Here is a 115343-nt window from a genome sequence, read left to right on the forward strand (position 1 = left end):
CGTGCACTTACCAACCAGATTGGACGTAGCTTTGGTTTGAGTGGTCTGGCACTGGATGCACAGGGCACGGGGGATGATACCCAGGTATCGGTAACTGGTTATATTACGCCTGACTTGTATCTGCGTTATGGTGTCGGGGTGTTTACGCCTGTGAACAAACTGACCTTACGTTATCAGGTGAACCAGCGTCTTTATCTGGAAGCGAGTCAGTCCTTAGAGCGTGCTATCGACTTGTTCTATAACTGGCGCTTCTAGTACAAGGATAGATCAATATCTTTAAATGATCGTGATGATTATTTACTGATATTTATCTGGCCTGGTTATAAGGTAAACCTGGTTACACAAATGCTCATGCTTGACTATTGAATGAATCTGTCAAATGTTTGAGCATGATATTTTCTGGTTTATAGAAGTGATGGATCGCCATGATAGATGAAGAAAAGCCTTTAAACTTCGATGATGATAATGAGCCTCAAGACTTCGAAGATGAAGAATTCATCGACGACAAGAAAGAGGACGAGATCTACAATGCGATTACCAAAGACGGTTCTAGTGTTGATCCTGCGGACGATGGCACCCGGCATATTCGCCCTGAAGATGGTGATCCTATAGAAGTCGAAGAATAAACAAAAAAGCCCAATTCAATATTGGGCTTTTTGCTGTTCTTGATTTATTTTGGCATGACATACACTGCTTTTGGTATAGCCTCACAGAAGCAATAAATATCAGAATTTAAGCTCGAGGAACTGTAAAAGAATTATGGAAAATGGCGGAAATGATGCTTATTTTAGATGATTAAGAGCACTTAACTCACTGCAACATCCGCTATAAAATATAGAAAATCAATCAGATCAGATGATAATAGATTTAAAACCAATAAAGCCTTAATAAAATTAGGTGTATATTGAAAGTACAATTTCACTCAGCAGAGTATTTTCGCATGGCGACTAAATTTATCATCCGTTTTGCAATGATTCTATTCACTATACTCATTTTGACTGCGCTCGCCATTCAGTTTTTCTTTAGTCCGGAAGTGACTGTGGTGTTATGGATTTTTGCTGTACCTTTCATTTTGGGGATACCAATTTTAGCTTCTGTCGTATTGGCAAGTAATGAAGAGCTGGATATTCATAGCGTAAATTAATTTCATAAAAAGCCCTCAAAATGAGGGCTTTTTTAGCTCGTCCAGATATTAAAATAGCCTAAGCAGTATGCAAAGGTGATGAGCCATTAATCTTTGAAGGTATCATTGAGAGCAGTTTGTACTGCTTCAACACGTGCCTTGCAGGCTTTATATGCGGTCATGGATTCTTCCACGATTTTCATCAGATTATCAATATCCGGTTCTTGCTGAGATTCGAGCAGTTCCGCATTCTTTTTCAAGATGTCATAGCCTTGCTGGAAGCTTAAAGTATCATGAGTCATGAGGACGTACCTGTGTAAGTTGGGCTGAAAAAATGCCGTCATGCAGTTCCACCTGAACCAGATCGCTGGACTGAATCTGGCGAATAGAAGTCACTACATGCTGTTGCTGGCGTACGATGGCATAGCCTTTGGATAAAACATGTCGCGGGTTTTGCAGTAGTGTTTCCCGCATCAGAGCATCGAGTTGCTGATTGATCAGCTGGGTATGTTGCTGGGCCAGACTGGAGGTATTTGCCTTGACCTGTTCGAGACGTTGCAGGGCATCCATAATCTGGTTGTTGGCCAGACTCTGAATGAGTTTTAAAAATTGATCATTCTGGTTCTGATAGGACTGAATCTGCTGCTGGGACAGACGCTGGATCCGCTGTAAATAATTCAAGACATCCTGGGTCAGTTCAAAGATATGATTACGAATCCCGGCGATGACTTTACTCGGGGTATCGAAGGAGCGATGCGCAATTTCATCCAGAATGGTACGGTCTTTTTCATGTCCAATACCGACCCAGATTGGAACCGAGCGCTTGCAGAGCAGGGCAGCCAGCGCATAGTCATTCAGATAAGCCAGATCATTGACTGCACCGCCACCCCGAATAATGACAATTAAATCTGGCGCAGTGTCATAGCTGTATGCCCATTGCTTCAGTGCCTGTGCCAGACTGGACATAATGCTTTGTGCTGCGGTATTTCCCTGAAAGGTTGCACTGTGATAAATAAACTCACACACTTGCGCGCGCTGTAATGCATCGGCATCTTTTCTAAAGTCTCCAAGGCCTGCTGCATTTTCAGGAGCAATTACTAAAATCCGGTTCAGGTCAAAAGGGCTGGGCAGGTTTTTATTACGCTGAATCAGTCCTTCGGTCGTCAGCTTTTCAACAATTTGCTGATAGCGCCGGGCAATATCACCCAAGCTATAACCGGAATCAATCTCGACAATATTTAAAGAAAAACCATATTGTGGATCAAAATTGGCTTTAACCTTAATAAGTACTTTCAGGTCGCGGTTCAGTTCAATCCCGCTTTCACGTTCAAACTGGGTGACAATTTTCTGGGCGCTAAACTTCCAGATGGTAGCGCGGCAACTGGCAATCACCTGATCACTATCGACTTCTTTTTCTGCCAGTTCCAGATAATAATGACCTGCCTTGATACTGAGATTACGAATCTCGGCTTTGACCCATACCGGCGTATCGAAAGTGAATTTGACCACTTCCTGAACCGTAGCTAGATATTCCTTGAGGGAAAGTTGAGGATCGTCTGTCATGCTGCTAGAAAGTTTAAAATTCAATCAAATAGTAAATCAATCCAGCACAGATCACAAATCTAAAAGTGAAGTCATATTTGAGTTGTGTAATGACAATGTAATTCTATTGAAATGCATCATCATTTGATTGATGCGATTCATCCGGAAGTTTCTTATCCGGTAGAGCTTCTGCTCTTCTGTTTATTTTGTTCATTGAGAGAATTTATAGTGTTGAAGGACTTAATTCATAAAAGTTTTATTGACACTCTTCAATGACAAAGTACAGTTAAAAATCTACACAGACTGATGCCTGATAGCGACAAAAAATATGTTAAATTGGTGCAGAATTATTGAAGAAGAATACACACTCATGAAAAAAACAATGCTGCTTGGTTTCTTGGCTATGGCATTAAGTGCCTGTACCACCACGCCACAATCAGAGACTGAAGCTCCTAAATTAGGTATGCCAAATCCGGCCAGTGCTTATTGTGTCGATCAGGGTGGTAAACTTGAAATACGTAATGAAACTAACGGCCAGGTTGGATATTGTCACTTAAAGAATGGTCAGGTTGTCGAAGAATGGGAATTACTCCACATGAATCAACCGAAATGTATCGCCGATCAGGCCGCAGCACTGGTTGGGCAGTCTAATCTGACCGAAGAACACATCAAGCAGAAAACCAAGGCACAAACCGTACGGATGGTCGAACCGGGTCAAGCGGTGACCATGGATTATCGTGAAGAACGAGTCACAGTAACCGTAGATCCTGCCAGTAAAAAAATTCTTCAGGCTTCATGTGGTTGACCACACAAAATGAAAAAGCCCATTGCCGGGCTTTTTTTAATTCCTTAGAACTGGCATTTTGAAATGACAAATCTTTCCCGATCTTTTATATTGCCCCTCGGAAGGAGAAATTCATGAAAAAGTTACTGGCTTTATCGTTTATGCTGGCTCTGGTCGGTTGTGCCGAGAAGAAACCCTTAACCCCTGAAGAGCAGTGGCAAGGTTATTGTCGAAGTGTCGGTAATGCCGCGCGTACCATTATGCTGGATCGCCAGAATGCGATTGAGAAAGAAAAAGCTATCGAGCATGCCAACAAGATTGATGATGAAACCACTAAAGGTTTTATACTAACGATTATTGATGAAGTCTATGCACTTCCAGCCGAAGAGATTAAGGCAGACGTGAAAGCAGCACGTGAAAAAGTCCGCGCTGAATTTACTGCCAAGTGTATTGCCACGCCGCATAATGAATTGCCAGATTATAAACCGTTCTAAGGAGCGGTTTTTTTATGCCTGAATCATGCTGATCAAACATGAAGTCTTTATCAGGATGTAGTCGAGTAACAGGCAAAATAATCATTCTCTAATAATAAAAATAGCCTAAGCAATACGTACAATTTGTGACAATTACTAAATCTAAAATATAGAAATACTTATCTTTATATTGAATAATGGATTTAACTCCAATTACCCGGGGAGTAGCACAATATGGAAGTCGTAAGATATTTACATCATTCTGATTTGTTATTGGAAGATGAACATGGTGTGGTGATTATTGGTGGTAGTCGCTATGTTCTGAGCGTAGGTGACAAAGTAGTTTTAAAAGAAATGCTAGAACAAGATAAAAAGCTGTATCAGGTAGATATTTCCTTTGCCAGCAATAATCACAGTGCCACCTATGAAGATGAATGTGTGGTGAAATTCCAAGGCTGCCGCGATTCATATCAGCAGTATTTAAACTCGACTACTGTACACTAAGGTGGAGTATCTTTTTTAGTTCAAATCAGGCAACATCATAGTTGCCTTTTTTATGCATTAAATTCAGTTAAAAATGCCTGCTCATAGGCTTGTTTCGTGAGATCTGATCTGAAACTGATTATTGAATAATCATTAAGAGCATCATTTAGTTATAAAATAACGAGCATCACAAAGAAACACTTGAGTTGCATTAACTTTTAGCTGGAAATTTAGTAAAATTTCGGAGTCCATATTATTTGTGAAGCTTGGAATAAGCAGGAATTCATAAGTAATTTTTTAAAAAAGAGGAATAACACTGTGCTAGAAGCTTACCGCCAACACGTTGAAGAACGTGCCGCACTCGGAGTCCCACCGAAGCCACTTGACGATGCCCAAACCGCTGCATTAGTTGAATTACTAGTTAACCCGCCAGCTGGTGAAGAAGCATACTTGGTAGACTTGCTTGAAAACCGTGTACCAGCGGGTGTTGACCAAGCTGCATATGTAAAAGCTGCGTTCTTAGCTGCATTGGCAAAAGGCGAAGCAACCTCTCCACTTGTTTCTAAAGAACGTGCGGTTTACTTACTAGGTACTATGCTTGGTGGTTATAACGTAGCGCCTTTAGTTGAACTTTTAGACAACGCTGAGCTTGCAGAACTTGCAGCTGAAGCATTGAAAAAAACGCTTCTTGTATTTGATGCATTCCACGACGTAGCTGATAAAGCGAAAGCGGGTAACACAAATGCACAAGCAGTTATGCAGTCTTGGGCTGATGCTGAATGGTTTACTTCACGTCCAGACGTTCCTGAAGAAATCAAACTGACAGTTTTCAAAGTAACTGGCGAAACCAACACTGATGACTTGTCACCTGCACAAGACGCATGGAGCCGCCCGGACATTCCATTGCACGCAAATGCAATGCTGAAAAACGTACGTGACGGAATCAACCCAGAAGTTCCGGGTGAAGTAGGTCCACTGAACCAGATCAAAGAATTGATCGCGAAAGGCAACCAGGTTGCTTACGTTGGTGACGTTGTGGGTACAGGTTCATCTCGTAAATCTGCAACAAACTCTGTACTTTGGTTCTTCGGTGATGACATTCCGCACATTCCGAACAAAAAAGACGGTGGTTTCTGCTTAGGTTCTAAAATTGCACCGATTTTCTTCAACACCATGGAAGATGCGGGTGCATTGCCGATCGAGATCGATGTTGGCAACATGAACATGGGCGACGAAATCGTTCTGAACATCGACAAAACTGCTGCTAAAGTGACTGCATTTAAAGACGGCGCGCAAATTGCTGAAGCTGACCTTAAAACTCCAGTACTTCTAGACGAAGTTCGTGCTGGCGGTCGTATTAACCTGATCGTTGGTCGTGGTTTAACAACTAAGGCGCGTGAAGCTTTAGGTCTTCCAGTATCTACTTTGTTCCGTACTCCGGTGCAACCTGCTGCAACTGGCAAAGGTTTCACTCAAGCACAGAAAATGGTTGGTCGCGCTTGTGGTCTTCCTGAAGGTCAAGGTGTACTTCCAGGTACTTACTGTGAACCACGTATGACAACTGTTGGTTCGCAAGATACAACAGGTCCAATGACACGTGACGAACTGAAAGACTTGGCTTGCCTAGGTTTCTCTGCTGACCTTGTTATGCAATCTTTCTGTCATACAGCTGCGTATCCAAAACCAGTTGACGTTCAAATGCAACACTCGCTTCCTGATTTCATCATGAACCGTGGTGGTGTGTCTTTACGCCCAGGTGACGGTATTATTCACTCTTGGTTAAACCGTATGCTTCTTCCGGATACTGTTGGTACTGGTGGTGACTCGCATACTCGTTTCCCAATCGGTATTTCATTCCCGGCGGGTTCTGGTCTGGTAGCGTTTGCTGCTGCAACTGGTGTTATGCCACTGGATATGCCTGAATCTGTACTTGTGAAGTTCAAGGGTAAAATGCAGCCTGGTATCACCCTACGTGACCTGGTACATGCAATTCCTTACTACGCAATTCAAGCGGGTGACCTGACTGTAGAGAAGAAAGGTAAGAAAAACATCTTCTCTGGTCGTATCCTTGAGATCGACTTGACAGAAATGGAAACTGACCTGACTGTTGAGCAAGCATTCGAATTGTCTGATGCTTCTGCTGAACGTTCAGCTGCTGGTTGTTCGATCACACTTTCTGAAGAGAAAGTTGCTGAATACCTTCGTTCAAACATCACCATGTTGAAGTGGATGATTTCTGAAGGTTATGGCGATGCGCGTACAATGGCTCGTCGTGTTGAGAACATGGAAAAATGGTTAGCGAATCCATCACTGCTTAAAGCTGATGCTGATGCTGAATACACGAAAGTGTACGAAATTGATCTAGCTGACATTAAAGAACCTGTTCTTTGCTGCCCGAACGATCCAGATGATGCTAAATTGCTTTCTGATGTTCAAGGCGTGAAAATTGACGAAGTATTCGTTGGTTCTTGTATGACGAACATCGGTCACTTCCGTGCAACTGGTAAGTTACTTGAAAAAGTTCCTGGTGGCGTATTGAATACTCGTTTGTGGATTGCTCCACCTACGCGTATGGACGAACATCAGTTGATGGAAGAAGGTTTCTATAACATTTATGGTAAAGCTGGCGCGCGTACTGAAATGCCAGGTTGTTCATTATGTATGGGTAACCAGGCACGTGTAGCTCCGAACACTACTTGTGTTTCGACTTCTACTCGTAACTTCCCGAACCGTTTAGGTCAAGGTGCTAACGTTTACTTGGCTTCTGCTGAACTTGCTTCTGTTGCTGCTGTATTGGGTAAATTACCTTCTCCAGAAGAATATCAACAGTACGCAGCTCAAATTGACAGCATGTCAGCTGACATCTATCAATACTTAAGCTTCGACAAAATGAGCGACTATACTAACGCTGCTAAAGACGTTGATACCAAGAAAATTGCTGCTGCTCAGTTGACTTAATTCTTTATTGATTAAGTAATAAGCGGTATAAAATAAGGGCTGATTAATCAGCCCTTATTTATGACTATATAAAATATTATTTAGAGGGAAATATGTATATTTTAAAAGAATTTACAGTTGATGATATGTGGGGTGAAAAAGATGCGAAAATTTATTTTAATGATGATATTAACTTTCTAATTGGTGAAAATTCTAGTGGTAAAACAACAATAATTTATTTATTAGCATCACTTTTAAATTTAGATGAAGATAAAATTAGAAAATTTGATTTTAATAATTGTAAGTTAGTTCTACAGCAAAAAAATAATCCTAGTAAATGTATTGAGTTAAAGTGTGTTAATGGAGAATTATTTAGAATAATTTTTATAGATGAAAATGGGGTTTCAAAATTAGTAAAAAATGATCGAGGACTACTTTTATTTGATGTAGATATTTGGGATAAAAATAAAAATGACAAAAGAGATTTTATAAGCCAAAAATTACTAAAAAGTAAATTAAGTAAAGTTATAAATTTTACTTGGTTATCAATACATAGAAATACTGAGAATTATCAAAATGTTGATACATATTATCAGCCTATAGATCAAAGACTTTCAGAAATAAAGTCAGGTTTGATGAAGTATTTTAGTTCACAAGCTCAAAAATATGATGAGGAAGTTATTAATTTCCAAAAAAATATATTTTTAGAGTTCATTGACCCTACTATCGATACAAATTTAACTGGAATTATTAATGGTATTGATTTAGAAGAAACAGCTAGCGATATTAGAAAAATATTTGATATGTTGGGTCTAAATGACTCTGATAACAAGATTGAAAAGTTATTAGAGAAATATATCAATTCAATTAACTTATTAGAGCCTAATACGGATAGTCCAAAATTTGGTGTAGAAAATTATGTAGATATTTATAATTTGGCTCGTGTTTCAGCAATTATTAAAAAATATAATGATTTAAATAAGAAAAAAGACGAAATTTATTATTTGCAAAATAGATTTGTTGAAATTTTGAATAAATTTTTCGGTATTACAAAGAAAGCAGTAATTAATAGTCAAAATGAATTAATCTTTACAAAAATTCAGAATGAAGTTATTAAGCAGAGGAGTAGAAAATCAAAAAATGAATTTGATATTAATGATTTATCATCTGGCGAGAAACAAATAGTTATTTTATTGGCAGAAACATTACTGCAAGATAAAAAAGTATCAATATTTATTGCTGATGAACCAGAGTTATCACTACATCTTAAATGGCAAGAATTATTAACAGCAAGTATTAGAAGCTTAAATCCTAATGCACAAATTTTATTTGCAACACATTCACCTGATATTGTTTCTATTTTTGATAAGAAAATTATTAAAATGAAGGATGTTTTGAAATGAGTTTAATTAGAAGTGCATCTGGATTGTCTAATTATCGTCACTTTATTGATTCTGAAATTATTGTATATATTGAAGGTCAGGAGGGTAAGCATGATAAATATTTTTATGAAAATTTAATAACGCTGTTTACTGCAAAGAAAGTTACCTTCATTCCAAAAGGAAGTAGTACAACCGTTTTTGATTACTTGAGTAAAATCTCTAATGAAAATATAGAAAATTCTTTTGTCATTTTTGATAAAGACTTAACAGGTTTGACTATATCCAAAAGATATCAAAATAAAATGATCACGACGTGTTTTTATAGTTGGGAAAATGATTTATTAGATAAGAATATTGTTTATGACTTTTTTAGTGATTTTTGTTTAGATTTTGGATTACGCAGTAAATTTTTCAGTATATTTGATACAGAATTGAATAAATTAGATGAGATAATAATTTCTGATTCTCTTTTACAAAGAGTTGGTACGCCGTTGCTAGATAAGGATAAGGCTAGTTTTGGTGTTAACTTTGTTTTGGACGAAACAAAAAAATCTATTATTTCTAATGATGAAATTTCGAGAGTTCTTAATAAAGTAGATTATTCTATATATGTTACAGATCCAGTTTTCATGGATTTAAGAGTGAAATTTGGTCTATTTGATATCCGTATGTATATACAGGGACACTTTTATGAATATTTTTGTTACAAATTGGTGCATTGCTTAGTATCAGATCATGATCCAAATTTTAAAAAATTAAGCCAAAATAATTTCATGACAATTATTCTAGGTAAGTTTTCAAAGTCACCTAGAGAATTTATTAATGATGAAGTATACGAACATTATTTAAGAGAATTTTCTAGAGTATTTGGTGAAATTGATCATGCTTTATAAAATTTAAGTTATATCTTTACACTTTATACAATAAATCATTTAATTTTCACATTGAAAAACGCTTTAAAATAGTTGATGTAGTAATGGCAAAACAATCCCGATTCCTCTGTATTGGTGGTTTCCTTAATGGAACTCAAGTTAAAGATCAAGGTGACAGCTTTGAGTGTGTCGAGAACTCAAGGAAAGTCACTTATGTGAAGAAAGAAATCTTCCATCAAGATGCCTGGGATCATGATTACTATGTATGTGAGACGACCACAGATCAGCAAGCAAAAAACTGGGTATATGATATAAAGCATTAATTTTATAGCTTTAATTTTAAAAATCGAATAACTCATTTTTAAATGGGTTATTCGTTTTTTATTTTAAACTTCAGAAAAATAAAGAGTTAAGTAAAGCCAAAGTTGAACAGAATTACATTTTTATAGCTGAAAATTCCCCCTATTTTTGTTAAAAAATGAACAAAATAAAGGGGATATAGATTGAATGAATTATGAGCTAGATGCTTTTTTGACAATTGTCATCGCTGTATTTGTCTTATTTATAGGTTATTTTGTTGTTAACAAGATTTCCATTTTAAAAAAATACAATATTCCAGAACCAGTGGCAGGCGGTTTAGTAGCTGCGATTGTGACCTTTATTCTATTTAAAAGTTCTAACATTACCGTAAATTTTGACCCCAATATCCAGCAAATCTTTATGTTGATGTTCTTTACTTCGGTAGGCCTGAGTGCAAGTTTGGGTAAACTCAAAGAAGGTGGAAAATCGCTTATTTTGTTTTTGGGTTGTGTCGTCGTCTTTGTACTTCTGCAAAACGTCATAGGCATAAGTCTGGCCACAGCTTTAGGACTTGATCCACTGATCGGTCTTATTACCGGCTCGGTGACGCTTACAGGTGGACATGGTACAGCGGGTGCGTGGGGAATAGTATTTGAGCAAGAGCATGGCATTCAAGGAGCGGTTGTTCTGGGAATGGCCAGTGCCACTTTTGGTTTAGTTATTGGTGGAATGATGGGCGGGCCAGTGGCCAAGTTCCTGATCCGTCGTTTTCAGCTGGCAGAAGAATTGGCACCTACCTCAGGTCGTAATGAAGCACCACCTTCATCTGAAACGGCACCCTTTGAATATCCTGAAAAAACCCGTTTAATCACTGCGGATGATGCGGTAAAAACCATGGGGATGTTCGCAATCTGTATTAGCTTTGCCTATTTCATGACAGAATTTGCACGGGGACAATGGTTCGAGTTGCCAACATTTGTCTGGGCACTGGCATGTGGTGTGATTTTGCGTAATAGCCTGGAAATGATCTTCAAAGTTGAATTGTTTGACCGTTGTATCGATGTATTCGGCAATGCCTCATTGGCACTGTTTTTATCCATGGCACTGATGTCATTACAACTCTGGTTACTGGCTGATTTGGCCGGGCCTTTGGTGATTATTTTATTGGTTCAAACCGTGGTACTGGCGCTGTATTTATACTTTGTGACGTTTAGGGTTATGGGTAAAAGCTACGATGCCGCAGTATTGTGTGCAGGTCAATGTGGCGTAAACCTGGGTGCAACCCCAACAGCCATTGCCAATATTCAGGCGGTAACCAATACTTATGGACCATCACATAAAGCTTTCCTGATTATTCCACTGACAGGTGCTTTCTTTGTCGATATTGTCAATGCCATCGTGATTCAAGGCACGATCGGATTCTTTGGATAATTGTTTTGCCAAAAGCTGCTCAATGAGTGGCTTTTATTTATATCCAGATATTAAAAAGCCCCATGGTTAGGGGCTAGTCGTATATAGGTCAAGCCCATATACTGTAAGAGGCTCATCTCAAACTGAGCGTATTAAAACATAGCAACTGTCAAATAACCATCTAAATCTGATTTAAATCGCCAACTGTTGTTCAATCACTGGCCATAAATTCTGATGCGATTTCTTAAACATTAGCATATGACCAATGCTTTTATGCGCATAATTGCCAGGTTTCAGCTCGAGCATTTGGGTTTCTGCATTTGGGTATAAACGCAGCAAATCCTTGACATTGGCCTCAGTCGCAATTTCATCATCCGATGACCAGAGCGAGATAATCGGGCAGGTGATTCGGGCATGGAAGTCTGAACTTGGTGGCAGTGTTTTGCCGATTGCATTCATGACATAACCCGGCTTGCTACAGAACTGTGCCCATTGCCGTGCCACATCCTTAGGCAGGTTTTCGCCCATGCCAATGGCTTGAGTTGGCCCATAGCCTTTACTTATGCGGGCCAGCGGGAAAATCAGATGAAACATGACCGGTGCAAGCAGTTTGGTTTTGCCCTTGAGTCCTTTGATGTGTCCGGTTGAGCCAGACACCGCCACCACTTTCGCGACTTTATGATAATTCGGAACAATCCCCAAAAGCTGACCGCCAGCACTATGGCCCAGCAAAAGTACTTTTTCTGCCTCTGTACGCGCCAATAAGGCATCAATCGCAGCCGGAATATCCAGTTGACCCCATTGCACGATGCTGGCTTTGGACTGTTTCAAAGGGCCTACGAGTGAATCACCAATTCCCCGAAAATCAAAGACCAGAACAGCATAGCCTTGCGCTTGCAGCCAGATGCAGAAACGATGGTAAAACTGTTTGGTAATACCGGTCGCCGGACAGATTAATACGGGAAATTTCTTGGATTCTGAAGTGGCAGCATAAAAACGTGCACTCAAGCGATAGCCATCCTGACACTGTAGAGTCAATGTTTCAAATTCAGACATACGATACACTATGATTTTAGCTTCCTGATGAAGCTTTAACTTTATACAGTTTTTAAAGTGATGCTGATGCAAAGCATGACTTAGAAGTCAGTAAAATAATAAATATGGAATCATTTTATGCAAGCAATGGAACTGGATCTGGCAGTTAAAATCGCCATTATTTTTAGTGGAATATTCTTGTGGGTCGGGATGTTTACCGGCGTCTGGAAATACTGGCAGATACGTCAATCACCGCAGTCACGCGCCCATTATTATGTTGATATTGCCCATCGCAGCAGCCTGCTGTATGCACCGGCGACTTTAATTCTGGCGGTTCTGGCTTATTATTCCGATTTTTCCAGTAGCGTGAACCTGATCTGCGTATTGCTAAATATCGGATTTTTCGGCTTTTCAATTGCGGCTTATATGCTGCATGGCTTTTTGCAGGATACCACCAATCAGTTTAAACGGCCGCATCAACTGGGGAAATTTCATTTACCTGGCAGTTTGATGACTCTAGCAATGCTGGGTCTGATTGTCGCAGAACTTGGAGGAACAGGAGTTTTGATTTACGGGGCATTTTCCATATTATTTTAATACTTTTTTATATCTGAAATGATTGAAAATTAATTCTTTTTTTCACCAGATGGATGACTGGCCAAATCATCCATCTGGGCTAATTTAAAATTTGATTATCGGTATTTCTGGTCTATGGCAGCCCAGAGGAAAAAGGCAGCTGAGACTATCAGTGCATAACCAAAGTATTCAAGTTTTAAATTACCTTGAATTAAGCAATGGACGGTTAAAGTCAGCATGAGTGCAAAAGTGGTGCATATAAATGTCACCAGATTGGTGTTGTTGGCTTTAAGAGCGTCAATGAAGACTTGCTTGTTGAAATGTAATGATAACATCTCCATCCCTCCCATTTATTTATGTTATTGAAGACTAAAGCAGATTAAGCTAGTCAGAATTGAATATACAGTTGTACTGCTTAAACTCAGCCTTTGCAACCACTGCAATGCGCTTTCAGGGTGAAAAAGGCCTTCTTTAGTCGTATAACCACATAATCAATTGATTAATAATGCATTATATATTTGACTCACCTCCAGCAGAATTATCGAAACAATAGTCAGCAATCCTGTACTGCGACCCGATAGAAAGTGCAAATTTTACGCCAAAGATGTGTGGTCTTAATCAACAAAGTGTAAGACTGTGTATAGGTCGGAGGGCAAGATGGTGTAAGTCGGCAACAACAGGTATCTAAAAGCTGGAAATTCAAGATTTTGTTTATATTTATATTAAAAATGACTTTGTTTGAGCGCATGCATTGCGCATTATTTCTAGCGCAAGTACAGATCTTGGCATACAGCAGCGATGTGATTTTCTCGATAAGAAACAATAAAAGTCCGTTTGGGTAAAACCTGACAATTATTGATCACAGTAAAACCGGATTTTGGGTAAAAATACGATTTTTATCAGACAGCCTGGAAAGATTAGTTTCTGATGCGGTCAATTACAGCTGTAATAAGCAATACAATCATGGACGGGATAAACCAGGCCAGATTCTGTTCTGAAAGAGGTAAGTTTTGCAGGATGGCAGGTAATTCAAAACCAGCGACTTTTAATCCGTCAAAAACACCGAAAATGAATGCTACCAGGGTCACTGGTGCAATAACATGAGACGGTTTTTTGAAGAAACCGGCGCAGAAGCTCAGCAGAATGACACTAATCGCAGGCGGATAAATCGCACTCAATACGGGAACCGAAACCGCAATCAGCTTGGTTAAACCCAGGTTGGAAATAAGCAGTGAGAAACCGACCAGAATAAATACAAAAACCTTGTATGGGATCTTTGTCAAGCTGGAGAAATATTCCGCACAGGCACAGGTCAGACCAATCGCAGTGACCATACAGGCAATGAAAATCATGCCAGACAGGAAATAAGCACCCAGATCACCAAAAGCATGTTGTACATAGGCATGCAGGATGATCGCACCATTGGCTGCATTTGGTGCAATTTCATGGCTACCCAGTCCAAGTTTAAACAGACTTAGATAGACCAGTGTCAAACCGATACCAGAAATAATGCCGGCAATGACCGCATATTTGGTAATCAGTTTTTTATCGCTTACACCACGTGAGGTAATGGCTTTCACAATCACAATACCGAAAACCAATGCACCTAAAGTATCCATGGTCAAATAACCATTCACAATGCCTTCAGTTACTGGACTGCTGATGTAATTATTAATCGCTGCCGGTGGATTGCTGGCAGGAATCATCACGGCTGCCACACCTAAAATCAGCAAAGAAATAATTTTAAGTGGCGACAGGAAATAGCCCACAGTATCCAGAATCTTGTTTGGATATAACGATATCACGGTCACTATAGCAAAATAGATAATGCTATAAATGAGCAGGCTGCCAGATTCATTGCCAAAGTAGGATGAAAAACCAATTTCATAAGAAACCGTGGCAGTACGCGGTGTTGCAAATAAAGGGCCAACCGCCAGGTAACACACCACAGTCAGCAAAATGCTGGCTGTTTTACCAAGAGGAGAGCTAAGCGCCTGAATCGAGCCTTCAACGCGCGACAAAGCAATAATAGTGATTACAGGCAAACCGACCGCAGTGATCAGGAAGCCGAAGGCAGCCAGCCATGCATGTTCACCGGCCTGTTGAGCCACAATGGGAGGGAAGATAATGTTGCCCGCACCAATAAACAGTGCAAAGGTCATAAAACCTAGGGCGACAATATCCCGGGTACGTAGACTTGTCATAAAGGGAGATCAATCGACCAAAAGAAAGAGATTTTAGTGTATATGTCCAATTTTTTGGAGTTTATTTTGAGGCCAGAAGCCTTGATTCTATTGGGTTTGCGGATCAAAAAACATGTTATCCAAACTTTGGTAGAAATATATAATTGATAATTCTTTGGAAAATATCTTTTTCTTTATAAATTTATAAGATGTCTGGAATAGCGATTAAAATATGTCATTTATTGTTTGTATAAATAATCAACAGTAGAAATTCTGATTTACAGAAAAATTACCAGCCCCCAAGGCCACAACGACGACATATCTAACAGAAAAGGGACTATAATTCACGGATTCATAGTGAGGATAGGTATATGCGAGCTCCAGCGATTAGTCTTAAAACTGAGCAAGATGTGGAAAAACTGCGGATATCTGGGCGTTTGGCTGCAGAAGTTTTAGCGATGATCGGGGAGCATGTCAAGCCAGGTGTCACGACTGAATATTTGGATGATCTCTGCCATGATTTTATCGTAAATACTCTGCAGGTCACACCGGCCAATATTGGCTATTATGGCTATACCAAAACCACCTGTATTTCGCCAAATGAAGTGGTCTGTCATGGTATTCCTTCAGCGGAAACTGTGTTGCAGGATGGCGATATTATCAATATTGATGTCGCAATCATTAAAGACGGTTATTTCGGAGATACCAGCCGGATGTACTATGTCGGAACACCTTCTCCAGAAGCCAGACGTCTGGTCAATACCACTTATGAGGCTATGGTCGCCGGTATCCATGCAGTCAAACCAGGTGCTACCTTGGGTGATATCGGTTATGCGATTCAAAGCGTGGCACATCGTGAAGGCTATTCGATTGTGCGTGAATATTGTGGTCATGGCATCGGCAAGGTTTATCATGAGCAGCCGAATATCCTGCATTATGGTCAGCCGGGTCAGGGGATCAAGCTGGTGCCAGGCATGGTATTTACCATTGAGCCAATGGTAAATATGGGCAAAGCCCGCGTTAAAGAGCTGAAAGATGGCTGGACGGTCGTCACCACAGATAAATCATGGTCTGCACAATGGGAACATATGATCTATGTCACCGAAACCGGATTTGAAGTGTTGTCACCATGGCCTGAAGGCACAGGTGAATATCCGGAAATTTAATACCGTTCCAGATATATCCTGCGAGAAGGTTTTCACTTACAGAATTTACAACTTAAGGGTTTTGATTGACAAAAACATACAAAACACTATCGTAAAACAGTGGTTTAAGCTGGTGATACTGGTTAAGATGATTATCAGTTACAAAAGTTTCCTTTTTTATTCACTGTGCTGTAGTGAACCTTATCTCTAGCTCATTTTTCCCCAAGAATGAGCTATTTTTTTTCCAGATATTGAATAAGAATAGGTATTTAGCTACGGTTTAATTCAGCCACCAGATAATCAATAAAGACCCGCACCGCAGGCAACAGGCCACGCCGGGAAGGATAAACTGCGTGGAAAATACCATGTGGAGCCTTCCAGTCAGGCAGAACCCGTACCAGTTCGCCGCTTGCAATATACTGTTGCACTACGTTATCGGGTAATAAAGTAACGCCGCAACCCGATGTTGCCAGTTGGGCCAGCATGTTCAGATCTGACCCCAGCACAGTCGGGCTAACCCGGATTTTCTTTTGTTCCTGCTGTTCATTTTGTAAGGTCAGATATTGTTCAGTATGGTCTTCTGCCATACTCAAAATTTTGTGCTCGGCCAGTTGTTCCGGAGTTTTTAGCTCGCCAAACTGATTCAGATAACCCTGACTGGCAAATAGATGCTGTTCAATTTTTTCGAACTGGCGGATCACCAGATTCGGGTCATCATCCAGGCTGGAGCGTACCCGCAGTGCTAGATCACAGCCTTCATTGATAATGTCAACCTTGCGATTGGTGACCATCATCTGAACTTTGATTTGTGGATATTGCTTGAGGAAGTCTGGCAGGATTCTGGCGATTTCATTCTGGGCAATCGAAACCGGCAAACTAACTTTAATCGTCCCGCGCGGTTCAGTGCTGAGATGATCGACCAGATCATGGGCTGCCTGTGCTGCATTTAACATGACTTGAGCATGACGGTAAACGTTCATACCGATATCGGTCACGGCAAAATGACGCGAACTACGCTGAATCAGGCGAACACCTAAACGTTCTTCCAGATTATGTACCCGGCGGCTGAGTTTGGATTTCGGAATGTCAGTGGCACGTTCGGCTGCACTGAAGCCACCGTGCTCGACCACCTGTGCAAAGCAGTAAAAATCATCAAGATCAGTCAGCATTCCCAAATTCCATTTATGCAACAATCTGCTGATTAAAAATTGATTGTTGCGCTCTGTCAATCAAAAGTATCGGGAAATTTATTTCCGCTGAGATGTTGATAGCCGGTTGCCTAGTAACTGACTGAGCTGTTGCATGCCTTGAGTGGCTGTTTGAGCAATTTTGTGAAATTGTGGCGGCAGTTGTTGCTGATCTGCTTGGGGGGCAAGGTAATAGGCCTGACACGATACCGGAATCTCATGAATCAAACCTGCCACAGGGTAAACTTGCAGACTGGTACCTATCACCACAAAAATATCAGCATCCTGAATGCATGCTTGTGCCTCGGCATAGGCAGGAACAGCCTCCCCAAACCAGACCACGTGTGGGCGCAGCGGATAACCTGCCTTGCAAAAGTGCTGATTTAAATCGAGCTCGGCACCATCGACCGGATAAAATTCCTCAGTATTCTGTGCATCTGGACCTGAGGTTTTGGCCAGACGGATATTGCCATGCAGATGAATCACTTTGCTGCTACCGGCACGTTCATGCAGATCATCGATATTCTGGGTAATGACATGCACATCATAATCCTGCTCCAGTTCTGCAATCAGTACATGGGCAGCATTTGGCTCTGCCTCCAGAATGTTTTTTCGGCGTGCATTGTAAAAGCGCTGTACCAGTTCCGGATCTCTGGCCCAGGCTTGTGGAGTCGCGACATCTTCAATCCGGTACTGCTCCCAAAGGCCATCACTATCACGGAAGGTATTGATCCCGCTTTCTGCGCTCATACCGGCACCTGAAAAGACCACCAGTTTTTTCATTGTTCTTGCTCCTGAATATTTAAACTGCCGAAGTACCAGGTGAATTTTCTTTCAAGAAGGTGCTGAGTTCTCTGGCAAATTTTAGCGGCTCAGTCAGCAAGGGTGCATGACCTGATTTGCTGAAAATTATTTGTTTGGCCTGAGGCAGGCTTGCTGCAATCAGGCGCTGACCTTCAACCGGATAAAGTTTGGATTGCGCGCCGCTAAAGAAAGTCACCGGACATTGCAGTTTGCTCAATGTCTCACGGTAATCATCGCGATGATGGAGATAATTGTTGATATACCAGGCCATATAATCCACACGATGCGAGGGAAGTAAAAGTGTCTGTAAATGAGGGTGATTCAGCGCAAACTCAAACAGCTTGAGGCTGTATCTATGATTGTTCTGTAATTGAATAAAACGCAGCCATAATGTAGCGATCTGTTGCCGCACAGATTGATCCAGTTCACGCAGCATTTCAATCTGCTGGTGTTGAGCCAGTAAGATAGAAAGCTGCTGTAAAATTGCCATAAACTCGTTATGCTTCGGCCCGAACAGCCCAAAGGCCCAAGTGTCATCTACCGATATTTTGGGAGTCTGATCAATATGCAAATATGCCGTAATCCGTTCGGCAAAAGCATCGGCATGCAGACCATGCATAAATGTAGTTGCACCCATAGAGTAGGCAATTACCATGAGTCGATCGAGCTTAAGCTGATCCAGCACTGAGCATACATCCTGCCAGTGGCAGTTAATTGCATTCGGATCGGGTGGAATTTTACAGTCCCTGGACGCCCCAAAACCACGCCATTCCGGAATAATAAAGCGAAACCTGTTTCTATGCGGATATAAAAAGGCGGCCCATTGCCAGCTTAACATGCCCAGACCAGACAACACTAAAACCGGTTGACCCTGGCCGTATTCACGTACAAACAGCTGTTCGCCGTCCGGCATGTGATAAAAGGGCATGAGTATTCTCCTTGTGTTTATCCTGACAGTTTATGCAAACTGTCTGAGTCGCGGAATCACGGTTTCCAGCCAGTGAATCCAGCCAATTTCCTGATCAATACCCAGTTGCAAAATCATTTTGTGAATATATAAGGTACGATCATTTTCATCGGCCCGAGCAAAGTCCTTAGCAAAAATCTGCTGATAAGTCCGGAGTTTTTCTTTATGCAAAACCAAATGTCGTTCCAGTTCCGGTAGTGTGTTGTTGCCACCGAGCTGTGCTTCAGCACGTAAGCGTACCATCAGTTCTTCGCGCAACTGTGCTGGCGGACTTTGCTGTAGCATCCAGTGGGCCAGTTCTTCACGTCCAGGGCGTTCAACCTGATAGGTCTTTTTACGTGAATGTGCATCATCATCTTCCAGCGTTGAAATCCAGCCCTGTTTTGACATGGCATTCAGTTCTCGATAGATTTGCTGGTGGGTCGCATTCCAGAAAAAGCCCATCGAGCGGTCAAAGCGACGCGCCAGCTCAATTCCGGTACTGGGTTTTTCAATCAGGCTGGTCAGTAGCACATGCGATAAAGACATAAACGTCTCAAAAAAATGACTCGGGATTATTATGCAACATGTTGCATAAAAATCAATTCTGACTTATAAATTAGTGCAACAAGTTGCATAAAGTTGCTCAGTCCCCACAATGATCTGATCAGCTGAATAAAAATAGCCAGCACATCAGCACGCTAAGGAGTTGAAATGTCTAAATATCCGAATTTACTTGCCCCGCTTGACTTGGGCTTTACCACACTTAAAAACCGGGTGCTGATGGGTTCGATGCACGTTGGGCTGGAGGAAGCACCGGGTGGTTATGATCGGATGGCAGCATTTTATGCAGAACGTGCCAAAGGTGGCGTGGCCTTAATCGTGACGGGTGGTATTTCGCCTAATGATCATGGAGTAACCTTTCAGGGTGGCTCCAAGCTGGATAGCATTGAAGAAGCCGAAAAGCATAAAGTGATTACCCAGGCGGTACATGAGGCAGGCGGGAAAATTGCCCTGCAAATTTTGCATACGGGCCGTTATTCCTATCAGGCCGAAAATGTCGCACCCTCTCCGATTCAGGCACCAATTAACCCGACCAGGCCACATGCCTTAAGTTCGGCAGAAGTCCAGCAAACCATTGATGACTTTGCCAACTGTGCCAGACTAGCACAGTATGCGGGCTATGATGGTGTCGAGATTATGGGTTCGGAAGGTTATCTGATTAATGAATTTATCGCAGCACGAACCAACCATCGTGATGATGAGTGGGGCGGCAGCTATGAAAACCGCATTCGGTTTCCGATCGAGATTGTACGCCGTACCCGTGAAATGGTCGGTGAAAACTTTATTATTATCTATCGTCTGTCAATGCTGGATCTGGTCGAAGGTGGCTCCAGCTTAGATGAAGTGGTACAACTGGCCAAAGCGATTGAAAAGGCCGGTGCCACGATTATCAATACCGGAATTGGCTGGCATGAAGCACGTATTCCGACCATTGCCACCAAGGTGCCGCGTGCAGCCTTTACCTGGGTGACGCGTAAGCTCAAAGGTCTGGTTAAAGTTCCTCTCATTACTTCTAACCGCATCAATACACCTGAAATGGCTGAGTATGTACTGGCTTCCGGTGATGCTGATATGATCTCTATGGCGCGCCCAATGCTGGCTGACTCTGAATTTGTACTGAAAGCAGAGCAGGGTCGTAGTGATGAAATCAATACCTGTATTGGCTGCAATCAGGCCTGTCTGGACCATATTTTCTCGATGAAGATTGCTACCTGTCTGGTCAATCCACGGGCCTGTTATGAAACTGAGCTGATTTTTAAGGATGTGGCAGAAGCAAAAAATATTGCTGTAATTGGGGCAGGTCCTGCCGGTTTAAGTTTTGCAGTTTATGCTGCGAATCGTGGGCATCAGGTTACGGTCTTTGATGCTGCTGCACAAATTGGCGGGCAGTTTAATATCGCCAAAACCATTCCGGGCAAGGAAGAGTTTTATGAAACCTTGCGCTATTTTAAACGTCAAATCGAGTTGCAGCCCCGGATCAAGTTAAAGCTGAATCATACCGCCAGTTTTACTGAACTTGCTGCTTCGGCATTTGATGAAATTGTGGTGGCAACCGGTGTTACACCGCGTCAACTGGATATTTCCGGAATTGATCACCCTAAGGTCTTGTCCTATCTTGAAGTGTTAAAAGAGCGTAAACCGGTGGGACAGCGTGTGGCGATTATTGGTGCGGGCGGGATTGGTTTTGATACTGCAGAATTCCTGAGCCATACAGGGGAAAGCGGGAGTGTGAATCCGGAAAAATTCTATGATGAGTGGGGCATCGACACTAAATATGATCAGGTCGGTGGTTTAAAGACGCCTGTCCTGGAAAAATCATCACGTGAAATTTATTTATTGCAACGCAAAGCCGCTTCTGTCGGTTCGGGTTTGGGCAAAACTACCGGCTGGATTCATCGGACAGGACTTAAACACCGTGAGGTAAAAATGATTGCGGGTGCCAGCTATGACAAGATTGATGATCAGGGCTTGCATATTAGCGTCAATGATAAGCAGATGGTTTTAGAGGTGGATAATGTCATCATTTGTGCCGGTCAGGAATCTTATACTGCCATGTTTGATGAACTGCAAGCCGCGGGTAAAAGTGTACACCTGATTGGTGGTGCCAAAGAAGCGGGTGAGCTGGATGCCAAACGTGCCATTCGTCAGGGTGCTGAACTTGCAGCGGTGATCTGAAAATATTAAAAACTGCTTTTTCCCTCTCCTTTATTAAAGGAGAGGGGAAAATCGGTATAAAAAGTGTTATCTCCCTCTCCCTTTGGGAGAGGGTTGGGGTGAGGGAGATTAATTTTTTAATAACAAAAAAGGAACCAAAAATGAGCATCGAAACCACAAAAAAATCCCTTGCACGCTGGCATGCGATGTTAGACACCCGCGATATGTTGATCTTGAACGAGTTGCTTGCCGATGAAGTTGTATTTCGCTCACCGGTGGCTTTTCATCCTTATCCCGGCAAACAGGTGGTGTTTTTTATTCTGAGCAATGTGATCCAGGTCTTTGAAAACTTCACCTATCACCGTGAATTTATAAGTGAAGATGGTAACAATGTCGTACTTGAGTTTTCTGCTCAGGTAAGCGATAAAAAACTAAAGGGAGTTGACATGATTCAGTTTAATGAAGAAGGACAGATCATTGATTTTGAAGTGATGATCCGGCCTAAGTCTGGACTTGAAGCTTTAGCCTTAGAAATGGGCCAGCGGATGCAGTCATTCCAAGTTAAAACTTAATTCGAATTATTGATTCAAGTCGGCATGAAGTTTGTAAATCACATCTAGTACAGCTAGAGGGGGATAACAGATGAAAATGTTGCTTAAAAAATTGGGTCAGCTTTCCAGTGAATATCTGGATCGTTTCAGTGGCGCTGATGAGCCGACTCTTTATTATCATCCCAATGGTGTTTTTTCCGGATTAATTGAGCGTTTACCACAGCTGCAACAAAAATATCGTCCTACGCCGTGGTTAGCCAATGCACACGCACATATCCTGTATTTGGATCTTATTAAAAAACATACCATTAAACTTAAATATGATGTACTCGAACAGCTGAAAATGTCGGATGGCGGAATTACTGGTATTGCCTGGTATGGGCTAGATCTGCCGGCAAATACGCCGACCATTATTTTATTGCATACCATTACCGGTTCTCCAGAGTCGATGCGCGAGCTGGTGCGTGATCTGTACAAGTACACTGGCTGGCGCGTGGCCTTATGTCTGCGCCGTGGCCATGCCGATTTGCCGATGCCGGTGCCTAAAATGAACCTGTTCGGTTCCACCCAGGACTTGCGGGAACAGCTGTTATATATCCAGGATAAATTTCCTCGGTCTGATCTTTATGGGGTGGGATCTTCTGCCGGCACCGGCTTACTGGTACGTTATCTTGGAGAAGAAGGCGAACAGACGCCACTTAAAGCAGCTTTTGCCTTATGTCCGGGCTATAACACCGAAACCGGATTTGCCTATGTACATCCATTTTATAGTAAAGTCATGGCCAAAAAGCTGATCAAACGCTTCATTCATCCTTATCAGGAAACCTGGCAGATCTATCCTTCCTGGAAGCAATTACTGGAGGTGAAAGACTTGTCTGAATTTGAACAGCGCTATTATCAACTGGCCGGATTTGCAGACTATGAAAGTTATAGCAAGGCCACCAATCCCATTTATGTATTTGAAAATATCAAAGTTCCATTGATGATTTTAAATGCTGAAGATGATCCGGTGTGTCATATCCAGAATCTGGAACCTTATAAAGACAAAATCCGGGCGATGTCGAATATCATGGTCATTACCACCAAAAAAGGCAGTCATTGCGGATTTTATCAAGGTCTGATGCAAACAGAATCCTGGGCTACCCGATTAATGGCAGACTATTTGATTCATTTATCTCGTACTTCTGCACCAGCATCCGTTTAAGGAATGATATAAAAAACCCAGCAAAAGCTGGGTTTTTTGATGAATGATCTACTAATTAATCAAGCGCTGGCATGGCTGCAGCAATAGCATCTGCCACGGCATCTTCTTCAGACTTGTTGGAGTCAGCATTTGATTTAGGCGCCGCTGCAGGTTTTGCAGGTTCCTGAACAGGTGTCGGTTCTGACGGCGCTTCTGCTGGAGCTGGTGTGGCTTCAACAGGTTCAGGCTTCTTCACTTCACGACGGATTTCAGTGGTGGTATTGGCGGTCTGTTCACGCTGAATTTCGACAGTTGTTTCTGGTACTTCCTCAGTTACTGCTTCTTCCACAGGTTCAAGCGGCTCAAATTGTGCCGGTTCAGGTGTTACAACTTCAGGTGCTGGATTAACTTCAACTTGTTCTTCTTCTTTAGGTGCTTCTTTTTTTACACACGCAGTCAATGTCAGGCCAGTCAGGATTACGGTACAGATTAAAAGTTTCTTCATCATCATTGCATCAAACAGAAAAGTGTGGAGGGGATTACACTATTATAGCAGCAAATTACAAGATAGAAATCATATGAACTTACTGTAATTTTTTATCGGAATTGCTGTTAGAATAGTCAATTGTTTATTGTTCTTTGAATTGATGCGGATTGACTTTGCTTTATAGGTACAAGGTAAAGTAAAATTGCGCAACATTGCAGGCCGATTTAGGCTCGATTGTACGAGAAACCCAATGACCCATTTTATTTTCGTTACTGGTGGTGTAGTTTCATCACTAGGTAAAGGTATTTCAGCTGCTTCTGTCGCTGCACTTTTAGAAGCTCGTGGTTTAAAAGTGACCATGGTAAAAATGGATCCATACATTAATGTCGATCCAGGGACGATGAGCCCATTCCAGCATGGCGAAGTTTTTGTTACAGAAGATGGTGCTGAAACAGACTTAGACTTGGGTTACTACGAACGTTTCTTGCGTCGTGCGAAAATGACCAAACTCAATAACTTCACATCAGGCCGTGTTTACCAGGATGTTCTAAACAAAGAACGCCGTGGTGATTACCTCGGTGGTACTGTGCAAGTTATTCCGCACATTACTGACAACATTAAAGAACGTGTCCTGCGTGCAGGCGAAGGCTATGATGTTGCGATTGTAGAGATCGGCGGTACAGTAGGTGACATTGAATCTCTCCCATTCATGGAATCTGTACGTCAGTTAATGGTTGAACTTGGTCATAAACGTACCATGTTAATGCACTTAACGTTACTCCCATACATTAAGTCTGCAGCAGAATTAAAAACCAAACCAACACAGCACTCTGTTAAAGAACTTCTGTCGATTGGTATTCAGCCAGACATTCTTATCTGCCGTACCGAGTACGATGTAGATGCCGATACTACGCGTAAGATTGCATTATTTACCAACGTTGAAGCACGTGCAGTTGTGGTATGTAAAGATGCACGTTCGATCTACCAGATTCCACGTACTTTCTATGAACAGAATGTTGATGATTTAATCTGTGAACGTTTTGGCTATAACGATCTTCCTGAAGCGGACTTAACCGATTGGGATAACGTGGTAGAAGCTTTACTGAATCCGGAATACACGGTACGTGTTGCGATGGTAGGTAAATATGTTGAACTTCCAGATGCATATAAATCTGTGAATGAAGCACTTCTACATGCCGGTATTCAAAACCGTGTCAAAGTTCAGATTGACTATGTCAATGCTGAAGAACTTGAAAGCCAGGATGTTGCAGAAGTATTGAAAGATGCTGATGCGATTCTGGTTCCAGGCGGTTTCGGTGAACGTGGTACTGAAGGCAAAATGCAGGCGATTAAATTCGCACGTGAAAACGGTGTACCTTTCCTTGGAATCTGTTTAGGCATGCAGTTGGCTGTAATCGAATACGCACGTAATGTTGTGGGTATTGCAGATGCAACCTCGACTGAATTCAACCGTTCTACCAAGTCTCCATTGATTGGCTTGATCACTGAATGGTTAGATGAGCGCGGCGAAGTTCAACAGCGTTCTGCCGATTCTGATCTGGGCGGCACCATGCGTCTAGGTGCACAAAAATCGGAACTGGTTGCAGGCACAAAAACAGCCGAAATCTATGGTTCTGAAGAAATTATCGAGCGCCATCGTCACCGTTATGAAATGAACAACCGTTATATCCCACTGCTTGAAGAAAAAGGCATGAAGATTTCTGGTTATTCACCAGTACAACATTTGGTGGAAACTGTTGAAATTCCTGCACATCCTTGGTTCGTTGCAGTACAATTCCACCCGGAATTTACCAGCTCGCCACGTGATGGTCATCCATTGTTTGCCGGTTTTATTGATGCTGCGAAAAAACAGTATCAAAAAACCAAATAATTGATGTTAGGACACAACTAGGGAAGTTTAAATGTCGCAATTAAAACCACAAGAAATTGTACGTTTGGGCGATATACAAATGGCAAATCATTTGCCATTTGTATTATTCGGCGGAATGAATGTACTTGAGTCTAAAGACCTGGCTTTTGAAATCGCAGAGACCTATGTCGATATCTGTACACGTTTGGGTATTCCTTATGTGTTTAAAGCCAGCTTTGACAAAGCCAACCGTTCCAGCCTGAACTCGTTTCGTGGCCCGGGCCTTGAAAAAGGTCTCGAGTGGTTAGCTGACATTAAAAAACACTTTAATGTGCCGATTATTACCGATGTGCATGAGCCGTACCAAGCGGCTCCTGTTGCAGAAGTAGCAGACATTATCCAGCTACCGGCGTTTTTAAGCCGGCAGACCGATCTGGTTGAAGCCATGGCAAAAACTGATGCCATCATCAACATCAAAAAAGCACAGTTCTTAGCGCCACATGAAATGCGTCATATTCTGCATAAGTGTCTGGAAGCAGGAAATGACAAGCTGATCATTTGTGAACGTGGTTCGGCATTTGGCTATAACAATCTGGTTGTAGACATGCTTGGCTTCGACATCATGAAAGAGATGAATGTGCCGGTGTTCTTTGATGTGACGCATGCGCTGCAAACCCCAGGTGGCCGTGCAGATTCGGCTGGCGGTCGTCGCTCGCAAATCACCACATTGGCGCGTGCCGGTATGGCAACAGGACTTGCAGGATTATTCCTGGAAGCGCATCCTGATCCGGAAAAAGCCAAGTGTGATGGCCCATGCGCATTGCGTATGTCTCAACTTGAGCCTTTCCTGGCACAGCTAAAAGAATTGGATACCTTGGTTAAAGGTTTCGAAAAGTTAGACACCCATTAATTCGATACATTGATGCGTCTTTTTTGACGCATCATTTTTATTAATCAACTGAGGAATTGTTCATGAGCCAAATCGTTGACATTCGTGCACGTGAAATTTTGGACTCTCGTGGTAACCCTACCATCGAAGCAGACGTAATCTTAGCATCTGGCGTAGTTGGCCGTGCATGTGCACCATCTGGTGCTTCAACTGGTTCTCGTGAAGCTTTAGAACTTCGTGATGGAGATAAAGCGCGTTACTTAGGTAAAGGTGTTAAAACTGCGGTCAACAATGTCAATACCTTGATCCGTGATGCTTTACTTGGTAAATCTGTATTCGAGCAAAAAGACATCGACAACACGATGATCGCGCTTGACGGTACTGAAAACAAAGAAAAACTGGGTGCAAACGCAACACTAGCGGTATCTTTGGCTGCTGCGCGCGCTGCTGCTGAAGAACAAAAAATTCCTTTGTTCCAATATATTGCGAATCTTCGCAATAACTCAATCCTGACTATGCCTGTACCAATGATGAACATCATCAATGGTGGTTCACATGCAGACAATAACGTTGATATTCAAGAGTTCATGATTGAGCCGGTAGGCTTCACTTCATTCTCTGAAGCTTTACGCGCTGGCGCTGAAATCTTCCATTCTTTAAAATCAGTTTTAAACAAAAAGGGTTTAAACACTGCTGTTGGTGATGAGGGTGGTTTTGCACCGAACCTTCGTTCTAACGAAGAAGCAATTACTGTAATTCTTGAAGCAATTGGTCAAACTGGCTACAAAGCAGGTTCTGACATCATGCTTGCGCTGGATTGTGCATCTTCAGAATTCTACAAAAATGGTCAGTACATTCTTGCAGGCGAAGGCAACAAAGCGTTCACCAGCAACCAGTTCTCTGACTACCTTGCAGGTCTTGTAAATCAATACCCAATTATCTCGATTGAAGATGGTCTGGACGAGTCTGATTGGGAAGGTTGGTCTTACCTGACGTCTATCCTTGGTGACAAGATCCAATTGGTAGGTGATGACCTGTTCGTTACCAACCCGAAAATCTTGCAACGTGGTATCAACGAGAAAGTGGGTAACTCAATTCTGATCAAGTACAACCAGATCGGTACCTTGACTGAAACTCTAGATGCCATCTATCTTGCGAAAGAAAATGGTTACTCTACTGTGATTTCACACCGTTCAGGCGAAACTGAAGATTCGACTATTGCGGATCTTGCAGTAGGTACAGCAGCAGGTCAAATCAAGACCGGTTCACTTTGCCGTTCTGACCGTGTAGCGAAATATAATCAGTTACTTCGTATTGAAGAATTGACTAATGCTGCATATCGCGGTAAAGCTGAGTTTAAAGGTTTGAACTAAGCGACTTATGTCAATGTTAAATGTATTCGACTCGACTGCGAGTAAAGTACTGTTGGGCCTTGCGATCATTTTGATCGCAGGGTTTCAATATTTATACTGGTTTGGTGAAGGTGGTTATCATGATCATCAGCAGCTGACCCAGAAAATCCAGCAGCAAATGGAATTGAATGATGAGCTGAAAGAGCGTAATCGCGTTCTGGCGGCCGAAGTTTATGATTTGAAGAATGGTATTGAAGCCATCGAAGAACATGCGCGTTTAGATCTGGGCCTGATCAAGCCACGCGAAACTTTTATTCAAATGAGCACGATCAGTACTCAATATAAACCTATTTATCTTAATCCAAATTCGAATGTAGACCTGCGAACCAATGAGTCACCTGAGCCAACAAACACCCCATAAATTATGGGTTATTCTTCCAGCTGCAGGTTCGGGTAGCCGTTTTTCCAAAACAGAACTCAAGCAATATCAGATGATTCAGGGACGAACCGTGCTTGAACATACGGTTGCACGTCTGAATCAATTGCCCTTGACGGGTTATGTGCTGGCGATTGCTGAGCAGGATAATGTGGCAAAAACGCTGCCATTTTCCAGTCTGGAAAAAGCGCATTTTTGTCTGGGCGGCGCAGAACGGGTCAATTCAGTGTTGAATGCTTTAAACTATTTATCTGAAATAGCATCTGAAAATGATTGGGTACTGGTACATGATGCGGCACGTCCCTGCGTTAGTCTGGACTGTCTGCAACAGCTGGTCAATACGGCGATTACACAGGATCGGGCGGCAATTCTGGCAATTCCGGTAAGGGATACCTTAAAGCGTGTAATCAGCGATTTTGATATTCAGGAAACGGTAGATCGTTCAATGCTCTGGCAGGCGCAAACGCCACAAATGGCTAGGTTGGGTAGATTAAAACACGCGATTGAACAAGCTTTGCAAGAGGGCGCCACCATTACAGATGAAGCCAGCGCACTGGAACATATTGGTGAAAGCGTCAGTGTGGTACAAGGGCGTTCCGATAATATCAAAATTACCTATCCGGATGATCTGGAGCTGGCCAGGCTGATTTTACAGGCTCAGGCTTAAAAATATATTTGAATAAAAGTACAATAAAACCGGTTAGAGCAATCTATTCTCTGTAGCTTTCACTTATAATTTTGCCATTATTTTTTTTATCTTTTGCCAATGATACCTTCACAGCAGTATCGGTTTTTACGTCATGCCTTGCGCGATGGACGTAGTATTAACCCGCATGATTCTTCCCGGTGGACCAAGTTGCATCTTGACCCCTGGTTGTTATGCTTTCTGATCCTGAATGCAATTTTGGGTTTGATGGTGGTCTATAGCGCCACCTCTGAAGACTCTGGCATGGTGGTGCGTCAGGCGATCAGTTTCGGCATTGGTTTTGTGTTGCTGTTTATCTGTGCGCAGGTGCCGCCGAAAGTCTATCAGGCGATCAGCCCATACCTGTATGTCTTCGGTATATTCATGCTGCTTCTGGTGTTTGTGATTGGTGAAAAACGCTTGGGGGCAACGCGCTGGATCACATTGCCGGGTATTGGCAGTATGCAGCCGAGTGAAGTGATGAAATTTGCCATGCCCTTGATGATGGCCTGGTATTTTGCCAGAAAACCTTTCCCACCGAAGTTTCTGGATATTGTCGGGGCATTGGTGATTCTGGGTGTGCCTTTTGTACTGGTGGCACTCCAGCCTGACTTAAACATTGGTCTGGTAATTCCAGGTATTTTTGTTTTATTTTTAAGCGGGATGTCGTGGCGTCTGATTGCCGGGGCGGCGGCAGCAGTGGCTGTGGCAGCACCGGTTGCATGGATGTTCGTGCTACAGGAGTATCAAAAGAAACGTATTACCACGCTATTCGATCCCGAATCGGATGCTTTGGGGGCGGGCTGGAATATCATTCAGTCCAAGATTGCCATTGGTTCAGGTGGTTCTACAGGCAAAGGCTATACTGAAGGCACCCAATCCCATTTGGGTTATCTGCCCGAGCATCATACCGATTTTATTATGTCGACTTATGCCGAAGAATTTGGTTTTATTGGTGTGTTTCTGCTATTCAGTTTATTTACTGCGATTATTATTCGTTGTCTGATGATTGGACTCAACAGCTTTCATAACTTTGGGCGTTTATATGCCGGGGCGATAGGGCTGACATTCTTCTTTTTTGTATTTTTAAACTCAGGCATGGTAAGCGGGATTTTACCAGTGACTGGAGATCCATTGCCGCTCATGAGTTATGGTGGAACGGCGGTGATTTCTATGCTTGCAGGAATGGGCATTGTGATGTCGATTCATACCCATCGTTAACGCATATGGGGACAACAAATTTTGAAAGTCAGACCGGTTCTGGCTTTTTTATTGCCTGCAGCTTTATGTTATACATATTTAATTACTTAGATTAATAAGATGCATTTTTATATTTTGGGGGAAAGTATCAGGAAGTTAATCGTCGTACTTGAAATGATGGTGCTATCGGTTTCAGCAGGGGCTTAATCACTGAGCCAGCATGAATTTAAGGCACAGGTGAAACAGCATTATGATTCACTTGAATTAACGTTGGCGCAACTCAATGCACCTGTCGATCAGATGGAACATCCATCTTTAATGATTGCCAAGGCGTGTGAATATACAACGGGTTTGAAGCAGTTAAAAGCAATTCTCTGAACAGAATTTAGCTCTTGCTGCGGCACAAAGTGAATTGCAGTTTGTCAGCGTTCTGGATGCACAATTCAAACAATCACTTGACGCCTTAGGTACTACCTATCAAACAGGCTGCATCGCGCTCAAAACATATAGTCAATAAAAAAGCCCTCAATTGAGGGCTTATCGTCTTAAAACTTAACTGAGGAACCAGGTGTAATAGCCCCAGATCATTAACGGCCATGCCAGAAATGGACTGAACAGCCATTTCCAGAACCAGTGGCGAGGCGCAAAACCGACACCATGGACAAAGCCTCCAGAAATGCCAATCATGATATACATCATGGCACTATGACTATATTCACCGTTGGCATCCAGCATTGCAGCTGGATGCACCAATAACACTGCTGCGAGAGGAAAGGCCAGAAGGCAGGAAATCATCATCGCAAATTTATTCGGTTTTCGATCAACAATCCGGGTTTCCATCGCAACATCTGTCATGTTTTATTCCTCATCTAAATCTTGGTGTTGTTCCATGTAAATTGCAGCAATCACACTGGCAAAACACGCCATCAGTACACCCAGAATCCAGGCAAAATACCACATAATTTTGTCTCCTTAGCACAGCGCCTTAATACAGGCTGTGTGAATTATCTTCAATGTGTTTGTTGGTAATCACAGCCCACATCTTGTAGTAACACCAGCTGGTATAGATCAGGATCAGTGGAACAAAGATACCTGCTGCAACGGTCATCACGGTTAAGGTATTTTTACTGGATACGGCATCCCACATGGTGAGACTGACTGTTGGATTCAGACTAGATGGCATCAGGAACGGGAACAGGGCAAAACCCGCAGTCAGGATTGCACCGATGACTGCCAGAGATGAGCCCAGGAAGCTGAGGCCAGCCTTGTTTTTGCCTGCGGCCAGTACAATGATGAATCCACCCAGAATGCCGGCAATTGGAGCTGCTATCGTGATTGGATAAGCCGAGTAGTTATTCATCCAGCCTGGGTTGGCATTGATCAGGACTTCTTTGGCTAATGGATTGGCTACACCATTGGTATCAAAAGGCATCACCAGGCTATAACCCTGAATGCCGCCAAAATACAGCCAGGCACCTGCACCTAAGAAGGTCACCAAGTAAACCAGTCCCATGATTTGCGTCGCTCTGGCAGAACGTCGACGCAGATCGCCATCAGTACGCAGCATCAGCCATGCACCACCATGTGCACACAGCATCGATAAACTGACCAGACCACACACAATCGCAAATGGATTCAGCAGGGCAAAGAAACTTCCTGTGTAGGTAGAACGTACGGTTTCATCCAGGGTAAAAGGCACACCGAGGAACATATTACCAAACGCTACACCAAAGACTAATGCCGGAACTGCACCACCAATGGCCAAGCCCCAGTCCCAGGAAGTACGCCATTTGGTATTTTCCAGTTTAGAGCGGTAATCGAAGCCGACCGGGCGTAAGAATAAGGCAAACAGTACCAGTAATAATGCCCAGTACATGCCAGAGAAGGCTGTTGCATAAACCATTGGCCAGGCAGCAAATAAAGCACCCCCGGCCGTAATGAACCAGACCTGGTTGCCATCCCAGTGCGGGGCAATGGTATTGATTGCGGCACGGCGCTCGTTATCATTTTTGCCCACAAATGGCATGATCGCCATAGAGCCCATATCGAAGCCATCGGTGAGGGCGAAGCCAATCAGCAATACGCCGACTAGCACCCACCAAATTATTTTGAGTAATTCATATTCGATCATGCTTGAGTCTCCCCATTTGCCTTTTCTGCTGCAAGCTTTTCAAAGTGGTATTTACCGGTATGCAGGGAACTTGGACCAAGGCGTGAGAATTTGATCATCAGATACATCTCGATAATCAATAACACCGTGTAGAAGGCTGCCAATGCCAGGATTGAACCCCACACATCGCCAGTACTTAAGCTGGATGCTGAAAGATGAGTTGGTAAGACTTCACCAATCGTCCAAGGCTGACGACCGACTTCTGCTACATACCAGCCAGTTTGTGCAGCTACCCAAGGTAAAGGCAGTGCAAATAAGGCAAATTTCAATAACCAAGGTTTGTTTTCAGCATTGCGTTTTGCAACCGCAAAGGTAGCCAGAACAAACAGAAGTAGCATCAAGAAGCCAGAACCGACCATGGCACGGAAGGCCCAGAACAGACTTGGTACGTGTGGAATAGTGTCTTTAGCCGCTGCTTTGATTTGCTCATCAGAGGCATCAACGACATTTGGTGTGTATTTTTTCAGCAGCAGGCCGTAGCCTAAGTCTTTTTGGCTTTCTTCAAAAGCAGTTTTCAGTTCTGGAGACTGATCACCAGCACGTAATTTTTCCAGTTGTGAATATGCCACCATGCCATTGCGAATACGCGCTTCATGCTGAACCAGCAGGTCTTTAATACCTGTGACTTGTTCTGTCGTAGAGCGTGTAGCAATCAGACCCATCACATAAGGAATTTTCACTGCATAATCTGTCGTCATGGTTTCCTTGTTCGGGATACCGAACAAAGTAAATGATGCCGGTGCAGGGTGGGTATCCCATTCTGCTTCAATTGCTGCCAGTTTGGTTTTTTGGACATCGCCCAGCTCATAACCGGATTCATCACCGAGTAAAATTACGGAAAGTGTAGAAGCAAGCCCGAAGATGGCGGCAATGGCAAAAGAACGGCGTGCAAAAGGCAGGTCACGTTTTTTCAGCATGTAGAAACTTGAAATGGCCAGTACAAAGATAGCACCTGTGACATAACCGGCAGACACCGTATGCACAAATTTTACCTGAGCAACCGGGTTGAAGATCAGTGCGGCAAAGTCCACCATTTCCATACGCATGGTTTCATAGTTAAAAGCCGAACCGACCGGGTTTTGCATCCAGCCATTGGCAACCAGAATCCATAGTGCTGACATGTTCGAGCCTAAAGCCACCAGCCAGGTGACTGCCAGATGTTGTACCTTGGACAGACGATCCCAGCCAAAGAAGAACAGGCCAATAAAGGTCGATTCCAGGAAGAAAGCCATCAGGCCTTCAATCGCCAGCGGTGCACCAAAAATATCACCGACATAATGCGAATAATAGGCCCAGTTGGTTCCAAACTGGAACTCCATGGTCAGGCCTGTAGTAACCCCCAAGGCAAAGTTAATACCAAACAGTTTTCCCCAGAATTTGGTCATGTCTTTATAGATTTCTTTGCCGGAAATCACATAGGTGGTTTCCATAATGGCAAGCAGAAAAGCCAGACCTAAAGTCAGTGGAACAAAAATAAAGTGATACATCGCGGTCATAGCGAACTGGAACCGCGAGAGATCGACCACGCTTTCAGAAATCATCAACGTGTCTCCTGGATTTGGGAAGGATTGCCGGCAATACGCTCGGCGACTTGATTGTCAAAATTTTTAGGAATCGTAGGGGCATCAAACCAGATGTTTTTAATTATCACAAGCAAAATAACTTTGATAATTAAAATTGCGGCTATTTCTTTCACCACTTTTTGGTTTAAATTTTTTGGAACTAAGCTCATTTGAATAAGCCTGTTGTTTAACTTGTTACCTATTATTAATCAATTGTAATCAATAAATAAATAGGAAATACAGTTTTAATAAATATATATTTATAAATACATGATAATAAAAGTTATATATTTTTATTAGTTAAAATTTATTCTAAATTTTTCTTATTATTTTGTGTAACATTCTGGTTTTTTAAACCCGACTAAAATGCTTATATTTATACTTTGAATGTAGATTGTTTTGGTTGGGTTAATATTAATTGATTGTTTTTTAATCTGATTAAAATGGTTGGATTTAAAACATGAGTTTAAATTATTCAAACTGTTTTAGTCGGTTATATAGAGGGTTGAAAGGAAAGTGTTATAGGAGGTTATTCAAAGATGTGCCTGATAAGCGATCTTGATCACAGGCTTTCTTATACTGTTTCTTTAATAAAATACATCAACAAAAAGATCCCGTTTAGGGATCTTTTTGTATGTCATGTTTAATAAATAATAACTACAGAGATATTCTCTTTAAGCGAATAGGTATTCAGCTTAGAAGTCGTAACGCATACCGACTGATAGTCCAAGTGCAGTTTCACCTGCAGCATTTACACCTTGAGCTGAACCAGCTTTGTTACTACGTGCCTGTGACCATGGGGTAAGGTTGGCATTATCATCATTTAGCATTGCTGCTAGATTGCCATAGATACGGAACTGCTTATCAAGACGATGTTCTAAACCCAGTGCCAGCAGGGTAGAGTTAGCGTCAGAAGTATCAATGTCACGATGGAAGGCATGGCCACGCAAAGTATTTTTATCAGTCAGTTTATATTCAGCACCGACTCCGTAAACATTGGCATCTGCATTGGTACCGTTACCATCATCAAGAGTAGTAAACTGATAAAGTGCACCCACATTTAATTCTGGAGTCAGTTTGTAGGCAGCCGCTAAACGTACACCATCACGTTCTCCTCGGCTGACATCTTCAGCATAATGCTCATAAGCAGCTGCTACATCCCAGTTGCCTGCTTTGTAGTTTAGGCCCAGATCATATGCTTGAGACTTTTCATTGGTCTCTTCGGTCGTATCATTGTTGATCATGGTGCCGTCATGTAAAGACAAAGCTGCTGTTGCGGTAAAACCATCACCAAATTTAGGTGATTTATATTCAATCGTATTCGGGTTACGTTCATCAAAACGATGGTTATAGGCGCGAGTGATGTTACGTAAGTCGCCAACCTGATCACCAAAGAAGTTTGCAGGGCCACGAGCTGCTTTAAATGGGCTGTCAAAACGACCGACTTTCACCTGACCGAAGTCACCTTTAAGTCCTACAAAAGTATCACGTGTTGAGAAGTTGATAGAATCTTCTGTGTCGTCAGAGCCACTTGAAAAGTTGATTTGCTGTTCGATTTGAGCAAAAGCCGTCATGCCATTTTCTAGTTCTTTTTCAGCTTTAAAGCCCAAGCGTGACGAGTTCGATGATAAAGCCACCTCATTATAGTCTTTACCATCATCCAGATAATCTAAAGAAACGTGTGCACGACCATAAATTTTAACGTCAGCAGCAGCTGCCATGACTGGTGTTAAAATTGTTGCCCCAATTGCTAATGCAGATAACGTTTTTTTCATGTGTTGCTCCAATAAAGACTTTTTTATTCATCGTCTTAAAACAAGTTTCAGTCATGTCTTGAAACATGTACCGCTCTATTGGTGCCAAGTATCGATTACAAATAAGACAGTAAGATTAAGGAAATATTTCAAATCTGTTAAATGTTATATCTTGTAAGTTTTGTAATATTATTTATTCGATTTGTTTGTGTATTAAAAAGACAATTTGGGTGCTTGGGACTTAACGAAGGTGTTTTTTTTACAGTTTGAGAAGCAAAGTAGAATAAAAAATGGAGCCGAAACCCCATTTTTTTGTTCAGTTAAACTTAAAGTGCGGCTTTGATTTTTTCAGCCAGTGCTTTAATTTTTTCCTGATCACCCATTTGTGCCGCATGTTTACCCAGGTTATGCAGAGAAGTCGGCACCAAATGAAAATGAATATGCGGTACAGTCTGACCAGCCGCAGCACCTGATAGCTGCATCAGGACAATACCGTCAACGCCCAGACCTTTTTCAATGGCTTTGGCAACCTTCTGTACAATTTGAATCGTATAGGCCGCAGCTTCAGGATCTAGATCCAGTAAAGTGATGGCCGGCGCTTTCGGAACGACCAGAGTATGACCGTCTGCTTGTGGCATGATGTCCATAAATGCAAGAACCTGGTCATCTTCATACACTTTGATCGCAGGAAGCTCACCGCGTAGAATTCGTGCAAAAATATTCTGATCATCATAAGTCATAAGTACATTCCTTGAGCGTTTTCGAATTGAATTATTTACAGTTCAATTCTTTCTGACGATCTTTGATCACGTCAAGACGTTGTTGCTCTTTTTCTGAAAATTTTGGCTTGGTTGTATAGCAATTGTCATTGCCAAACTTGGCTTTTGCTTCTGGATCTTTAAAACAGAAGCCTTTAGACGCATAAATTACGTCATGATCATTCTTTAATTTTTTGCATTCCTGTTCAGATGCAAGAACCGTTGTTGAAGCCCCGAACAAAGTTGCAATACCAATCAATGCTGCAACAGAAAATTTTTTCATGCGAGTTTCCTCTGGGTTATACACTGCATATGCCTGCCTCATAGTCACAATATGAGGTTTTGTTATCATTATTCAATGGCGAGATATTACTCAATGGTAATATTACTCCATGATTCATACATTTTCACAGCGCTGGAAAAGTCACTGTTTTTATCCGACAGATTGCTGGCTGCCTGAATCAGATTCTGCGTTAATGAGAGTACCGGTGCAGAAAGTTTGGCTTCACGCGCGAGGTCAATTGCGATGCCGGTATCCTTGGCCAAGAGTGGCAGGGCAAAGGTTACAGGAAAACTGCGATTTAAAATACGCTGTGGCAATACGGTTTCGGTCACCATGCTTTTACCACTGGACGCATTGATACAATCCAGGGCTTCATGCAGGTTGACTCCGTGTGCTTTTAATGTGGTGAAGCCTTCTGCGACGGCGCAAAGATTAACAGCCATTAACATATTATTTACCGCTTTCACTGCAAAACCCGCGCCAGATTCACCGACATGTTTAATCAGTTTGCCAAAAGCCTGCATCGCGGGAAGGGCTTTTTCAAAACCTTGTGCATCACCACCCACCATTACCGTCAAGGTGCCATTTTCAGCCCCAATGGTTTGACCACTGACGGGAGCATCCAGGAAAATCACATCTTGTTGAGCCAGTTGTGCAGCCAGCTTTTGTGCGGATTCCGGTACACCGCTGGTGCAGTCTACCCAGATCGAACCAGCTTTGAGTTGCAGGTCTGCGAGGAGCTGTTCCACATCGGCACTGGTCGGCAAGCAAGAAAAGATAATATCTGCCTGAGCAGCCTGCTCCAGCGTGACTGCCTGCGTGCCATATTCTGCGGCATGCTGCTCTGCTTTGCTCGAGCTGCGATTCCAGACATAGACGCTATCAAAGTGCTTGGGTAAATGTGCGGCCATGCGATAACCCATTGCCCCTAAGCCGATAAATGCCACTGACTGAATCATGCTGTACCCTCTGAATATAGGATTAAACTTTAATATTTTTGGTGATGCCGGCCAAAGATGAGCTAGGCATCAAGACGTGTCGAGCGCTGTGCCAGCCAGGTCGTCATTTTAGGCCAGAACGTATTTGCGGTTTTCTGATTGGACATCAGGCCAAGATGACCGCCCGGGATCAGAGTAAACATCTTATCCTGGCTACTTGTCAATTCCATCAAAGGCTTAGAAGAGTTTTCTGTCACAATCTGATCGCTTTGGCCGGCACCGACCAAGAGTGAGCAACTGATATTTTTAAGATCAACGACACGACCATTTAAGGTCATCGAGCCATTTTTTAAGGGATTCTGCAGCCATAAATTCAGTACCATGTCCTGATTCACCCCGCCAGGATAATCAATCATCTTATTCAGGAAGTTGCCCATGGTGGCATGTTCATAGACATCTTCGACATGATCCAGATTCAGCAAAAACTGCTTCTGGCTTTTAAACCAGCCGATTGGATCGAGCAATTTAAAGCCCAGTGCATTCACGATGCCGGGAGTATGAATATACTGTTTGGGAATATGCCCCTGATGAATGGCCTGTTGCAGGTTCTTGTTTTTAGCAATCAGTTTGTTGGTGGTTGAAAACAGTTTGCCGACACGTCCTGAAGCATAACTGTCAATCGGGCTGCCAACCACAATCAGATTTTTGACATGTTCAGGTGAATGCAAGGCGGTATACAGGGTGACAAATATCCCGGCCATACTCCAGCCGTGCAGGGAAATGAACTGGCTCCCGGAATGCTGACAGATTCTTTCAATCGATTGAGGAATGGCGGCATCAATAAACGACAAAAAGTTTAAATGACGATGCTTATAGCTAAAGCGTTTCCATTCCACCAAATAGACATCAAAACCGCTATGCTGAAAATGCTTGACCAGAGAGCGATAAGGATACAGATCGTAAATATCCATATTAATGGCGAGGGGTGCCACAAACACCAACGGTTCCTTGTATTTCTTCTGGGGTGAGGCGTAATAGCGAATCTTGCAAAACTCGTTGCCGCTAATATATTTAAAAGGTGTTTTTTGCGACAGGATCAGCGAGGAGGCATTAAACATCCGCGCACTGAGATGTTTCAATTTTTTTTGCTGGCGCTGAAAGTTTCGTTTTAACTGAATCATGTAAATAAAATATCCGTATCCGGGAAAGGATTGATCGAAGCCTAAGCAATAATTGCTTATTATGCCTTGACCTGAAATAGCATAGGCGCTCAAAATGTTGGCAATTTTTTACAAAAGGCAGCCTTAGGGCTGAGGTAAAGCGATGAGCCAGCAAGACGATACTTCATATCAATTAGAAACTTTAGCTATCCGTACAGGTCATACCCGTAGCTTTGAGGGTGAGCATGCTGAACCTATTTTTCTAACATCGTCATTTGTTTATGAAAATGCCGCAGAAGCTGCCGCAAAATTTTCAGGTCAAGAACCGGGCAATATCTATTCTCGCTTTACCAACCCGACTGTTGCCATGTTTGAAAAACGTCTTGCTGCACTTGAAGGTGCAGAGCGCGCCGTAGCCACCAGTTCAGGTATGGCGGCCATTATGGCAGTGACCATGGCTTTTCTGAAAGCAGGCGATCATGTGATCTGCTCGCGTGCTGTCTTTGGTTCAACCGTATCGTTATTTGAAAAATATGTCGCAAAATTTGGTGTCAGCGTTGATTTCGTCGATTTGACCGATCTTGCTACCTGGAAAAATGCCATCAAGCCTGAAACCAGATTACTGTTTGTTGAATCTCCATCAAATCCACTTGCAGAAGTGGCCGACATTCAGGCACTGGCTGATATTGCCCATGCCAATGCGGCCTTGCTGGCAATTGACAACAGCTTCTGTACACCAGTGTTACAACAACCACTCAAATTTGGTGCAGACCTGGTGGTGTATTCTGCGACTAAATATCTGGATGGTCAGGGCCGTGCCTTGGGTGGCGCTGTGGTGGGTAGTCACAAGCTGCTCGAAGAAATCTTTGGCTATGTACGTACCACAGGTCCATCAATGAGCCCATTCAATGCTTGGATTTTTCTGAAAGGCTTGGAAACCCTACGTTTGCGTATGCGTGAACATTCAGCAAATGCACAGCAACTGGCTGAATTCTTGAACCAGCATCCAAAAGTAGAAAAAGTTTATTATGCCGGTTTACCTGAGCATGTTGGTCATGAACTGGCAGTCAAACAGCAGACAGGTTTTGGCGGTATTGTGTCTTTTGAAGTGAAGGGTGGTCGTGAAGGCGCCTGGACCGTGATTGATAATACCCGGTTTATCTCGATTACCGGCAATCTGGGCGATGCGAAATCAACCATTACCCATCCGGCAACCACGACACATGGCAAGTTGTCGCCTGAAGCCAAGGAAGCTGCAGGTATTTGCGAAGGTTTAATTCGTGTTTCTGTTGGTTTGGAAGAGATTGGTGATATTATCCGTGATATTACTCATGGTTTAGATCTTATCTAATTTTATAAATTTATGTTCGGAGATATTTATGAACATTAACATGTTAATGCAGCAAGCTCAGCGCATGCAGAAAGAAGTTGAAAACAACGTAAAAAAAGCCAAAGAAGAGCTTGCGCAAACTGAAGTGCATGCTGAAGCAGGTGGTGGTTTGGTGAAAGTCACCATGACTTGCCGAAATGTGGTGAAGCGTATCGAAATCAACCCTGAATTACTGCAGGATGATCCAGACATGATCGAAGACCTGATTGCAGCTGCAATGAATGATGCTGCGCGTCAGGCAGAATTGGTCTCTGATGAAAGAATGAAAGCGGCAAACTCTGGCATGGGTTTACCACCGGGTCTGGCAGGTATGTTCTAAGGAAGAATGCGCAATGTTTAGTGATCGTTTTGATCAACTGGTTCAAGCATTACGCATTTTGCCAAGCGTTGGGCCGAAATCGGCTCAACGTATGGCTTTGCATATGATCATGAAAAACCGTGAAGGTGCAATTGGTCTGGCGCATGCCTTGACTGAGGCCACCAACTATATTCATGAGTGTTCTGTCTGTCATTCCTTGACTGAAGATGAAGTATGCAATATCTGTACCTCACTGGATCGGGATGATGAGTTGCTCTGTGTGGTGGAATCACCTGCGGATGTCATGGCGATTGAACAAAGTGGCAGTTTCAGGGGGAAATACCACGTGCTGGGTGGGCATTTGTCACCGCTCGACGGAATTGGCCCTGAAGAAATTGGTATTCCGTATTTGCTGCACCGTCTGGCCAGTGGTCAGGTGAAGGAAGTCATTCTGGCCACCAATGCCACAGTCGAAGGTCAGGCCACCGCGCATTATCTGGTTGAAGCCAGCAAGCATTTGCCGATCCAGATGACCCGAATTGCGCAAGGCGTACCGCAGGGTGGCGAGCTGGAATATGTCGATAGCCATACCTTGAGTCAGGCAGTGCATAACCGGATGCGGATGAAGTAAGTTAAACTTAAAAATCTTGTTAGTTTTAATATAAAAAATATATTACTTTAAATTTTAAATGTGGCGTGTGATGGGTTTTTTAGCCAAAATTAGTGCTAATAAGCGTTATTTTTTATACAAAAATTCTATAGATCGGTTAATATGTATTTATCGAGAATCTAATTTTAGACTCAGTCTTTATGTTTCAATTTATTCAACATCAGCACGACTTAAATCATGTACTCAGCCTGATGGATCAGAGCTCGGTCTATGGCCTGGATACCGAATTCATCAAGGTCGATACCTTGTGGCCTAAGCTGGGTGTGTTTCAGATCAATGTAGACAACAAGGTCTATTTGCTGGATGGAACCACGCTGGATCTGAGCGAGTTTCTCAATAAAATTTTTAATGCGCAACAGAATATTTTTCATGCCTGTAGTGAAGATATTGACCTGATTTATCACTATACCCAGAAGAAATCGCTGACCAATGTGTTTGATACCCAGGTGGGCATGTCTTTCCTGGGGCATGGTCTGCAAGTCAGTTATCAGAATGCGTTGAAGCAGATGCTGGAAGTGGATATCGAAAAAGACCAGACCCGCTCTAACTGGCTGGCACGTCCATTAAGCTCCGAACAGTTACTTTATGCGGCCAATGATGTGCATTATCTGGTGCAACTGTCCGACAAAATCAAGCAGGATCTGGATACCAAATACCTGCTCGATTTCGCTCTGCAAGACTGTCGTTTCCTGACCCAGGAAATTGGCGAAGATACCCCGACAGCCTTGTTGTATCAGGATGTCGGCAATTACCGGCATTCACGCCGTCAGCTGATGCAATTGCAACAATTGATGGTCTGGCGTGATCAGATTGCCAGAGCGCTGAATCAGCCGCGCAGCTTTATCCTGAAAAATGCCAGCATGATCGATCTGGTCGAAAAGTTCCCGCGCAATAATTTCCAGCTGAGCCAGGTGAAAGATATCCGTGCGAATATCGTCCGTGAACATGGCAAAACCATTCTGGATCTGTTGAAGTTCCTGCCGGAGCCAGAAAGCTGGCCGCTTCGTTTGGCACGCCCAATCCGTCATTCCTCTAAAGATATCGGCGAAAAAATTGATGCGATTATTCAGGACGTGGTCAATGAAACTTCAATTCCGAAAGAAGTGCTGATGCGTAAAAAATGGCTGAATGCCTTGTACCAGCATGTAGTCTTTCATAAGGATGAGCAGGATCTGCCGGATTACCTGCTGGGCTGGCGCTATGAATTATTAACCCAGCCACTGATTCAGGTGCTGCATCAGGATGAATCTTATTTATCGACCCAGATGAAAGTCAGCGAGTGATTGTCAGCAGGATTGGTTAAAGATAGAACAATTATACAAAATCACGACTGATGCATAAGATGTGGCTAATGTTTCTGGCTTTTTTTTGATGTATCCTTGCGGATGTTTTTCCAGAAAAGTCGTTTCAAACATGCAAGTGTCTATCTACAAATCCAGCAAAAAAAGTGAAATGTATCTGTATGTGGCGCGTCCTGCGGATGAAAGCGAAGCTGAAACATTCGAGCCCTTAAGTGTATTGTCTGAACCTGTACAAGCCGCATTTGGACGTGCGACTTTTGTCATGCATCTTGAACTGAGCGAATCGCGTAAACTGGCACGTGCCAATGTCTTGCATGTGATGGATTCTATTGCTACCCGCGGTTTCTTCCTGCAAATGCCGCCAGAAGGCTTGATCGATCCGAATGCAGTCGCTCCAGAAGGCTTGCGTGGCGCTTAATATTAATTCAGGAGTTGTGAAATGAATGGTTATGTCGCTGTCTTAGACTCAATTCCTGAACAGAGTATTGCTGTTGCGGTATATCTGCTTGGCAGTCTGATTGCTTTATGGTGCTGGTACGGCGTGACCAGACGCCTGCCTAAACCGATGGGTGGTTTTTTGTGGATTGTGGGTTTGGCTATTCTGCTGACACCGACGGTGTCGGAAGGGCCGAATGCCTCTATCGCACCAGCGATCTTTGGCTTGCTGTTTGGGGTATTGACCAAAGAATCACCACTGATTTGGATTAATGCGTCACTTATTTTGTTTGTCATCGGGATTGGTTCTGTGATTGGCTATTGCTGGTCGACCTATGTGTCGAACAAGGGCAATATTCGTGTTCACAAGAAAAGTTCACCGCTGTAAGCAAAAAAATAAGGTTAAATCATGTCTGCTGATCATCAACAATTTTCAGGTACGGCTCAGTACATTGCGACTGACAGTTTAAAACTGGCAGTTAAAGCCGCGCGTAGTTTACAAAAACCGTTACTGGTCAAAGGTGAACCTGGTACAGGAAAAACCTTATTGGCCGAACAGGTGGCAGAAAGCCTGGGCTTGAAGCTGATCACCTGGCACATCAAGTCGACGACCAAGGCACAGCAAGGTCTGTATGAATATGATGCCGTGTCGCGCCTGCGTGACAGCCAGCTGGGTGATGACCGTGTCTATGACATCAAGAACTACATCAAGCCGGGTAAGCTGTGGGAAGCCTTTACCAGCGAAGAGCGCTGTGTTCTGCTGATTGATGAAATTGACAAGGCCGATATCGAGTTTCCAAATGACTTGTTGCATGAACTCGATAAAATGTCGTTCTATGTTTACGAGACTGGCGAGACCATTACTGCAACCCAGCGTCCAATTGTCATCATTACCTCAAATAATGAGAAAGAATTGCCAGATGCATTCCTGCGCCGTTGTTTCTTCCACTATATCGAATTCCCGGATGAAGCCACCATGCGCGAAATCATCGATGTGCATTTCGAGAATATCTCTGCCACATTGGTGAATGAAGCTTTACAGGTCTTCTTTAAATTACGCCAGATTCCCGGTTTAAAAAAACCACCTTCAACCTCTGAACTGATTGACTGGCTTAGCCTGCTGATGGCCGACGACATGCCGGAAGACATTCTGCGTAATACCGACAAATCCAAAGCGATTCCACCTTTGTATGGCGCATTAATTAAAAATGAGCAAGATGTACAGTTGCTTGAACGCCTAGCCTTTATGTCGCGTCGTTAAAGGGAGAAACACGCATGTTTGTGCGACTGTTTTATACCTTACGCAAGTACGGCGTACCGGTATCGACCCGTGAGCTGATTGACCTGAATCAGGCTGTTGCGGCTGGTCTGGTGTTTGCCGATCAGAATGAGTTCTATCAGCTGGCTAGAACGGTGATGGTCAAGGACGAGCGCTATTTCGACAAGTTCGATCGTGCCATGAAAGATTATTTTGATGGCATTCAGACTTTCGATCTGGATGAACTGCTGAAACAGGTGCATAAGCTACCTAAAGACTGGTTCGATCTTGAACTGCTTGAAAAGCACCTAACGCCTGAACAGCGCGAAGAGCTGAAAAGAGCCGGATCACTGGAAGAACTGATGAAAATGCTGGAAGAGCGTCTGCGTGAACAGCATAAAAAACATCAGGGCGGTAACAAGATGATTGGTACTGGCGGGACTTCGCCTTTTGGTGCCTTTGGTGATCATCCGGAAGGGGTACGCATTGGCGGGCCGGGACGTAAGCGTTCTGCGGTAAAAGTCTGGGAGCAGCGCCAGTATCGCAATTTGGATGATGAGCAGATTCTGGGTAGCCGTCAGATGCAAATGGCATTGCGCCGTTTGCGTAAATTTGCCCGTCAGGGAGCAGCCGAAGAGCTGGATATTGACGGCACGATTCGGGAAACGGCCAAGCAGGGTATTTTGGATGTACAGCTGGTGCCTGAGCGCCGTAACCGTATTAAAGTACTAATGCTGTTTGATGTCGGCGGTTCCATGGATTCGCATATTGCCCAGTGTGAAAAACTGTTTAGCGCAGCCAAAACCGAATTTAAAACCTTAGATTATTTTTATTTCCATAACTGTCTGTATGACTATGTCTGGAAAGACAATATCCGTCGTTCTAGTTCGCGCATGAATACCTGGGATTTACTCAATACCTATGGTCGTGATTATCGGGTAATTGTGGTCGGTGATGCCAGTATGGCGCCTTATGAAATCACCTCGGTCGGTGGCTCGGTTGAATATATGAATGATGAGGCAGGACAGGTCTGGCTACAGCGTCTGCGACAGCATTTTGATAAAACCGCATGGCTGAATCCCGAAGAAGAAAATTATTGGCATTACACGCATAGCATTGGTTTGATTAAACAAATTTTTGAAGATCACATGTTTCCAATGACCCTGAAAGGTATTGAAGACATGATCAAATATCTCGCGCGTTAATTTTATTTTTCTGTTAGTGGCTTTATCTATCTTTGTGAGTGGGTTAACCACATTATTTTAGGATAAAGTCACTTGTTGTACATTCCAAAGTTCAGGAATTATTATGGCTCATCAAATTAATGGTATTGCTTTACCCAATGAGGAAGGCTTTTTTGGTCAATATGGCGGTCAGTTTATTCCGCCCGATCTAAAACAGGCGATGGGCGATATCAATGTCGCTTATCAGGAAATCCGTCATACTCCAGAATTCCAGAACGAGCTTAAAGACCTGTTTGCCAACTATGTCGGCCGTCCAAGTCCTTTATTTCATGCCAAGCGTCTGTCAGATCAGTTAGGCGGCGCACAGATTTATCTGAAACGTGAAGATTTAAATCATACAGGTGCACACAAGATCAATCATTGTCTGGGTGAGGCTTTGCTGGCCAAATACATGGGCAAGACCAAAGTTATTGCAGAAACTGGTGCGGGTCAGCACGGTGTCGCATTGGCAACGGCCTGTGCCTTGGTCGGTATTCCATGTGAAATTCACATGGGGCAGGTGGATATTGAAAAAGAGCATCCAAACGTCGTAAAAATGAAGATTCTGGGTGCGCGCCTGATCTCTGTGACACGTGGTACAGCAACCCTGAAAGATGCAGTTGATAGTGCATTTGAAGAATACTTAAAAGACCCGAAAAATTATATCTATGCCATTGGTTCGGTGGTGGGGCCGCATCCATTTCCGATGATGGTGCGTGATTTCCAGTCCATTATCGGTGATGAAATTAAAGTGCAAAGTAATGACCGTTTTGGTGCAAACCCGGACTATGTGGTGGCCTGTGTTGGCGGTGGTTCCAATGCAGTGGGTGCATTTACCGCATTTTTAAATGAACCGGAAGTAAAACTGGTGGGCGTAGAGCCGGGAGGTCATGGCCTGGACACCGATATGCATTCGGCGACATTAACGTTGGGTAAACCAAGTCAATTGCATGGTATGGCCTGTTATGTGCTGGAAGATGAGCAGGGTGAACCTTTACCGGTACATTCGATTGCTTCTGGCCTGGATTATCCTGGTGTGGGGCCGCAACATAGTCTGCTTAAGGATTTGGGCCGGGTCGAATACACCACCGCCTCCGATCAGGAATGTCTGGATGCTTTCATGACCTTGTCGCGTGTAGAAGGCATTGTGCCGGCTTTAGAGAGTTCGCATGCAGTGGCCTGGGCAATTCGTGAAGCAGGTAAATTGCCAAAAGAAGTCAAGATCGTGGTCAATCTTTCTGGTCGTGGGGATAAAGACTCGGATTATGTGGCAGAAAAATTAGGTCTAAACTGATTTTACCCAAAACACGAATATAAAAAATCCCGGCTATATACCGGGATTTTTATACATTCAATCGAAGCTTGATCTTCAGTTATTTAAATGCGCTTCAAATATTGGAAAGAAAGCCAGAGATGGTTTTAACCTGAAATATACTGCTGCAGCTGTTCAATGAGTTTGCGTTGATCATCCATTGCTGCCTTGACCAGATCTCCGATTGAAATCAAACCGATCAGTTTTTCATTCTCTACTACTGGCAGGTGTCGCAGGTGACGTTCAGTCATCAGCGATAAACAGTCTTCTACGGTGGTAGATGTGTTTACGGTAATCACTTTAGAGGTCATGATCTCGTTAACCGTGGTGTCGAATGAGGTTCTTTGCATCAGGGCAATTTTACGGGTGTAATCTCGCTCTGACAGAATACCGACTACATTGTCTTCATGGGTTACCACAAGTGCCCCGATTCCTTTGTCGGCCATCAAGGTGATGGCTTCTAGAACTGTAGAATCTGGACGGATGGTATAAATAGCTTGATGCATTTTTTCATTGAGCACCTGTGCCACATTGGTCATGCTTAATCATCCTTACGGTCAATTTATTATTAATCCTAGAGTATGCATTCAACCTGAACATCTCTAAGTGTTTAGGTTTTAGTCTTTATAAATAACATGTTATTTAAGCAATGTGCAGTCTTTGTTCAGAAAAAAATAGATGACGCATTTGTGCGGCAGTCAGTTTGAGTCTGGTGCCATTGGTATTACACAGGGCTGGCGTAACATTCAGTCGTGACAGGGTCGGCAATAATGCATTTTCAAAATCTTCAGAGTTGATTTTACGCGGGATATAATCCGGCCAATGCTGCTTGGCGTAGTTTTTGGCATCCAGTGGATTCAGCCAAAAAGGAAAAATACAGTCTTCCTGATCGCGCATCATGGCCCAGCCTTGATGATATGCGCCCCATAGCTCGCCACAATTCCTTAGGGATTTCAGCATGGTGATCTTGAAAAGAGACTCTTTACAGATCGGATCAATTTGAATAATTTTTCGTGGTTTCATTAGAATAAAGTGCAATTAAGTGTCTGGCTCTATTCTAGGAACTTTGTATGAAATTACTGTTTCAGCTTTGCAAGATTTCGTAAGAGAATATGTATTTATTGCTATTTATCGAAAAAAGAGCGGAAAAAAACGCCACCTAGGTGACGTTTCATCATGCTTGCAGGGTGGCCATGTTTTGCCAGTACTGCGCTTTGAGTGAATCCCGTTCTACACGGAAGCCTTGATAATAAAGTTCTGCTAAAAAAAGCGCCGCTTTACCATGACCTGCACGAGCTGCATCTTCAAGCTGTTTCACCGCATCGACAAAGTTCATTTGTGATTGAATGGTGTTTACGGCATCTGCATACAGATGTTCCAGATCGTGTTGAGAGAGTTGTTGTATCATATAAAAACTCCTTAATTTTAATTATGATTACAGGACAGACTAATCAGTCTAAATACAAATATAAATTAGTATTGTTAAACTAATATTACAAAATAATGGAAAAGTCAACTATTTGAGTTTATTCGTTTACTTCAGTTATAGTTTAACTGATTAAACTATACACACTTATAAATATTATTAAGATAAATTGTAAGTGGATATCAAACAATAAGGAGAAAGCCATGATGACAAGAACTTTAGATGGTGTGAACTTTGATATGCCACCGACTGCCGGTCAGGTCATGGAACTTGCACATTTGCATCGCAAAAAACTGGATGACGCTATATTTAGTAAATCTACGCATCTCGGTGACTATGGGTTGGCACAACGCAAGGAAGTCTACGACTTTACCCGTGCGCTAGATGTCAACCAGCGTGAGCAGTTTTATAAACTTTATAATGGCGAGCTGGTTCGAATTGCCGATGAAGATCGCCTGCATCCACCTGAAGCAGAAGCAGGGTTGAGTAAATTTGCAATTGCACTGGTACTCTTGGTGGTTGCATTGGTGCTGTATTCAACCATTATTAGCAGAATAATGAATTAGTCCGCAAAACAGCAGGTTTCAGCTCTTATGAATATTCAGTGTGCTGACTTGAACTTATGTAACTGCGATCATACACTACCTCTAACCTGAGGTAGTGTATGTCTATAGATACAGAAAAACTAAGTCAATTTTTCAGCAAAATCAAACTGGAACAAATTTATAACAGTGTGGTTATTTTTATTGTTGTGGTCATTTTATTTTTAGCCACATTTGCTTTATATCGTCCGCTCAGCATCTCTCAAATTACCCAGATTCAGCAACTTTCTGAACAGCAGAGCCTGCCACAAACCCAGGATATGGCACTGGCTTTATTGAAGCAGCAACCTATCCGCCGTGGACAGTATCTTAAATTGATGCAGGCTTATCAGCAGGAATCGCTGCGGGCGCGTCAGCTTCCACCGGTCTCTGTGGAAATGCCTTAGACATGCTTTCTTTAAGGAAATTAAACCGGGTATCGATCAAATTCTGCTCCAGGCGGATTCTTAAGGCATCTTGATCTAGTTCTTTACTGACCACGACCAGCGTTAAGCGGTCCGGATGTAAGTGCCGCCGTACCGCATTTTGTACATCATTTACTGTAATTTTGGCCAGGCGTTGCGGATAGCCAGATAAATAGTCAGTCTGCTCGCTATAAAAGCCCATAGTGCCTAACTGGGCATTGATGGTGGCATTACTGCTGTAATTATTGGGGAAGGCACGTAACATGCCAGCCTTGGTTTCTTCCAGATGTTGAGGGTTAATTGGCTGGCTGACAAAGTTGATCAAAGCCTGGTGGGCTACCTGAATGCTGTCCAGCAATTGATCTTGCCGTGTGGAATATTTAAAACTAAAGACTCCGGGGGCCTGACTAAAGCTCAATGTGCTATAAGCGCCGTAGCTAAAACCACGTTTGACCCGAAGTTCCTGCATCAGTACGGCATTAAAACCACTCCCACCGAACATGCGATTGGCGACTTCCAGAGCCAGTTTGTCTTGCGTAAAGCGTGATGGCCCTATATGGCCAAAGGTGACATGTGCCTGAGACGAGTTATAAGGCAAATGTACTACTTCAAACCCCGATTTAATCTCCGGCTGTGGCAATGCAGTTGCTTTTTGTCCTTGAGGTAAATTACCAGCAATCCGTTCAGACAATTCCAGTGCCTGTTTGGGGCTCAGTTTGCCAGTGATGGCAATATTCATGTTTTGTGCCACCAGAAACTGATCACGAAATTGTTTCAACAATCCGGCATTAATTTTTTTGGTACTGCCTTGGGTGCCACTGATCGGTTCAGCATAAGGATGCTGACCGTATAACGTGCGATAAAAACGGATATCCATCAGGCGACTGGGGTTTTCCTGTAACTGTTTTTGTCCCACCTGGGTATTGCTTAAAGCCAGATTAATACTGGAAGCTTTAAATGAAGCATTCTTTAAAATTTCCATCATCATTCCTAAGGCGGGTTCCAGTTTTTCCGGATCTGACAGGCTGCGCAGGCGAACCACAAACATGTCTCGATAGGCTTGTACGCTAAATTGTGCTCCAGTCTGGTCAAAGACTGCCGCGACCTGATTGGCGCTATATTGCTCAGTACCTTCACGCATCAGCCTGGCTGCTATGCTGGACAGGCCATAGAGTCCTTTGGCAATTTCCTGATCGCGGGCTGAGCCGGCATTGAAGGTCAACTGGATATCGACCATCGGAAGGTCCTGGGTTTCTACAAACAGGCTGCGCACCTGATAGCGGTTATTCAGGTCGTGAATATGAGGGGCCTGAAAATCACGTTGTGGATTGATATTTTTCAGGCTTTGCAGCAAAGGAATGGATTGTAACTGACTTGGATTGTCGTTTTGGTCAGATTGCACATCCAGATAGTTTTCTGCATAAAGAGCCGAACTGAAACTGAAAGCCGATATAAGTAAAATCGGGCGAAGTGAAAGCATTGCAATCCCCATTATTGGACGTTTTGTTCAGGCGAGAGATAAAGTGTGCTGAGATTTTCACGAACGAAATAGGCATTAGCGACGCGCTGGATATCCTGAATGCTGACACTTTCAAAATGTTTTGGTAATTCATCCATCAGGCGATAACTCAGTCCATTGACTTCCAGATTGCCAATCATTTTGGCCTGACCGGCAATATCGTCCTGGCTGTAAATTAAACTGGAAATAAAACGGGTACTGATACGGTCTACTTCCTGTTGGGTTATGGCCGTGGTTTTGAGCAAATCTATTTCATCCTGAATCGCCTGCTGGGCTTCTTGCAAAGATATGCCAGGCGCGGGCAGGGCGGAAATGCCAAACAGGCTGTCACCACGATTGTATGGATCATAAGATACGCTGACAGAGGTCAGAATTTTACGATCACGCACCAGTCGGTCTTGCAGGCGCGACGAAATGCCGCTGTCCAAAAGACTGCGAATAATGGTCAAGGCATACGCATCCTGAGGGTTTTTCGCTGTGCCCAGAGATTTTACATTCCAAGTCATATACAGATTTGCTACCTGAACATTACTGTTAATTTCCATATGCCGATAACCCAGGCGTTCAAACTCGAGTACATCATTACGTGGTGGTGTTGGACGCGCAGGAATATCAGCAAAATATTTTTGTACCTGCGCTAAAGCCGCTTCCGATTCGACATTTCCAACAATTACTAAAATGGCATTATTCGGGGTATACCAGTCGCGGTACCATTTTTTCACATCACTCAACTGAATATTGTTCAGGGTTTTCATGTGTCCAATTACAGGCTGGCGATAATGGCCGGTCGGATAGCTGATCCATTTAAAGCGTTCAAAGGCTTGCGCACGCGGATTGTCATCGGTGCGCTGGCGCCGTTCTTCCATGACCACTTTAATTTCTGGCTCAAAGTCCTGCTGCCGCAGTAATAAATTGCTCATGCGGTCAGATTCAAGTTCCAGAGCCATAGGAAAATAGGCCTTGGGATAGAGCTGATAATAGTTGGTGTAATTGGTAAAGGTGGCTGCATTGATGCTGCCGCCATAAATTCGGCTAAGGCGGGTAAACTCGTCATTCGGGACTTTATGCGTGCCTTTGAACATCATGTGTTCAAGTACGTGCGATACTCCCAGAATATTGCCAGATTCATCGCTACTGCCAACTTTGTACCAGATCTGGGTCATCACCATCGGGGCACGGTGATCTTCCCGAATGATAACCTTTAATCCATTGCTTAAAGTGGTTTCAAAAGTCGTCCGTGATAATTCACTGCGCGTCTGGGCCTGAGCCTGATGAATACTCAGCCCAAGCAACAGGCCAGCAAGTGGATATAAGCGTTGCTTGATAAATTGAGAGAAAGAGGAGACAGTCGAAAAGATGGTAGACACTGGATCTCCCGAAATAGGCATTTGTATTTAGTGTTATTTTTAATAAATGCATCGCTGAAAGCAACCAAGAGCTGTAGCTTTTTGGTATGTTTGTACGGCAATTGCATTGCTAGCTGCAAAGCAGGCAAGTTATGGTAGAATCTGGGTTTTTAACGCAATGCTTTTCAAGGATTCGGCATGCAACAGCAATCTAATGGGCAAAACAAATTTTTGATTGATGCTGATATCGGAGATGATGATGTCACATTACCGAGCTTACCTGCGGTCAATGTGCCTATCGTAGAAACGCCAAGCGAAGCAGCTGTAGTTTCTGCACCTGTCATCACAGAAACTGAAAATGAAGATTCTGCGGCGAAAGGTGGCTTCTTTAGCCGTATGAAAGAGGGTTTAACCAAAACCCGTAAAAACCTCGCCGACGGGATGGTGAATATCCTGATCGGTGGTAAAGAAATTGATGATGAACTATTAGAAGAAGTCGAAGAGCAGCTTCTGGTGGCAGATATTGGGGTGGAAGCAACCAGAACCATTATCGCCAACCTGACTGAGCGTACCGAACGTGGTGACTTGATCTATTCACATTCACTCTATAAAGCACTTCAGGAAGAATTGGTGGCCTTGTTGGCACCACGGGTTAAACCGCTACATATTGATCCAAATAAATCGCCTTATGTGATTTTGGTGGTTGGTGTAAATGGTGTCGGTAAAACCACAACCATTGGCAAGCTGGCCAAACGTCTGCAAGGTGAAGGCAAGACCGTCATGCTGGCAGCCGGTGATACGTTCCGTGCAGCTGCCACTGAACAGCTACAGATCTGGGGCGAGCGTAATAATATCGCGGTTGTGGCGCAGGGCCATGGAGCAGACTCGGCTTCAGTGATTTTTGATGCTTTTGAAAGTGCGCGCGCCAAAGGTGTAGATGTCTTGATTGCCGATACAGCCGGCCGTTTGCATAACAAAGGTCATTTGATGCAAGAACTGACCAAGGTTAAGCGTGTCATGCAGAAAAATGATGCCACTGCACCACATGAAGTGATGTTGGTGGTGGATGCGGGTACGGGTCAAAATGCCATTAATCAGGTGGAAATGTTTGATGAGGCTGTTGGCTTAACCGGTTTAACCATTACCAAACTGGATGGAACTGCCAAAGGTGGCGTATTGTTCAATATTGCGAGTCGTACTCATGTGCCGATTCGTTTTATTGGTGTTGGTGAGAAAATTGATGACTTACGTCCATTTTCGGCCAAGTCTTTTGTTGCGGCATTATTTGAAACTGAAAATAAATAATGCGTGATAATTCACACAAACTCCGCTAAATGCGGAGTTTGTTGTTTTTGAGGGGTTTGAATGCTCTAAAAATCAGCTCGAAAATAACAACCAGATCTACTTGCTCGCATAAAACCATTATAATTGTATGGGATTATTCAAGCTGTCTTGGCTTGGTTGTTGTGGGGGTAACGAATGGCATTTTTAAATAAGATTGGTCAGGTATTAACAAGTGATATAACCAAGGACTTCAAGCTTTCGAAAAAAAACAAACCGAATGATGAATTGGCGCTGACTTTTGTCGATCAGTTGAAAAAGCGCCGTAGCATTTATCAGCTTGGTAAACGGGTGCATTATAGTCAGACTTATCTTAGTGAAATTATTCAAGAGGCAGTGCGCAGTTGTCCTTCTGCCTATAACTCCCAAAGTACGCGGATTGTGCTGTTATTTGCAGATTCTCACCACAAGTTCTGGGAAATTGTCAAACAGGTGCAACGCCAGCATGTGCCTGCACATATTTATGAAGGTGTAGAGGTCAAGCTGAATCAATGTGCTGCGGCATATGGCACGATTTTATTTTATGAAGATCAATCTGTAATTCAGCAACTGCAAAAGAAAATGCCATTCAGTGCGGAAGATTTTCCGGTTTGGTCTGAGCAAACCTCAGGTATGGCACAGTTTGCAGTATGGACTGCGCTGGCAGATTCGGGCCTGGGCGCTTCTTTGCAGCATTATAATCCACAGGTCGACAGTCTGGTCGCCGAGCATTTTGATATTGAAAATAGCTGGTTGCTGCGTGCGCAACTCTGCTTTGGCTCGATTGAGCAAGAAGCAAAAGAAAAACCAGGGCAGCAGGATTTACACCGTTTTAAGGTTTTAAGTTAACAGCGATTAAAGCTGATCTGACAGCATGGATGCTGCAAATAAAATCCGATACAAATATTCTACCCAGGCCCAGGTCTGATTGTTCTATAAATAAAACACATTGTTATTGGAATGCACCTGTTTGGGGTGTTAAAAACACGTAATATGACTTTATCGATTTTTTATAATCAAAATACATAGAGGTGAATTCATGGCATTTTTAGAGCAGATCAAACAACGTCGCAGTATTTATAATATTGGAAAAAATGTAAGCCTTGATCAGGCAGGAGTTGAGCAAATTATTAAGGATGCAGTTAAACACAGCCCATCTTCTTTCAATTCGCAAACCTCACGTGTTGTCATTTTATTTGGCCAGTCACATGATACTTTCTGGCATATCGTGCGTGAAACCTTACGTGACCTTGTTTCAGCAGATGCATTTGAAGCAACCAATAATAAAATTAACAGTTTTGCAGCCGGTTATGGCACTGCATTATTTTATGAAGATCAGGATATAGTGAAATCTATGCAAGAGCAGTTTGCGCTTTATGCAGATAACTTCCCGGTCTGGTCAGAACACTCTTCAGCGATTGCACAGTTTGCAACCTGGACTGCGTTGGCAGAACACAATATCGGTGCCTCATTACAGCATTACAACCCGATTATTGATGAAGAAGTCGCACGTACCTTTGAAATACCATCAAACTGGAAGCTTCGTGCGCAATTGGTCTTTGGTTCGATTGAAGCACCAGCAGGTGAAAAACCGTTTATGGATGATGCCGAGCGCTTTAAAACCTTCGCATAAATCCGGTTTAAGTTAAAAAAAAGAAGCATATTGTGCTTCTTTTTTTATTTGAGCCAGGTATTCGCAGATAATCCAAAATTATTAGCTAAATAAATGCTAAAAGTTTGGGCAATACAGTGAAAATGTTTGTCATAAAATTGTCATTTAGACAGGGCATAGTGCAGCTAAACTTTAATAATCATCCCGAAATGAGTAGATGACATGGATTTTCGTATTGCGGCAACTGCAGCGGCATTGCTGTTAAGTACTTCAGCTTTTTCAGCAGTGACAGTGACCATACCTGAAGAAATTAAAATTATTGCTGTAAATGATCAGGAAGTAAAATCAAGTCTGTTACGATCTAATCCTGCATATAAACTGGATGCTGGAGTAAATGCCATTAGCGTTCGCTATAGTGAATTTTTCCAGCATTCGGACAACTCACATGACATTTTAAAATCAGGAGTCGTTACTGTAAAAACTCCAGAACTTAAAGATGGTGAATCTTATCGTTTGGCATTAATCAATGCACCACAGAATTTTGACGAAGCTAAAAAGTACCAAGATCAGCCTGTCATTGGTTTATATGATGCAAAAAATCAACTGCTTGTACAGCAAGCGGGTGCTAAAGATGCAGCGAAGCCGTGGTTTGGTAATAGTGTGTTAGCTAAAACTGTCGATATGAGTAGCAAAAATGCAACACCGCCTAATCAGCCCGCACCTATATATACGCAAAAAGCGATTACACCTGCTGCCACCCCTCAAACACAATTAGTCGGGCAAAATGATCAACAACTCATTCAATTATGGCAAAAAGCGTCTAAAGCTGAACGTCAAAGATTTATGACCTGGCTGGCTGAACAGAGCGATTAAGCAATAAAATCTAAAGGATCAAATCATATTGATCCTTTTTTAATAGTGTAGAAAAAGCAAATTCACATTTGGTTATACTTTTAGAGTAAAAAAGTCTGGAAAATCTTTCAAAAAAAGCTAAAAATAGCATTTTAGATTAAAAAATAAACGTACAAATCACTTTTTTAAATCTTTTTAAGAAAAGCCCTTGCGCTTGTTTTTAAAGTGTATAGAATACGCTGCATCAAGGCGATACAGCATAACGAACTTAGCTGATTAAGTTAAGTTGTTAAGCGAGTTGCCTGATGGCTTGTCTCTGATGAGGAGCAAGAAGATCATTAAGAGATTATGAAGAACAACTTGTGTGGATTTTTACTGGTTGATCGATCGAAATTATTTTCATTGATTGATGGTAGAAATTACTCGAAGTTTATTTGAGAAATATTTGTCAGAAAATTGATGAGCCAAGATTGGTGCCCTTTAAAGGTACTACTGATTTTAAACTGAAGAGTTTGATCATGGCTCAGATTGAACGCTGGCGGCAGGCTTAACACATGCAAGTCGAGCGGATGAAGGTAGCTTGCTACTGGATTCAGCGGCGGACGGGTGAGTAATGCTTAGGAATCTGCCTATTAGTGGGGGACAACATCTCGAAAGGGATGCTAATACCGCATACGTCCTACGGGAGAAAGCAGGGGATCTTCGGACCTTGCGCTAATAGATGAGCCTAAGTCGGATTAGCTAGTTGGTGGGGTAAAGGCCTACCAAGGCGACGATCTGTAGCGGGTCTGAGAGGATGATCCGCCACACTGGGACTGAGACACGGCCCAGACTCCTACGGGAGGCAGCAGTGGGGAATATTGGACAATGGGGGGAACCCTGATCCAGCCATGCCGCGTGTGTGAAGAAGGCCTTTTGGTTGTAAAGCACTTTAAGCGAGGAGGAGGAGCTCTTGGTTAATACCCAAGATGCTTGGACGTTACTCGCAGAATAAGCACCGGCTAACTCTGTGCCAGCAGCCGCGGTAATACAGAGGGTGCAAGCGTTAATCGGATTTACTGGGCGTAAAGCGCGCGTAGGTGGCCAATTAAGTCAAATGTGAAATCCCCGAGCTTAACTTGGGAATTGCATTCGATACTGGTTGGCTAGAGTATGGGAGAGGATGGTAGAATTCCAGGTGTAGCGGTGAAATGCGTAGAGATCTGGAGGAATACCGATGGCGAAGGCAGCCATCTGGCCTAATACTGACACTGAGGTGCGAAAGCATGGGGAGCAAACAGGATTAGATACCCTGGTAGTCCATGCCGTAAACGATGTCTACTAGCCGTTGGGGCCTTTGAGGCTTTAGTGGCGCAGCTAACGCGATAAGTAGACCGCCTGGGGAGTACGGTCGCAAGACTAAAACTCAAATGAATTGACGGGGGCCCGCACAAGCGGTGGAGCATGTGGTTTAATTCGATGCAACGCGAAGAACCTTACCTGGTCTTGACATAGTAAGAACTTTCCAGAGATGGATTGGTGCCTTCGGGAACTTACATACAGGTGCTGCATGGCTGTCGTCAGCTCGTGTCGTGAGATGTTGGGTTAAGTCCCGCAACGAGCGCAACCCTTTTCCTTATTTGCCAGCGGGTTAAGCCGGGAACTTTAAGGATACTGCCAGTGACAAACTGGAGGAAGGCGGGGACGACGTCAAGTCATCATGGCCCTTACGACCAGGGCTACACACGTGCTACAATGGTCGGTACAAAGGGTTGCTACCTAGCGATAGGATGCTAATCTCAAAAAGCCGATCGTAGTCCGGATTGGAGTCTGCAACTCGACTCCATGAAGTCGGAATCGCTAGTAATCGCGGATCAGAATGCCGCGGTGAATACGTTCCCGGGCCTTGTACACACCGCCCGTCACACCATGGGAGTTTGTTGCACCAGAAGTAGGTAGTCTAACCGTAAGGAGGACGCTTACCACGGTGTGGCAGATGACTGGGGTGAAGTCGTAACAAGGTAGCCGTAGGGGAACCTGCGGCTGGATCACCTCCTTAACGAAAGATTGACGATTGGTAAGAATCCACAACAAGTTGTTCTTCATACGATGTATCTGAGGGTCTGTAGCTCAGTTGGTTAGAGCACACGCTTGATAAGCGTGGGGTCACAAGTTCAAGTCTTGTCAGACCCACCAAATCTGACTAACGCAGCATGAGAGTGCTGAAGCAAACAGAACGGAACGATACATTGACTTATTGATAAGCTGGGGACTTAGCTTAGTTGGTAGAGCGCCTGCTTTGCACGCAGGAGGTCAGGAGTTCGACTCTCCTAGTCTCCACCAAATTTCAAGACAAGAAAAGCATGCTTTTCCTTGAAATTTAAGCAAGAAGCTACGCTTCGCGCAGTATGTAAGCATACAGTGTTGGAGTTGTTTAGTTCCTAAGCGATCAAGTGTTTAGATCCTAGAGATTAACAAGTACAAGCGTTATGATACGCGCACTTGATAATCTCTGTGATTTATCACAGCGTCTAGACCTGACGAAGGCTAGATCAATCATTAACAGAATATATTTGAGTTGAAATAAATTGTTTAAGGCTCAGAACTAAATTGACATTTAAATATGACACGCAAGTGACATAGTTGAATGGAGATGAAGAACTGAGAAACTAGCGATTAACTGAATCAAGCGTTTTGGTATATGAATCTAATTGAAGCTGTACAGTGATTAAGTTCACGAGACACTAAACTGAATGTTGGTTGATCTACTTGTAGGATCAAGCGACTGTTTGGGGTTGTATAGTCAAGTAATTAAGTGCATGTGGTGGATGCCTTGGCAGTCAGAGGCGATGAAAGACGTGATAGCCTGCGAAAAGCTCCGGGGAGGCGGCAAATATCCTGTGATCCGGAGATGTCTGAATGGGGAAACCCACTTACCATAAGGTAGGTATTGCAACATGAATACATAGTGTTGCAAGGCGAACGAGGGGAAGTGAAACATCTCAGTACCCTTAGGAAAAGAAATCAATTGAGATTCCCTCAGTAGCGGCGAGCGAAAGGGGAAGAGCCCATTAAGTCATATAAGTTCTAGTGGAACGCTCTGGGAAGTGCGACCGTAGACGGTGATAGTCCTGTACACGAAAGGGCTTATATGATGATGTCGAGTAGGGCGAGGCACGTGAAACCTTGTCTGAATATGGGGGGACCATCCTCCAAGGCTAAATACTCCTGACTGACCGATAGTGAACCAGTACCGTGAGGGAAAGGCGAAAAGAACCCCTGTGAGGGGAGTGAAATAGATCCTGAAACCGCATGCATACAAGCAGTGGGAGCCGGCATTGTGTCCGGTGACTGCGTACCTTTTGTATAATGGGTCAGCGACTTATATTCAGTAGCAAGGTTAACCGAATAGGGGAGCCGTAGGGAAACCGAGTCTTAATAGGGCGTTTAGTTGCTGGGTATAGACCCGAAACCAGGTGATCTATCCATGAGCAGGTTGAAGGTTGGGTAACACTAACTGGAGGACCGAACCCACTGTCGTTGAAAAGCCAGGGGATGACTTGTGGATAGGGGTGAAAGGCTAATCAAACTTGGTGATAGCTGGTTCTCCCCGAAAGCTATTTAGGTAGCGCCTCGGACGAATACCATTGGGGGTAGAGCACTGTTTCGGCTAGGGGGTCATCCCGACTTACCAAACCGATGCAAACTCCGAATACCAATGAGTACTATCCGGGAGACAGACTGCGGGTGCTAACGTCCGTAGTCAAGAGGAAAACAATCCAGACCGCCAGCTAAGGCCCCAAAATTATAGTTAAGTGGGAAACGATGTGGGAAGGCATAGACAGCTAGGAGGTTGGCTTAGAAGCAGCCACCCTTTAAAGAAAGCGTAATAGCTCACTAGTCGAGTCGGCCTGCGCGGAAGATGTAACGGGGCTAAAACTATATGCCGAAGCTGCGGATGCATAATTTATTATGCGTGGTAGGGGAGCGTTCTGTAAGCCGATGAAGGTGGATTGAGAAGTCTGCTGGAGGTATCAGAAGTGCGAATGCTGACGTGAGTAACGACAAAGCGAGTGAAAAACTCGCTCGCTGAAAGACCAAGGGTTCCAGTCCAACGTTAATCGGGGCTGGGTGAGTCGACCCCTAAGGCGAGGCCGAGAGGCGTAGTCGATGGGAAATTGGTTAATATTCCAATACTTCTGTGTAATGCGATGAGAGGACGGAGAAGGTTAAGTCAGCCTGGCGTTGGTTGTCCAGGTGGAAGGTTGTAGGCATGCATCTTAGGCAAATCCGGGGTGCTCTATGCTGAGAACTGATAGCAAGCTGTACTTGTACAGTGAAGTGGCTGATACCATGCTTCCAGGAAAAGTCTCTAAGCTTCAGTTACACAGGAATCGTACCCGAAACCGACACAGGTGGTCAGGTCGAGTAGACCAAAGCGCTTGAGAGAACTCTGCTGAAGGAACTAGGCAAAATGGTACCGTAACTTCGGGAGAAGGTACGCTGCTTTTGGTGATGGAACTTGCTTCCTGAGCTGAGAGCAGCCACAGAAACCAGGCCCCTGCAACTGTTTATTAAAAACATAGCACTCTGCAAACACGAAAGTGGACGTATAGGGTGTGATGCCTGCCCGGTGCTGGAAGGTTAATTGATGGGGTTAGCGTAAGCGAAGCTCTTGATCGAAGCCCCAGTAAACGGCGGCCGTAACTATAACGGTCCTAAGGTAGCGAAATTCCTTGTCGGGTAAGTTCCGACCTGCACGAATGGCATAATGATGGGGGCGCTGTCTCCAGCAGAGACTCAGTGAAATCGAATTCGCCGTGAAGATGCGGTGTACCCGCGGCTAGACGGAAAGACCCCGTGAACCTTTACTGCAGCTTGACATTGAACTTTGATCTTACTTGTGTAGGATAGGTGGGAGGCTTTGAAACCAGGACGCTAGTTCTGGTGGAGCCAATCTTGAAATACCACCCTGGTAATATTGAGGTTCTAACTCTGCTCCATAATCTGGAGCGAGGACCATGTCTGGTGGGTAGTTTGACTGGGGCGGTCTCCTCCTAAAGAGTAACGGAGGAGTACGAAGGTGCGCTCAGCGTGGTCGGAAATCACGCGTAGAGTATAAAGGCAAAAGCGCGCTTAACTGCGAGACCCACAAGTCGAGCAGGTACGAAAGTAGGTCTTAGTGATCCGGTGGTTCTGTATGGAAGGGCCATCGCTCAACGGATAAAAGGTACTCTGGGGATAACAGGCTGATACCGCCCAAGAGTTCATATCGACGGCGGTGTTTGGCACCTCGATGTCGGCTCATCTCATCCTGGGGCTGAAGCAGGTCCCAAGGGTATGGCTGTTCGCCATTTAAAGAGGTACGCGAGCTGGGTTTAGAACGTCGTGAGACAGTTCGGTCCCTATCTACCGTGGGCGTTGGAAATTTGAGAGGATCTGCTCCTAGTACGAGAGGACCAGAGTGGACGAACCTCTGGTGTACCGGTTGTGACGCCAGTCGCATCGCCGGGTAGCTATGTTCGGAAGGGATAACCGCTGAAAGCATCTAAGCGGGAAGCCTACCTCAAGATAAGATTTCCCCAGGACTTTATGTCCTCTAAAGAGCCGTTGAAGACTACGACGTTGATAGGTTGGATGTGGAAGTGCAGTGATGCATGAAGCTGACCAATACTAATTGCTCGTGAGGCTTGACTATACAACACCCAAACAGTTGTTGTATAAAGCATCAATTGATTCGATATTCAGCAAAACGACTTGATTCAGTATCTCGTTAGTAAGACAATGTTCAACTCAGATATACCTGTTAATAACTCATTTGGAAAAAGCATTGGCATACACTGAAAAGTGACTAGATAAGACCAAAGCAAGTATCCATAAACAGTTGTGCTGGCGACAATAGCAAGAGTGAACCACCTGATCCCTTCCCGAACTCAGAAGTGAAACCTCTTAGCGCTGATGGTAGTGTGGGGTTACCCATGTGAGAGTAAGTCATCGCCAGCTCATTATTCGAAACACCCCCTGCAATTAGCAGGGGGTGTTTTTTTATGTGGATAAAATAAGAATTATTTCTATAAAACTGTCGTTAAAACTTCATTTCCTCGCAACCTTCCTGTCATGCAAAGCACATTCAATAAGGTTTTGACTTGATAAATGATCAGATTATTCTCCTCCATCTATTTTTAAGTCAAATCTATACATTTAGCTGTTTTATCTTTTAAGTTTAGCGATGGATTATATTAGTTTTTTTTAAAAAAAATCCAGGTTGTGACCTCATTTGAAGAACTGGTTTTAAATACTTAAAATCCTCCTTTGAGTTATTTTTATTTCTATAGTTTCAATGGCACTTACTCTTCTTACCAGATGATATCTGGCAGCAAATTCAAGATACTATGCGACTACATGGTTGCTACTGTTTAAAGAATAGTAGAAATATCATAAAGCGATCTTATGGAAACTGCGTACAGGCGCCAGATGGCGTGATATTCCCCAAGAATTTTGTCCTTGGTAAACTGCTTACAATCGCTTTGATCCTTGGGCAAGCAAGGGATTGTGGACAAATTTTTTTTTAGATTACAAGGCATCTTGGATCAAGAGTGGGTGTATTCATTGACGAAAGCTACATACGCATGCATCACCATGCAAGTGCAGCTCGGCATGGTTTTGAAAGAGTAATTGGACAATCACCTGGTGTACGAACAACAAAAATATATCTTGCAACCGACGCGAATGGATTACCGATTGATTTTAAAATCACTGGGGGTGACGTTCACGACAGTCAAGTTGCAAAACAATTGATTGATCGTGTCGGTGAGGCAACTTATCTGATCGCTGACAAGGGGTATGATGCTGAGCACATTAGAATCTGTGCCAAGAACAAAAAGATGATTGCCATTATTGCATTGAGATCAAACATTAAGAGATCAAATAAGGAATTTGATAAATATCTATATAAATTAAGATATTGAGTTGAAAATGCATTTGCGAGAATAAAATATTTTCATGCTATTGCCACCCGATTTGATAAGCTTGCACGAAATTATCAGTCTATGATTTATATTGCTGTATGTTTATTTGGTACAAAGCCAAATGAGGACAGGCCCTAGTCAGAATTTACTTTCTGGATATGAATAGACTAGGAAGTAAAAAGCCTAAATTTCAATTTAGGCTTATAAAAAATTTAATTTTATATTTTAAATGCTGCAATATCAGTGCTGGCTTTTTTAGTTGCGTATAGGAGCTGACCGAGTAAAACATCTTTTGAACAAAGAACCACTACCAGCATCGGAAAACCAGGATGTGGAATAGATGCCATAATCGCCTTACCATTATCTGCATCAAGCGTTATACTCTGGCATCCTGTAAAGTTGATTTCATTCATAAATGCATGAATCATAGCAAGAATTGAACTACTTACAGCTGCAAGCTTACCATGATTCTGGACATCTTTTTTATGAACAGATGCAAGTTCAAAACCATCTGAAGAGCATAGCATGACTAAATTAACTTCGGAAATATCTGTCAGAATAGCTTGTATATGTTCTTCTGCAAATTGAATTAAATTCTGAGGTGCGGTGCGTTTAGATAATTCATGTAGGGACATATTTAATTTAACTCGAAAAGAACTTCAGCTTGTGTAATTAATGCATCAACTAAAAGAAGAATATCCCGCTTATCACGTGCATCAATAAAAAATAATGGATAGTTTATATCTTGTTGATCTAGCCACTCATGATAGACCGATGAGTTATGTTGAGTTTTGCTATCTAAATGGGTAATGCCAATAATAATATTTGATACCTTGGCTTTATAATAATTTAAATATTCATTCAGTTGTCGAATCGGATGCTCTGCAGTATGGTCAATCAGTAGAATCACACCTAGCGCACCGTCTGTGATGATGTCCCAAATAAAGTCAAAGCGCTCTTGCCCGGGTGTACCATATAAACCCACGATATTACCGTCTTCTAAAATAAGTTCGCCATAATCGATCCCTACAGTTGTTTGTGTTTTTTTATGCGCATTTAAATCAGTATTAACGGCCTCTGTACTTAAAACATTGATGCTGGAAATAGTTTGAATAGCAGTACTTTTACCTGCACCCATACTTCCAGCAAACACCAGTTTGTATCTTTGTAAAATCATGGATTAAACCTTAAAGCCCTAACTTTTTTCTTAAACTACTAAAGAAACCACTCAGAGCATTATTTTTCTTTTGATTCTGTTGGGCTAACTTAAATCGAGACATATTTTCTGAAATAGGTAGTAAATCACCTGTCAAATCAGCAACACATAAGAAAAAATTAATATATTTATGACCAATTTTTAAAGAAGACTCTGCGAAATCGATATGACTGCCAAAACTAAATACGGTCGATAATTTAAAAAGATGAATACGGTCTGTTTGATTTAATACTTTTGGCCAACGTTTAATTTGATAATGCAATGGATAATCTGGAATATCTTGATCAAGATGATCCCAAATAAACTGCCAGATTCCTTGCTTAAGTTCTATGCCTTTTGCATGTTTTTTAATACTTAAAATATGATCAATTTTTGCAGGAACGATAGTTAATTTCTGTGTTGTCGTAATTTGAAGATTCGGTTTTAAATAAAATTGAAACTGATCAAAATCTAATATGGCAATATCATTATTTTCGCTCTGTAATAAAAATAAACCTGTCTGATATTTTTTAAATAGATTATTAAATGTATTTTTTATTATACTGTAACTGAATTTTTGATAATGAATGCAGGGTATATCTTTATTTAGCTGATCGGATAGTTTGCTGGATTTAGGTAGATTAAAAAAATAGTTTTGTATCCATTGGATCAGGAGAGTTTCATTAAATAATGGTAAATAAAGAGTATTATTATTAATTTGTTGGGTATTACTTGTGTCAGATTTCTTTATACGAAGAATCTGAAAATATTTTTTATCCATTTTCTTAATATGAGGAATATCAACAAAATCCTCATTAATTAAAAGCAATTGTAGTTTTGAATCCGCAAGATGGGTCCAGGAAATATCGTATTTTTCCTGTAGGGCAATATGAATGATTGCCTTGAGTTCATTAATCAAAGCGAGATTCAAGCCAAATACAGAGAGATAAATTGTTTCTTTCATACTTAAATTTAATAACAGATTGCCCAAAATTAGCTGGGCAATCCTGATTGGAAATTAAGAGAAGTCTAATTCTTTTTCGAAACGTTTAAGCTCATGACGTGCCATGGCTAAGTTGGCACGGGAACGATCAAGAACAAGATAAAGAAATAAGTTATCGTTTGAATCCAGTGGACGCAGAAGGTGATACTGCTTGCCTAAAGTAATTAAAATATCTTCGATAGTATCATCAAGATTTAAACTATCTGCAACTTTACGCTTGGCACGGATGATACCCGTATTACCCGCAGCAGCGAGTTCTAAATCAATTGTGCTATTACCTTGTGTAGCAAGTGCTAAACCACTTTCGCTATCCACCAGTGCAGCAGCTACAAATCCATCAATATCTGTTAAATTTTCTAAAGAAACTTTAGCCATATTCGCCCCCAAACTCTAAAATTTTAGTCTAAATAGTTTTAACTATCGGATGGAGTTTCTAGTAATTAACAAAAAATTGCAATGTAAGCTAAAATTATTAGGTTTAGATTTAACCTATTTTTATTAAAAATAAATTTATAAAAATAGATTAATGTAATATTTATTTTTTATTTTATCATTTTGTTTGTATTTAAATATAAATTATTTTTAATAAAATGCTGAAATATAAATAAATATAATTTTTTATTAAATATATGAAATTATATTTTATATATTAATATTTAATTTTTATTTATAAAGTCAATTGTTTGAATATTAATCTATGTAAAATACAGGTATAAAAAACCATTATGTGATGTATTTTGCATTATTTTAATTTTATGTAGTATTAATTCGACTGCTAAGAAATGAATCAGTTTAGTTTAAAAATTTTAAACTGATTCAAACTTCAGGTTGGAGCTGAATTAAATTGCATTTTTCAGATCTTTTTTATGCTGTTTCACTTGTTGTGCATAACGCTTACCCTGTTTACGCATTTTGCGATTTTTCTCATAGGCAGTCGGCCCGACATTATAATAGCCTAGTGCTTTTTCCAAGCTGCCACTAGACTCATGATAGCGCGACAAGATATAGCTGCCACACGAAATATTTACAGCTTCATTATATAAATCATCACCGCAGGTGGCTTGCCAATATCTTGGCATAATTTGCATCAGGCCAACAGCTCCAGCATGCGACGCTACATGGCTACGATAAGTCGATTCCTGACGAATTACTGCGGCTACAAGTAAGGGATCCAGACTATGTTTTTCTGCATTTTGAATAATGAGAGGGGAGACACGTGTGGCTGTGGTTGCTGGAACGGCATAGGCAGTTTGAATTCCCTTGGATAATTTAGCAGAACGTTTTTCCAATGAATGACCTCCCAACGAGGAGCAGGCACCTAATAACAGGGTACTCAAGCCAAGCAGCCCAAGTTTAAAAAACGTGTTATTGAATACGGGTAAGAATGAGTTTTTTCTAATAGAAAATTTGCCTAACAACTTTCAGCTTCCATGTATTTTCAAGATCAGACTGATCTTAGGAAGATGTATAAAAATCGTCAAGAAATTATATGATTTGTTTACAAAGTCAAAGTGGATTTAACAGGATCATGGAGAGTTTATGAAGAGCTGATCAAAGAAAAGCCGATCAGAAGATATATTTTTTCAAGGCTTTTCCTGGGTTATGAGCACTATAATGAGATTTGGACTAGCTCAGGTTTTTAAGCATCCAGATTTCACAGGCTTGACTATGACCAGTATTACCTTCAGGTTGATCAAGATATTCAAAACCTAATTGCTCGTACAACTTTACAGCCTGCCACAGGCTTTTAGTCGTTTCCAGATAAATCCGTTGACATTGATGTTGTCGGGCAAAATCAAAGGCCAAATTTAAAATCTGTTTTGCCAGGCCATATCTACGAATAGCAGCCAGGAAATACATTTTCTGTATTTCGAGAATACTGTGATCACCTTGTAGTGGGGCAATACCACCACCGCCATAGACCTGATCCTGTTCATCGACAATAACCCAATAAGCAGAACTCGGCTGTTGGTATACCTCATATAAATGATCAAGTACCGTATCACCTACAGCGAAACCGGACTCCGCTGCCAGACCAAATTCGACAGAGACGTCACGAATAATCTGGGCAATTTGAGCATTATCTTGAGGCTGAATAAGACGGATAGAATACATAGGACATGACATGAAAAAAGATGGAATTTTTATAGTCCGAAAACCTTAAAAAATCCATCTTTTTTGTTTGTCCATTTTTAATAAAGTACGATTGTCAGATGAATAATTTTCTATTTTAGCTCGCTCGAAGATTTGCCCAGTTCACGTCGGGCAATAATCAGTTGCTGGATTTGCTGGGTACCTTCAAAAATATCCATGATTTTAGAATCACGTGCCCATTTTTCTAACAGTTCTGTTTCGTTATAGCCAACGGATGCGGCCAGCTCTACACATTTCAGGGTAATTTCATTGCCAATCCGTCCAGACTTAGCTTTAGCAATAGATGCTTCACGTGAATTCGGTTTACGATTATCCGCCATCCATGCCGCTTTCAACATGAGCAGACGTGCAGCTTCCCATTCTGCTTCCATGCGATAGATTTGGGCAGCAATATTGGAGCTTTGCAAATAGGGCGTGGCATAAGCAGCATCTAGTTGATCTTTAAAAATTTCCTTGATTCGTTCCAATGATGCTTTAGCACAGCCAATCGCCATGGCCGCGACTAGCGGGCGGGTATTATCAAAAGTTTCCATCACACCGGCAAAACCTTTGGCAACATCGATTTCAGCATGACCGAGCAAATTTGCTGCGGGTACCCGACAATTGATCAGGCTAATTGTAGCTGTATCTGAAGATTTAATGCCTAACTTATGTTCTAGCCGTTCGATCTGCATGCCCGGCGTACCCTTGGGTACTACAAAAGATTTAATGGCGGCCCGTCCCAGTTTTTTATCCAGGGTCGCCCAAACGACTACCGCATCGGCGCGTTGTCCCGAGGTCACAAAAATCTTTTCGCCATTCAGGATATAGTCATCACCATCTCTGGTTGCAGTGGTTCGAATTGCTGCGGAATCTGAACCACAACCTGGCTCAGTAATCGCCATGGCTGCCCAGGTTCCATGAAAGCGTTGCAGCTGTTCTTCATTTGCCACTGCAGCAATTGCTGAGTTGCCTAAACCCTGACGTGGCATAGACAATAATAGCCCTGTATCGCCATAACACATTTCGACAATGCTCAGGGCGGTAGACATATTGATACCATTTTTATTGCTACTGTCCGTATCGCCACGTTTATTGACTGCTGCACCGGCATTCATGCCTTCGCTGCCCTGATTCATGCCATCGATCACCGAGGCCAACATATCCAGTTCAATTGGGTAAGCATGTTCAGCCTTGTCATATTTACGTGAAATCGGACGCAAAACATTTAAGGCAACTTCATGGGCCTGATCAATCAGGAGTTTGAATTTTTTTGGATTTTGTAAATTCATCTTTGTTCTTCTTTATTAATTTGATCAGGCGTGCAAGCCAGAATGAACGATCGCAGTGGCTCTTAGATCACGATACCAGCGCTCTACCGGATGTTCCTTGGTAAAGCCATGGCCACCCAGAATCTGTACACCATCGCTGCCTATTTTCATGGATTTTTCTGCACAGAGCAGCCGTGCCAGATAAGCCTCACGATGAAAAGGTTGTCCGGATTCAGCCAGACTGGCCGCATTTAAAATTAGCATGTGCATCGCATCGATTTCAATTGCCATATCGGCAATCATAAAGGCAACACTTTGACGATGCGAAATGGGTTCGCCAAACGCAGTCCGTTCATTGGCATATTTTACGCAATATTTTTTCACGGCTTCACAGGTGCCTACGGCCATGGCACACCACATCAAATTGCCTAAATCAACAAAAGCACGATAATCAAAATCGTCATCACCTAAACGCCGGGCTGGTGTATTGTTAAATTGCAGTGTGACGGTTTCTGTGGCTTTCAGACCCATGGCCGGAGATTTTTTTGCAGTGATGCTAGTGTCACGTTGCACCACAAAGATCTCTGCCTGACCTTCTAGAGCAGCACTTACCAGATACAGGTCGGCACTTTCTCCGAGCATCACTAGGGTTTTTTCACCTCGAATCAGATAATGTCCTTCATGTGCCACAGCCTGAGTCTGAAGCTGCTCAGGATTGAATGCAGCAGTTTCTTCCTGCACCGCAAAAGTGGCTTGTAGTTCTGGATTTTCTGCGAAAGCACCAAGATATTCTGTCTGAATCTGCTCTGAACCCCAGCGGGTAATGGCATTGATGACACTAAAATTCGAAAGTAGGCCAGCAGTCAGGCTAAAATCACCTTGAGCCAAATGTTGTGCAATTAAAATATTGCTCACGATATTCTGTTCTGATGCCACACCTCCCAATGCTTCAGGCAGTGCATAAAAATCCAGTCCCAGATCTGCGCGGTATTGCCAGAGTTCATGCGGAAAGGCCTCATGCTGATCTGCATCATGTGCCAATGGATACAACACTTCTTGAGCAAACTGCTGCATGGCATCACAGGTCATTTTCTGTTCTTCGGTCAGATTCAGGTCAAAGAGCGATTTGGACTGATAGGGCAGACGCTGTTTTTGAATTTTACGACCTGATTTCAGGATTTTCTGGGTTTGACTCAGCGTTTTAAATCCCGCTTTGGAGCTTTGATACAATGATTTTTCGACAAATTTACGCAGCTTTAATTGATCTAATACGTCGCTGCCTGCGATCCTGGTCAGTATGGACAAGCCAAATCCCTGGGCTTTATTCACCATATTATTCATTTTGATTATCCTATGGGTGTTGTCACGTTATTTAATGCATGCTGACATGCGCGCCAAGAAAAAACCATGTCATCCCTGACATGAATGATTGTCATTTTTTAGTTTTTTAAGAATAGAAAAATTGAAATCTAAGTAAATGAAAATATATAGAAAAATATAAATATAAAAAATCATTTCTGGATAAAAATTGACCCGAATGACAAAATCATCCGGGTCTGTGCAATCTTGCTTTTTATTTTATTAAAGATGATTCTTGATCATGGCACGTACATTGGTCTTGGCGTCAATCACTGTCATAAAGGTATATGCACCAATGAATTTACGGCTAATAAACATAAATTCCTTGGGTGGAACACTGAAATAACGCGAGGCCATAGATTTTGAAGCCTGTTGCATGACCCGGCTATGCAGCTGGCTTTTTTTCCAGTCATAACGGTTATGCTGATCCATGACACCGGCTGGCAGCTGCTGATTGTTTAGCGGGGAGCTAAATGCTTCAGTAGCCAGTAAAAAGACCTTGGCCATATCTGGCTTGATACTTTGCGGGATTGAATCGAAAAACTCATAACCCGTCATGGCCTTGACCATCATATCCGAATCATGATGATAGCCTGCCTGAATCAGATTGCGTGCCACACCGAGCAGATGCTGGTCAAACTGGCGGATGGCGCCAAAATCGAGCAGGATGATCTTGTCATGGACATCTTCGCCATTACCCAAACGAACCAGATAATTGCCAAAGTTCGGATCGGTCTGCATTTCGCCCCATTCAAAGATTTCACGCACGGCAATTTCCAGAGAGGCTTCACCTAGCTGGTTGCGGCGTTCTTGCGGTAAAGAAAGCATCACAGGGCTGTTAATTGGCACACCACGTTCAAAGGTCATGCACAGCACGCGATCAGAGCAATACTCATCAACAATGGTCGGGACGATATAACGCGGATCATCTTTTAAGCGTGCAGCAAAACGACGTGTAGTGTCTGCTTCAATCTGATAATCGACTTCGCGATGCATCATCTCACGGACTTCATCGAACCACTGGTCGAACTCGCGGGTCTGCGGCACCATGCGCGTCAGTTTCAGCATGTTCTTAAACAGGCTCATGTCTGAATCAATGGCTTCTGCCACACCCGGATACTGGATTTTTAAGACCAGTTCCATGCCATCAGACTTGCGGGTGGCACGATGTACCTGCGCCAGGGAAGCTGTACCTAAAGGTTCATGATCAATGGTCAGATCATTCAGCTTGGAACCAAGCTGCTGCTGTAACTGGGTTTTAATCGCAGGCCATGCCAGTGCCACGGTCTGGTTATTGAGCGTATTTAAAGCCTGGGTCACTTCTTCAGGTAAGAAATGTTCGCCATATAACGCCATCATCTGGCCAATTTTGACGATAGACCCCTTCAACTTGCCAATTTCTGCTACCAGATAATCGGCCTGTTCCTTCATGGCTTTTTTGCGTTTCTTTTCTTTTTCTTCTTCGCTTGAAAACATGGAGCTTGCACTAGAAGCTGCCCAGCGCGTGCCTGCCAGCAAGGATGCCTTTGCGATCGATAAGCGTCGATCCATAGAGGAGGTTTTCAGTTGTTTAAGCTTATCGTTCTGATCTGACATGTAAACTCAATCCTTTCATCATCAGCATGAAGCAGAATAAATCATTGTAGGGGATATTAGCGCTTCTGCACGTATTAAAAAAGTTTAAGCCGCTGAATTCATAGTAAAAGCTGGGCAAGCTTTCATCAATTCACCAGCCTGTATCAGTTTAGACAGGGCATTATGCCATTTGAAATTGGATTTTTAATTCGGATCGTTGTTGTAACTGTTGTTTATTTGTTTGAATATGTTGATGAATCAGGCGCTGCACACTGTCATGCATAAAGCCCAAAGCATAACCTTTCACAATCACGATGCTGGGTAAGCCAAAAAACAGATACTTGGCATCCTCCAGTGTTGCACTGCTAAACACCCCATACTGCATCAAGGTCGACTGCAAAAATACCTTTTCTTGCTGCACCTGACTGGAAATCTGGTCATTCCAGTAATTCTGGCGCATCGCCATAAGATTATTGTGCTTATAGCTCATACCATTGGGCTCATGTGAAGATATAATCTGGATTATATGTGGGTCCGGTGCCAATTTTCAATTGTGCAAACGTTTAATCTTTCTGTCAGAGAAATGCATAGGATTTCTGCAAAGACTGCGTTAGTATCAGTGGATAATTTAAACAATATTGATTGTTAAACATTTATTGGGATTATACCGGTTTAGGTAAAGGGGATTTTATGCGTCTTGCATGGTTTTTGGTTGCAATTTTTGCGGGTAGTGCAGTTCAGGTACAGGCTGCTACAGGATATTCCAGAGAATATTCGCAGTGCATGAATTTTAGTTATGGCAATACCGCCAAAGCAGAAAAATGTCTGAAAAAAGAGCTGAAACTACACAATAAGCGTCTGAAGAAAAGCTATAAAAATTATCTAAAACTGAATCCGAATCAGACCGCGGCGATTCGCAGCCAGCATGTCCTTTGGGAGCGTAAACTGTCGCAGCAATGTAATTTAACAATGTCCGGAAAATATGCCAAACAGCAGCAAGGTCAATGTATGCTAGCTTTAATCATGGATCAGGCAAATCTTTACCAGTCCCGTTCTTATGCGCCAGGTTCGCGATAAATTCGCGCATGAAAAATAGACCGGATCATCTGAACTCGGCCTGACAAAAGTAGAAATCCAGGTCTGGAATTATATAGAAAGATTAGCATTTTTTGATTTTTGAACGCATAGAGAATTCGTGTTTTTCATAGTTTTGGCATTATAAAAGCAGGTAAAACAAGGTATCATAAGGCGTTTAAAAAAATGACCTTGGAGACGCCTTAAGTGGATCGACCGACTATTAGCCCTGAACATATTCAGGAAGCCGCTGAAAACCTAAGCACAATCCGTGATTTTATTCGCTTTGGTGTGACAGCATTACGTCAATATGATGCGCACTTGGGCCAAGGTACAGAAGACTATGTGGCTGAAAGTTCAGCACTTGTATTACAAACCTTATCTCTTGACTGGAGTGCCAACCCAGAAATCCTGGATTCAAAATTATTGCCGAGTGAAAAAGCCGAAGTGCTGAGCTTGCTGGAACGCCGTATCAATGAGCGTATGCCAACCTCGTACCTTTTAAATCTGGCTTATTTTGACGGCAAACCTTATTACGTAGATGAGCGGGTACTTATTCCACGTTCACCGATTGCTGAACTGATTCAAAACCGTTTTGCGCCTTATTGCCTGGATGAAAATTATCAAGCGCGTGAAGGTGTAAACAATCTTCCTGAAAATCCAAATCCGAAAATGCCTCGCCGTATTTTAGATATGTGTACCGGCTCTGGTTGTATCGCGATTGCCCTGGCTTATGCCTTCCCGGAAGCAGAAGTCGATGCGACGGATTTGTCTAAAGATGCATTAGAAGTGGCACAGATCAACTGTGAACATCATAACCAGCAGTTTAATGTGGCCCTGCTTGAGTCTGACCTGTTCGAAAAAATCCCTGCTGAAAATCAATATGATTTAATCGTATCGAATCCACCTTATGTAGATGCAGAGGATATGGCAGATTTGCCGGACGAATTCCATCATGAGCCAGAAATGGCACTGGCTGCGGGTCAGGATGGTTTAGACCTTGTCCGTAAAATGCTGGCACAAGCGGCAGATTACCTGACTGAAGACGGCCTTATTGTCATTGAAGTCGGTAATTCCGAATGGGCGATGAAACAGAACTTTAATACTGTCGATTTCTACTGGTTGCAGTTCCAGAACGGCGGTTCAGGTATTTTTGCATTGACTGCACAGCAATGCCGTACTTACCGCGATTTATTTATTCAGTCTATTCAAGCATAAGGAGTCGTTTGACATGGCAGGTAATAGTATAGGGCAACTGTTCCGTGTAACGACTTGTGGTGAATCTCACGGTGTTGGCCTGATGGCCATCATCGATGGGGTTCCACCCGGCATTGAGCTGAGTGAAGCGGACTTGCAAAAAGATTTGGACCGTCGTAAGCCGGGTACATCGAAATTTGCAACCCAGCGTAAAGAACCGGACGAAGTCGAAATTATTTCTGGTGTGTTTGAGGGTAAAACCACCGGAACATCGATCGGGCTTCTAATTCGTAATACGGATCAGAAATCGAAGGATTATGGCAATATTGCCCAGACTTTCCGCCCGGGTCATGCCGACTACACCTATACCCAAAAGTATGGTTTCCGTGACTATCGTGGGGGTGGACGTTCAAGCGCTCGTGAAACAGCAATGCGTGTGGCAGCCGGTGCAATTGCCAAGAAGTTTCTGCTGGAGAAATTCGGGATCGAAATTCGTGGTCATGTTACGCAAATCGGTACTGAGAAAACAGAAAAACTGGACTGGAACGAAGTACCAAATAATCCATTTTTCTGTGGTGATGTCGATGCTGTGCCGCGCTTTGAAGCTTTAGTGACTTCACTGCGTGAGCAAGGCACCAGCTGTGGTGCAAAACTGGAAATCATTGCCTCTAAAGTACCTGTCGGTTGGGGCGAGCCGGTGTTTGACCGTTTAGATGCTGACATCGCGCATGCCATGATGTCGATTAATGCCGTGAAAGGTGTAGAAATTGGTGATGGTTTTGGCGTCGCTGAACAGTTTGGTCATGAAAGCCGTGATGAACTGACCACAGAAGGCTTCCTGGCCAATCATGCGGGCGGTATTCTTGGCGGCATTTCTAGTGGTCAGGACATTCGTGTTGCGATTGCGTTGAAACCAACAGCTTCAATTACCACGCCGGGTAAAACCATCAATATGGATCGTGAAGATACCGATGTTCTTACCAAAGGTCGTCATGATCCTTGTGTAGGAGTTCGTGCGACACCAATTGCCGAAGCGATGCTGGCGATTGTGCTGATGGATCATTTCATGCGTCAGCGTGCACAAAATGCCGATGTGGTTGCGCCGTTTGCACCGATTGAACCAAAATAATTTGCTTTTCAGTTGAAACGAATACTAAAAAGTCAGACTTCGGTCTGGCTTTTTTTATGTAAAAACTATCATCTTAAGGTGTTGGGTCACAAATTTTATATTTAGTAAGCGAAGCTAATTTCTAGATTTCTTATAACCATAATCATTATCAGAAGCTAGCCATGAAAATATAGTTAAGCGCGGAATTAAGTAGTGAAATTTTAAATGAAGAGCAAACTTCACAGGAATCTAAAGCACCTAATGCAGTTGAAGATGTCTTAAATGCTCAACTTCAAAATAAGTCCTATGATATTCCTATACATAAATGGAAATGTATTTCAATTCTAATGGGAAGTGATAGTTTTGATGAGCAGATTTATTATTCTCTTAAACGTCAAAATATGGATTTCCGCTTAAGAATAGATCCAACGAGCTTTAAGGCCACAGACGATTTAGGCCGAAAGAAACTTATCTTTTCTATGCTTTTAAGAAGTTTAGATTTATTAAACATAAAATTTGGAAAAGTCCGTCCAAAATTGATGTAAAAGTTTTCTCAGAGTTAGAAAGGCTGAAAGTTGATGTATTAAATATTGCAAAAGAAGAAAGCTGGATTTCGACAGTTCATTATTAATTAAAGCAAATCAGAGTATCTCTTATTTATTATCTAATGATTTTTCCGGTATTTTTATCCTGAAGCTTCTCGGTTGTTGTATTCTTGCTCATTGATTGGCAATTGAATTCAATTGCTGCACCACCGCATATTATGAGTTGCTCAATGTTTCAGACTATCTTCACGGTATTATTCCCGCTTATTGGACTGATCAGTTTTGGCTATCTGCTGAAGCGTGGGCAATGGTTGAGTGAGGACTTCTGGCGTGGTACAGAAAAGTTAAATTATTATGTTCTGTTTCCTGTAATGTTGTTTTTGAATCTGGCCACTGCCAAGATTCAGATAAATGTGATTCAGGATGTAGTACTGGTCATATTTAGCATCATGGCTGTGGTAAGTATTGCATTATATCTGCTGCGCCATATTTACCAGATATCCTATGAGCGTTTTGGTGTCTATGTGCAGGGTTTATTGCGCTTTAATACCTATATCGGACTTGCTGCGGTCAGTAGCTTATTTCATCAGCAGGGCATGACCATTTTTGCCGTGATTATGGTATTGAGCATTCCTTTGGTGAACATCTTGTCAGTACTGGCCTTTACCCGCAGCCATGATATGCAGCTGAAAAAAATCATCGTGGATTTGTCTAAAAATCCATTAATTTTAGGCTGTATTATTGGTGGTTTATTTAACCTGTCCGGTATGTCGCTCTGGACGGGTGCAGAGCAATTTCTCAAGCAGATTGCCTTGTGCAGTCTGCCACTTGGTCTGATGTGTGTGGGTGCCGCTTTACATTTTCAGGGTTTCCAGCGGGATGTATTGCCACTTAGCCTGATGACCTTTGGGCGCCTGTTCGCAATGCCATTGATTGCATTTTTAGTATGTAAAATTTTTCAGATTGATGCACTTACCACGCAAGTATTGGTCTTGTTTTTTGCCTTACCCACCGCTTCGGCATCTTATGTCTTAACCCGGGTATATGGTGGTGACAGTCAGTTAATGGCCAGTATTATCAGTGTGCAAACGGTCGTCGCAGCAGGAAGCCTAATTTTGATTCTTTCCTGGATTATTTAAAATTTTCAAATGGATGATGATCTAAGGTCTAAACCTGGAATTGAGCGAAGGATGCTTTGAATTACTAAAATAGCCTAAGCAATTCAATCTCTATTTAAGGGCCAGAAACATACAAGTCCTAAAATTTTATAGAGTTTAAAATCTGCATACATCACTGACAAAAACTAAAGCAGTATCTGAAAACTTGCTAGATCTGGCATCTCATGCAGTAATAACTCATTTTAACTCTGAACAGAAATTACAGATTGATTCACGTGAACTTACATAAATAAAAACTGTGCTTTTCTATAAAATGGTATATAAATTGCTCATGATAATAAAACATTATTGCAGGAGAGAAATGCTTCTGCATTCGCCGAAGGAGCAAGGATCCCAGGAAACTCTCAGGCAAAAGGACTGTGATAATGGATAAAAACTCTGGAGAGAAGTGTTCAATCACTCACCGAAGGGGAAGGTAGCGCATTGATGTGCAATGCAGTTGCCGAAGCTCTCAGGTACACATGACAGATGGGAAAAGACATCAATATAATCAAGGAGGTGTCTATGCGTCATGTTGTGGTCATTGGGGCGGGTATTACTGGAGTAACCACAGCTTATGAGCTGGCATTGGCAGGCTATCGGGTGACCGTGGTGGATCGGCATCTATATCCGGCCATGGAAACATCTTTTGCCAATGGTGGCCAGCTCTCAGCCTGTAATGCTGAAGTCTGGAACCAGAAAGCTACGGTACTGAAAGGTATCAAATGGATGTCACAAAAAACTGCACCACTTTTGCTGAATCCTTCTTTCAGTGTGCATAAATATAGCTGGCTCATGGAATTTCTGGGAAATATCAAACATTATGAAGCCAATACCCGGGAAACCGTACGTTTGGCATTATTGGCCAGAGCGCGTTTATATGAAATTGCCCAAATTGAACAGATTGATTTTGATCTGGAAAAACGCGGCATTTTACACTTTTATCATAATAAGACTGATTATGATGTCGCGATCAAGGTCAACGATCTGTTATGTAGTGGAGGCTTGGAGCGTAATGCCATTTCCAATGCAGAAATCAAGCAAATTGAGCCGGCATTAACTGGTGATTATTATGCAGGGTTTTACTGCCAGAGCGACGCTACTGGAGATATTCATAAATTTAGCACCGGATTGGCCAAAGCCTGCATACAAAAAGGCGTGAAATTCGAATTTGGTCAGGATGTTTTTGCAGTCGATCCTCAGCCTCAGCATATTCGGGTCAAATGCAAACCCAGTACCGAAAATGTGCATACTTCGATAGATGACATCCTGGAAATAGATGCAGATGCCATTGTGGTTTGTGCAGGTGTGGGCAGTTATCAATTGGCTGGAATTTTAGGAGAGCGGGTCAATGTCTATCCGGTCAAAGGCTATTCGATTACCGTACAGTTGCATGATGAACAGAGCCAAAATACTGCGCCTTGGGTGAGTTTGCTGGATGAAAGTGCCAAGATTGTTTTATCGCGTTTAGGCAAGGACCGTTTACGGGTTGCAGGAACTGCAGAATTTAATGGTTATAACCGGGATATTCGTGCCGACCGGATTCAGCCTCTGATTGACTGGACCAATCGTAACTTTGACCTGTGTACCGAGCATGTGGTGCCGTGGGCCGGCTTACGCCCGATGATGCCAAATATGATACCTGTGGTACGTCGTGGCAAACATGAACGGGTCTTTTATAATACCGGACATGGTCATCTGGGCTGGACCTTGTCGGCTGCAACGGCTGCAATGATCAGTCAGGAAATTGCTCAATATTATCCTGTATAAATTTACTGCCCGCTTGCGGGCTATTTTTTTAAGACAAATTTTAAAATTTTTTTAAAAGCTTATCTGAGCTTGAAAATATTGAAGTTCTTTCATCCATGATTTTGTTAATCATGCAAAAATGAACAAGAAAATTCCCTTATTATCTTATGAAGTAATGCCTTTGATCTTTGAAGGAGAAGGGACTTTCAATACTCATCAGCGCTCTCTTTTTGAGCATTTTATAAACTCGACTGGTGAGCTATTTAATCATATAAACGATAAATTCCATTGAAGCGCTCACAGCCTTTTTGCTGACTGCTAACTGCTAAAATCGCTTTGCTATAGTTAAACTCATAGCGGCAGTCATTTTCATTATCGGTAATCTGGTTCTTTGCCTCAGAGGTGGTATAGGCTAAAAAGGGAACGGTCTGCGTTTCAGTCCGGTTATTGGGATTTCGATATGCCATACCTTCAATCTTGATGCGGTCTTTGCTCAGCTGATGGATTTTGAGATGTACAGGCTGGCTGGCAATCTCTCCCTGTTCAAATTTAATATAATGCTGGGTCAGGCTCTGATTCAGTGAAATATAGACATTTAAATCATCTAGACGCCATTCGAACTGTTGTTTAAAACAGCTCATGGTTTTGCATTGCTGTAAACGGGTTGCCCATAACTGTTGGGTGTCTTGCAATAAGCGCACCGGAGCATCCGTAATTAAAAAAGCGGTCAAGTACTGGTCGGCAAGTTTTTCGCGAGATTCAGCCAGCGCCTCTGAACAGACTTTATTCATGGCAGCTGTTTTTTTACTGTCGTTGCTACAGTCGAGTGTGTTCGCCGAACTGCCCGTAGATATCATCCCCAAGCCGAGCATCAGGCCAATTATTTTCAACATATTTATATCAGTTTTCAGTAGCATGATCGCTTATACTTTCACTGTGTTACGCTTGGTCTAACTATAGCGAAATAGAAAGCAAGTGTACAAGATTTCAATGGGCTATTTCTAAAGGATGTATAAGGTGATCGCACAAATTCGTATTGGTCAGGGTCTGGATGTGCACGCATTTGAAGAGGGTGAGTTTGTCACTTTGGCCGGCATTCAAATTCCGCATACGCACGGTCTGAAAGCACATTCGGATGGTGATGTGATTCTGCATGCACTCTGTGATGCATTGTTGGGCGCGTTGGCACTTGGAGATATTGGTCAGCATTTTCCTGATACCGATCCGGATTTTAAAGGTGCGGATAGCCGGGTATTGTTGAAGCAGGTTTATCAGTTAATTCTGGATCGTGGCTATCAGCTGAACAATGCCGATATTACGGTCGCCTGTGAACGTCCAAAACTGGCGAAACACAATCTGGCCATGCGTCAAAGTATCGCAGATGTGCTCAATGTCGATGTCACTCAAATCAGTATTAAAGCCACTACCACTGAGCAGCTCGGTTTTACCGGTCGTCAGGAAGGCATTTTATCTATGGCAACCGTGCTGTTGAGCCATAGCAAATAGGCTCAGGCAAAATAATTTGGATTAATCAGGGATCGTTCCAGTTCCTGGGTTGCTTTACGGCCTTGTAGCTGTAGGGCAACTGCATGCATGAGGCCCGTCCAGGTTTCATTCGGTTCCCAGATTTGATGCAAATGTTCATGCGCCGTAGGTAGATCCACGTCCATATAGTATTGACGATATAAATACATCAGACAGCTGACATGATAGTTTTGTGAACAGTGTACCCAGACCATCTGTTCCTTAATCAGGTGATTGATCAGCTCGAGTACCAGTAAACATTGATTGTCTGAAGGGGTTTCCCAGGAAATCGGTAACTGAATATAGTTCAGGCCCAGCTCAAGGCAAATTTTATCTTCATGTGGCAGATATTGGTCGCTATCTGTTAATGCTACATTGATGACCGTAGACACACCGTATTCTTTAATCAGCTGCAGCTGCTCAGTTGTCGGTTGACCGGATGTAAATAAATGGTCATGTATAAACTGAAAATTATCAATCTGGCTTAATGCTGTTTCAATATCATTCATCAGATAAAATTTCCTTGTTCAGAAATGCAAACGCCATCTTGGCGATGGCGTTTGTCAGATCATTTAACGATTAGCTAAAGTGTCTTTCAATGCCTCATGCATGTCGAGTAAGACTTTTTCAGTCGTTTCCCAGTCGATACAGCCATCAGTTACTGATTGGCCATATTCCATATCACAAAGGTTCGCAGGAATGTCCTGACGACCGCCTTTAAGATGACTTTCTACCATAATACCAACAATTGACTTGTTTCCATCAAGAATTTGTTCGGAAATATTCTTGAGTACAAGTGGTTGCAGGTACGGGTCTTTATTCGAGTTGGCATGGCTTGCATCAATCATGATTTTGGTGCTGACTTTGGCCTTGGCTAATGCGGCTTCCGCATCTGCGACCGAGCCGGCATCATAGTTAGGCTTGCCATTACCGCCACGCAGTACCACGTGTGCATACGGGTTGCCTGAAGTACGGATCACAGCGACCTGACCTTGATCATTTAGACCCAGGAAGCTATGACCATGTCTCACCGATTGCATCGCATTGGTGGCAACAGTCAAACCGCCGTCAGTCCCATTTTTAAAACCGACCGGTGACGAAAGGCCTGAAGACATTTCACGGTGGGTTTGGCTCTCGGTAGTACGTGCACCGATGGCTGACCATGAAATCAGGTCTTGGTAATATTGCGGCGAGTTCGGATCAAGTGCTTCTGTGGCACATGGCAGACCCATTTCATTCAGTTCAAGCAACAGCTTGCGACCGATACGCAGACCTTTTTCGATATTGAATGAATCATTCATATCCGGATCATTGATCAGGCCTTTCCAGCCCACTGTAGTACGCGGTTTTTCAAAATAAACCCGCATCACGATGTACAGGCTGTCTTTGACTTTTTCGCTTAACACTTTTAAGCGTTCAGCATATTCGTGGGCAGCTGCCGGATCATGAATAGAACAAGGCCCGATAACAACGAACAGGCGCTTGTCTTCACCGTCCAGGATTTTACGAATCGTTTCACGACCATGAAGCACGGTTTGATAAGCAGTTTCAGTCAAAGGTAACTCTGCTTTAAGCTCGGCAGGGGTTACCAGAGGAATCATGCTGTGGATATTCACGTCATCAATATCTGATGCTGAAATGGGATTTGACTGTTGTGTATTCATTGCCGTCACTGGTTCGATCATACAAAAGGTTGTTTAATAGCCCGAATATAACATGAATGATGCGTCACTTTGTTATAAAAAAGATGAATAATTCTTTGAAAAAAAAGTGATGAATCGCATAGTTAACTTAAACGGACTGGGAATTTTGGCTTATCATCACTGTCGCTGTTTCAGCCGGTTGTACCGGTTTTGACTTTACGGGATTGATCATGAAATTCAGGCCCAGGCCAAACAAGGTAATCCCTAAAATTTTGCGAATCAGTTTTTCCGGCATACGTGAGCTGAGTAAGGTACCGACAACGATCGCCGGAATAGAACCAACCAATAACCAGAACAGCAGCATGAAATCGACATTGCCTGAAGACATATGGCCCAGACCTGCAACCAGTGTCAATAGTACTGCGTGTACCACGTCTGAACCAATGATACGAATCATCGGCAGGTTCGGGAACATGACCACAAGTGCCATGATGCCAAATGCACCGGCACCTACTGAAGAGAGTGTGACAAAAATACCCAAGATAATGCCCATAATAATGATGGCTACACGCTTTTCTTTGGCTTGCAGTTTTACTTTTTCCAGATCCTGGGTCATGTCTGGCAGTTCTTGTTTTCTGTATTTATTAAAAAGATTTTCGATCTGGGTACGAAACAGAATCGATAAGCCGGTAATGGTCAGCATAAAGCCGAGTACTGTGGTAAGAACGGCTTTATAATGTGTCGATTGGCTCAAATAGTTGTCGAGTACCCAATGCGTGGCAAAAGATGCTGGAATACTGCCCACTGCCAGCCAGATCACAATCGGCCAGACAATATTCATTTTCTTGGCATGCACAAAAGAGCCACAGAATTTCGAGATCGCGGCATACAGAAGGTCAGTACCAATCGCAATATGCGGTTCAATCCGGAATAAACTGATCAGGATTGGCGTCATCAATGAGCCACCACCGACACCAGTGACGCCCACACAAAAACCTACCAATACACCTGCTAAAATAAACTCAATGGGACCAAACATGCATATATGCCAATATCAAAAAACGTGCATATGTTATGACTTTTAGATATAAGTGGTTGTCTCGATTATTGATTTACTTATGCATAAAAAAGATAAAGACCATACTGCGAGATAGAATGAATTTTCATGGATCTTTGTTCTGTAGAAAATCGGCATAAAAACGTCCACTTAGTTTACGTGCTACCTAAACCTGTCTGAACACACAGATCCATCATCAATAAATATCAATAAAAAAAATCCTGAGGGAATAGTCATGCTTGGCTAAGTGCTCTTAACAAATAAGTTTTTTAAAATATCAGCTGCAGGTTGCTTGTTCAGGTATAGCCCAAGGTTTATGTTAGAATCGCAACGATATGAAATCAATGCGGATCTGAGAGGGAACCCACTTGCTAAATCGAAAGCTTAAAATTGGAATCGTGGTCGGTGAAGTCTCTGGGGATACGCTTGGCGCAACATTGATTCGCCGTTTTCGTGAGCAAGGAATTGATGCCGAATTTGAAGGCATTGGTGGTCCACAAATGATTGCGGAAGGCTTTAACAGCTATTATCCGATGGATATTTTATCTGTTATGGGTATCGTTGAAGTATTAAAAGATATTAAAAAACTTTTTGCTGTGCGTGATGGCCTGATAGAAACCTGGACTAAACACCCGGTCGATATTTTTATTGGGATTGATGCACCGGATTTTAACCTGCGTCTGTCGAAAAGTATTAAACAAAAACAGTTGCCGATTAAAACCGTGCAATATGTCAGTCCTTCGGTCTGGGCGTGGCGTCAGGGGCGTGTACATGGGATTAAAGCCAGTATTGATTTGGTCCTGTGCTTGTTTCCATTCGAAAAAACCTTCTTTAAAAAGTGGGATGTACTTGCTGCCTTTGTCGGGCATCCGCTAGCAAGCCAGTTGCCGCTGGAAAACCCCATTATTAATGCTAAAAAAGAACTGCAACTCGATCTGAATCAGAAATATATTGCATTATTGCCGGGAAGTCGCCGTGGCGAGATTGAACGTTTGGGACCTCTGGTGCTGGATGCGGCAAAAATCCTGCATCAGAAATATCCGGATTATACTTTCCTGATCCCGGCGATTAATGAGGCACGAAAACAGCAGATTGAAAGTTTATTGGCGACTTATCCTGAAAGCTTAAAGGCCCACATCCGTTTAATGGAAAATAACGGTAGCGATTCAAAAATTGGGCGTCAGGTCATGAATGCATCCAATATTATTGCGCTGGCTTCAGGCACTGCCACCTTGGAAGCCATGTTATTACATCGTCCGATGGTGACCTTCTACAAGCTGCACTGGCTTAGCTTTCAAATTGCCAAATTTTTAGTGAAAATTCCGTATTTTTCATTACCGAATATCATTGCCGGCAAAAAAGTGATTCAGGAACTGATTCAATCCGATGCCACCCCTGAAAAGCTGGCGGCTGAAATTGAAAAACTGATGGATATTGAAGCTGCCCAGATTCAGGTGATGCAGCATATCACCATGCATAAGCAGCTACTTTCAGACAACAGTGAAGACCCGGTGGATGCTGTGCTGGCCTTAATCCGCTAATTGGACCTTATGCTTCTGACACATCAGCCGATACTGGCTTGGTGTCTGTTCAAACTGTTTTTTAAAACTTTGACTGAACGCCGTTTCTGATGAGTAACCGACCCAGTGCGCAATTTGCTGGATGCTAAAGCCGCTATTACGCAGGTATTGGGCTGCCAGTCGCAGGCGATGCTGCTGCAAATAAGCCAGTGGAGGTTCGCCAACAATCTGGGTAAACAGCTGGGCAAATTTGGAGCGCGACATATGGCATTGTTCTGCCAGACTTTCGACAGTCCATGCCCGTTCCGGTTGTCCATGAATTGCCGCCAGTGCATTGGATAACTCCGGATGTGACAGCGCATTCAGCCAGCTCGAGGCATTTTCCAGATTTAAAATATAATCCCGTACACATTCAATCAGCAGGATACTGACCAGATGATCCAGAATCTTGTCACGTCCGGGACGAAGCTGCTGGGTTTCCAGTGCCAGAAACTGTAATCCGACCTGTAACCATTCCGGCGCCGTATCACCCAGAATATGTTGAATATGCAGGTATTCAGGCAGGGCGGTGAGTAAAGGTTTGGCCATCTGGATATCCAGACTGGAGCGAATGGCGAGTATAAAGCTGCGAGAGGATTGCTCTGCAGGATTAATATCGACCGACTGCTTTGCATGGCTCTGAAAATAAGCATTAATCGGCAGATTCTCGCCAAAGTCCGAGTGTGTAGGGCAATAGACATGATGTGCCGAACTGGAGGGCAATAAGGCCAGATCTCCCTGTTGCAGCTCCAGAATCTCTCCATCTGCAAACTTCAGCTGAGCTTGCCCCTGTAAAATAATATAGGCCAGCATGCTCGGTTCATGCTGATAATGAAAACCACCCTGATGGAACACATTCAGATAAAGATATTCAGATTTTGCCAGATGAATATCATCAAAAATTTTGCTTAAAGCATCCATGCTGCACTCTATTGTTCTGTTTTCTTTAAAATATTTAATTTTGAATATATAGCATTTGTGCTTTCGGGCCAATATCAGGCCGGTTGTGCCAAAGACGCTGACATAGTTTTTCTGGACGTTAAATACTGTTCGCTGATGCTGAAATATTCAACTATATGTGCAGGGTAACATAAAACAGGAGGGTCGCAATGAATGCCCCTGCACAAATTAGAAATGCTCAGTTCACGCAGGATGCGTTGGCGCTGAAAGGTAAACAACTTGATAAAAAACGTTTTGGCTGGCTGCTCAGTCCGGCATTACCTGTGATCGGGATGGGAATCCTGTCAGGTTATCATTTTGGTCCTAAAGCCACCAAAAAAGTCTTTGCTCTGGGTGGGCCTTTGCTATTACACGTGATTATTCCAACCTTGGATGCACTTATTGGCGATGATGCCAATAATCCGAATGACCAGCAGATTCAGGCGCTGGTCAAAGATCCGTATTATGACCGGATTGTCAAAGCATTCATTCCCTTGCAAATGGTCGCAAATGCTTTTGCCGGATATGTGGTGACGCGTCCAAATGTTTCCTTGCTGGATCAGCTCTTGTTGGGAATCTCCATGGGGGCCATCAACGGCATTGCGGTCAATACCGCGCATGAGCTGAGTCATCGTCCTCAGAAAAAAGACCACTACTGGTCGCATGCCAGCCTGATGCCACTGGTGTATAACCATTTCAGGATTGAACATCCCTATGGACATCATAAACGGGTGGCAACACCAGAAGATCCGGCATCTTCACAGATGGGTGAGTCTTTTTACCGGTTCTGGCCACGCACCGTTTTTGGCGGCTTAAAGTCAGCCATCCAGATTGAAAAGAAACGTCTGGAACGTAAGGGATTAAAATTCTTTAGTAAAGAAAATGAACTTTTTCATGGCTGGGCGATGAGTGCCGGCTACCATGCCTTGATGCTGAAAATGTATGGTAAAAAAACCATTCCTTATAGTCTGACTCAGGCTTTTTATGGCGTAAGTCTGTTTGAAATCGTCAATTATATTGAACATTATGGTCTAAAACGTACCGAAAAAGCCGATGGCGGTTATGAGCGAACCTTGCCGGAACATAGCTGGAACAATAACAATATCGTGACCAATCTGTTTTTGTATCAGTTACAGCGCCATTCAGATCATCATGCTTTTCCGAGTCGTCCATTTCAGGCACTCCGGCATTTTGATGAAGCGCCCGAACTACCAAGTGGTTATGCCACCATGTTGATTCCGGCCTTGATTCCGCCGTTATGGTACAAAATGATGGATCAACGGGTGTACCAGCATTATCAGGGAGATTTAACTAAGGCCAATATTCATCCGGCCAAGCGTGAGAAAATCTTTAAAAAGTTTGGAATACCTTTAAGCCCTGAAGCATAAATCTGCTTTTACATAAAAAAATGCGCTCTAAGAAGCGCATTTTTTTATTCAGCCATGCAACTTAAAACCAGTCCGCTTGCATGTTTCTGCAACTATCATCAAAGTTCATGAGTAACTTGGCCTGATGTTCAATCTCAGGTAATTCCCAGCGGATAAAATATTGAGCGGCCTGGAGCTTGCCTGCCAGAAAGTCCTGATCTTCTTTCTGGGCAGAGCTGCCAAATTTAAGCTGTGCCTGATGCGCCATGTCTAGCCAGAGCCAGGCAATAACGGTTTTTCCCAGCATGTCCAAATACAGCCCGGAATTGGCTAATGCTTCATTGATTCGACCTTGATACAGAGCCTGACCTAAGATCTGTGTGGTTCTTTCTACAGTGGACAGATGCTGTTGAAAACTTTTGGCCAATTCGATTAACTTGCTATCCTGAATCTCGGACAAGGTATGCTCGATGCGTTGCATCAACAGGTTGAGTCCCTTGCCATTATGTTGCCAGAGTTTACGTCCGAGCAGATCCAGGGACTGAATGCCATACGTTCCTTCATGAATCGGATTGAGCCGGTTATCGCGGTAGCATTGTTCGACCGGATAATCACGGGTATAGCCTGCACCACCTAAAACCTGAATCGCCAGATCATTGGCTTTTGGACCATAGGCAGAAGGGAAGGACTTGACCACAGGAGTGATCAGATCAAGCAATAGGGCGCTGTCTGCATCATGGGCAGCCTGATGTTCATCAATCAGCCGGGCGGCAAATAAACACAGAGCCAACGAACCTTCGACATAAGACTTTTGTGCCAGCAACATCCGTTTCACATCACTATGTTCAATAATATTGACTGGCCTGGAATCAGGCGATTTTTCATGCGCCGGGCGACCTTGTGGACGGTTCTTGGCATAATCCAAAGATTCCAGATAACCGCGATAACCAATCATGGCTGCACCAAGACCAACTCCGACACGCGCTTCATTCATCATTTTGAACATGTATTTTAAGCCATGACCTGCTTCACCAATCAAATAGCCTAAGCAATCATCATTTTCACCAAAATTTAACACCGTTGAAGTTGTTCCGCGATAACCCATTTTGTGCAGTAAACCTGCCAGCTGTACATCATTGGACTCACCCACAGCACCATCTGGACTGGTTTTGAATTTCGGCACAATGAACAGGGAAATCCCTTTCACCCCTTGCGGGGCATCCTGAATTCGCGCGAGGACAAGATGCACAATATTTTCAGTAATGTCCTGATCACCACCAGAAATAAACATTTTCTGGCCTTTGATCTGATAGCTGCCATCTGCCTGAAGAATGGCTTTGGTGGTCAGATCACCCAAAGAGGAACCGACATTCGGTTCAGTCATCGCCATGGTTCCGGCAAAGCGGCCATTCAACATATGTGGCAAAAACATTTGCTTTTGTTGTGGTGATGCAAAGGCCTGAATCAGATTCGCAGCTGCTGCGGTCAGAAAAGAATAGGCAACAGTTGAAGGATTAGCCGACATGAAATAGGCATTACAGGCCATATTCAATAAAGTCGGGACTTGCATGCCACCATGTTCATAATCATGCTGCGCGCAGAGCAGTCCGGCATCGGCAAATTGCTGCCACGCCGTTTTGACTTCAGCAATGGTGTTGACCTGTTGGCCATCAAAGCTCGGTTCATGCTGGTCGGCCTTGGCATTATGCGGGGTAAAATAATCGGTCGCGATGCCCCGGGCTGTATCTAAAATGCTGTCAAAGGTATTTTTATCATGTTCCTGATAACGTTTCAGTTCAGTCAGGGCGTCGAGTTGAAAAACATCATAAAGTAAAAAATTAAGATCTTTATCATTTATTAGCTGGGTCACGGTATGTCCTATATCTGAGATCCTTGAGATAACATCAAGACTAACAGTTGCTTTAATCCAGCAGGATTGTCAATAATGACATCAAACAGGTGAGAAATGACAATGAGGTCAAGATGCAGCGCGTGGTAGTTTTAGCTTTTGATGGTGCTTTGGCTTCTGCTATTACTGGCGTCGTCGATTTATTTGCTATGGCCGGTGTGAGCTGGAACCGTATCCAGCAACAAGAAGTGCGACGCTTATTTCAGGTTGAGATTGCCAGTCCAGATGGTAAACCCATTCGTTGTATCAATGGTCTGATGTTGCAGGCACATGTTGCTTATGCGGATCTACAGGCGGCGGATATTCTGGTGGTACCGACTATTGCTGCTCCAATTCTGGAGGTCTTGCAGCAAAATCATCTGCTGATTGAGCTGTTACAAAAAGCAGATCAGCACTCTAGCTTGATTGCCGGAAATTGTACCGGCAATTTCTTTCTGGCTGAGGCGGGGATTCTGGATGGTCGGGTAGCGACAACGCATTGGGGGTTTCAGGAATTTTTTCGCAGTCGCTATCCCAAGGTGAAACTGAATGCTGACCAGCTGATTAGCCGTGATCAGCATATTTACTGTGCCGGTGGTGGGCTGGCCTGGTTTGATCTGGGCTTACATCTGATTGAACGCTTTTATGGTTTTGATGTGGCGATGCAATCGGCAAAATCTTTTGTGATTGATTATCGGCGGGATAGCCAATTGTCCTATTCTTTGCTGAAAATTGGCCGGCCACATCATGATGAGCTGGTACAAAAGGTACAGGAATGGCTGGATCAGCATTTTCACGAAAATTTCAGTCTGGATGATCTGGCAACGCGCTTTAATGTCACCACGCGCACCCTGATTCGCCATTTTAAACAGGCACTGGGTTTAGCGCCGAATCAGTATTTACAGGCCATTCGTATCGAAGCCGCACGCAAACGTCTGGAAGAAACTGATCAGGCGGTAGATATAATCATGCAAAAGGTCGGTTATCAGGATCCAAGTTCTTTTCGCCGTTTATTTCATCAGAAAACCGGTTTAAGCCCTACAGCATACCGGCGCCGGTTTAGCCGGCGCTTTTAGCCAGTCATGTGATTATCGTCTGGTCTAACCGGGTTGAGGCAGACTACCGGCTTTTTTTCCATGCAACAGGTAATACCAGATCAGGCAGCTCATGGTAAGAATCGCTGAGTAGAAGTAAAGCTGACGATAACCGATCTGATCCAGCAGCATGCCAAGGAAATAAGGCCCGAAGCCCAAACCGGCATCGAGTGCAATGAAGAAGGTCGAAGTGGCTAGCCCCATACGCTGCAGGCTGGTGCTTTTTACCGCAATGGTCTGACAGACCGACTGGATATTGCCAAAACCAAAACCGAGCAGTGCCGCACTGGCCAATAACATCATGGAATTGTGTGCCTGACTGAGCAGGATAATTCCTAAGGCCATAATCACAATGGCCGGATAAATAATGATGTTTTCACCTTTACGGTCCATTAACGGGCCGGTAAATGGACGCGAAAGCAAAATAGCAATTGCATACAGCAAAAAGAAGAAAGAGGCTGCTTCGACCAGATTGATCTCTTTGGCATAGAAATGAATAAAGGACAAGATACCGGAATAGCAGGTCGCAACAATCAGCACAATGATCGAAATGGGTAAAGCTTTGGGTTCAATATATTGTGCCAGCCTACCGGAAGGCGGTTTGTTTAGCTGATTGGCCGACTGGGGTATTTTGAGCTGTGGTGGCTGAATAAACAGACTACAAATCAGACAGCTCAGGGCTACAGCACTACTGAAAACGAAAATAAGCTGGTAATCAAAATGCGACATCAGCCAGATGCCTAAGAAGGGACCAATCGCCGTACCGAGTGTACTGCTCATGCTGAAATAGCCAATGCCTTCACCGCGCCGTGCAGCAGGAATGATTTGCGCAATGACCGTACCTAAAACAGTAGAAGCTACACCCATCATGAAACCATGTAACAGGCGAATCAGGAACAGGAATTCAAATTTGACCGGAATCAGGTACAGACCCGAGAATAGCAAAAATCCGCTCAGGCCAATTAATAGCGTGGGTTTCAGACCTAAACGGTTTAAAAGCTTTCCAATCAAAATCCGGCCGAACAGTGTTCCGACAATAAACAAGCCTGAAACCAGACCGGCTTGTGCTGTGGTCGCACCTAGCTGCGCTACTGCATAGCCCACAATCACAATGACCAGTAAATAAAACACCAGGACCAGCTGAAAGTTCACCAGACTGATCAAGATGAAATTGCGTGTCCATAACGGAGCAGATTCTTTAATCATGGCTGTTTGTCCTCAGCAGAAGCGTGTAATTGCTGGATCAAATGCGACAAAGTGCTTGTACTGGTACTTATATCTTCTGCAGAGATCTGGGAGATAAGCTGATCCTCAAATTGGTCAATCTGCTGGGAACAGTTTGCAAAAGTCTGAATCCCTTTTTCACTCAGGGTAAAGAGTTTCTGGCGTTTATCTGCAGTTTCTATTTGGGAAATTAACGCTAATTCCACTAGATTCTGGATACGTTTACTAATACTGGGTTTAGATACATTTAAATAATTCGAAATATCTATCAGAGTACATTGCTGATGTATTTGAATCACATACAGCACTTGCCACAAGGAATAATTTAACTGTGAAGCTAATAAAATCGTATTGATTTCATCACTGAGTAATCGTGCACAACGTAACAGCACGGCACGAAACCGGGTAGAGGAAGAAAACATATAGTTAACCTGGGTAACTAATTTGTTGCTAATTTACGCCTATTTTTTAAAGGGCACAAGTACTGGCTGTTGAATTGAATCTGCATTTTTTTAAAAGCTTGAATGGTATTTATACATTGTTAACCGGGGTAAAAAATGACCGACAAAAGTCTACACATTTTTAGGTCAAATTAGGCCTAAGCTAAGTTCAAGAACAACACACCTCACTGATAAATCTAAGCAAGGCTCTTACAAATAATTATGTATAGGTGAAATGTATGACCCTGGGTTTAACTGCATTAGAATTAGCGCGAATACAGTTCGCCTTTACTGTGTCTTTTCATATTATTTTCCCTGCAATATCAATTGGCTTGGCCAGTTTTTTGGCTATCCTGGAATGGCGCTGGTTAAGAACCCAAAACCCGATTTATCAGGACTTATTTAAGTTCTGGGTCAAAATATTTGCAGTGGCATTTGGGATGGGTGTGGTGTCTGGTGTGGTGATGAGCTATCAGTTCGGCACCAACTGGAGTGAATTTTCCCGTATTGCAGGGGGCGTGACAGGGCCATTGCTGGCTTATGAAGTTCTCACCGCTTTCTTCCTGGAAGCCGGCTTCCTGGGCATCATGTTATTTGGCTGGGGCCGTGTCGGGCCGCGTGCGCACTTTTTCTCAACCTTAATGGTCGCCATCGGTACCTGTATCTCGATGTTCTGGATTTTATCGTCGAATAGCTGGATGCAGACCCCGCAAGGCTTTGCCATCGAAAATGGCCTGATTGTGCCGCAGGACTGGATTGCTATTGTGTTTAATCCGTCATTTCCATACCGCTTGGTTCATATGGCAATGGCGGCCTTTCTGGTTTCTGCATTACTGGTGGCAGCTACAGCAGCCTGGCATCTTATTCAGGGGCGTCGCGATGCCCTGGTCAAAACCTCATTTTCCATGGCGATGTGGCTGATTCTGGCACTTGCACCTTTGCAAGTTCTGGTCGGTGATGCACATGGTTTAAATACGCTCAAATATCAACCTGCCAAACTCGCAGCAATGGAAGGTCACTGGGAAACCAATCATGATGGCGGCATGCCTTTATATCTGTTTGGACTACCCGACATGCAGGCCGAAGAAACCAAATATGCGCTTGCCATTCCGAATATGGGCAGTTTGATTCTGACGCATTCCATGGATGGTACTGTCACAGGCTTAAAAGATTTTGCCCCTGAAGACCGTCCTAATTCGACCATCGTGTTCTGGAGTTTCCGGATCATGGTCGGGCTAGGTATGTTGATGCTGTTACTGGCTATATGGGGAGCATGGTCACGCAAGAAAGGCCGCTTTTATGAATCCCGGGCATTACATCGTTTTGCCCTGATTATGGGACCCTCCGGTTTTATTGCTATGCTGGCCGGGTGGTTTACGACCGAAGTTGGTCGTCAACCCTGGGTGGTCTATGGAATCATGCGTACTAAAGATGCCTTATCTCCTGTATCAGCAGAACAGGTCGGTTTAACCCTGATTATTTTTGTCTTGGTTTATTGTGTGGTCTTCGGCGTCGGTATTTATTATATGTTGCGACTGATGCACAAAGGTCCGGAATTTATACACTCTACACCCCCACATGAAATTGATAGCGACGTGATTCAGGCTTCCCGCCGACCATTAAGCAGTATTCGCGAGCGCATTGATGATGGAACCGATAATACAGATCAGGAGAATAAAAAATGATTGATTTGTCATTAATTTGGGTAGTAATCATCGCCGTGGGTGTGCTGATTTATGTCATTCTGGATGGTTTTGATCTGGGGATTGGCATTCTGTTTCCGTTCTTTCCGCATCAGGATGACCGTGATGTGATGATGAATACGGTTGCACCGGTCTGGGATGGCAACGAAACCTGGATGGTACTGGGTGGTGCAGGCCTGTTTGCCGCATTTCCGCTGGTCTATTCCACGGTATTATCTGCGCTGTATATGCCGATCATCCTGATGGTGATTGCGCTCATCTTCCGTGGCGTTGCTTTTGAGTTTCGTTTTAAGGCCAATCGTAGTAAACATTGGTGGGACAAAGCCTTTATTGGTGGTTCTGCACTGACCAGCTTCCTGCAAGGGGTGATTTTAGGGGCCTATATTCAGGGAATTGAAACCCGAAATGGCATTTATGCGGGTGGTGGGCTGGACTGGTTGACGCCATTTAGCCTGTTTACCGGTCTGAGTGTGATGGTGCTTTATGCTGCATTAGGCTGTGGCTGGCTGATTTTCAGAACTGCCGATCATTTGCAGGATCGCATGTATCAGTTGATGCCAAAAATGATTATCGCCTTGCTGATTATCTTGGGCGCCGTCAGTATTTATACTCCGCTGACCCATCCACAGATTGCTGAACGCTGGTTTAGTCAGCCGCAATTTATGTATCTCATGCCTGTACCAGTATTGGTATTGCTGTTTACCTGGCTGGCTTTACGTGCCTGCAAGCAGCGTAAAGAACTTAGCCCATTTATCTATATGCTGGTGCTGGTTTTTCTGGCCTATACCGGATTCCTGATCAGCCTCTGGCCTTATATCATTCCACCGTCAGTGACCATTTGGGAAGCTGCTGCGCCAGAGAGTAGCCAGCTGTTTACCTTAATTGGCGCGTTGTTACTGATTCCAATCATTCTGATTTATACCGGGGTGTCGTACTGGGTATTCCGGCATAAAGTTCGGGTCGGGGATGATGGCTATCATTAAGGAGCAAGCATGAAAGGAAAGCAGATATTATGGTTTGTGGGTTTATGGCTTTTGGGTTTTCTTAGTCTGGCCTTGATTGCAGGTGCATTCCGCCTGCTTGTCCAGATGGCATATTAATCCAATATAGCAAGTGATCCGGCTCGCCAGATCACTTTTTTATGGCCGGAAAAGATCAGCAATAATTATGATTTTGCCTGTTTTCGATACACACTGGGGCGAACAGGACGGCTGCTCTTCCAGAGGCCTTTTTTCTGCTTTTTGGCTTTGTTTTGCAAGTCCAGCATATAGCGTAAATGGTTTTCATCTTTTATATAATCTTCATAGACCCATGCTGCACCGCGTTTCACGATTTCCTCATTAATATTTTTACGATAGCGGTAGACGACGCCGACACATCGACCATAACGGTCAATATCGGTGATTTTTACCCGAACGATCTTATCTTTCACCATGCTTTTCACCAGGCGCTGTGACTCTTTACCATAGCTTTGGCTGGATTCAGGGGCATCCACATAGGCAAAACGTAATTTGGTCTCTGAACGTCTCATATTGAAACGGTAGCAGGTGAGGGTATCACCATCACTCACAGCCTTCACCCGACACCAATATTTCTGACCTTTCTTAAATGGTCTAAATATATCTTTCAGGTAAATGACAATTTTGTGCAATACATAATAGGAAAAGCATAAGGCGAATAAACCCAGCACAATTTGCCAGGTAGGAGAAAGAGACAGCAAGCTAAAATCCAGATCATCAAAAGAAGCTGTAGAAGAGCCACAGCAAGCAGATTCATAATTGTAGAGTAAAGCCGGAAGTACTTGGGTTCAAAAGCTAAGCAGTCAGTGTTTCATTTTGTACTTTAAATAGCCTAAGCATTGTTGATTCAAGCAAATATTTCCAAGTCTAATGCCCTGGATTGTAATAGCCTCAGAATTCTTAATATTTCTTTATAAAAATAGCCTAAGCAAAAATTTTGTTAATTTCATTTCTTAAAAACTGATGTCTTTTATTGTCCTGTAAATCTTTATGCCAATACATCCCCATATTAATTTCAGGCAGTTGTACAGGAACTGGGAAAAAGTTTAGATTTTTGGCTATGTGTAAATGTTCTAAAATATTGCGTGGCATGGTCAGCATTGCTTGTGGATATTGCTCCAGAATTTGCAAAGCAGTTGAGTAATGCTGACAGCGTAAAAAGATCTGTCTTGAAAGCTGTTTACGGTTTAAATACTGGTCCTCGATCAATATACCCGTGCGACGTGACGATACACCAATATGCGGAGAGGAGAGATAGGACTGTTCCGAGATTTGTTTTTGCTGCGTACAGACTACAAATTCATCTTGTACCAGAGCTTCAAACTGAATTTTTTCTCCGATTTTCTGCTCCAGATCCATCACAAAATCAACTTGCTGCGCCGCCAGATCAGCACTGATATTTTTACGATCCAATTTAATGCTACTAAATTGAATAGACAGATTCATTTTTTGAAAATGCGCCACCAGTTTTGGAAAAACCATCGGTTCAATTTCATCATGTACTGCAATCTTCAGGCTTTGCACCAGATGAGGTTCAAATTGTTGTTGCTGAACAGAAATACTCTGAATCGTCATCAGGGCATTTTTAATCGCGGGATAAATCTGTTCAGCAAACGGTGTGGGTTGCATTTTAGCGCCAAACCGTACAAAGAGATCGTCCTGCAACTGATTTCTGAGCCGTTGCAAAGCATGACTGGCCGCAGACTGAGTAATACATAACAGTTGAGCCGATTTAGAAATACTGTTCTGTTCAAAAATAGCAATAAAAAGTGGATATAAATTAATATCAATACGGTGAAAAACACTCATATCCATGAGGGCTTTGTTATGAATATTATGCATGATGAGTTATGGATTAAAATCATTTTATTCATAATAGGTTTTGGGTTAAGGTCTTGTAAAGCAGAATACAAAATATCCAGAGGGAAATAGCCATGTTTGAGTTATCAGCACGTGCACAAGACTATGTCGAACGGACTAAAAAATTTATTCAACAAGAAATTGAACCGGTCGAAGCCAATTTTTGGCAGCAAGTGCATGACTTGAATCAGGGTGGTGACTGGACCCAGTGGCAATGGCCGGTTGAACTGGAAACCTTAAAAGCCAAAGCCAAAGCGGCAGGGCTGTGGAATATGTTTCTGCCATGTCCTGAGCTAGGCCAGGGTTTATCGGTCAATGAATATGCCCATATCGCTGAACTTTCCGGTCGTAGTCTGATTGCACCGACCGTATTCAACTGCAATGCACCAGACAGTGGCAATATGGAAGTGCTGTGGCGCTATGGTTCCGAGCAACAGAAGCAGCAATGGCTGCAACCCTTACTTGAAGGCAAAATTCGCTCTGTATTTTGTATGACTGAACCCGCAGTTGCGTCCAGTGATGCCACCAACATGCAGGCAACCGCGGTTATTGAAGGCGATGAGATTGTGCTGAATGGACGTAAATGGTGGTCATCAGGTTTAGGCGACCCTAATGCCAAAATCATTATTTTTATGGCCCATACGCCGGATGAAACAAAAGACCGTCATCATCAGCATTCCATGGTTCTGGTTCCAGTCGATGCGGCAGGTGTCAAAATCGAAAGAATGTTGCCGGTATTTGGTGACTATGATGCGCCGCATGGTCATGGTGAAGTCAGCTTTGAAAATGTTCGTGTTCCAGTGGCCAATTTTATTGGGGGTGCAGGTCAAGGCTTCGAAATTGCCCAGGGGCGTTTGGGGCCGGGTCGTATTCATCACTGTATGCGTTGTATCGGTGCCGCGGAAAAATCTCTGGAACTGATGATTGACCGCGGTATGAGCCGGACTGCATTTGGCAAAGAAATTTTAAAACTGGGAGGCAATCTCGAGCGTGTGGCTGAAGCACGGGTCGCGATTGATCAGGCACGTCTTTTAACCTTGTATGCAGCCTATAAAATGGATACTTTAGGAAATATGGCGGCGTTGACTGAAATTTCCGCCATTAAAGTGGTTGCGCCAAGTGTATTGGAAAAAGTGGTGGATATGGCAATCCAGATCCATGGTGGGGCCGGAGTCTCGCGTGATACGCCACTTACCGGTTTTTTTGCTCAGGCACGTGCGCTACGTTTGGCGGATGGACCAGATGAAGTACATAAAGGTATGATCGCAAAACTGGAACTGGCTAAACGCGGTTACAGTACACGTCATAAAAAATAAGCTTAAACACGCTATAAAGTTTGAAGACATTTGAAAAAGAATTGAAGGAAAAATTATGCCAGTTATTGATGTCGGTGGGTCGGTTCGTGCGGGTGAAGAGCTGGATGTTGAGGCTGTCGGAAACTGGCTGATTGAGCAGGGAGTCCAGCTCGAAGGGCCGGTCGAAGTTACTCAATATTCAGGTGGGGCATCAAACTGGACCTATCGTCTGAAATATGCCAATGCCGATTTAATCCTGCGTCGTCCACCGAAAGGTACCAAGGCAAAATCTGCCCACGATATGGCACGTGAATTTAATGTCCAGACTGCACTTTCCGAATTCTATCCGGTATTGCCCGAAATGGTGGCACTTTGTCAGGATGAATCCGTGATTGGCTGCAATTTTTATGTGATGAAACGCATTGAAGGCATTATTCCACGCGCCAATTTGCCTAGAGAGCTGAATTTTAATCAAGCCCAGATACGTGAATTATGTATTAACGTTATTGATAAGCTGATTGAATTACACCAGGTTCCTTATGTCAATACGGAACTGGAAAAATTAGGCAAAGGTGAAGGATATTGCCAGCGTCAGGTAGACGGCTGGGATGCACGCTATGTCAAAGCCAAGACCTTGAATGTGCCATCTTTCAGATATGTCCGTCAGTGGCTTAAAGACAATACTCCGCCGGATGCTAAAACCTGTCTGATTCACAATGACTGGCGTTTTGATAATGTGATTTTAGATCCAAACAATCCCACTCAAGTAATTGGCGTTCTGGATTGGGAAATGGCAACCCTCGGTGATCCGCTGATGGATCTCGGTTCAGCCTTGGCCTATTGGGTAGAAGATACCGATAACCCAATTTTTAAAGCCACACGACGTCAGCCAACCAATTCAAAAGGCATGTTCACCCGTAAGGAAGTGGTTGACTACTATTTGGACAAGACCGGATTGCAGCCTGAAAACTGGACTTTCTATGAAGTTTTCGGAATATTCCGTCTCGCCGTGATCGCCCAGCAGATTTATTATCGTTATTATCATAAACAGACCAGTAACCCTGCGTTTAAAGATTTCTGGATCGTAATTCATGCCTTGCATATTCGTGCCTTAAAACTGATTGGCCTCCAAAAAATTGAGGCCAATGATATTGCACAGAAATATATAAACAAATTTAAGGAGTTGATGCCGAAATGACGACGATTTATTTAATTCGCCACGGACAGGCTTCTTTTGGTGCAGAAAGCTATGACAAGCTTTCGCCAAATGGGGAATTGCAGGCCAAATTATTGGGCCACTATTTTGATGAAATTTTAAAAGAAGCGCCTTATGTCGTGGCAGGGTCCATGCAGCGGCATCAACAAACAGCACAACTGGCCTTGGCTGAATGTTTTCCTGAAAGTGAGCTGATGACGGATTCAGCCTGGAATGAGTTTAATCATCAACAGGTCTTTGCCCAGTATGAGCCACGCTTTAATCAGCCTGAACTGCTGAAAGAAGATGTTTCTCAGCATGCCAATCCGCGAGCCTATTTAAGTAAAATTTTTGAAGGTGCAATTGAACGCTGGACCGGTGGCGATTATCACCATGAATATGAAGAATCCTGGCCAGATTTTAAACAGCGTGTAGAAACAGCATTACAACATTTGTGTGATGATCTGGCGGAAAGAAAACCGCGTTATGCCGTGGTGTTTACTTCAGGCGGGGTAATTTCCGTGGCTGCGGGCAAAATACTCGGTTTATCTCCGAATAAAACTTTTGCCCTGAACTGGGCCATTGCCAATACCAGCATGACTACGCTACGTCTGGTGGGCAACGAACCTCAGCTATTGAGCCTGAATGAACATCATTATATTAAAGCGCAACGTCCGGATCTATTGACCTGGATTTAAACCTGCACTGCGAATCTGACAGCTTAGAAAAATAAAGGAATAGGGTAAAACACATGGCAAAAACAATTTTAATAACTGGCGCAAGTTCAGGAATAGGTGCTGGTATGGCACGTGAATTTGCCAAGAAAGGCTATAACCTGGCCATCTGTGCGCGTCGCCTGGATCGTCTGGAAACCCTCAGACAAGAGTTAGAAAATCAATACGGCATTCAAGTGATTGCTAAAACTTTAGATGTCACTGATTATGATCAGGTCTTTGAAGTATTTCGTGCCTTTAAACAGGATTTTGGCACGATTGACCGGGTGATTGTAAATGCCGGAGTCGGTGAGGGACGTCGTATTGGTAAAGGCAACTTTGCCATTAATAAAGCCACAGTCGAAACCAACTTCATTTCGGCCTTGGCACAATGCGAAGCAGCAGTAGAGATTTTTCGGGCACAAAACTCAGGTCATCTGGTCATGATTTCCTCAATGAGTGCCATGCGCGGCATGCCGAAACATTTAACCGCTTATGGTGCGAGTAAGGCAGGCGTTGCACATCTGGCAGAAGGGATCCGGGCCGAACTGCTTGATACTCCAATTAAGGTGACTACGATTTTTCCGGGCTATATTCGTACCGAAATAAATGAAGGCGCCAAAAAACTGCCATTTGAAGTGGATGAACAAACCGGTTCACGTTTACTTGCTGCCGAAATTGAGAAAGCGCCAGTAAAGGCCTATGTTCCGAAATGGCCATGGCTACCATTGGGTCTGGCGATGAAAATATTACCGCTGAAATTGGTGAATAAATTAGGTTAATAGTTAAAATCCAAAAGCTCCATAAGGGGCTTTTGTTATTTTTCTATGTTGCTGTTTTTAAAGTGGCAGCTAGAAGATGCCAAGTCAGTGTGATATCGGCTTTAAAGTCAACAGACCAGGTTAATTTAATATACTAAAAAATAGAAATTACTAAAGCTCTGATCATCCAAACTTTTTTATTTTAAACCAGATAAAATTCAATCAATAGCCAGATAAGCTGCCATTAAAAAATAGATTTTTCACGTCATAAATCATATAAAACCTGGCTGCTGATTTACCTGCATTTTTATTCATCTCAGAAAAAATGCCAAAACTGTCCAAAACTTGGACATACTCGCTTGGACGGTCAAAAGATCACTTCTCTTTTTTTTAATTTCCTTTAATGTGCAACTGTCCAGTAATTAAAGGTTGTCTATATGTCTACATCTTCAGAGATGACAGACCAGCAGCGTATTTTCAAAGTCAGAACTGTGGTGACCCAGGCCGGTGAAGAATTACGTCGCCGTTATCCGCTATTGAAACATCAAAATTTTATTGGTGCCAGTATTCTCGGATTTGCCTGGACTGGCATGATTGCATGTGCACTGGCCTATGCTTATGGCTATCTTTCGGTATGGCTGACGATTCCTTTAATTGCAATTTTTGCTTCGCTGACGCATGAACTGGAACATGACTTAATTCATTATATGTATTTTAAAAAAACGCCTTGGGCCCATCATTTGATGCTGGCTTTGGTGTGGTTGGCACGTCCAAATACCATTAGTCCGTGGGCACGTCGTCGTTTACATCTGCATCATCATAAATATTCTAGAACTGAACATGATCTGGAAGAGCGTGGGATCAGTAATGGTATGCCGTGGGGCATTCGCCGGATTCTGATCATCAGTGACCAGTTGATGTCGGTTTATCTGCGGCCTTTGCAGATGTTTAAAATGATCCATCTTTTTCTGGAAAAACAACCTGAAAAAGAACGTAAAATTGCCATGCTTTCCCAGCTATTGGGCTTTGTGCCATTAAGCCTCCTTTATTATGGTTTGTTCTATTTATTTGTGGTGTTTCATGTTTCAAATGCAGTCGTACCTTTATTGGGTTATGAAGTGCTGTGGTCGCAAGCCATAATTGAGGCAATGCCAATTGTGAGCTTTATTGCAGTCGTCTGGCTGATTCCCAATTTTATTCGTTCGTTTAGCCTGCAATTTGTCAGCTCGAATATGCATTATTATGGCGATATTGATCCAAGAGATGTCATCAAGCAAACACAGGTGCTAACGCCATGGTGGATGATGCCATTCCAGTTGTTCTGCTGCAATTTTGGCGCCACGCATGCGATTCATCACTTTGTGGTTAAAGAGCCTTTTTATATTCGGCAAATGACCTCGAAAACGGCGCATAAAGTGATGAAAGAGGTCGGTGTGCGTTTTAATGATCTGGGTACATTCAAACGCTTAAACCGCTGGAATGATTATAAAACCTGAGCTTTAATTTCCATCAACAATCCCGTTTTTAAGCGGGATTTTTTATATTTATCCTTTATGATTTATTTAATAGATATCTTTCAAAAATCAAAAAATGATCGCTAATTAATAGATAAACTCATAGTGAAAGTTCCTTCTCCCTCTGGGAGAAGGTTAGGAGGTGGACTGTTTTATATAAATCCTTTTCCTAGCCCTCTCCTTAAAAAGGAGAGGAAACTTTCAGAGGAAACTTTCTCTGTGACTTTAATATTGATTAAAAATGATTTATGCAACAAGCCTAATGTTACAAAGATATTTAAGCCTATATGTTGCAAGACTCCTATCTTAGTCAAATTTAAGTGAATATTCATTTAAAATGACTACTGAGGAAATAGTTCAAAAGAATAAACTCAGGTAAAATCAAGTATATCTCTACGTAAATTAGTTCACTATGTTGCTGAAAGCTGCCACCATTGCCTTGATTCCTGCACTTGTCATTCAGGGTAATCGCGTCAAGAAAAATACCTTGAAGTTGCCTGAACCACAGGGAAAACGTCAAGGTCGAACCGGAAAAGGCAAAAAACTTTCTTTGCTCATTTTAGGAGATTCAGCAGCGGCAGGCGTGGGGGTAGAACATCAGGATGATGCATTACTGGGTGCAATTCTGCATGAACTGAAAAATGACTTTGAAATTGACTGGAAATTGCAGGCCAAAACCGGCGATACCAGCTCAAAAGTGATTCGTGCTTTGGATCAGATGGAAGTCCAGCATTATGATGTAATCATCACCTCGGTCGGTGTCAATGATGTCACCAAACTCATGCCGGCGGATGTCTGGATTCAAAAGCAGAAAAAACTGTATGCCATGATTCAACAAAGATTCAGCCCTGAACTGATCATTGCAGCAGGTGTACCACCCATGAATATGTTTCCGGCATTACCCAATCCTTTGGCCTGGCTGTTTGGTCAATATGCCAAGAAAATGAATCAGCAGCTAGCAAGATTTGTTGAAGATCAGGCAAATATGCAATGGATTGAATACAATATTGAAAAGTATCGTGCCATGAATTTACAAATGGCAGCAGATGGTTTTCATCCGAGTAAGGAAGTCTATACACTTTGGGGACAAGAAGTGGCTAGCAAGATTCGGCAGAAATTCTAAAATAGTTGAAAGCTCTCAATTTAATTAATCCTATGTCTGATATTGAAACGCATCCATTAGCACCTTTTTTACCGCCCAATGCCAAGTTGCTGATGCTGGGTAGTTTTCCACCACCGGCAACGCGTTGGAAAATGAACTTTTATTATCCAAATTATCAAAATGATATGTGGCGGATTTTTGGTTTAATTTTCTTTCAAAATAAAGACCATTTTCTGGATATTGAAAATAAAAAATTTCAGGAACAATTAATCCGGGATTTTTTAACTGAAACGGGGATAGCGATTTTTGACAGTGCCTATCAGATCCGACGCTTGAAAGGGAATGCTTCGGATAAATTTCTGGAAATTGTCGTGCCGACCAATCTACAAGATTTACTGGTACAGATGCCCGAATGTCACCATATTATGACCACAGGTGACAAGGCAACAGATACATTGATGCTGTCTATGCCAGAGGATGCTGAAAAGCCCAAAATTGGGCAACCGACACAAACCCGGTTTGATGGTCGAGAACTACATTTATACCGTATGCCTTCATCTTCGCGGGCATATCCTGTTGCAGTCGAAAAAAAAGCCGAGGCCTATCGCATGCTTTTCAAAAGCATTGGCTTGATTGAATAAATAATTGAATAGAAATAAGTCATTTTAAACATTAAAAAAGGACTCAGATAAAAGTCCTTTACTGGTTTATTCTGAAAAAATTGCTTGTTTAACCATCATATTCTACATAATCCCACAAATTTAAACGTGCTTTAATTTCCTTTCGAATCTCCGGCAGCATCGGAAGTAAAGTGCCATCAATCCATAAGCTGAGCGCTTGAGCAGACAAGACCTGCTGTTGCTCATCAACCAGTTGCGCACCTTTCAAGATCGCGCAGGTTTCTTCAAGCGCTTCAGTTTCGATACCTTTGAATAATACCTGTAAATCATGACCGCTATCCTGAATCAGCCATTCTAATTCGAGCTGTATATTCTCACTGGATTTTAGGACCACTTGACCCTCGATCGTATCTGACTCAGACAAACAGTCATGTTCTACCCGGACTTTGGCTAAATACCATTCTTGCTGGGATAAATCGTGAAGGGTTTTTACTGGTGTCAGAATGTCACTGAATTTAAACTGACGGCTTAAATCAAAAAATTGCATGGGAGTGGAGGGCGAACAATCGCAAAATACGAGAAAAGTGTAATTCTAAAGTAAGCTCAATCGACTGTAAAATCCTTTAAGCGAGAATTGGGCTCAATTAATTTGAGCCGATATTCTGGAAAATTCAGACTATATTTTATGTAATTCTAAAATCATCACAATGTCATTACATGAGCCATTCAGCCGGGAATTTTGTGACCAGATTCATCATAAAACGCTGAAATTTTGTAGTTTCCGGATCATGTACATGTTGAATGGTACGTCCATCTTTTTGATGTTCCAGCCAAATCATTTCATTTTTTTCATTCAGCTTGAGCTGATAAGCCACGCGCGGTAAGTATTGGTTCATGGCACTAGAAATTTCCTTCTGGAAATCTTCCGATTCAATTACTAAACCAACTTCAGTGTTCAGATAAGCGGAACGTGGATCAAAATTAAACGAACCTACAAATACCATGCCATCCAGATCGAAAAATTTGGCATGTAAACTTGAGCTATTTTTATTTTTAGCCGGGATAATGTCACCGGTCATGATTTCATACCAGGTACGTTGTGGCCGCACGATATAAGGTTTAAATTCCCAGAGCTCGATGCCATTTTTCAATAGTTGCTGACGATATTGCTGATAATAGGCATGTACCACAGCGACATCATTGGCCTGAAAAGAATTGGTCAGGATTCGGATTTTGACTCCCTGTTGTGCCCGCATACTTAAATAGTCGGTGCCTTTTTGCGTCGGGATAAAATAAGAGGATACCAGTTCCAGGTGATTTTTCGGCTCGCCCATCAGTTCAAGCATGTGGGTATAAATATAATCGCCATTTTTTGCATGTGGGCGTGCTTTTGCAGGTGTATCTGCGACAAAATAAGCCGGTGCCCAGTGAATCGGTTGTTTTTTTAAGTGTTCTGCGACTTGCTTCTCGGCAATTCCAACCCGGCGTTTTAATTCCGTTTCATCTACGTCTTCACGGGCAAATTCGGCTCTTAGCCTTTTTAACATTTCGGGATGACCTGAATCATTCAGGATCTGCCGCACATCGTAACTCAGTTCATCATTCCAGAAATTAATAAAGGTCTGATTGGCATCCTTTACGCTTTGGCCTGCAAAGAAAATATCAACATCGGTAAACTGGAAATTTTCGCTGGCATCAAAGTACTCACTACTGATATTGCGACCACCCGTGACAGCTGCGGTGCCATCGGCAATGATCAGTTTATTGTGCATGCGATGATTGACCTTTTTCATCCGGAAGCCATAATCCAGCGCACGCAAATGACGGAATTTATAGGGATTAAAAATCCGTACCTCAAAGTTTGGATGCTGGCTTAAAGCCAAAAGCTTGTCATCGAGCTGGGTACCGTTCTGGTCATCAATCTGCACCCGAACTTTGACTCCACGATCTGCAGCCTTTAACAGTTGAGCCAGCATCATATTGCCAATAAAATCATCTTTCCAGATGTAATATTGCAGATCCAGATGATATTGGGCCTTATTGATCAGGTGCAGGCGTGCCGCCATACTCATAAAACCGTCATATAAGGGTAAAAAAGCAGTTTTGCCTTCACTTATCTGTTGTTGAGAAAGTTGACTGTCGATCCAGTGTGCAGGCTGAACCGGCGTAATCTCAGCCTCTTTGGCGCTATTGGGAGCCAGTTCGCAACCGGTAACCATGATACTCAAGGTAAAAATACTTAAACAAACAAGAGGTGAAGGGTTAGTCATTGATGTTCCATTGATTATAGGATTTTTTATTCCTTATCTTCCGATGTTAATAGTTGAATCTCAGAATAGAAAGAGGTTACTGTTAGTCATCTGTAAATCAGCAAAAAAAGGATAGTTTTACATGAAATCACGTGCAGCGGTTGCGTTTGGTCCAGGTCAGCCTTTAAAGATCGTGGAAGTGGAGGTTGCTCCACCAAAAGCAGGTGAAGTATTGGTAAAAATTAGCCATACCGGGGTGTGTCATACCGATGCATTTACCTTGTCTGGTGAAGATCCTGAAGGGGTATTTCCGGCGATTTTAGGCCATGAAGGTGCCGGTGTTGTGGTCGAAGTTGGGGAAGGTGTCACCAGTCTGCAACCCGGTGACCATGTAATTCCGCTTTATACTGCTGAATGTGGCGAATGCCTGTTCTGCCAATCTGGTAAAACCAACTTGTGTGTCGCTGTGCGTGCAACTCAAGGTAAAGGTGTCATGCCGGATGGAACCACACGTTTTTCTTATAATGGTGAACCGATTTATCATTATATGGGCTGTTCAACTTTTTCTGAATATACCGTGGTTGCTGAGGTTTCTCTGGCTAAAATCAATCCCGAAGCCAATCACGAACATGTCTGCCTGCTCGGCTGTGGCGTAACCACCGGTATTGGTGCGGTACATAACACGGCTAAAGTACAAGAAGGTGACAGTGTTGCAGTATTTGGTCTGGGCGGTATTGGTCTGGCCGTGGTACAAGGTGCACGTCAGGCCAAAGCCGGCCGTATTATTGTGGTAGACACCAATCCGGACAAATTTGAACTGGCCAAACAGTTTGGGGCCACAGATTTCTTAAATCCAAAAGAGTTCGATCAGCCTATTCAGCAAGTGATTGTAGAAATGACTGGTTGGGGCGTAGATCATTCCTTTGAATGCATCGGTAATGTCGATGTGATGCGTTCAGCACTCGAATGTGCGCACCGTGGCTGGGGCCAATCGGTGATTATTGGTGTCGCAGGTGCGGGCAAAGAAATTTCAACCCGTCCGTTCCAGTTAGTTACCGGTCGTAAATGGATGGGAACTGCATTTGGTGGGGTGAAAGGCCGTTCACAGTTGCCAGCTATGGTGGAACAGTCTATGCAAGGTGAAATTCAACTTGAACCTTTTGTCACGCATACCATGCCGCTTGAGCAGATTAATGAAGCTTTCGATCTGATGCATGAAGGCAAGTCGATTCGTACAGTGATCCATTTCGACTAAGTTTGTCGCAGCTATAAAAAGGCCGGTGTTATACCGGTCTTTTTTTATGCGGGTTTCACTTAATTCAGGATACATTAGTGCATGAAAGCATCACAGAGAATCACTTAAACAACACAAGCCTGCTAATGTCATTACATTCTAGATGCTTATATTAAATAGAGCGTAGCAAAATACGTGATTAAACCATTTTAAAGAATAAGGATAAGCTCTATGTCGAATGATAATTTTGATCGTGATGTTATAAAGAATTCTCCTAAAGATGTCCGTGACGATTTAAATGCCGATCCAATTACCGGTGAACCGGGCGCGCATCCAGTAGGTACAGGTGTTGGTGCTGCAGGTGGTGCGGCTGCGGGTGTTGCAATTGGTGCAGCAGGCGGCCCTGTAGGTGCAGCTGTCGGTGGAGTGGTTGGAGCCGTGGTGGGTGGTCTGGCAGGCAAGGGTGTCGGTGAAGCAGTCAATCCGACTGAAGAGCAGGCTTACTGGCGTGATAACTCCATCAACACCCCATACTATTCCGAAGCTCGTACCACCTATAGCGATCTGGATTATGACCGTGATTATGATACAGCTTACCGGGTAGGTTATGAAAACCGCGGCAGCTATGATGCCAATACCCGTTTTGAAGATGTTGAACCTGAACTTAAAGTAAAATGGGAACAGATGAAAGGCCAATCACGTTTAAACTGGGAACAGGCCAAATATGCAGTACGTGATGCCTGGAACCGAGTAACACGTTAATTTCTAATCTCTGGATTAAATAACATACTGTTGGCCAAACTTGCACCAAGTGTGCAGGTTTTGCCAATTTTATTGATCTGTATCACTGTTTAAAGAATTGATAAGTAAAAGTAGAAAAGTTAATAAATATTTTTTTATATTTAATGCTTGTCAAATGCCTGTAGACCGCGTATTTTAATTTTAGATTCACATTTTATGAAAGACATAACATGTTAAAGCAACCTCTCATTTCAAACGCATATTTTTATTTCTGGCAGTTTAGATAGTTGCCTGAATGCGTTTGGGCAATGAAAAGGTTGCCCACCAGTTTATACCTGATCGGCAACCCTGATCAGGTTTTTTTATGCTTATTATTTTTACAGAACTTTGGAGACAGCCATGACAAACTTTAACTATTCATACTTTAACAACTTTTATTGGTCTTATTTTAGTCAGTTAATGACGCTCTCGACCTCTTTGATTAGACCCATAACGCTCAAATAAAAGTTTGGACTGATTGCCAGTCCCAGGATTAAAGTCATGCATAGCCTCAATACACCACAAAATAACGCTGAAACCATTCTCGCTTTACCCCAGCAACTAAAGCAGCAATTGCCCCTGTCTCCGCAATTGGCTAGCCAGGTCGCTGAACATCGTCAAACCATTCAAAATATATTAGAAGGCAAGGATCATCGTTTGATGGTGATCACAGGCCCGTGCTCCATTCATGATGAAGCTTCCGCGCTGGAATATGCAGAAAAATTAAAACAGCTACAAGCTCAGGTGTCTGATCAAATCCTGTTGGTCATGCGCACTTATATCGAAAAACCACGCACCACAGTCGGCTGGAAAGGTTTCCTGTACGATCCGAATCTGGACGGTTCTTCCAATATGCAATTGGGGCTGGAAAAATCCCGTGCTTTATACCTTAAAATTATTGCAATGGGCCTGCCGATTGCATCTGAAATTTTAAGCCCGATGGCAACTGCTTATTTCGATGATCTGCTGGCTTGGGGTGCCATTGGCGCACGTACCAGTGAATCGCAAATTCACCGTGAAATTTCAAGTCATATGCCATACAGCATCGGCTTCAAAAATGGTACTGACGGTTCGATTCAGATTGCTCTGGATGCAATTCAGTCTGCCTCTCATCCGCATCAGTTCCTGGGTATGAGCCAGTCCGGTTTGCCATGCATTTTAAACTCACAGGGTAACCCTAAAGCACATCTGATTTTACGCGGTTCGAATAGTGGGCCAAATTACCAGTGGTCAGAAATCGAGAAAATCAAAGCTAAACACTCAGCAGAATTGCCGGCACTGGTGATTGACTGTAGTCATGGCAACAGCTCGAAAAATCCGCTGCTGCAAGCGAAGGTGTTGGAACAGATCGTGGCAGAGCGCCTGCAGACCAAGGTTCGTGGTGTGATGCTGGAAAGTCATCTGGTGGATGGCAACCAGAAAATTTCTACAGAAATGGTGTATGGCCAGTCTGTTACTGATGGCTGTCTGGGCTGGGCAAAAACCGAACAGCTGTTACTCGCAGTTGCCCATCATTTATCGCCAGATTGTCTAAAACGCAGTGCATAAACTTTTAAAAGCACTTTCGCTGATCAAGATGAGTGAAAGTGCTTTTTGTTCTGAAAATTTAAATTGGGTCTTAATAAATTGACTTAATATGAAATACATCACATAAAAAAGCTGATAAATTTTATAAAATAAATAAAATCTGTTTGTGTCCTCTGATAAATCCCTACACAATTAAAAAATAATATATCCATTTGAATATATAAACTTTTTTAAATATATCAATGTCACGGCAGTTTGTTTGGGGATCTCTTAATGTTTGCGACAGAACTCTTAGAAGAAGCACGGAAATTCATGCACCATATGCTGACCAAAGTGGTCGAATATGGCGGTTCAGATTTATTTATTACGGCTGATTTTCCACCGAGTATTAAGCATCAGGGTTTAATGAAGCCTTTTGGGCAGCAGGAACTGACAGCTGAAAAAACCAAGCTGTTTGCCTATAGCCTGATGAATGAAAAGCAGCGTAAGGAATTTGAAACAGAACTGGAGTGCAACTTTGCCATTACTGTACCGGGCGTTTCCCGTTTCAGGGTCAACGTCTTTCAGCAGCAACTCAATGTCGGCATGGTGATTCGTACCATTACCGCAGAAATTCCGAATTTCCAGAAGCTCAAACTGCCTGAGTCACTTAAACATGTGATTATGGAAAAACGTGGACTGGTACTGGTCGTTGGAGGAACCGGTTCAGGAAAATCAACCTCGCTGGCTGCAATGATTGACTACCGCAATGAAAATTCGGCCGGGCATATTATTACCGTGGAAGACCCGGTGGAATATGTACATAAACATAAAAAATCCATGATTACCCATCGTGAAGTCGGCGTGGACTGTCATTCCTGGCACAATGCCCTGAAAAATACCTTGCGTCAGGCTCCAGATGTGATCCTGATTGGCGAAATCCGTGATACAGAAACCATGGAACATGCGATTGCATTTGCAGAAACCGGACATTTATGTCTGGGAACCTTGCACTCCAATAATGCCAATCAGACTTTGGACCGGATTATTAACTTCTTCCCGGAAGAGCGCCGGAACCAGTTGCTGATGGATTTATCATCGAATATGAAGGCGATTATTTCCCAGCGTCTGATTCGGACGCAGGATGGTAAAGGCCGTCGTGCAGCAATTGAAATCATGTTGAATACCCCCCTGATTTCTGACCTGATTCTGAAAGGCGAATTTCATGAACTGAAAGCGATTATGGCAAAATCGCGTGAACTGGGCATGCAGACTTTCGACCAGGCCTTATTTGAACTGTATAATCAGGGCGAAATTTCTTATGAAGAGGCTTTGCGCAATGCCGATTCAACCAATGAATTGCGTTTACAGATCAAGCTGAAAAGTAATCGTCAGGATAATGCAGCAGTGGGGGAAACCACACAGTTTTCCATGCTGCAAGATCCAAAACCTGAAGATAAGTCAGCCGAAGATCAGGCCGCAGCTGAATAATGATTTACCTGGAAAAAATCAAAACAGCTGGACTCGAATTCGGCCTGTTTTGATTTTATTCAATTCATCTGTTGGTGACTGCTTTCGCCTGAACCACCAGATGAAAATATCCAATGCCACAGAGCGTCAAGACAGCACACATTACAAAAGCAGTCTGATAACTGTAAGCCGCGATAATCGCGCCAATCAGGACTGAACCAATGGCAATGCCTAAATCATAAAAGGTATAAAAAGTCGAAGTTGCATAGCCAATCCGGTGTTTGGGTGCGCGTTGAATGGCCAGGGTTTGGATACATGGTTGTACACTGCCAAAGCCAATCCCGACCAGAATAGCCGCTAGCATGAATCCCCATAAAGTCTGAATCTGGCTCAACAGCAATAGACCCAGGCTAAAAGCCAGCAGTGCCGGATAAATTACATATTGTGGGCCTTTGCGGTCGTAAATTTTTCCGGTGATTGGGCGCAGGCTCATCATCGAAATTGCAAAAACCACAAAGAATAAGCCGGCATAGGCCATTAAATCCTTGCTTGCTGCAAATGGTGCAATAAAGGACATAATACTGGCATAAGAAAAGGAAATCAGCATAGCAAGGCCAGCGACAGGCAAGGCTTTCTTCTCTACAAAATTGGTCAGCCCCAGCGATTTTTTCTCATGGAGATGATTATTGAGAAGCTTTTCAGGTTCCTTGACCGGAATAACCAAACAGAAGACAAAACCGATAAAGACTAAAGCAATCAGCAGGGCACTGACCTGAATATAAGACCAGTATTCAATCAGACTCAAGCCAATCAATGGGCCTAAAACAATCCCCAGATTAACCGACATGACAAAATAGCCCATGCCTTCGCCTTTACGCTGTTCCGGAATAAACTGGTTAACTACCGGCACACAGACCGTGGTCAAGATACTGAACCAGATACCATGTAAAAAGCGGATAATAAATAGTGCGGTCAGCTGATCGGCCAGCAGATATGTTAAAGAAAATAAACTGAAAAAGATTTCTGAAACGATCAGGGTTTTGCGAACCCCAAACTTTTCAATGATCAGACCGCTAAAAGGACGGACCAGAATGGCCGAGATCATGAATAAGGTCATGGCCAGTCCGGCCTGGGTCAGGTTTCCACCCAGTTCCTTTAAGATATAAATCGGCAGAATTGTGGTTTGTGCGAAATAAAAAATAAATAGAAACAGGTTATTCGCTAGACAAAGTATAAATGACTTGGTCCATAACGGTGCTGCAACAGTGTTCATGATTGTCCTGAAAGTATATGCTGGGAGACGCTGGCTTAGAATGAAAAATTATTGTTATAAATAAGCGCGGCATATCCAGGAGCGGAGTAAGTACTGTGTAGTACTTTAAAAAATATACATGAAAAATACAAGAATGTTTCAATATAAATATAGGAAATTAAAACGGCCTTGAATACTACAACAATCAATAGGGCACAAAAAAATCAGCCAATTGGCTGATTTTTAATTCAAGTTGGGTTATAGCCCAGCTTCATATTCTGTATTTGAAAGCAGCTTTTCAACATCTGCCATATTGTCCGGTTTGATTTTATAGATCCAGCCTTTGCCATAGGGATCATCATTAATAAAATCAGGATCATCTTCAAGGTCTGGATTGATTTCAACCACAATACCAGAAACTGGCGCATGAATATCAGATGCAGTTTTGACCGATTCAACTACTCCGGCTTGCTGACCCGCAGTAATGTGCGCATCAAGATCGGGGGCTTCAACATAGACCAAATCGCCTAATGCATCCTGTGCATGGTCGGAAATACCGGTCACAACAAGATCACCCTCAATGCGTACCCATTCATGCGTACTTGCGTACTTTAATTCTGAAGGATGATTCATTGATAACTCCTTAAAAATCTTTAGATCATTTTTGACATGTTTTATACATTCTTTTTGGACAAAACAAAAGGCTTATGAGCCTTTATAAATAGGGATCTTTGCGCCAGTTGCTCGGGCTGCGACCACTCCAGCGTTTAAATGCCCGGCTAAAATTGGCCACATCACTATAACCAAGTTCATCAGCAATCTGTTCCAGCGTAAAGTCTGTACGGGATAATAACGAGGTCGCATGCCGGTAGCGTACTTCATCGACCAGCGTTGAAAAAGAAGTGCCCTCAGCCGCCAACTGGCGTTTTAAGGTGCGGTCGGACATATGCAGACGATCTGCCACATTTTCAATACTCAGATAATGCTGCTCGGAGTGGGTCAGAATATCGCGTACCCGCATGGCAATCCGGTGCCGTTCTCCCAGGGCTGAAAGTTCCGCTTCACACTGGTTAATTGCAATCTGACTGGCAATCGGATCGGCATGCACCAGTTTATTCATCAGATAGCTTTTATCAAAGCTTAAAATCAAATGGGGCTGTTCAAAGCGGAACTGATGCGTAGGAAACTTTGCCATGAAACGTTCAAAGCCTTCTGGCTTTTTAAAGTCAAAATCAATTTCTCCTGTGGCGTCTGTAATTCCTGTAATGGCTTTTGCCATACTGATCAGACCCATCATCAAGGCAATTGAAATTTCGGTACGCAAAGGTTCTAGCTGGATATCGGTTTGCAACTGGACTGTGGCCTTAACCCCAAAGGTCGAGAAAAACAGTTGCAGGAAGGGCAAGCGCAGCTGAATAAATCGATTGGCCAGTACTAGGGCTTCGGTAATATTATTCGCAGTCATGATGGCATAACCGATAAAGCCATGAATGGAAATACGCATTTGCGTACCCAGATGATAACCCAGAGTCGGTTCACCCGTAAGTTTAAGGGCATGTTTGACCAGTTCATTGGCCACCGGCGTCGGAATACGAAAATCAGGATCTGCCAACTGCTCACTGGTCAGACCGAAAGGTTTAAATAACGATTCATTATTATAACCCCAACGGGAAATGACATCGAGAAGCAAGAGACCGTATACACCGGGAATACCTTGGTCTTGGCGTAGAGCTATTGTTTTCATGCGCGATCCGTTGCACTCACTGAAATTATTTTATTTATGGATTGATATTGGCATGAGCATGCCATTTTTTCCCTGAAAATTGTTGGACAAAATTTTTGGTATTGTAACCATGACACTGGCAGATTAGCCTGAATTCAGCATAAAAATCAATTTAAAACAGAAAAAAATTGCCTTTCAATACGCAGATTTTTTCTGGCTAAGTTTATAAAAATTGCATCTGATGACAGAGACCGGCGTGAATTTTCCTATGCCTAAATCACTGAATTTAAATACTGCAAAAGGTTTGCTGTATCGAATTATTAATACGCTGTTGTAGCGATTGAATATGCAATTCAGTCAAGTCCCTTGATTGCTTAGGGCTTGCTGTTCAAAGGACGGAAATAGGTGAAAATTCAACTACGGGCTGAGGCAAATTTTACTTTGTCTCAGCCCTAAGCGAGTTAAAGCATCTCATTATCAGAAAGGTTTAAACCTTCCAGATACCGGATTATTCAGATTCTTTGCCTGCTTTGACCTGTTGCTGTATCAGCATGCCTCCAGTTTGACGCTGCCAAAGCTGGGCGTAGATTCCATTCAAGGCAACCAGTTCATCATGTGTCCCTTGTTCGGCAATTCGGCCCTGATCCAGCACAATCAGACGATCCATCTGGGCAATGGTAGACAGGCGATGTGCAATCGCGATCACGGTTTTGCCTTGCATCAGGTCATCCAGACTGTTCTGAATGGCAGCTTCGACCTCGGAGTCGAGTGCACTGGTTGCTTCATCCAGAATCAGAATCGGAGCATCTTTCAAGAAGACCCGGGCAATGGCAATCCGCTGACGCTGACCACCGGAAAGTTTTACGCCACGTTCACCGACATACGCCTCATAACCTTTTTTACCGCGTAAATCGGTCAGGTTGGGAATAAACTCTTCTGCCTTGGCTTTACGTACCGCTGCAAACATTTCTTCATCAGTGGCATCAGGACGGCCATATTTGATGTTTTCTGCGACCGTGCGATGCAGCAAGGAGGTATCTTGAGTCACTAAAGCAATGTTCTTGCGTAAGCTGTCCTGTGTGACCTCTTCAATATTTTGCCCATCGATCAAGATACGACCCTGGTCAAGATGATAAAAATGCAGCAATAACTGGATCAGGGTAGATTTACCCGCACCCGAACGGCCGACAATCCCGATTTTCTCGCCTGGACGAATGGTCAGATTAAACTGGTCAATGACATTTTTATCATTATAGGCAAAGCTGACTTGGTCGAATTTAATTTCACCATGTTGCAACTGTAGTTCTTTGGCATCCGGTTTATCTTCAATGGCAATCTTGCGGCCCAGGGTTTTCATACCATCCTGAATGGTCCCGACATTTTCAAACAGGGCAGAGGTCTGCCACATCATAAACTCGGCAATACTGTTCAGTTTAAGCACCATGGCCGTAGTTGCTGCAATAATCCCCAGTTCAGCCTGTCCTTCCATCCATAGCCAGATGGCCGTCCCCAGCACACCGCCATACAGAATGATACTCAGAAATAAAATACTGATTTCATACTGGGCTCCCAGACGCATCTGTTTGTAGACCGTGACCATAAACTCCTGCATGGAGGTTTTGGCATACTGACTCTCACGACCTGCATGCGCAAACAGCTTGACGGTCTGGATGTTGGTATAGGCATCAGTGACACGACCGGTCATGACGGCACGTGCATCGGCCTGTGATCTGGAAATCTTGCTTAAACGCGGAATAAAATACCAGGCTGCACATATAAATAGCAGTAGCCATACCATGAGCGGAATGACGAGATAGCCAGAAATGTTGCCTAAAACAATATTGATGGTGATGAAATAAATCAGCACATAGGCCAGCATATCTCCCAAAATAACCCAGAATTCACGAATGGCCAGCGCCGTCTGCATGACTTTGGCCGATAGACGTCCGGCAAAATCATTGTGGAAAAAATCCAGGCTTTGTTTCATGAGCAGGTTATGAAAACGCCAGCGCAAGCGCATCGGAAAGTTGCTATACAGGATCTGATGTTTGATCAGGGATTGTGCACTGGCAAAGAGAATATTGGCCAGCAGGATAATACTCAGCCAGGTTAAATTGCTGGCATGTTGTTCCAGAAAGATCTCCGGCTGGCTT

The 115343-nt window shown here is 43.1% G+C and carries 113 protein-coding genes, 2 tRNA genes, 3 rRNA genes, 1 pseudogene and 1 riboswitch (2 of these 120 only partly in view); of the genes and pseudogenes, 68 read left to right on the plus strand and 51 right to left on the minus strand.

Going from position 1 to position 115343, the window contains the following annotated elements; translation table 11 throughout:
• From AC3IT7_RS05935 to AC3IT7_RS05945, 3 genes are all read left to right on the plus strand, one after another.
• On the plus strand, positions 1-255 hold the final stretch of the coding sequence (locus AC3IT7_RS05935) for a translocation/assembly module TamB domain-containing protein (RefSeq protein WP_489249728.1). 4269 nt of this gene lie to the left of the window's left edge; 255 of the gene's 4524 nt are visible here — the last part of the coding sequence; its start codon lies off the left edge, out of view; it ends in the stop codon at positions 253-255.
• 170 nt (positions 256-425) lie between these two features.
• Entirely contained in the window at positions 426-626 is a 201-nt protein-coding gene (locus tag AC3IT7_RS05940) for a hypothetical protein (protein ID WP_489249729.1), read from the plus strand.
• A gap of 314 nt (positions 627-940) precedes the next feature.
• On the plus strand, positions 941-1144 hold the full coding sequence (locus AC3IT7_RS05945) for a hypothetical protein (protein ID WP_475654904.1): 204 nt from the start codon (positions 941-943) through the stop codon (positions 1142-1144).
• Positions 1145-1230: 86 nt separating this feature from the next.
• Here AC3IT7_RS05945 and xseB read toward each other — a convergent pair whose 3' ends face one another.
• Together xseB and xseA are read right to left on the minus strand one after the other, a co-directional pair.
• Positions 1231-1425, minus strand: coding sequence for an exodeoxyribonuclease VII small subunit (gene xseB, locus AC3IT7_RS05950; RefSeq protein ID WP_475654903.1), 195 nt, complete (start codon positions 1423-1425; stop codon positions 1231-1233).
• Positions 1415-2686 carry an exodeoxyribonuclease VII large subunit gene (xseA, locus tag AC3IT7_RS05955; RefSeq protein ID WP_489249730.1) on the minus strand — a complete coding sequence of 424 codons (1272 nt, stop codon included), beginning with the start codon at positions 2684-2686 and terminating at the stop codon, positions 1415-1417. Before xseA ends, xseB begins: the two co-directional genes overlap by 11 nt.
• A 349-nt stretch (positions 2687-3035) precedes the next feature.
• On the opposite strand from xseA, the gene AC3IT7_RS05960 reads away from it, so the two are divergent.
• From AC3IT7_RS05960 to gltS, 8 genes are all read left to right on the plus strand, one after another.
• Positions 3036-3470 (plus strand): I78 family peptidase inhibitor, encoded by a 435-nt coding sequence (locus AC3IT7_RS05960; protein ID WP_489249731.1) that lies wholly within the window; start codon positions 3036-3038, stop codon positions 3468-3470.
• 113 nt (positions 3471-3583) lie between these two features.
• Positions 3584-3943 (plus strand): hypothetical protein, encoded by a 360-nt coding sequence (locus tag AC3IT7_RS05965; protein ID WP_489249732.1) that lies wholly within the window; start codon positions 3584-3586, stop codon positions 3941-3943.
• Positions 3944-4156: 213 nt separating this feature from the next.
• Positions 4157-4426 carry a hypothetical protein gene (locus AC3IT7_RS05970; protein ID WP_489249733.1) on the plus strand — a complete coding sequence of 90 codons (270 nt, stop codon included), beginning with the start codon at positions 4157-4159 and terminating at the stop codon, positions 4424-4426.
• A gap of 297 nt (positions 4427-4723) precedes the next feature.
• Positions 4724-7363 (plus strand): bifunctional aconitate hydratase 2/2-methylisocitrate dehydratase, encoded by a 2640-nt coding sequence (locus AC3IT7_RS05975; RefSeq protein WP_489249734.1) that lies wholly within the window; start codon positions 4724-4726, stop codon positions 7361-7363.
• Between the two features lie 92 nt (positions 7364-7455).
• Positions 7456-8745, plus strand: coding sequence for an AAA family ATPase (locus AC3IT7_RS05980; RefSeq protein ID WP_489249735.1), 1290 nt, complete (start codon positions 7456-7458; stop codon positions 8743-8745).
• Positions 8742-9617, plus strand: coding sequence for a hypothetical protein (locus tag AC3IT7_RS05985; protein WP_489249736.1), 876 nt, complete (start codon positions 8742-8744; stop codon positions 9615-9617). Before AC3IT7_RS05980 ends, AC3IT7_RS05985 begins: the two co-directional genes overlap by 4 nt.
• A gap of 83 nt (positions 9618-9700) precedes the next feature.
• Positions 9701-9919 (plus strand): hypothetical protein, encoded by a 219-nt coding sequence (locus tag AC3IT7_RS05990; RefSeq protein WP_489249737.1) that lies wholly within the window; start codon positions 9701-9703, stop codon positions 9917-9919.
• 184 nt (positions 9920-10103) lie between these two features.
• Entirely contained in the window at positions 10104-11327 is a 1224-nt protein-coding gene (gltS, locus tag AC3IT7_RS05995; RefSeq protein ID WP_489249738.1) for a sodium/glutamate symporter, read from the plus strand.
• Between the two features lie 171 nt (positions 11328-11498).
• On the opposite strand, the gene AC3IT7_RS06000 is transcribed toward gltS, so the two are convergent.
• On the minus strand, positions 11499-12362 hold the full coding sequence (locus AC3IT7_RS06000) for an alpha/beta hydrolase family protein (RefSeq protein ID WP_489249739.1): 864 nt from the start codon (positions 12360-12362) through the stop codon (positions 11499-11501).
• Between the two features lie 117 nt (positions 12363-12479).
• Here AC3IT7_RS06000 and AC3IT7_RS06005 point away from each other — a divergent pair, with 117 nt between their 5' ends.
• On the plus strand, positions 12480-12938 hold the full coding sequence (locus AC3IT7_RS06005; protein WP_489249740.1) for a hypothetical protein: 459 nt from the start codon (positions 12480-12482) through the stop codon (positions 12936-12938).
• Between the two features lie 95 nt (positions 12939-13033).
• Here AC3IT7_RS06005 and AC3IT7_RS06010 read toward each other — a convergent pair whose 3' ends face one another.
• On the minus strand, positions 13034-13252 hold the full coding sequence (locus AC3IT7_RS06010; protein ID WP_004645284.1) for a hypothetical protein: 219 nt from the start codon (positions 13250-13252) through the stop codon (positions 13034-13036).
• A gap of 582 nt (positions 13253-13834) precedes the next feature.
• A complete protein-coding gene (brnQ, locus tag AC3IT7_RS06015; protein WP_489249741.1) occupies positions 13835-15121 on the minus strand; it encodes a branched-chain amino acid transport system II carrier protein in 1287 nt (428 codons plus the stop codon).
• Between the two features lie 350 nt (positions 15122-15471).
• Between brnQ and map the strand changes: the two genes are divergently transcribed.
• The gene (map, locus tag AC3IT7_RS06020; protein WP_489249742.1) at positions 15472-16266 is read left to right on the plus strand and encodes a type I methionyl aminopeptidase; all 795 of its coding nucleotides are present in this window, start codon (positions 15472-15474) and stop codon (positions 16264-16266) included.
• Between the two features lie 248 nt (positions 16267-16514).
• Here the strand turns inward: map and AC3IT7_RS06025 are convergent, their stop codons facing one another.
• From AC3IT7_RS06025 to AC3IT7_RS06040, 4 genes are all read right to left on the minus strand, one after another.
• On the minus strand, positions 16515-17414 hold the full coding sequence (locus AC3IT7_RS06025; protein ID WP_489249743.1) for a LysR substrate-binding domain-containing protein: 900 nt from the start codon (positions 17412-17414) through the stop codon (positions 16515-16517).
• Between the two features lie 78 nt (positions 17415-17492).
• Positions 17493-18215 (minus strand): SIR2 family NAD-dependent protein deacylase, encoded by a 723-nt coding sequence (locus AC3IT7_RS06030; protein WP_489249744.1) that lies wholly within the window; start codon positions 18213-18215, stop codon positions 17493-17495.
• Positions 18216-18234: 19 nt separating this feature from the next.
• Positions 18235-19164, minus strand: coding sequence for an alpha/beta fold hydrolase (locus AC3IT7_RS06035; protein ID WP_489249745.1), 930 nt, complete (start codon positions 19162-19164; stop codon positions 18235-18237).
• A 30-nt stretch (positions 19165-19194) separates the two neighbouring features.
• Positions 19195-19731, minus strand: a complete 537-nt coding sequence (locus AC3IT7_RS06040; RefSeq protein ID WP_489249746.1) for a PadR family transcriptional regulator — start codon at positions 19729-19731, stop codon at positions 19195-19197.
• Between the two features lie 165 nt (positions 19732-19896).
• Between AC3IT7_RS06040 and AC3IT7_RS06045 the strand changes: the two genes are divergently transcribed.
• From AC3IT7_RS06045 to AC3IT7_RS06055, 3 genes are all read left to right on the plus strand, one after another.
• Complete coding sequence (locus AC3IT7_RS06045; RefSeq protein WP_489249747.1) at positions 19897-21921, plus strand: 2,4-dienoyl-CoA reductase FMN-binding domain-containing protein; 2025 nt, start codon at positions 19897-19899, stop codon at positions 21919-21921.
• 140 nt (positions 21922-22061) lie between these two features.
• Positions 22062-22472 (plus strand): nuclear transport factor 2 family protein, encoded by a 411-nt coding sequence (locus AC3IT7_RS06050; RefSeq protein WP_489249748.1) that lies wholly within the window; start codon positions 22062-22064, stop codon positions 22470-22472.
• Positions 22473-22542: 70 nt separating this feature from the next.
• The gene (locus AC3IT7_RS06055) at positions 22543-23655 is read left to right on the plus strand and encodes a YheT family hydrolase (RefSeq protein ID WP_475654352.1); all 1113 of its coding nucleotides are present in this window, start codon (positions 22543-22545) and stop codon (positions 23653-23655) included.
• A gap of 55 nt (positions 23656-23710) precedes the next feature.
• Here the strand turns inward: AC3IT7_RS06055 and AC3IT7_RS06060 are convergent, their stop codons facing one another.
• A complete protein-coding gene (locus AC3IT7_RS06060; protein WP_489249749.1) occupies positions 23711-24145 on the minus strand; it encodes a hypothetical protein in 435 nt (144 codons plus the stop codon).
• 226 nt (positions 24146-24371) lie between these two features.
• Between AC3IT7_RS06060 and pyrG the strand changes: the two genes are divergently transcribed.
• The 7 genes from pyrG to AC3IT7_RS06095 all read left to right on the plus strand — a co-directional run bounded on the left by pyrG (position 24372) and on the right by AC3IT7_RS06095 (position 30931).
• Complete coding sequence (gene pyrG / locus AC3IT7_RS06065) at positions 24372-26012, plus strand: CTP synthase (protein ID WP_475654354.1); 1641 nt, start codon at positions 24372-24374, stop codon at positions 26010-26012.
• A gap of 31 nt (positions 26013-26043) precedes the next feature.
• On the plus strand, positions 26044-26901 hold the full coding sequence (gene kdsA / locus AC3IT7_RS06070) for a 3-deoxy-8-phosphooctulonate synthase (protein WP_489249750.1): 858 nt from the start codon (positions 26044-26046) through the stop codon (positions 26899-26901).
• Positions 26902-26963: 62 nt separating this feature from the next.
• A complete protein-coding gene (gene eno / locus AC3IT7_RS06075) occupies positions 26964-28253 on the plus strand; it encodes a phosphopyruvate hydratase (protein WP_489249751.1) in 1290 nt (429 codons plus the stop codon).
• A 7-nt stretch (positions 28254-28260) separates the two neighbouring features.
• On the plus strand, positions 28261-28653 hold the full coding sequence (locus tag AC3IT7_RS06080; RefSeq protein ID WP_475654356.1) for a septum formation initiator family protein: 393 nt from the start codon (positions 28261-28263) through the stop codon (positions 28651-28653).
• A complete protein-coding gene (ispD, locus tag AC3IT7_RS06085) occupies positions 28622-29335 on the plus strand; it encodes a 2-C-methyl-D-erythritol 4-phosphate cytidylyltransferase (RefSeq protein ID WP_489249752.1) in 714 nt (237 codons plus the stop codon). Before AC3IT7_RS06080 ends, ispD begins: the two co-directional genes overlap by 32 nt.
• A 99-nt stretch (positions 29336-29434) precedes the next feature.
• A complete protein-coding gene (rodA, locus tag AC3IT7_RS06090) occupies positions 29435-30574 on the plus strand; it encodes a rod shape-determining protein RodA (RefSeq protein ID WP_475654358.1) in 1140 nt (379 codons plus the stop codon).
• Between the two features lie 216 nt (positions 30575-30790).
• The gene (locus AC3IT7_RS06095; RefSeq protein WP_489249753.1) at positions 30791-30931 is read left to right on the plus strand and encodes a hypothetical protein; all 141 of its coding nucleotides are present in this window, start codon (positions 30791-30793) and stop codon (positions 30929-30931) included.
• Between the two features lie 174 nt (positions 30932-31105).
• On the opposite strand, the gene AC3IT7_RS06100 is transcribed toward AC3IT7_RS06095, so the two are convergent.
• The 10 genes from AC3IT7_RS06100 to AC3IT7_RS06145 all read right to left on the minus strand — a co-directional run bounded on the left by AC3IT7_RS06100 (position 31106) and on the right by AC3IT7_RS06145 (position 39199).
• Entirely contained in the window at positions 31106-31408 is a 303-nt protein-coding gene (locus AC3IT7_RS06100; RefSeq protein ID WP_489249754.1) for a cyd operon YbgE family protein, read from the minus strand.
• 3 nt (positions 31409-31411) lie between these two features.
• Positions 31412-31513, minus strand: coding sequence for a cytochrome bd-I oxidase subunit CydX (gene cydX, locus AC3IT7_RS06105; RefSeq protein WP_004278713.1), 102 nt, complete (start codon positions 31511-31513; stop codon positions 31412-31414).
• 25 nt (positions 31514-31538) lie between these two features.
• Positions 31539-32684 (minus strand): cytochrome d ubiquinol oxidase subunit II, encoded by a 1146-nt coding sequence (gene cydB / locus AC3IT7_RS06110; protein ID WP_489249755.1) that lies wholly within the window; start codon positions 32682-32684, stop codon positions 31539-31541.
• A complete protein-coding gene (locus AC3IT7_RS06115) occupies positions 32681-34264 on the minus strand; it encodes a cytochrome ubiquinol oxidase subunit I (RefSeq protein WP_489249756.1) in 1584 nt (527 codons plus the stop codon). The genes cydB (AC3IT7_RS06110) and AC3IT7_RS06115 overlap by 4 nt, the downstream gene beginning before the upstream one ends.
• On the minus strand, positions 34264-34455 hold the full coding sequence (gene cydP, locus AC3IT7_RS06120) for a cytochrome oxidase putative small subunit CydP (RefSeq protein ID WP_489249757.1): 192 nt from the start codon (positions 34453-34455) through the stop codon (positions 34264-34266). Before cydP ends, AC3IT7_RS06115 begins: the two co-directional genes overlap by 1 nt.
• Before the next feature lie 525 nt (positions 34456-34980).
• Positions 34981-36060, minus strand: a complete 1080-nt coding sequence (locus tag AC3IT7_RS06125; RefSeq protein ID WP_489249758.1) for a porin — start codon at positions 36058-36060, stop codon at positions 34981-34983.
• Between the two features lie 305 nt (positions 36061-36365).
• The gene (locus AC3IT7_RS06130) at positions 36366-36779 is read right to left on the minus strand and encodes an HIT family protein (RefSeq protein WP_005170623.1); all 414 of its coding nucleotides are present in this window, start codon (positions 36777-36779) and stop codon (positions 36366-36368) included.
• Positions 36780-36810: 31 nt separating this feature from the next.
• Positions 36811-37080, minus strand: a complete 270-nt coding sequence (locus AC3IT7_RS06135) for a YARHG domain-containing protein (RefSeq protein WP_411689734.1) — start codon at positions 37078-37080, stop codon at positions 36811-36813.
• A gap of 86 nt (positions 37081-37166) precedes the next feature.
• Complete coding sequence (locus tag AC3IT7_RS06140; RefSeq protein WP_475654363.1) at positions 37167-38039, minus strand: NAD(P)-dependent oxidoreductase; 873 nt, start codon at positions 38037-38039, stop codon at positions 37167-37169.
• Between the two features lie 62 nt (positions 38040-38101).
• The gene (locus tag AC3IT7_RS06145; RefSeq protein ID WP_489249759.1) at positions 38102-39199 is read right to left on the minus strand and encodes an alpha/beta fold hydrolase; all 1098 of its coding nucleotides are present in this window, start codon (positions 39197-39199) and stop codon (positions 38102-38104) included.
• Positions 39200-39341: 142 nt separating this feature from the next.
• Here AC3IT7_RS06145 and AC3IT7_RS06150 point away from each other — a divergent pair, with 142 nt between their 5' ends.
• From AC3IT7_RS06150 to trpB, 9 genes are all read left to right on the plus strand, one after another.
• The gene (locus tag AC3IT7_RS06150; protein WP_489249760.1) at positions 39342-40529 is read left to right on the plus strand and encodes an O-succinylhomoserine sulfhydrylase; all 1188 of its coding nucleotides are present in this window, start codon (positions 39342-39344) and stop codon (positions 40527-40529) included.
• Between the two features lie 28 nt (positions 40530-40557).
• Positions 40558-40887 (plus strand): YbaB/EbfC family nucleoid-associated protein, encoded by a 330-nt coding sequence (locus AC3IT7_RS06155; protein WP_004731251.1) that lies wholly within the window; start codon positions 40558-40560, stop codon positions 40885-40887.
• A 13-nt stretch (positions 40888-40900) separates the two neighbouring features.
• Positions 40901-41497: a recombination mediator RecR gene (recR, locus tag AC3IT7_RS06160; RefSeq protein WP_475654366.1), complete on the plus strand. Its 597-nt coding sequence runs from the start codon at positions 40901-40903 to the stop codon at positions 41495-41497.
• Between the two features lie 179 nt (positions 41498-41676).
• Entirely contained in the window at positions 41677-42819 is a 1143-nt protein-coding gene (locus AC3IT7_RS06165) for a ribonuclease D (RefSeq protein ID WP_489249761.1), read from the plus strand.
• A 130-nt stretch (positions 42820-42949) separates the two neighbouring features.
• Complete coding sequence (locus tag AC3IT7_RS06170; protein ID WP_005097076.1) at positions 42950-43255, plus strand: YcgL domain-containing protein; 306 nt, start codon at positions 42950-42952, stop codon at positions 43253-43255.
• 21 nt (positions 43256-43276) lie between these two features.
• Entirely contained in the window at positions 43277-43660 is a 384-nt protein-coding gene (locus tag AC3IT7_RS06175) for a hypothetical protein (RefSeq protein WP_489249762.1), read from the plus strand.
• 21 nt (positions 43661-43681) lie between these two features.
• Positions 43682-44533 (plus strand): AAA family ATPase, encoded by an 852-nt coding sequence (locus AC3IT7_RS06180; protein ID WP_005097074.1) that lies wholly within the window; start codon positions 43682-43684, stop codon positions 44531-44533.
• A 14-nt stretch (positions 44534-44547) separates the two neighbouring features.
• On the plus strand, positions 44548-45735 hold the full coding sequence (locus AC3IT7_RS06185; protein WP_489249763.1) for a vWA domain-containing protein: 1188 nt from the start codon (positions 44548-44550) through the stop codon (positions 45733-45735).
• A 103-nt stretch (positions 45736-45838) separates the two neighbouring features.
• A complete protein-coding gene (gene trpB / locus AC3IT7_RS06190; protein ID WP_489249764.1) occupies positions 45839-47047 on the plus strand; it encodes a tryptophan synthase subunit beta in 1209 nt (402 codons plus the stop codon).
• A 125-nt stretch (positions 47048-47172) separates the two neighbouring features.
• Here the strand turns inward: trpB and AC3IT7_RS06195 are convergent, their stop codons facing one another.
• The 3 genes from AC3IT7_RS06195 to AC3IT7_RS06205 form a co-directional block, all read right to left on the minus strand.
• A complete protein-coding gene (locus AC3IT7_RS06195) occupies positions 47173-47604 on the minus strand; it encodes a CBS domain-containing protein (RefSeq protein WP_475654372.1) in 432 nt (143 codons plus the stop codon).
• A 103-nt stretch (positions 47605-47707) separates the two neighbouring features.
• Entirely contained in the window at positions 47708-48088 is a 381-nt protein-coding gene (locus AC3IT7_RS06200) for a DUF2750 domain-containing protein (protein ID WP_005170652.1), read from the minus strand.
• Positions 48089-48239: 151 nt separating this feature from the next.
• Positions 48240-48473 (minus strand): SEL1-like repeat protein, encoded by a 234-nt coding sequence (locus AC3IT7_RS06205; RefSeq protein ID WP_005097069.1) that lies wholly within the window; start codon positions 48471-48473, stop codon positions 48240-48242.
• 224 nt (positions 48474-48697) lie between these two features.
• Between AC3IT7_RS06205 and AC3IT7_RS06210 the strand changes: the two genes are divergently transcribed.
• Both AC3IT7_RS06210 and AC3IT7_RS06215 read left to right on the plus strand, forming a co-directional pair.
• A complete protein-coding gene (locus tag AC3IT7_RS06210) occupies positions 48698-49057 on the plus strand; it encodes a hypothetical protein (protein WP_475654380.1) in 360 nt (119 codons plus the stop codon).
• A 98-nt stretch (positions 49058-49155) separates the two neighbouring features.
• On the plus strand, positions 49156-49479 hold the full coding sequence (locus AC3IT7_RS06215; RefSeq protein WP_489249765.1) for a hypothetical protein: 324 nt from the start codon (positions 49156-49158) through the stop codon (positions 49477-49479).
• Here the strand turns inward: AC3IT7_RS06215 and AC3IT7_RS06220 are convergent.
• Together AC3IT7_RS06220 and AC3IT7_RS06225 are read right to left on the minus strand one after the other, a co-directional pair.
• A complete protein-coding gene (locus AC3IT7_RS06220; protein WP_489249766.1) occupies positions 49403-50977 on the minus strand; it encodes a M16 family metallopeptidase in 1575 nt (524 codons plus the stop codon). The genes AC3IT7_RS06215 and AC3IT7_RS06220 overlap by 77 nt on opposite strands.
• A gap of 11 nt (positions 50978-50988) precedes the next feature.
• Positions 50989-52341 (minus strand): M16 family metallopeptidase, encoded by a 1353-nt coding sequence (locus AC3IT7_RS06225; protein ID WP_489249981.1) that lies wholly within the window; start codon positions 52339-52341, stop codon positions 50989-50991.
• Between the two features lie 219 nt (positions 52342-52560).
• Here AC3IT7_RS06225 and ftsY point away from each other — a divergent pair, with 219 nt between their 5' ends.
• The 10 genes and pseudogenes from ftsY (at position 52561) to AC3IT7_RS06275 (ending at position 63231) form a co-directional block, all read left to right on the plus strand.
• Positions 52561-53667 (plus strand): signal recognition particle-docking protein FtsY, encoded by a 1107-nt coding sequence (ftsY, locus tag AC3IT7_RS06230; protein WP_475654376.1) that lies wholly within the window; start codon positions 52561-52563, stop codon positions 53665-53667.
• A gap of 174 nt (positions 53668-53841) precedes the next feature.
• A complete protein-coding gene (locus AC3IT7_RS06235) occupies positions 53842-54531 on the plus strand; it encodes a nitroreductase family protein (protein ID WP_489249767.1) in 690 nt (229 codons plus the stop codon).
• Positions 54532-54721: 190 nt separating this feature from the next.
• Positions 54722-55315: a nitroreductase family protein gene (locus AC3IT7_RS06240; protein ID WP_489249768.1), complete on the plus strand. Its 594-nt coding sequence runs from the start codon at positions 54722-54724 to the stop codon at positions 55313-55315.
• A 201-nt stretch (positions 55316-55516) separates the two neighbouring features.
• Positions 55517-56167 carry a DUF2057 domain-containing protein gene (locus tag AC3IT7_RS06245; protein WP_489249769.1) on the plus strand — a complete coding sequence of 217 codons (651 nt, stop codon included), beginning with the start codon at positions 55517-55519 and terminating at the stop codon, positions 56165-56167.
• Positions 56168-56646: 479 nt separating this feature from the next.
• Positions 56647-58184 (plus strand): 16S ribosomal RNA (locus tag AC3IT7_RS06250).
• 60 nt (positions 58185-58244) lie between these two features.
• Positions 58245-58321 (plus strand) — tRNA-Ile (locus tag AC3IT7_RS06255).
• 71 nt (positions 58322-58392) lie between these two features.
• Positions 58393-58468, plus strand: a tRNA-Ala gene (locus AC3IT7_RS06260).
• A 458-nt stretch (positions 58469-58926) separates the two neighbouring features.
• Positions 58927-61823: ribosomal RNA gene (locus tag AC3IT7_RS06265) — 23S ribosomal RNA — on the plus strand.
• A 190-nt stretch (positions 61824-62013) separates the two neighbouring features.
• A 5S ribosomal RNA gene (gene rrf, locus AC3IT7_RS06270) occupies positions 62014-62128 on the plus strand.
• The 16S, 23S and 5S rRNA genes sit together here with 2 tRNA genes alongside, the layout of an rRNA operon.
• Before the next feature lie 389 nt (positions 62129-62517).
• Positions 62518-63231 (plus strand): annotated as a pseudogene (locus tag AC3IT7_RS06275) (IS5 family transposase).
• Between the two features lie 80 nt (positions 63232-63311).
• Here AC3IT7_RS06275 and AC3IT7_RS06280 read toward each other — a convergent pair.
• The 10 genes from AC3IT7_RS06280 to AC3IT7_RS06325 all read right to left on the minus strand — a co-directional run bounded on the left by AC3IT7_RS06280 (position 63312) and on the right by AC3IT7_RS06325 (position 72119).
• Positions 63312-63728, minus strand: coding sequence for a roadblock/LC7 domain-containing protein (locus AC3IT7_RS06280; protein ID WP_489249770.1), 417 nt, complete (start codon positions 63726-63728; stop codon positions 63312-63314).
• Positions 63729-63730: 2 nt separating this feature from the next.
• The gene (locus AC3IT7_RS06285; protein WP_489249771.1) at positions 63731-64270 is read right to left on the minus strand and encodes a GTP-binding protein; all 540 of its coding nucleotides are present in this window, start codon (positions 64268-64270) and stop codon (positions 63731-63733) included.
• A gap of 10 nt (positions 64271-64280) precedes the next feature.
• Positions 64281-65252, minus strand: a complete 972-nt coding sequence (locus AC3IT7_RS06290) for a hypothetical protein (RefSeq protein WP_489249772.1) — start codon at positions 65250-65252, stop codon at positions 64281-64283.
• A gap of 54 nt (positions 65253-65306) precedes the next feature.
• A complete protein-coding gene (locus AC3IT7_RS06295) occupies positions 65307-65666 on the minus strand; it encodes a roadblock/LC7 domain-containing protein (RefSeq protein WP_489249773.1) in 360 nt (119 codons plus the stop codon).
• A gap of 464 nt (positions 65667-66130) precedes the next feature.
• Positions 66131-66691 (minus strand): lytic transglycosylase domain-containing protein, encoded by a 561-nt coding sequence (locus tag AC3IT7_RS06300; protein ID WP_489249982.1) that lies wholly within the window; start codon positions 66689-66691, stop codon positions 66131-66133.
• 226 nt (positions 66692-66917) lie between these two features.
• Complete coding sequence (locus tag AC3IT7_RS06305) at positions 66918-67406, minus strand: GNAT family N-acetyltransferase (RefSeq protein WP_489249774.1); 489 nt, start codon at positions 67404-67406, stop codon at positions 66918-66920.
• Between the two features lie 110 nt (positions 67407-67516).
• Positions 67517-68716, minus strand: coding sequence for an acyl-CoA dehydrogenase family protein (locus tag AC3IT7_RS06310; protein ID WP_489249775.1), 1200 nt, complete (start codon positions 68714-68716; stop codon positions 67517-67519).
• A gap of 24 nt (positions 68717-68740) precedes the next feature.
• Positions 68741-70027, minus strand: a complete 1287-nt coding sequence (locus AC3IT7_RS06315; RefSeq protein ID WP_489249983.1) for an acyl-CoA dehydrogenase family protein — start codon at positions 70025-70027, stop codon at positions 68741-68743.
• A gap of 249 nt (positions 70028-70276) precedes the next feature.
• On the minus strand, positions 70277-71650 hold the full coding sequence (locus AC3IT7_RS06320) for an ABC1 kinase family protein (RefSeq protein ID WP_489249776.1): 1374 nt from the start codon (positions 71648-71650) through the stop codon (positions 70277-70279).
• 160 nt (positions 71651-71810) lie between these two features.
• A complete protein-coding gene (locus AC3IT7_RS06325; RefSeq protein ID WP_489249777.1) occupies positions 71811-72119 on the minus strand; it encodes a hypothetical protein in 309 nt (102 codons plus the stop codon).
• Positions 72120-72319: 200 nt separating this feature from the next.
• Between AC3IT7_RS06325 and AC3IT7_RS06330 the strand changes: the two genes are divergently transcribed.
• From AC3IT7_RS06330 to AC3IT7_RS06355, 6 genes are all read left to right on the plus strand, one after another.
• Positions 72320-72706 carry a DUF1311 domain-containing protein gene (locus AC3IT7_RS06330; RefSeq protein ID WP_489249778.1) on the plus strand — a complete coding sequence of 129 codons (387 nt, stop codon included), beginning with the start codon at positions 72320-72322 and terminating at the stop codon, positions 72704-72706.
• A 204-nt stretch (positions 72707-72910) separates the two neighbouring features.
• Positions 72911-73921 (plus strand): 50S ribosomal protein L3 N(5)-glutamine methyltransferase, encoded by a 1011-nt coding sequence (gene prmB / locus AC3IT7_RS06335; protein ID WP_475654384.1) that lies wholly within the window; start codon positions 72911-72913, stop codon positions 73919-73921.
• A gap of 13 nt (positions 73922-73934) precedes the next feature.
• On the plus strand, positions 73935-75029 hold the full coding sequence (gene aroC / locus AC3IT7_RS06340; protein WP_489249779.1) for a chorismate synthase: 1095 nt from the start codon (positions 73935-73937) through the stop codon (positions 75027-75029).
• Between the two features lie 197 nt (positions 75030-75226).
• Complete coding sequence (locus AC3IT7_RS06345; RefSeq protein ID WP_489249984.1) at positions 75227-75553, plus strand: Imm44 family immunity protein; 327 nt, start codon at positions 75227-75229, stop codon at positions 75551-75553.
• Between the two features lie 230 nt (positions 75554-75783).
• Positions 75784-76692 carry an AEC family transporter gene (locus AC3IT7_RS06350; RefSeq protein ID WP_489249780.1) on the plus strand — a complete coding sequence of 303 codons (909 nt, stop codon included), beginning with the start codon at positions 75784-75786 and terminating at the stop codon, positions 76690-76692.
• 320 nt (positions 76693-77012) lie between these two features.
• Positions 77013-77101, plus strand: a riboswitch (glycine riboswitch).
• Positions 77102-77235: 134 nt separating this feature from the next.
• Complete coding sequence (locus AC3IT7_RS06355; RefSeq protein ID WP_489249781.1) at positions 77236-78480, plus strand: D-amino acid dehydrogenase; 1245 nt, start codon at positions 77236-77238, stop codon at positions 78478-78480.
• A 242-nt stretch (positions 78481-78722) separates the two neighbouring features.
• Here the strand turns inward: AC3IT7_RS06355 and AC3IT7_RS06360 are convergent, their stop codons facing one another.
• Positions 78723-79376 carry an A1S_1983 family putative colistin resistance protein gene (locus AC3IT7_RS06360; protein ID WP_489249782.1) on the minus strand — a complete coding sequence of 218 codons (654 nt, stop codon included), beginning with the start codon at positions 79374-79376 and terminating at the stop codon, positions 78723-78725.
• Between the two features lie 100 nt (positions 79377-79476).
• On the opposite strand from AC3IT7_RS06360, the gene ispF reads away from it, so the two are divergent.
• Positions 79477-79965: a 2-C-methyl-D-erythritol 2,4-cyclodiphosphate synthase gene (gene ispF, locus AC3IT7_RS06365; protein WP_475654278.1), complete on the plus strand. Its 489-nt coding sequence runs from the start codon at positions 79477-79479 to the stop codon at positions 79963-79965.
• Positions 79966-79967: 2 nt separating this feature from the next.
• Here the strand turns inward: ispF and AC3IT7_RS06370 are convergent, their stop codons facing one another.
• The 3 genes from AC3IT7_RS06370 to AC3IT7_RS06380 form a co-directional block, all read right to left on the minus strand.
• Positions 79968-80492 (minus strand): protein tyrosine phosphatase family protein, encoded by a 525-nt coding sequence (locus tag AC3IT7_RS06370; protein ID WP_489249783.1) that lies wholly within the window; start codon positions 80490-80492, stop codon positions 79968-79970.
• Positions 80493-80555: 63 nt separating this feature from the next.
• A complete protein-coding gene (locus tag AC3IT7_RS06375) occupies positions 80556-81647 on the minus strand; it encodes a 3-deoxy-7-phosphoheptulonate synthase (RefSeq protein ID WP_475654276.1) in 1092 nt (363 codons plus the stop codon).
• A gap of 127 nt (positions 81648-81774) precedes the next feature.
• Positions 81775-82665 carry a sulfite exporter TauE/SafE family protein gene (locus tag AC3IT7_RS06380; protein WP_489249784.1) on the minus strand — a complete coding sequence of 297 codons (891 nt, stop codon included), beginning with the start codon at positions 82663-82665 and terminating at the stop codon, positions 81775-81777.
• A 386-nt stretch (positions 82666-83051) separates the two neighbouring features.
• Here AC3IT7_RS06380 and lpxB point away from each other — a divergent pair, with 386 nt between their 5' ends.
• Positions 83052-84224 (plus strand): lipid-A-disaccharide synthase, encoded by a 1173-nt coding sequence (gene lpxB, locus AC3IT7_RS06385; protein WP_489249785.1) that lies wholly within the window; start codon positions 83052-83054, stop codon positions 84222-84224.
• On the opposite strand, the gene AC3IT7_RS06390 is transcribed toward lpxB, so the two are convergent.
• Positions 84213-85163, minus strand: a complete 951-nt coding sequence (locus AC3IT7_RS06390) for an AraC family transcriptional regulator (RefSeq protein WP_489249786.1) — start codon at positions 85161-85163, stop codon at positions 84213-84215. The two genes, lpxB and AC3IT7_RS06390, sit on opposite strands and share 12 nt — an antisense overlap.
• A 188-nt stretch (positions 85164-85351) precedes the next feature.
• On the opposite strand from AC3IT7_RS06390, the gene AC3IT7_RS06395 reads away from it, so the two are divergent.
• Positions 85352-86569 carry an alkane 1-monooxygenase gene (locus tag AC3IT7_RS06395; RefSeq protein WP_489249787.1) on the plus strand — a complete coding sequence of 406 codons (1218 nt, stop codon included), beginning with the start codon at positions 85352-85354 and terminating at the stop codon, positions 86567-86569.
• Between the two features lie 61 nt (positions 86570-86630).
• On the opposite strand, the gene AC3IT7_RS06400 is transcribed toward AC3IT7_RS06395, so the two are convergent.
• A complete protein-coding gene (locus AC3IT7_RS06400) occupies positions 86631-88418 on the minus strand; it encodes an acyl-CoA dehydrogenase (RefSeq protein WP_489249788.1) in 1788 nt (595 codons plus the stop codon).
• A 113-nt stretch (positions 88419-88531) separates the two neighbouring features.
• Between AC3IT7_RS06400 and AC3IT7_RS06405 the strand changes: the two genes are divergently transcribed.
• Positions 88532-89512 (plus strand): GlxA family transcriptional regulator, encoded by a 981-nt coding sequence (locus AC3IT7_RS06405; protein ID WP_489249789.1) that lies wholly within the window; start codon positions 88532-88534, stop codon positions 89510-89512.
• Between the two features lie 24 nt (positions 89513-89536).
• Here the strand turns inward: AC3IT7_RS06405 and AC3IT7_RS06410 are convergent, their stop codons facing one another.
• Together AC3IT7_RS06410 and AC3IT7_RS06415 are read right to left on the minus strand one after the other, a co-directional pair.
• Positions 89537-90736: an MFS transporter gene (locus tag AC3IT7_RS06410; RefSeq protein ID WP_489249790.1), complete on the minus strand. Its 1200-nt coding sequence runs from the start codon at positions 90734-90736 to the stop codon at positions 89537-89539.
• Positions 90733-91176, minus strand: coding sequence for a MarR family winged helix-turn-helix transcriptional regulator (locus AC3IT7_RS06415; protein ID WP_489249791.1), 444 nt, complete (start codon positions 91174-91176; stop codon positions 90733-90735). The genes AC3IT7_RS06410 and AC3IT7_RS06415 overlap by 4 nt, the downstream gene beginning before the upstream one ends.
• 257 nt (positions 91177-91433) lie before the next feature.
• Between AC3IT7_RS06415 and AC3IT7_RS06420 the strand changes: the two genes are divergently transcribed.
• The 3 genes from AC3IT7_RS06420 to AC3IT7_RS06430 are packed head-to-tail and all read left to right on the plus strand — an operon-like array spanning position 91434 to position 93997.
• Positions 91434-92879: a cytochrome ubiquinol oxidase subunit I gene (locus tag AC3IT7_RS06420; RefSeq protein WP_489249792.1), complete on the plus strand. Its 1446-nt coding sequence runs from the start codon at positions 91434-91436 to the stop codon at positions 92877-92879.
• Entirely contained in the window at positions 92876-93880 is a 1005-nt protein-coding gene (gene cydB / locus AC3IT7_RS06425) for a cytochrome d ubiquinol oxidase subunit II (protein WP_489249793.1), read from the plus strand. The genes AC3IT7_RS06420 and cydB (AC3IT7_RS06425) overlap by 4 nt, the downstream gene beginning before the upstream one ends.
• Before the next feature lie 9 nt (positions 93881-93889).
• Positions 93890-93997 carry a DUF2474 domain-containing protein gene (locus AC3IT7_RS06430; protein ID WP_475654265.1) on the plus strand — a complete coding sequence of 36 codons (108 nt, stop codon included), beginning with the start codon at positions 93890-93892 and terminating at the stop codon, positions 93995-93997.
• Between the two features lie 65 nt (positions 93998-94062).
• Here AC3IT7_RS06430 and AC3IT7_RS06435 read toward each other — a convergent pair whose 3' ends face one another.
• On the minus strand, positions 94063-94617 hold the full coding sequence (locus AC3IT7_RS06435; RefSeq protein WP_489249794.1) for a thermonuclease family protein: 555 nt from the start codon (positions 94615-94617) through the stop codon (positions 94063-94065).
• Positions 94618-94840: 223 nt separating this feature from the next.
• On the minus strand, positions 94841-95758 hold the full coding sequence (locus tag AC3IT7_RS06440) for a LysR family transcriptional regulator (protein ID WP_489249795.1): 918 nt from the start codon (positions 95756-95758) through the stop codon (positions 94841-94843).
• A gap of 92 nt (positions 95759-95850) precedes the next feature.
• Here AC3IT7_RS06440 and AC3IT7_RS06445 point away from each other — a divergent pair, with 92 nt between their 5' ends.
• The 7 genes from AC3IT7_RS06445 (at position 95851) to AC3IT7_RS06475 (ending at position 102997) form a co-directional block, all read left to right on the plus strand.
• Positions 95851-97092 (plus strand): acyl-CoA dehydrogenase family protein, encoded by a 1242-nt coding sequence (locus AC3IT7_RS06445; protein ID WP_489249796.1) that lies wholly within the window; start codon positions 95851-95853, stop codon positions 97090-97092.
• Positions 97093-97147: 55 nt separating this feature from the next.
• Complete coding sequence (locus AC3IT7_RS06450; protein WP_489249797.1) at positions 97148-98269, plus strand: phosphotransferase family protein; 1122 nt, start codon at positions 97148-97150, stop codon at positions 98267-98269.
• Complete coding sequence (locus AC3IT7_RS06455) at positions 98266-98964, plus strand: histidine phosphatase family protein (protein ID WP_489249798.1); 699 nt, start codon at positions 98266-98268, stop codon at positions 98962-98964. The genes AC3IT7_RS06450 and AC3IT7_RS06455 overlap by 4 nt, the downstream gene beginning before the upstream one ends.
• Before the next feature lie 53 nt (positions 98965-99017).
• Complete coding sequence (locus tag AC3IT7_RS06460) at positions 99018-99761, plus strand: SDR family oxidoreductase (protein ID WP_489249799.1); 744 nt, start codon at positions 99018-99020, stop codon at positions 99759-99761.
• Positions 99762-100177: 416 nt separating this feature from the next.
• Positions 100178-101236: a fatty acid desaturase gene (locus tag AC3IT7_RS06465; RefSeq protein ID WP_489249800.1), complete on the plus strand. Its 1059-nt coding sequence runs from the start codon at positions 100178-100180 to the stop codon at positions 101234-101236.
• 430 nt (positions 101237-101666) lie between these two features.
• Complete coding sequence (locus AC3IT7_RS06470) at positions 101667-102377, plus strand: SGNH/GDSL hydrolase family protein (protein ID WP_489249801.1); 711 nt, start codon at positions 101667-101669, stop codon at positions 102375-102377.
• 32 nt (positions 102378-102409) lie between these two features.
• Positions 102410-102997, plus strand: coding sequence for a uracil-DNA glycosylase family protein (locus tag AC3IT7_RS06475; RefSeq protein WP_489249802.1), 588 nt, complete (start codon positions 102410-102412; stop codon positions 102995-102997).
• A gap of 88 nt (positions 102998-103085) precedes the next feature.
• Here the strand turns inward: AC3IT7_RS06475 and AC3IT7_RS06480 are convergent, their stop codons facing one another.
• Both AC3IT7_RS06480 and AC3IT7_RS06485 read right to left on the minus strand, forming a co-directional pair.
• Positions 103086-103523, minus strand: a complete 438-nt coding sequence (locus AC3IT7_RS06480; RefSeq protein WP_489249803.1) for a hypothetical protein — start codon at positions 103521-103523, stop codon at positions 103086-103088.
• A gap of 166 nt (positions 103524-103689) precedes the next feature.
• Positions 103690-105246, minus strand: coding sequence for a phospholipase D family protein (locus tag AC3IT7_RS06485; protein ID WP_489249804.1), 1557 nt, complete (start codon positions 105244-105246; stop codon positions 103690-103692).
• A gap of 121 nt (positions 105247-105367) precedes the next feature.
• Here AC3IT7_RS06485 and AC3IT7_RS06490 point away from each other — a divergent pair, with 121 nt between their 5' ends.
• The 4 genes from AC3IT7_RS06490 (at position 105368) to AC3IT7_RS06505 (ending at position 110236) form a co-directional block, all read left to right on the plus strand.
• Positions 105368-106480 carry an S-(hydroxymethyl)glutathione dehydrogenase/class III alcohol dehydrogenase gene (locus AC3IT7_RS06490; protein ID WP_489249805.1) on the plus strand — a complete coding sequence of 371 codons (1113 nt, stop codon included), beginning with the start codon at positions 105368-105370 and terminating at the stop codon, positions 106478-106480.
• A 210-nt stretch (positions 106481-106690) separates the two neighbouring features.
• Positions 106691-107221 (plus strand): hypothetical protein, encoded by a 531-nt coding sequence (locus tag AC3IT7_RS06495; RefSeq protein ID WP_489249806.1) that lies wholly within the window; start codon positions 106691-106693, stop codon positions 107219-107221.
• A gap of 519 nt (positions 107222-107740) precedes the next feature.
• On the plus strand, positions 107741-108787 hold the full coding sequence (locus AC3IT7_RS06500; RefSeq protein WP_489249807.1) for a 3-deoxy-7-phosphoheptulonate synthase: 1047 nt from the start codon (positions 107741-107743) through the stop codon (positions 108785-108787).
• 252 nt (positions 108788-109039) lie between these two features.
• Positions 109040-110236 (plus strand): PilT/PilU family type 4a pilus ATPase, encoded by a 1197-nt coding sequence (locus AC3IT7_RS06505; protein WP_489249808.1) that lies wholly within the window; start codon positions 109040-109042, stop codon positions 110234-110236.
• A 64-nt stretch (positions 110237-110300) separates the two neighbouring features.
• Here AC3IT7_RS06505 and AC3IT7_RS06510 read toward each other — a convergent pair whose 3' ends face one another.
• The 4 genes from AC3IT7_RS06510 to AC3IT7_RS06525 form a co-directional block, all read right to left on the minus strand.
• Positions 110301-111488, minus strand: a complete 1188-nt coding sequence (locus AC3IT7_RS06510) for an MFS transporter (protein WP_489249809.1) — start codon at positions 111486-111488, stop codon at positions 110301-110303.
• Positions 111489-111725: 237 nt separating this feature from the next.
• Positions 111726-112100: a glycine cleavage system protein GcvH gene (gene gcvH / locus AC3IT7_RS06515; protein WP_475653746.1), complete on the minus strand. Its 375-nt coding sequence runs from the start codon at positions 112098-112100 to the stop codon at positions 111726-111728.
• 82 nt (positions 112101-112182) lie between these two features.
• Positions 112183-113211 carry an AraC family transcriptional regulator gene (locus tag AC3IT7_RS06520; protein WP_489249810.1) on the minus strand — a complete coding sequence of 343 codons (1029 nt, stop codon included), beginning with the start codon at positions 113209-113211 and terminating at the stop codon, positions 112183-112185.
• A gap of 487 nt (positions 113212-113698) precedes the next feature.
• A protein-coding gene (locus tag AC3IT7_RS06525; protein ID WP_489249811.1) for an ABC transporter ATP-binding protein crosses the window boundary here: on the minus strand, positions 113699-115343 show its 3' portion. It continues 209 nt past the right edge of the window; 1645 of the gene's 1854 nt are visible here — the last part of the coding sequence; its start codon lies beyond the right edge, outside the window; its stop codon occupies positions 113699-113701.

It is taken from the genome of Acinetobacter sp. KH_038 (genome assembly GCF_057839405.1).

Excerpts from the sequence above, each read along its gene's own strand:
- AC3IT7_RS05940 (WP_489249729.1), top strand. The coding sequence starts at position 426 with ATGATAGATGAAGAAAAGCCTTTAAACTTCGATGATGATAATGAGCCT.
- AC3IT7_RS05945 (WP_475654904.1), top strand. The coding sequence starts at position 941 with ATGGCGACTAAATTTATCATCCGTTTTGCAATGATTCTATTCACTATA.
- xseB (WP_475654903.1), bottom strand. The coding sequence starts at position 1,425 with ATGACTCATGATACTTTAAGCTTCCAGCAAGGCTATGACATCTTGAAA.
- xseA (WP_489249730.1), bottom strand. The coding sequence starts at position 2,686 with ATGACAGACGATCCTCAACTTTCCCTCAAGGAATATCTAGCTACGGTT.
- AC3IT7_RS05960 (WP_489249731.1), top strand. The coding sequence starts at position 3,036 with ATGAAAAAAACAATGCTGCTTGGTTTCTTGGCTATGGCATTAAGTGCC.
- AC3IT7_RS05965 (WP_489249732.1), top strand. The coding sequence starts at position 3,584 with ATGAAAAAGTTACTGGCTTTATCGTTTATGCTGGCTCTGGTCGGTTGT.
- AC3IT7_RS05970 (WP_489249733.1), top strand. The coding sequence starts at position 4,157 with ATGGAAGTCGTAAGATATTTACATCATTCTGATTTGTTATTGGAAGAT.
- AC3IT7_RS05980 (WP_489249735.1), top strand. The coding sequence starts at position 7,456 with ATGTATATTTTAAAAGAATTTACAGTTGATGATATGTGGGGTGAAAAA.
- AC3IT7_RS05985 (WP_489249736.1), top strand. The coding sequence starts at position 8,742 with ATGAGTTTAATTAGAAGTGCATCTGGATTGTCTAATTATCGTCACTTT.
- AC3IT7_RS05990 (WP_489249737.1), top strand. The coding sequence starts at position 9,701 with ATGGCAAAACAATCCCGATTCCTCTGTATTGGTGGTTTCCTTAATGGA.
- gltS (WP_489249738.1), top strand. The coding sequence starts at position 10,104 with ATGAATTATGAGCTAGATGCTTTTTTGACAATTGTCATCGCTGTATTT.
- AC3IT7_RS06000 (WP_489249739.1), bottom strand. The coding sequence starts at position 12,362 with ATGTCTGAATTTGAAACATTGACTCTACAGTGTCAGGATGGCTATCGC.
- AC3IT7_RS06005 (WP_489249740.1), top strand. The coding sequence starts at position 12,480 with ATGCAAGCAATGGAACTGGATCTGGCAGTTAAAATCGCCATTATTTTT.
- AC3IT7_RS06010 (WP_004645284.1), bottom strand. The coding sequence starts at position 13,252 with ATGTTATCATTACATTTCAACAAGCAAGTCTTCATTGACGCTCTTAAA.
- brnQ (WP_489249741.1), bottom strand. The coding sequence starts at position 15,121 with ATGACAAGTCTACGTACCCGGGATATTGTCGCCCTAGGTTTTATGACC.
- map (WP_489249742.1), top strand. The coding sequence starts at position 15,472 with ATGCGAGCTCCAGCGATTAGTCTTAAAACTGAGCAAGATGTGGAAAAA.
- AC3IT7_RS06025 (WP_489249743.1), bottom strand. The coding sequence starts at position 17,414 with ATGCTGACTGATCTTGATGATTTTTACTGCTTTGCACAGGTGGTCGAG.
- AC3IT7_RS06030 (WP_489249744.1), bottom strand. The coding sequence starts at position 18,215 with ATGAAAAAACTGGTGGTCTTTTCAGGTGCCGGTATGAGCGCAGAAAGC.
- AC3IT7_RS06035 (WP_489249745.1), bottom strand. The coding sequence starts at position 19,164 with ATGCCCTTTTATCACATGCCGGACGGCGAACAGCTGTTTGTACGTGAA.
- AC3IT7_RS06040 (WP_489249746.1), bottom strand. The coding sequence starts at position 19,731 with ATGTCTTTATCGCATGTGCTACTGACCAGCCTGATTGAAAAACCCAGT.
- AC3IT7_RS06045 (WP_489249747.1), top strand. The coding sequence starts at position 19,897 with ATGTCTAAATATCCGAATTTACTTGCCCCGCTTGACTTGGGCTTTACC.
- AC3IT7_RS06050 (WP_489249748.1), top strand. The coding sequence starts at position 22,062 with ATGAGCATCGAAACCACAAAAAAATCCCTTGCACGCTGGCATGCGATG.
- AC3IT7_RS06055 (WP_475654352.1), top strand. The coding sequence starts at position 22,543 with ATGAAAATGTTGCTTAAAAAATTGGGTCAGCTTTCCAGTGAATATCTG.
- AC3IT7_RS06060 (WP_489249749.1), bottom strand. The coding sequence starts at position 24,145 with ATGATGATGAAGAAACTTTTAATCTGTACCGTAATCCTGACTGGCCTG.
- pyrG (WP_475654354.1), top strand. The coding sequence starts at position 24,372 with ATGACCCATTTTATTTTCGTTACTGGTGGTGTAGTTTCATCACTAGGT.
- kdsA (WP_489249750.1), top strand. The coding sequence starts at position 26,044 with ATGTCGCAATTAAAACCACAAGAAATTGTACGTTTGGGCGATATACAA.
- eno (WP_489249751.1), top strand. The coding sequence starts at position 26,964 with ATGAGCCAAATCGTTGACATTCGTGCACGTGAAATTTTGGACTCTCGT.
- AC3IT7_RS06080 (WP_475654356.1), top strand. The coding sequence starts at position 28,261 with ATGTCAATGTTAAATGTATTCGACTCGACTGCGAGTAAAGTACTGTTG.
- ispD (WP_489249752.1), top strand. The coding sequence starts at position 28,622 with ATGAGTCACCTGAGCCAACAAACACCCCATAAATTATGGGTTATTCTT.
- rodA (WP_475654358.1), top strand. The coding sequence starts at position 29,435 with ATGATACCTTCACAGCAGTATCGGTTTTTACGTCATGCCTTGCGCGAT.
- AC3IT7_RS06100 (WP_489249754.1), bottom strand. The coding sequence starts at position 31,408 with ATGACAGATGTTGCGATGGAAACCCGGATTGTTGATCGAAAACCGAAT.
- cydX (WP_004278713.1), bottom strand. The coding sequence starts at position 31,513 with ATGTGGTATTTTGCCTGGATTCTGGGTGTACTGATGGCGTGTTTTGCC.
- cydB (WP_489249755.1), bottom strand. The coding sequence starts at position 32,684 with ATGATCGAATATGAATTACTCAAAATAATTTGGTGGGTGCTAGTCGGC.
- AC3IT7_RS06115 (WP_489249756.1), bottom strand. The coding sequence starts at position 34,264 with ATGATTTCTGAAAGCGTGGTCGATCTCTCGCGGTTCCAGTTCGCTATG.
- cydP (WP_489249757.1), bottom strand. The coding sequence starts at position 34,455 with ATGAGCTTAGTTCCAAAAAATTTAAACCAAAAAGTGGTGAAAGAAATA.
- AC3IT7_RS06125 (WP_489249758.1), bottom strand. The coding sequence starts at position 36,060 with ATGAAAAAAACGTTATCTGCATTAGCAATTGGGGCAACAATTTTAACA.
- AC3IT7_RS06130 (WP_005170623.1), bottom strand. The coding sequence starts at position 36,779 with ATGACTTATGATGATCAGAATATTTTTGCACGAATTCTACGCGGTGAG.
- AC3IT7_RS06135 (WP_411689734.1), bottom strand. The coding sequence starts at position 37,080 with ATGAAAAAATTTTCTGTTGCAGCATTGATTGGTATTGCAACTTTGTTC.
- AC3IT7_RS06140 (WP_475654363.1), bottom strand. The coding sequence starts at position 38,039 with ATGATTCAGTCAGTGGCATTTATCGGCTTAGGGGCAATGGGTTATCGC.
- AC3IT7_RS06145 (WP_489249759.1), bottom strand. The coding sequence starts at position 39,199 with ATGATTCAGTTAAAACGAAACTTTCAGCGCCAGCAAAAAAAATTGAAA.
- AC3IT7_RS06150 (WP_489249760.1), top strand. The coding sequence starts at position 39,342 with ATGAGCCAGCAAGACGATACTTCATATCAATTAGAAACTTTAGCTATC.
- AC3IT7_RS06155 (WP_004731251.1), top strand. The coding sequence starts at position 40,558 with ATGAACATTAACATGTTAATGCAGCAAGCTCAGCGCATGCAGAAAGAA.
- recR (WP_475654366.1), top strand. The coding sequence starts at position 40,901 with ATGTTTAGTGATCGTTTTGATCAACTGGTTCAAGCATTACGCATTTTG.
- AC3IT7_RS06165 (WP_489249761.1), top strand. The coding sequence starts at position 41,677 with ATGTTTCAATTTATTCAACATCAGCACGACTTAAATCATGTACTCAGC.
- AC3IT7_RS06170 (WP_005097076.1), top strand. The coding sequence starts at position 42,950 with ATGCAAGTGTCTATCTACAAATCCAGCAAAAAAAGTGAAATGTATCTG.
- AC3IT7_RS06175 (WP_489249762.1), top strand. The coding sequence starts at position 43,277 with ATGAATGGTTATGTCGCTGTCTTAGACTCAATTCCTGAACAGAGTATT.
- AC3IT7_RS06180 (WP_005097074.1), top strand. The coding sequence starts at position 43,682 with ATGTCTGCTGATCATCAACAATTTTCAGGTACGGCTCAGTACATTGCG.
- AC3IT7_RS06185 (WP_489249763.1), top strand. The coding sequence starts at position 44,548 with ATGTTTGTGCGACTGTTTTATACCTTACGCAAGTACGGCGTACCGGTA.
- trpB (WP_489249764.1), top strand. The coding sequence starts at position 45,839 with ATGGCTCATCAAATTAATGGTATTGCTTTACCCAATGAGGAAGGCTTT.
- AC3IT7_RS06195 (WP_475654372.1), bottom strand. The coding sequence starts at position 47,604 with ATGACCAATGTGGCACAGGTGCTCAATGAAAAAATGCATCAAGCTATT.
- AC3IT7_RS06200 (WP_005170652.1), bottom strand. The coding sequence starts at position 48,088 with ATGAAACCACGAAAAATTATTCAAATTGATCCGATCTGTAAAGAGTCT.
- AC3IT7_RS06205 (WP_005097069.1), bottom strand. The coding sequence starts at position 48,473 with ATGATACAACAACTCTCTCAACACGATCTGGAACATCTGTATGCAGAT.
- AC3IT7_RS06210 (WP_475654380.1), top strand. The coding sequence starts at position 48,698 with ATGACAAGAACTTTAGATGGTGTGAACTTTGATATGCCACCGACTGCC.
- AC3IT7_RS06215 (WP_489249765.1), top strand. The coding sequence starts at position 49,156 with ATGTCTATAGATACAGAAAAACTAAGTCAATTTTTCAGCAAAATCAAA.
- AC3IT7_RS06220 (WP_489249766.1), bottom strand. The coding sequence starts at position 50,977 with ATGCTTTCACTTCGCCCGATTTTACTTATATCGGCTTTCAGTTTCAGT.
- ftsY (WP_475654376.1), top strand. The coding sequence starts at position 52,561 with ATGCAACAGCAATCTAATGGGCAAAACAAATTTTTGATTGATGCTGAT.
- AC3IT7_RS06235 (WP_489249767.1), top strand. The coding sequence starts at position 53,842 with ATGGCATTTTTAAATAAGATTGGTCAGGTATTAACAAGTGATATAACC.
- AC3IT7_RS06240 (WP_489249768.1), top strand. The coding sequence starts at position 54,722 with ATGGCATTTTTAGAGCAGATCAAACAACGTCGCAGTATTTATAATATT.
- AC3IT7_RS06245 (WP_489249769.1), top strand. The coding sequence starts at position 55,517 with ATGGATTTTCGTATTGCGGCAACTGCAGCGGCATTGCTGTTAAGTACT.
- AC3IT7_RS06280 (WP_489249770.1), bottom strand. The coding sequence starts at position 63,728 with ATGTCCCTACATGAATTATCTAAACGCACCGCACCTCAGAATTTAATT.
- AC3IT7_RS06285 (WP_489249771.1), bottom strand. The coding sequence starts at position 64,270 with ATGATTTTACAAAGATACAAACTGGTGTTTGCTGGAAGTATGGGTGCA.
- AC3IT7_RS06290 (WP_489249772.1), bottom strand. The coding sequence starts at position 65,252 with ATGAAAGAAACAATTTATCTCTCTGTATTTGGCTTGAATCTCGCTTTG.
- AC3IT7_RS06295 (WP_489249773.1), bottom strand. The coding sequence starts at position 65,666 with ATGGCTAAAGTTTCTTTAGAAAATTTAACAGATATTGATGGATTTGTA.
- AC3IT7_RS06305 (WP_489249774.1), bottom strand. The coding sequence starts at position 67,406 with ATGTATTCTATCCGTCTTATTCAGCCTCAAGATAATGCTCAAATTGCC.
- AC3IT7_RS06310 (WP_489249775.1), bottom strand. The coding sequence starts at position 68,716 with ATGAATTTACAAAATCCAAAAAAATTCAAACTCCTGATTGATCAGGCC.
- AC3IT7_RS06315 (WP_489249983.1), bottom strand. The coding sequence starts at position 70,027 with ATGGTGAATAAAGCCCAGGGATTTGGCTTGTCCATACTGACCAGGATC.
- AC3IT7_RS06320 (WP_489249776.1), bottom strand. The coding sequence starts at position 71,650 with ATGTCAGATCAGAACGATAAGCTTAAACAACTGAAAACCTCCTCTATG.
- AC3IT7_RS06325 (WP_489249777.1), bottom strand. The coding sequence starts at position 72,119 with ATGAGCTATAAGCACAATAATCTTATGGCGATGCGCCAGAATTACTGG.
- AC3IT7_RS06330 (WP_489249778.1), top strand. The coding sequence starts at position 72,320 with ATGCGTCTTGCATGGTTTTTGGTTGCAATTTTTGCGGGTAGTGCAGTT.
- aroC (WP_489249779.1), top strand. The coding sequence starts at position 73,935 with ATGGCAGGTAATAGTATAGGGCAACTGTTCCGTGTAACGACTTGTGGT.
- AC3IT7_RS06350 (WP_489249780.1), top strand. The coding sequence starts at position 75,784 with ATGTTTCAGACTATCTTCACGGTATTATTCCCGCTTATTGGACTGATC.
- AC3IT7_RS06355 (WP_489249781.1), top strand. The coding sequence starts at position 77,236 with ATGCGTCATGTTGTGGTCATTGGGGCGGGTATTACTGGAGTAACCACA.
- AC3IT7_RS06360 (WP_489249782.1), bottom strand. The coding sequence starts at position 79,376 with ATGCTACTGAAAACTGATATAAATATGTTGAAAATAATTGGCCTGATG.
- AC3IT7_RS06370 (WP_489249783.1), bottom strand. The coding sequence starts at position 80,492 with ATGAATGATATTGAAACAGCATTAAGCCAGATTGATAATTTTCAGTTT.
- AC3IT7_RS06375 (WP_475654276.1), bottom strand. The coding sequence starts at position 81,647 with ATGAATACACAACAGTCAAATCCCATTTCAGCATCAGATATTGATGAC.
- AC3IT7_RS06380 (WP_489249784.1), bottom strand. The coding sequence starts at position 82,665 with ATGTTTGGTCCCATTGAGTTTATTTTAGCAGGTGTATTGGTAGGTTTT.
- AC3IT7_RS06390 (WP_489249786.1), bottom strand. The coding sequence starts at position 85,163 with ATGGATGCTTTAAGCAAAATTTTTGATGATATTCATCTGGCAAAATCT.
- AC3IT7_RS06395 (WP_489249787.1), top strand. The coding sequence starts at position 85,352 with ATGAATGCCCCTGCACAAATTAGAAATGCTCAGTTCACGCAGGATGCG.
- AC3IT7_RS06405 (WP_489249789.1), top strand. The coding sequence starts at position 88,532 with ATGCAGCGCGTGGTAGTTTTAGCTTTTGATGGTGCTTTGGCTTCTGCT.
- AC3IT7_RS06410 (WP_489249790.1), bottom strand. The coding sequence starts at position 90,736 with ATGATTAAAGAATCTGCTCCGTTATGGACACGCAATTTCATCTTGATC.
- AC3IT7_RS06415 (WP_489249791.1), bottom strand. The coding sequence starts at position 91,176 with ATGTTTTCTTCCTCTACCCGGTTTCGTGCCGTGCTGTTACGTTGTGCA.
- AC3IT7_RS06420 (WP_489249792.1), top strand. The coding sequence starts at position 91,434 with ATGACCCTGGGTTTAACTGCATTAGAATTAGCGCGAATACAGTTCGCC.
- cydB (WP_489249793.1), top strand. The coding sequence starts at position 92,876 with ATGATTGATTTGTCATTAATTTGGGTAGTAATCATCGCCGTGGGTGTG.
- AC3IT7_RS06430 (WP_475654265.1), top strand. The coding sequence starts at position 93,890 with ATGAAAGGAAAGCAGATATTATGGTTTGTGGGTTTATGGCTTTTGGGT.
- AC3IT7_RS06440 (WP_489249795.1), bottom strand. The coding sequence starts at position 95,758 with ATGCATAATATTCATAACAAAGCCCTCATGGATATGAGTGTTTTTCAC.
- AC3IT7_RS06445 (WP_489249796.1), top strand. The coding sequence starts at position 95,851 with ATGTTTGAGTTATCAGCACGTGCACAAGACTATGTCGAACGGACTAAA.
- AC3IT7_RS06450 (WP_489249797.1), top strand. The coding sequence starts at position 97,148 with ATGCCAGTTATTGATGTCGGTGGGTCGGTTCGTGCGGGTGAAGAGCTG.
- AC3IT7_RS06455 (WP_489249798.1), top strand. The coding sequence starts at position 98,266 with ATGACGACGATTTATTTAATTCGCCACGGACAGGCTTCTTTTGGTGCA.
- AC3IT7_RS06460 (WP_489249799.1), top strand. The coding sequence starts at position 99,018 with ATGGCAAAAACAATTTTAATAACTGGCGCAAGTTCAGGAATAGGTGCT.
- AC3IT7_RS06465 (WP_489249800.1), top strand. The coding sequence starts at position 100,178 with ATGTCTACATCTTCAGAGATGACAGACCAGCAGCGTATTTTCAAAGTC.
- AC3IT7_RS06470 (WP_489249801.1), top strand. The coding sequence starts at position 101,667 with ATGTTGCTGAAAGCTGCCACCATTGCCTTGATTCCTGCACTTGTCATT.
- AC3IT7_RS06475 (WP_489249802.1), top strand. The coding sequence starts at position 102,410 with ATGTCTGATATTGAAACGCATCCATTAGCACCTTTTTTACCGCCCAAT.
- AC3IT7_RS06480 (WP_489249803.1), bottom strand. The coding sequence starts at position 103,523 with ATGCAATTTTTTGATTTAAGCCGTCAGTTTAAATTCAGTGACATTCTG.
- AC3IT7_RS06485 (WP_489249804.1), bottom strand. The coding sequence starts at position 105,246 with ATGACTAACCCTTCACCTCTTGTTTGTTTAAGTATTTTTACCTTGAGT.
- AC3IT7_RS06490 (WP_489249805.1), top strand. The coding sequence starts at position 105,368 with ATGAAATCACGTGCAGCGGTTGCGTTTGGTCCAGGTCAGCCTTTAAAG.
- AC3IT7_RS06495 (WP_489249806.1), top strand. The coding sequence starts at position 106,691 with ATGTCGAATGATAATTTTGATCGTGATGTTATAAAGAATTCTCCTAAA.
- AC3IT7_RS06500 (WP_489249807.1), top strand. The coding sequence starts at position 107,741 with ATGCATAGCCTCAATACACCACAAAATAACGCTGAAACCATTCTCGCT.
- AC3IT7_RS06505 (WP_489249808.1), top strand. The coding sequence starts at position 109,040 with ATGTTTGCGACAGAACTCTTAGAAGAAGCACGGAAATTCATGCACCAT.
- AC3IT7_RS06510 (WP_489249809.1), bottom strand. The coding sequence starts at position 111,488 with ATGAACACTGTTGCAGCACCGTTATGGACCAAGTCATTTATACTTTGT.
- gcvH (WP_475653746.1), bottom strand. The coding sequence starts at position 112,100 with ATGAATCATCCTTCAGAATTAAAGTACGCAAGTACGCATGAATGGGTA.
- AC3IT7_RS06520 (WP_489249810.1), bottom strand. The coding sequence starts at position 113,211 with ATGAAAACAATAGCTCTACGCCAAGACCAAGGTATTCCCGGTGTATAC.